86 protein-coding genes, 5 tRNA genes and 2 pseudogenes are annotated in these 90,986 nt (G+C 53.2%); 70 read left to right on the top strand and 23 right to left on the bottom strand.

The annotated features are described in order from the left end of the window. The first annotated feature begins 84 nt into the window (after positions 1-84). A tRNA-Trp gene (locus tag NA197_RS21155) sits at positions 85-160 on the top strand. A gap of 101 nt (positions 161-261) precedes the next feature. Here NA197_RS21155 and hdfR read toward each other — a convergent pair. Continuing rightward, positions 262-1,110 (bottom strand): HTH-type transcriptional regulator HdfR, encoded by an 849-nt coding sequence (gene hdfR, locus NA197_RS21150; protein ID WP_001541181.1) that lies wholly within the window; start codon positions 1,108-1,110, stop codon positions 262-264. Positions 1,111-1,216: 106 nt separating this feature from the next. Here hdfR and maoP point away from each other — a divergent pair, with 106 nt between their 5' ends. Next, positions 1,217-1,555, top strand: coding sequence for a macrodomain Ori organization protein MaoP (gene maoP, locus NA197_RS21145; RefSeq protein ID WP_000840996.1), 339 nt, complete (start codon positions 1,217-1,219; stop codon positions 1,553-1,555). A gap of 24 nt (positions 1,556-1,579) precedes the next feature. Here the strand turns inward: maoP and NA197_RS21140 are convergent, their stop codons facing one another. Further along, complete coding sequence (locus NA197_RS21140; RefSeq protein ID WP_000050211.1) at positions 1,580-3,100, bottom strand: YifB family Mg chelatase-like AAA ATPase; 1,521 nt, start codon at positions 3,098-3,100, stop codon at positions 1,580-1,582. A 351-nt stretch (positions 3,101-3,451) separates the two neighbouring features. Here NA197_RS21140 and ilvL point away from each other — a divergent pair, with 351 nt between their 5' ends. The 9 genes from ilvL to NA197_RS21095 all read left to right on the top strand — a co-directional run bounded on the left by ilvL (position 3,452) and on the right by NA197_RS21095 (position 11,035). Next, a complete protein-coding gene (ilvL, locus tag NA197_RS21135) occupies positions 3,452-3,550 on the top strand; it encodes an ilv operon leader peptide (RefSeq protein WP_001311244.1) in 99 nt (32 codons plus the stop codon). Between the two features lie 86 nt (positions 3,551-3,636). Continuing rightward, a complete protein-coding gene (gene ilvX / locus NA197_RS21130) occupies positions 3,637-3,687 on the top strand; it encodes a peptide IlvX (RefSeq protein WP_192930503.1) in 51 nt (16 codons plus the stop codon). A gap of 2 nt (positions 3,688-3,689) precedes the next feature. Next, the gene (gene ilvG, locus NA197_RS21125; RefSeq protein WP_001012560.1) at positions 3,690-5,336 is read left to right on the top strand and encodes an acetolactate synthase 2 catalytic subunit; all 1,647 of its coding nucleotides are present in this window, start codon (positions 3,690-3,692) and stop codon (positions 5,334-5,336) included. Then, positions 5,333-5,596 carry an acetolactate synthase 2 small subunit gene (ilvM, locus tag NA197_RS21120; RefSeq protein WP_000983260.1) on the top strand — a complete coding sequence of 88 codons (264 nt, stop codon included), beginning with the start codon at positions 5,333-5,335 and terminating at the stop codon, positions 5,594-5,596. Before ilvG ends, ilvM begins: the two co-directional genes overlap by 4 nt. 17 nt (positions 5,597-5,613) lie before the next feature. After that, positions 5,614-6,543, top strand: coding sequence for a branched-chain-amino-acid transaminase (gene ilvE, locus NA197_RS21115; protein ID WP_000208528.1), 930 nt, complete (start codon positions 5,614-5,616; stop codon positions 6,541-6,543). 156 nt (positions 6,544-6,699) lie between these two features. Further along, on the top strand, positions 6,700-8,550 hold the full coding sequence (gene ilvD, locus NA197_RS21110; protein ID WP_001127434.1) for a dihydroxy-acid dehydratase: 1,851 nt from the start codon (positions 6,700-6,702) through the stop codon (positions 8,548-8,550). A 2-nt stretch (positions 8,551-8,552) separates the two neighbouring features. Further along, positions 8,553-10,097: a threonine ammonia-lyase, biosynthetic gene (ilvA, locus tag NA197_RS21105; RefSeq protein WP_001524959.1), complete on the top strand. Its 1,545-nt coding sequence runs from the start codon at positions 8,553-8,555 to the stop codon at positions 10,095-10,097. Between the two features lie 282 nt (positions 10,098-10,379). Then, positions 10,380-10,697 carry a type II toxin-antitoxin system RelE/ParE family toxin gene (locus NA197_RS21100; protein WP_000535852.1) on the top strand — a complete coding sequence of 106 codons (318 nt, stop codon included), beginning with the start codon at positions 10,380-10,382 and terminating at the stop codon, positions 10,695-10,697. Further along, complete coding sequence (locus NA197_RS21095; RefSeq protein ID WP_001583568.1) at positions 10,694-11,035, top strand: helix-turn-helix domain-containing protein; 342 nt, start codon at positions 10,694-10,696, stop codon at positions 11,033-11,035. The genes NA197_RS21100 and NA197_RS21095 overlap by 4 nt, the downstream gene beginning before the upstream one ends. A gap of 2 nt (positions 11,036-11,037) precedes the next feature. Here NA197_RS21095 and ilvY read toward each other — a convergent pair whose 3' ends face one another. After that, on the bottom strand, positions 11,038-11,925 hold the full coding sequence (gene ilvY / locus NA197_RS21090; protein WP_000365798.1) for an HTH-type transcriptional activator IlvY: 888 nt from the start codon (positions 11,923-11,925) through the stop codon (positions 11,038-11,040). Positions 11,926-12,088: 163 nt separating this feature from the next. Between ilvY and ilvC the strand changes: the two genes are divergently transcribed. Beyond that, positions 12,089-13,564: a ketol-acid reductoisomerase gene (gene ilvC, locus NA197_RS21085; RefSeq protein WP_023206354.1), complete on the top strand. Its 1,476-nt coding sequence runs from the start codon at positions 12,089-12,091 to the stop codon at positions 13,562-13,564. Between the two features lie 91 nt (positions 13,565-13,655). On the opposite strand, the gene ppiC is transcribed toward ilvC, so the two are convergent. Continuing rightward, the gene (ppiC, locus tag NA197_RS21080) at positions 13,656-13,937 is read right to left on the bottom strand and encodes a peptidylprolyl isomerase PpiC (RefSeq protein WP_064042913.1); all 282 of its coding nucleotides are present in this window, start codon (positions 13,935-13,937) and stop codon (positions 13,656-13,658) included. Between the two features lie 193 nt (positions 13,938-14,130). Here ppiC and NA197_RS21075 point away from each other — a divergent pair, with 193 nt between their 5' ends. From NA197_RS21075 to rep, 4 genes are all read left to right on the top strand, one after another. After that, positions 14,131-14,832 (top strand): Crp/Fnr family transcriptional regulator, encoded by a 702-nt coding sequence (locus NA197_RS21075; RefSeq protein ID WP_024150340.1) that lies wholly within the window; start codon positions 14,131-14,133, stop codon positions 14,830-14,832. Between the two features lie 28 nt (positions 14,833-14,860). After that, a complete protein-coding gene (locus NA197_RS21070; RefSeq protein WP_001182428.1) occupies positions 14,861-15,604 on the top strand; it encodes a nucleoside phosphorylase in 744 nt (247 codons plus the stop codon). Beyond that, the gene (gene pnuC / locus NA197_RS21065; RefSeq protein ID WP_064042914.1) at positions 15,604-16,332 is read left to right on the top strand and encodes a nicotinamide riboside transporter PnuC; all 729 of its coding nucleotides are present in this window, start codon (positions 15,604-15,606) and stop codon (positions 16,330-16,332) included. Before NA197_RS21070 ends, pnuC begins: the two co-directional genes overlap by 1 nt. 99 nt (positions 16,333-16,431) lie before the next feature. Next, on the top strand, positions 16,432-18,456 hold the full coding sequence (gene rep, locus NA197_RS21060) for a DNA helicase Rep (protein ID WP_064042915.1): 2,025 nt from the start codon (positions 16,432-16,434) through the stop codon (positions 18,454-18,456). A gap of 39 nt (positions 18,457-18,495) precedes the next feature. Here rep and gppA read toward each other — a convergent pair whose 3' ends face one another. Together gppA and rhlB are read right to left on the bottom strand one after the other, a co-directional pair. Then, a complete protein-coding gene (gene gppA, locus NA197_RS21055; RefSeq protein WP_001089447.1) occupies positions 18,496-19,977 on the bottom strand; it encodes a guanosine-5'-triphosphate,3'-diphosphate diphosphatase in 1,482 nt (493 codons plus the stop codon). A gap of 136 nt (positions 19,978-20,113) precedes the next feature. Then, a complete protein-coding gene (gene rhlB / locus NA197_RS21050; RefSeq protein WP_000047525.1) occupies positions 20,114-21,379 on the bottom strand; it encodes an ATP-dependent RNA helicase RhlB in 1,266 nt (421 codons plus the stop codon). A gap of 143 nt (positions 21,380-21,522) precedes the next feature. On the opposite strand from rhlB, the gene trxA reads away from it, so the two are divergent. The 20 genes from trxA (at position 21,523) to NA197_RS20950 (ending at position 38,027) form a co-directional block, all read left to right on the top strand. After that, positions 21,523-21,852: a thioredoxin TrxA gene (gene trxA, locus NA197_RS21045; protein ID WP_001280776.1), complete on the top strand. Its 330-nt coding sequence runs from the start codon at positions 21,523-21,525 to the stop codon at positions 21,850-21,852. A 247-nt stretch (positions 21,853-22,099) separates the two neighbouring features. Beyond that, positions 22,100-22,183: a rho operon leader peptide gene (locus tag NA197_RS21040; RefSeq protein ID WP_134820045.1), complete on the top strand. Its 84-nt coding sequence runs from the start codon at positions 22,100-22,102 to the stop codon at positions 22,181-22,183. 87 nt (positions 22,184-22,270) lie between these two features. Further along, a complete protein-coding gene (gene rho / locus NA197_RS21035; RefSeq protein WP_001054532.1) occupies positions 22,271-23,530 on the top strand; it encodes a transcription termination factor Rho in 1,260 nt (419 codons plus the stop codon). Positions 23,531-23,759: 229 nt separating this feature from the next. Further along, positions 23,760-24,863, top strand: a complete 1,104-nt coding sequence (gene wecA / locus NA197_RS21030; protein ID WP_000771937.1) for a UDP-N-acetylglucosamine--undecaprenyl-phosphate N-acetylglucosaminephosphotransferase — start codon at positions 23,760-23,762, stop codon at positions 24,861-24,863. Between the two features lie 11 nt (positions 24,864-24,874). Next, complete coding sequence (wzzE, locus tag NA197_RS21025) at positions 24,875-25,921, top strand: ECA polysaccharide chain length modulation protein (protein WP_000193413.1); 1,047 nt, start codon at positions 24,875-24,877, stop codon at positions 25,919-25,921. 55 nt (positions 25,922-25,976) lie between these two features. Next, positions 25,977-27,107, top strand: a complete 1,131-nt coding sequence (gene wecB / locus NA197_RS21020) for a non-hydrolyzing UDP-N-acetylglucosamine 2-epimerase (protein ID WP_000866685.1) — start codon at positions 25,977-25,979, stop codon at positions 27,105-27,107. Beyond that, positions 27,104-28,366, top strand: a complete 1,263-nt coding sequence (gene wecC, locus NA197_RS21015; protein WP_000011236.1) for a UDP-N-acetyl-D-mannosamine dehydrogenase — start codon at positions 27,104-27,106, stop codon at positions 28,364-28,366. The genes wecB and wecC overlap by 4 nt, the downstream gene beginning before the upstream one ends. Then, a complete protein-coding gene (gene rffG / locus NA197_RS21010; protein ID WP_023232428.1) occupies positions 28,366-29,433 on the top strand; it encodes a dTDP-glucose 4,6-dehydratase in 1,068 nt (355 codons plus the stop codon). Before wecC ends, rffG begins: the two co-directional genes overlap by 1 nt. Next, a complete protein-coding gene (locus NA197_RS21005) occupies positions 29,376-29,690 on the top strand; it encodes a sugar phosphate nucleotidyltransferase (RefSeq protein ID WP_226996200.1) in 315 nt (104 codons plus the stop codon). The genes rffG and NA197_RS21005 overlap by 58 nt, the downstream gene beginning before the upstream one ends. Further along, entirely contained in the window at positions 29,668-30,345 is a 678-nt protein-coding gene (gene rffC / locus NA197_RS21000) for a dTDP-4-amino-4,6-dideoxy-D-galactose acyltransferase (RefSeq protein ID WP_001145154.1), read from the top strand. The genes NA197_RS21005 and rffC overlap by 23 nt, the downstream gene beginning before the upstream one ends. A gap of 4 nt (positions 30,346-30,349) precedes the next feature. Continuing rightward, positions 30,350-31,480, top strand: a complete 1,131-nt coding sequence (gene rffA, locus NA197_RS20995) for a dTDP-4-amino-4,6-dideoxygalactose transaminase (RefSeq protein WP_000612080.1) — start codon at positions 30,350-30,352, stop codon at positions 31,478-31,480. A 1-nt stretch (position 31,481) separates the two neighbouring features. Continuing rightward, complete coding sequence (gene wzxE / locus NA197_RS20990; RefSeq protein ID WP_064042917.1) at positions 31,482-32,732, top strand: lipid III flippase WzxE; 1,251 nt, start codon at positions 31,482-31,484, stop codon at positions 32,730-32,732. Further along, a complete protein-coding gene (locus tag NA197_RS20985) occupies positions 32,729-33,808 on the top strand; it encodes a TDP-N-acetylfucosamine:lipid II N-acetylfucosaminyltransferase (protein ID WP_064042918.1) in 1,080 nt (359 codons plus the stop codon). Before wzxE ends, NA197_RS20985 begins: the two co-directional genes overlap by 4 nt. Further along, a complete protein-coding gene (gene wzyE, locus NA197_RS20980; protein ID WP_064042919.1) occupies positions 33,805-35,163 on the top strand; it encodes an ECA oligosaccharide polymerase in 1,359 nt (452 codons plus the stop codon). The genes NA197_RS20985 and wzyE overlap by 4 nt, the downstream gene beginning before the upstream one ends. Continuing rightward, positions 35,160-35,900 carry a lipopolysaccharide N-acetylmannosaminouronosyltransferase gene (gene wecG, locus NA197_RS20975; protein ID WP_000183617.1) on the top strand — a complete coding sequence of 247 codons (741 nt, stop codon included), beginning with the start codon at positions 35,160-35,162 and terminating at the stop codon, positions 35,898-35,900. Before wzyE ends, wecG begins: the two co-directional genes overlap by 4 nt. A gap of 206 nt (positions 35,901-36,106) precedes the next feature. Then, positions 36,107-37,492, top strand: a complete 1,386-nt coding sequence (gene thrP, locus NA197_RS20970) for a bifunctional threonine/serine APC transporter ThrP (protein WP_000818378.1) — start codon at positions 36,107-36,109, stop codon at positions 37,490-37,492. A gap of 102 nt (positions 37,493-37,594) precedes the next feature. Beyond that, a tRNA-Arg gene (locus NA197_RS20965) sits at positions 37,595-37,671 on the top strand. A gap of 54 nt (positions 37,672-37,725) precedes the next feature. Further along, positions 37,726-37,801: transfer RNA gene (locus NA197_RS20960), tRNA-His, on the top strand. A gap of 20 nt (positions 37,802-37,821) precedes the next feature. Then, a tRNA-Leu gene (locus NA197_RS20955) sits at positions 37,822-37,908 on the top strand. Between the two features lie 42 nt (positions 37,909-37,950). Continuing rightward, positions 37,951-38,027 (top strand) — tRNA-Pro (locus NA197_RS20950). Between the two features lie 581 nt (positions 38,028-38,608). On the opposite strand, the gene hemY is transcribed toward NA197_RS20950, so the two are convergent. Genes hemY through hemC form a run of 4 tightly spaced genes read right to left on the bottom strand, consistent with a single transcriptional unit; the run spans position 38,609 to position 42,677 of the window. Then, complete coding sequence (hemY, locus tag NA197_RS20945) at positions 38,609-39,805, bottom strand: protoheme IX biogenesis protein HemY (protein ID WP_001546072.1); 1,197 nt, start codon at positions 39,803-39,805, stop codon at positions 38,609-38,611. Between the two features lie 2 nt (positions 39,806-39,807). Further along, on the bottom strand, positions 39,808-40,977 hold the full coding sequence (gene hemX / locus NA197_RS20940; protein WP_000138962.1) for a uroporphyrinogen-III C-methyltransferase: 1,170 nt from the start codon (positions 40,975-40,977) through the stop codon (positions 39,808-39,810). 21 nt (positions 40,978-40,998) lie between these two features. Beyond that, on the bottom strand, positions 40,999-41,739 hold the full coding sequence (gene hemD / locus NA197_RS20935) for a uroporphyrinogen-III synthase (protein ID WP_000025491.1): 741 nt from the start codon (positions 41,737-41,739) through the stop codon (positions 40,999-41,001). Next, the gene (gene hemC / locus NA197_RS20930; RefSeq protein ID WP_001521319.1) at positions 41,736-42,677 is read right to left on the bottom strand and encodes a hydroxymethylbilane synthase; all 942 of its coding nucleotides are present in this window, start codon (positions 42,675-42,677) and stop codon (positions 41,736-41,738) included. The genes hemD and hemC overlap by 4 nt, the downstream gene beginning before the upstream one ends. A gap of 376 nt (positions 42,678-43,053) precedes the next feature. Between hemC and cyaA the strand changes: the two genes are divergently transcribed. Next, positions 43,054-45,600, top strand: coding sequence for a class I adenylate cyclase (cyaA, locus tag NA197_RS20925; RefSeq protein WP_000281718.1), 2,547 nt, complete (start codon positions 43,054-43,056; stop codon positions 45,598-45,600). A gap of 77 nt (positions 45,601-45,677) precedes the next feature. Here cyaA and cyaY read toward each other — a convergent pair whose 3' ends face one another. From cyaY to NA197_RS20905, 4 genes and pseudogenes are all read right to left on the bottom strand, one after another. Then, positions 45,678-45,998: an iron donor protein CyaY gene (gene cyaY / locus NA197_RS20920; RefSeq protein WP_023215728.1), complete on the bottom strand. Its 321-nt coding sequence runs from the start codon at positions 45,996-45,998 to the stop codon at positions 45,678-45,680. Between the two features lie 69 nt (positions 45,999-46,067). Next, positions 46,068-46,457 (bottom strand): DUF3021 family protein, encoded by a 390-nt coding sequence (locus tag NA197_RS20915; RefSeq protein WP_064043443.1) that lies wholly within the window; start codon positions 46,455-46,457, stop codon positions 46,068-46,070. After that, positions 46,445-46,747, bottom strand: a pseudogene (locus NA197_RS20910) (hypothetical protein); the annotation flags it as partial. The pseudogene NA197_RS20910 and the gene NA197_RS20915, both read right to left, overlap by 13 nt. After that, on the bottom strand, positions 46,717-46,968 hold the full coding sequence (locus NA197_RS20905) for a hypothetical protein (RefSeq protein WP_001621231.1): 252 nt from the start codon (positions 46,966-46,968) through the stop codon (positions 46,717-46,719). The pseudogene NA197_RS20910 and the gene NA197_RS20905, both read right to left, overlap by 31 nt. Before the next feature lie 185 nt (positions 46,969-47,153). Between NA197_RS20905 and lptM the strand changes: the two genes are divergently transcribed. From lptM to corA, 8 genes are all read left to right on the top strand, one after another. Further along, on the top strand, positions 47,154-47,357 hold the full coding sequence (gene lptM / locus NA197_RS20900) for an LPS translocon maturation chaperone LptM (protein WP_000799903.1): 204 nt from the start codon (positions 47,154-47,156) through the stop codon (positions 47,355-47,357). A 36-nt stretch (positions 47,358-47,393) separates the two neighbouring features. After that, the gene (gene dapF, locus NA197_RS20895) at positions 47,394-48,218 is read left to right on the top strand and encodes a diaminopimelate epimerase (RefSeq protein WP_001160671.1); all 825 of its coding nucleotides are present in this window, start codon (positions 47,394-47,396) and stop codon (positions 48,216-48,218) included. Further along, positions 48,215-48,922, top strand: a complete 708-nt coding sequence (locus NA197_RS20890; RefSeq protein WP_000812760.1) for a DUF484 domain-containing protein — start codon at positions 48,215-48,217, stop codon at positions 48,920-48,922. Before dapF ends, NA197_RS20890 begins: the two co-directional genes overlap by 4 nt. Next, positions 48,919-49,821 carry a tyrosine recombinase XerC gene (gene xerC / locus NA197_RS20885; RefSeq protein WP_023233831.1) on the top strand — a complete coding sequence of 301 codons (903 nt, stop codon included), beginning with the start codon at positions 48,919-48,921 and terminating at the stop codon, positions 49,819-49,821. The genes NA197_RS20890 and xerC overlap by 4 nt, the downstream gene beginning before the upstream one ends. Next, positions 49,821-50,537 carry a 5-amino-6-(5-phospho-D-ribitylamino)uracil phosphatase YigB gene (gene yigB / locus NA197_RS20880; protein WP_001213560.1) on the top strand — a complete coding sequence of 239 codons (717 nt, stop codon included), beginning with the start codon at positions 49,821-49,823 and terminating at the stop codon, positions 50,535-50,537. Before xerC ends, yigB begins: the two co-directional genes overlap by 1 nt. 135 nt (positions 50,538-50,672) lie before the next feature. Further along, on the top strand, positions 50,673-52,835 hold the full coding sequence (uvrD, locus tag NA197_RS20875; protein WP_000383436.1) for a DNA helicase II: 2,163 nt from the start codon (positions 50,673-50,675) through the stop codon (positions 52,833-52,835). A 259-nt stretch (positions 52,836-53,094) separates the two neighbouring features. Next, positions 53,095-53,151 (top strand): YsgD/CorL family protein, encoded by a 57-nt coding sequence (gene ysgD / locus NA197_RS20870; RefSeq protein ID WP_212723238.1) that lies wholly within the window; start codon positions 53,095-53,097, stop codon positions 53,149-53,151. A gap of 155 nt (positions 53,152-53,306) precedes the next feature. After that, the gene (corA, locus tag NA197_RS20865; protein WP_000947139.1) at positions 53,307-54,257 is read left to right on the top strand and encodes a magnesium/cobalt transporter CorA; all 951 of its coding nucleotides are present in this window, start codon (positions 53,307-53,309) and stop codon (positions 54,255-54,257) included. A 47-nt stretch (positions 54,258-54,304) separates the two neighbouring features. Here the strand turns inward: corA and NA197_RS20860 are convergent, their stop codons facing one another. Next, positions 54,305-54,685: a hypothetical protein gene (locus tag NA197_RS20860; RefSeq protein ID WP_023227026.1), complete on the bottom strand. Its 381-nt coding sequence runs from the start codon at positions 54,683-54,685 to the stop codon at positions 54,305-54,307. 174 nt (positions 54,686-54,859) lie between these two features. Here NA197_RS20860 and NA197_RS20855 point away from each other — a divergent pair, with 174 nt between their 5' ends. Further along, positions 54,860-55,156, top strand: coding sequence for a hypothetical protein (locus NA197_RS20855; RefSeq protein WP_001170054.1), 297 nt, complete (start codon positions 54,860-54,862; stop codon positions 55,154-55,156). 39 nt (positions 55,157-55,195) lie between these two features. On the opposite strand, the gene rarD is transcribed toward NA197_RS20855, so the two are convergent. Next, positions 55,196-56,083, bottom strand: a complete 888-nt coding sequence (gene rarD / locus NA197_RS20850) for an EamA family transporter RarD (RefSeq protein ID WP_000339081.1) — start codon at positions 56,081-56,083, stop codon at positions 55,196-55,198. 43 nt (positions 56,084-56,126) lie between these two features. Beyond that, on the bottom strand, positions 56,127-56,594 hold the full coding sequence (yigI, locus tag NA197_RS20845; protein ID WP_001277136.1) for an acyl-CoA thioesterase YigI: 468 nt from the start codon (positions 56,592-56,594) through the stop codon (positions 56,127-56,129). A gap of 164 nt (positions 56,595-56,758) precedes the next feature. On the opposite strand from yigI, the gene pldA reads away from it, so the two are divergent. The 3 genes from pldA (at position 56,759) to rhtC (ending at position 60,225) form a co-directional block, all read left to right on the top strand. Next, complete coding sequence (pldA, locus tag NA197_RS20840) at positions 56,759-57,628, top strand: phospholipase A (protein ID WP_001201692.1); 870 nt, start codon at positions 56,759-56,761, stop codon at positions 57,626-57,628. 83 nt (positions 57,629-57,711) lie between these two features. After that, positions 57,712-59,541: an ATP-dependent DNA helicase RecQ gene (gene recQ / locus NA197_RS20835; protein ID WP_001533487.1), complete on the top strand. Its 1,830-nt coding sequence runs from the start codon at positions 57,712-57,714 to the stop codon at positions 59,539-59,541. 63 nt (positions 59,542-59,604) lie between these two features. Beyond that, the gene (gene rhtC, locus NA197_RS20830) at positions 59,605-60,225 is read left to right on the top strand and encodes a threonine export protein RhtC (protein ID WP_000980080.1); all 621 of its coding nucleotides are present in this window, start codon (positions 59,605-59,607) and stop codon (positions 60,223-60,225) included. Positions 60,226-60,264: 39 nt separating this feature from the next. Here rhtC and rhtB read toward each other — a convergent pair whose 3' ends face one another. After that, positions 60,265-60,885, bottom strand: coding sequence for a homoserine/homoserine lactone efflux protein (gene rhtB / locus NA197_RS20825; protein ID WP_000142523.1), 621 nt, complete (start codon positions 60,883-60,885; stop codon positions 60,265-60,267). A gap of 110 nt (positions 60,886-60,995) precedes the next feature. Between rhtB and pldB the strand changes: the two genes are divergently transcribed. The 3 genes from pldB (at position 60,996) to NA197_RS20810 (ending at position 63,808) form a co-directional block, all read left to right on the top strand. After that, complete coding sequence (gene pldB / locus NA197_RS20820) at positions 60,996-62,012, top strand: lysophospholipase L2 (protein WP_000487685.1); 1,017 nt, start codon at positions 60,996-60,998, stop codon at positions 62,010-62,012. A 15-nt stretch (positions 62,013-62,027) separates the two neighbouring features. After that, positions 62,028-62,828 (top strand): sugar/pyridoxal phosphate phosphatase YigL, encoded by an 801-nt coding sequence (gene yigL, locus NA197_RS20815; protein ID WP_001661561.1) that lies wholly within the window; start codon positions 62,028-62,030, stop codon positions 62,826-62,828. An 80-nt stretch (positions 62,829-62,908) separates the two neighbouring features. Next, entirely contained in the window at positions 62,909-63,808 is a 900-nt protein-coding gene (locus NA197_RS20810; protein WP_001196257.1) for a carboxylate/amino acid/amine transporter, read from the top strand. Here the strand turns inward: NA197_RS20810 and metR are convergent. Continuing rightward, positions 63,696-64,649: an HTH-type transcriptional regulator MetR gene (metR, locus tag NA197_RS20805; protein WP_000569786.1), complete on the bottom strand. Its 954-nt coding sequence runs from the start codon at positions 64,647-64,649 to the stop codon at positions 63,696-63,698. The two genes, NA197_RS20810 and metR, sit on opposite strands and share 113 nt — an antisense overlap. A gap of 235 nt (positions 64,650-64,884) precedes the next feature. Here metR and metE point away from each other — a divergent pair, with 235 nt between their 5' ends. After that, the gene (gene metE, locus NA197_RS20800) at positions 64,885-67,149 is read left to right on the top strand and encodes a 5-methyltetrahydropteroyltriglutamate--homocysteine S-methyltransferase (RefSeq protein WP_000154181.1); all 2,265 of its coding nucleotides are present in this window, start codon (positions 64,885-64,887) and stop codon (positions 67,147-67,149) included. Between the two features lie 343 nt (positions 67,150-67,492). Next, positions 67,493-68,835: pseudogene (locus NA197_RS20795) on the top strand (anaerobic sulfatase maturase). A 79-nt stretch (positions 68,836-68,914) separates the two neighbouring features. On the opposite strand, the gene NA197_RS20790 reads toward NA197_RS20795, so the two are convergent. After that, positions 68,915-69,727, bottom strand: a complete 813-nt coding sequence (locus NA197_RS20790) for a dienelactone hydrolase family protein (RefSeq protein ID WP_000213959.1) — start codon at positions 69,725-69,727, stop codon at positions 68,915-68,917. A gap of 258 nt (positions 69,728-69,985) precedes the next feature. Here NA197_RS20790 and udp point away from each other — a divergent pair, with 258 nt between their 5' ends. From udp to tatD, 9 genes are all read left to right on the top strand, one after another. Then, the gene (udp, locus tag NA197_RS20785) at positions 69,986-70,747 is read left to right on the top strand and encodes a uridine phosphorylase (protein ID WP_000045169.1); all 762 of its coding nucleotides are present in this window, start codon (positions 69,986-69,988) and stop codon (positions 70,745-70,747) included. 139 nt (positions 70,748-70,886) lie between these two features. After that, positions 70,887-72,317 carry a DNA recombination protein RmuC gene (gene rmuC, locus NA197_RS20780; protein WP_000355562.1) on the top strand — a complete coding sequence of 477 codons (1,431 nt, stop codon included), beginning with the start codon at positions 70,887-70,889 and terminating at the stop codon, positions 72,315-72,317. A gap of 95 nt (positions 72,318-72,412) precedes the next feature. Continuing rightward, a complete protein-coding gene (gene ubiE / locus NA197_RS20775) occupies positions 72,413-73,168 on the top strand; it encodes a bifunctional demethylmenaquinone methyltransferase/2-methoxy-6-polyprenyl-1,4-benzoquinol methylase UbiE (protein WP_000229009.1) in 756 nt (251 codons plus the stop codon). Between the two features lie 9 nt (positions 73,169-73,177). Next, positions 73,178-73,783: a ubiquinone biosynthesis protein UbiJ gene (gene ubiJ / locus NA197_RS20770; RefSeq protein ID WP_001116093.1), complete on the top strand. Its 606-nt coding sequence runs from the start codon at positions 73,178-73,180 to the stop codon at positions 73,781-73,783. Further along, the gene (ubiB, locus tag NA197_RS20765) at positions 73,780-75,420 is read left to right on the top strand and encodes a ubiquinone biosynthesis regulatory protein kinase UbiB (protein WP_064042895.1); all 1,641 of its coding nucleotides are present in this window, start codon (positions 73,780-73,782) and stop codon (positions 75,418-75,420) included. Before ubiJ ends, ubiB begins: the two co-directional genes overlap by 4 nt. A 205-nt stretch (positions 75,421-75,625) precedes the next feature. Then, the gene (gene tatA / locus NA197_RS20760) at positions 75,626-75,880 is read left to right on the top strand and encodes a Sec-independent protein translocase subunit TatA (RefSeq protein ID WP_000508972.1); all 255 of its coding nucleotides are present in this window, start codon (positions 75,626-75,628) and stop codon (positions 75,878-75,880) included. 3 nt (positions 75,881-75,883) lie between these two features. Further along, positions 75,884-76,432 carry a Sec-independent protein translocase protein TatB gene (tatB, locus tag NA197_RS20755; RefSeq protein WP_000459612.1) on the top strand — a complete coding sequence of 183 codons (549 nt, stop codon included), beginning with the start codon at positions 75,884-75,886 and terminating at the stop codon, positions 76,430-76,432. 2 nt (positions 76,433-76,434) lie between these two features. Then, the gene (tatC, locus tag NA197_RS20750) at positions 76,435-77,214 is read left to right on the top strand and encodes a Sec-independent protein translocase subunit TatC (protein WP_000257554.1); all 780 of its coding nucleotides are present in this window, start codon (positions 76,435-76,437) and stop codon (positions 77,212-77,214) included. A 41-nt stretch (positions 77,215-77,255) separates the two neighbouring features. Beyond that, positions 77,256-78,038: a 3'-5' ssDNA/RNA exonuclease TatD gene (tatD, locus tag NA197_RS20745; protein ID WP_000459637.1), complete on the top strand. Its 783-nt coding sequence runs from the start codon at positions 77,256-77,258 to the stop codon at positions 78,036-78,038. 7 nt (positions 78,039-78,045) lie between these two features. Here the strand turns inward: tatD and rfaH are convergent, their stop codons facing one another. Next, entirely contained in the window at positions 78,046-78,534 is a 489-nt protein-coding gene (gene rfaH, locus NA197_RS20740) for a transcription/translation regulatory transformer protein RfaH (protein ID WP_001192410.1), read from the bottom strand. 185 nt (positions 78,535-78,719) lie between these two features. Between rfaH and ubiD the strand changes: the two genes are divergently transcribed. The 3 genes from ubiD to NA197_RS20725 all read left to right on the top strand — a co-directional run bounded on the left by ubiD (position 78,720) and on the right by NA197_RS20725 (position 83,062). Beyond that, entirely contained in the window at positions 78,720-80,198 is a 1,479-nt protein-coding gene (gene ubiD / locus NA197_RS20735) for a 4-hydroxy-3-polyprenylbenzoate decarboxylase (RefSeq protein ID WP_000339763.1), read from the top strand. Positions 80,199-80,283: 85 nt separating this feature from the next. Then, positions 80,284-80,985 carry an NAD(P)H-flavin reductase gene (gene fre / locus NA197_RS20730; RefSeq protein ID WP_000209838.1) on the top strand — a complete coding sequence of 234 codons (702 nt, stop codon included), beginning with the start codon at positions 80,284-80,286 and terminating at the stop codon, positions 80,983-80,985. Positions 80,986-81,238: 253 nt separating this feature from the next. After that, a complete protein-coding gene (locus tag NA197_RS20725) occupies positions 81,239-83,062 on the top strand; it encodes an aryl-sulfate sulfotransferase (RefSeq protein ID WP_064042896.1) in 1,824 nt (607 codons plus the stop codon). A 196-nt stretch (positions 83,063-83,258) separates the two neighbouring features. On the opposite strand, the gene fadA is transcribed toward NA197_RS20725, so the two are convergent. Beyond that, positions 83,259-84,422, bottom strand: coding sequence for an acetyl-CoA C-acyltransferase FadA (gene fadA, locus NA197_RS20720; RefSeq protein WP_000438778.1), 1,164 nt, complete (start codon positions 84,420-84,422; stop codon positions 83,259-83,261). A gap of 9 nt (positions 84,423-84,431) precedes the next feature. After that, complete coding sequence (fadB, locus tag NA197_RS20715; RefSeq protein WP_000966001.1) at positions 84,432-86,621, bottom strand: fatty acid oxidation complex subunit alpha FadB; 2,190 nt, start codon at positions 86,619-86,621, stop codon at positions 84,432-84,434. A 189-nt stretch (positions 86,622-86,810) separates the two neighbouring features. Here fadB and pepQ point away from each other — a divergent pair, with 189 nt between their 5' ends. Genes pepQ through hemG form a run of 4 tightly spaced genes read left to right on the top strand, consistent with a single transcriptional unit; the run spans position 86,811 to position 90,803 of the window. Next, the gene (gene pepQ, locus NA197_RS20710) at positions 86,811-88,142 is read left to right on the top strand and encodes a Xaa-Pro dipeptidase (protein ID WP_000444529.1); all 1,332 of its coding nucleotides are present in this window, start codon (positions 86,811-86,813) and stop codon (positions 88,140-88,142) included. Further along, entirely contained in the window at positions 88,142-88,756 is a 615-nt protein-coding gene (locus tag NA197_RS20705) for an IMPACT family protein (RefSeq protein WP_000378897.1), read from the top strand. The genes pepQ and NA197_RS20705 overlap by 1 nt, the downstream gene beginning before the upstream one ends. A gap of 38 nt (positions 88,757-88,794) precedes the next feature. After that, positions 88,795-90,246: a Trk system potassium transporter TrkH gene (gene trkH, locus NA197_RS20700; protein WP_064042897.1), complete on the top strand. Its 1,452-nt coding sequence runs from the start codon at positions 88,795-88,797 to the stop codon at positions 90,244-90,246. Positions 90,247-90,257: 11 nt separating this feature from the next. Continuing rightward, positions 90,258-90,803 carry a menaquinone-dependent protoporphyrinogen IX dehydrogenase gene (gene hemG, locus NA197_RS20695; RefSeq protein WP_000853982.1) on the top strand — a complete coding sequence of 182 codons (546 nt, stop codon included), beginning with the start codon at positions 90,258-90,260 and terminating at the stop codon, positions 90,801-90,803. Positions 90,804-90,986 lie beyond the last annotated feature (183 nt).

Here is a 90,986-nt window from a genome sequence, read left to right as displayed (position 1 = left end):
GAGCGGTAGTTCAGTTGGTTAGAATACCTGCCTGTCACGCAGGGGGTCGCGGGTTCGAGTCCCGTCCGTTCCGCCACCCTAATTAGGGGCGTAGTTCAATTGGTAGAGCACCGGTCTCCAAAACCGGGTGTTGGGAGTTCGAGTCTCTCCGCCCCTGCCAGAAATAATCCTTAGCATCTGCTAAGGATTTTTTTTTGCCTAAAATTACCTGATTATCTGATCAGGTAATCGTAAGTTCCCTTCTTTTTCTTTTCATCATTTTCATTGTTCATCCAGCACATCCGTTTTTAACAGATCGCAGATCAGCGAGTATTTATCGCTGTTTTGCAGCCAAATGGCGTATAGTGGCCGTGAAAGCGTTGCGCTGTCGGCAACGGTATGTAATCCGCCCTTTTCATTTGCCCAGTTTACAGGAAGCCAGCTACAGCCATTTAATGCGCTAAGCTGCTGTCGGGCGAGTTCGGCTGAGCTGGTTGTTAATACCGGCACTTCATCTGCTGCGATCAGCCCTGTTTCATGCTGTTGGAAGTCTGGTCCCCACTCCAGCCGCAGATAATTGAGTTCTGATTTCTTACGGGCAGGGCTGCTGCAATATAACGCCAAAGTGAAGTGCCCTAACAGCTGACTGCTGAACTCATCCATTTTGGGCGCTTCGGTAGTAATGAGGAGATCAAGCTGGCGTTCATGAAGTTGCTTCACAAGCGATTGCCGTTGAGCGATTCTGGCTTCGAACTGCAGGCCGCTTTGCGGCTCCTGTAGTTGGTACAGTCGACCCAGCCAGGCGTTAAGCATACACTCCCATAAAGACGCGCTGGCGCCGATGGAAAACTCGTTATGGCGTGAGGTATGCGCCACCTCTTTACGTGCCGCCTGCCACGTATTCATCAGCGTTTCCGCATACGGTAAAAGTTTTTCGCCAGCCGTGGTTAAACGGATATTGTTTCTGTGCCGCGTAAAAAGGTTTACGCCCAGTTGATTCTCCAGTTGCCTGATACGAAAGCTCACCGCGGATTGCGTCAGGTAAAGTGCTTCTGCGGCCCGCCCGAAATGGCGTGTCCGGCTAACTTCCAGGAAAGTTTTTAACAATTCCGTATCCACTGTGCTCTCCACAAAATTATTTGTCGTTATGATTTAAATGTTTTGTTTTACACTCTGTCAAGCGTAACTAATACTCCGCGCCATAAATAGCTCAGACAAAGAATTAGGAGCGTGCAGGATGGCGGAAAGCTTTACGACGACTAATCGATATTTTGACAATAAACATTATCCACGTGGATTCTCTCGTCACGGTGATTTCACGATTAAAGAGGCACAGCTGCTTGAGCGTCATGGTCATGCCTTTAATGATCTGGATCTTGGCAAGCGTGAGCCTGTGACTGAAGAAGAGAAGCTGTTTGTAGCGGTATGTCGCGGTGAACGCGAGCCGGTAACGGATGCAGAACGCGTCTGGTCCAAGTATATGACGCGTATCAAGCGTCCAAAACGCTTCCACACCTTGTCTGGCGGCAAGCCGCAAGTTGAAGGCGCAGAAGACTACACCGAAGCTGATGATTAATAAAAAGGGCGTAATGCCCTTTTTTTACGCCAACAGCTTTTGCAAATGAATTAACAACCTGTCTATCGCCCGATAGCTTACCGCTTCCTGCAAATGCTGACGTGAGATCTGGTCAGCCAGTTCTATGTCGGCAATGGTTCTGGCCACTTTTAGTAAACGCTGCCAGGCGCGAATGGATAATCCAAGATGCACCAGCGTGTCTTCAAGCCAGCGGGCGTCATCGTGCTGCAAAACACAATATTTTTGGATTTCGCGACCCTCCAGACGCGCGTTTAACTTCTTCTGCCGTCGGTACTGCCGTTCATGGGCGGCGATGACCCGCTTTTTTACCGTAGCGCTGCTCTCACCCTTTGAGGCGTGTTGGCTAAGAATCCCGGGCGGAGGAAGCGGTATCTCAAGAGAAAGGTCAAAACGATCAAGAAACGGGCCTGACAACCGATTAAGGTAACGTAGTGTCTGTTCTGGCGTGCAGCGATTATGGTTTCCCTGATAATGTCCGGTCGGGCTGGGATTCATTGCGGCGATTAACTGGAACCTGGCAGGGTACGTTATTTTCGCTCTGGTACGGGATAAATGAATTTGACCGGATTCTATAGGTTCACGTAGCGCATCCAGTGTGCGTCGTTCAAATTCAGGCAATTCATCAAGGAACAAAATTCCGTTGTGCGCCAGCGATATCTCTCCCGGGGCGGGTATTGCGCCGCCGCCGACCATAGCAGTAAGTGAGGCGCTATGATGAGGTGAGCGAAAGGGGCGTTGCTGCCATCGTTTTTGTACCGTATCGGCATTAACCAGACTGAGGATCGCGGCGCTTTCCAACGCCTCTTCATTGCTTAATGGTGGAAGAATCCCGCTCAGTCGACTGGCCAGCATGGTTTTACCCGTACCCGGCGGGCCGATCAATAGCAGATTATGCCCCCCTGCCGCTGTAATCTCCAGGCCGCGTTTACCCTGCTCCTGACCGATCACATCGCGAAGATCGGCAGTTGCGGTAGGCGATGCCATATCCTGAGCTAAAGGTCTTTCCAGGGCGTGTTTCCCTTCCAGAAAGGCGCAGACGGTTTGTAGATGATCGGCGATAAAACAACCTTCTTTGCTGATAAGCCCAACCTCCGCCGCGTTCTCTGTTGCGACGATAATATTTCTGCCGGCCTTGATGGCTTCCGTTGCACTTGATATTGCGCCAGGAACGCCGCGTAATGCGCCTGTAAGCGCTAACTCACCCACCAGCTCATATGCCTCAAGATTCGACGCTGTAAGCTGCTCAGACGCGGCCAGAAGCGCAACAGCAATAGGCAGGTCATACCTTCCGCCCTCTTTCGGTAGATCGGCTGGAGCAAGGTTAATGGTTATTTTTTTAGCCGGAAATTCATATCCGCTATTAATAATCGCACTACGTACCCGGTCACGCGCCTCTTTTACCGTGGTTTCCGGTAGGCCAACCATGGTTAATCCCGGTAAACCATTACTGATATGCACCTCTATAGTGATAGGCGGCGCATTGACGCCAAGTGCGGCGCGGGTATGAACAATCGCCAGTGACATAATCCCTCCTGTTACGCGGATTATGCGGAATAGAAGAGAAAATCGAATTACTGACTTTTTGTTTTTTAGCGGCTGATTCCTGAATTTTGGCGTCATTTTCAGGTAAGAAACATCAAACTGGAAGAACGCTCGCAGAAGCGAAAAGAAGGAAAACAGGGTGTAGAGTGCGCCAAAAGGGGGAGGAAAACGTGAAAATTTTTCAGTTGCTAATTTTTCTTATAAAAAACAAAGCCCTTTTAGGCATTCACCTGCATTATCTGAAACGTGGTTAAAAAAATATCTTGTGCTATTGGCAAAACCTATGGTAACTCTTTAGGTATTCCTTCGAACAAGATGCAAGAATAGACAAAAATGACAGCCCTTCTACGAGTGATTAGCCTGGTCGTGATTAGCGTGGTGGTGATTATTATCCCACCGTGCGGGGCTGCACTTGGACGAGGAAAGGCTTAGAAATCAAGCCTTAACGAACTAAGACCCCCGCACCGAAAGGTCCGGGGGTTTTTTTTGGCCTGAAAAACTTAAGCGAGGAGCAGAGCGTGAATAACAGCATAAAATTCTGTTTCTCAAGATTTACGACGGGGATGTAACTATGAACGGGGCACAGTGGGTGGTACATGCTTTGCGAGCGCAGGGGGTGAAAACCGTATTTGGTTATCCTGGCGGCGCAATTATGCCGGTTTACGACGCGTTGTATGACGGTGGTGTGGAGCATTTGTTGTGCCGACACGAGCAGGGTGCCGCAATGGCGGCAATCGGTTATGCCCGTTCTACCGGCAAAACCGGTGTTTGTATCGCCACTTCCGGCCCTGGCGCCACTAACCTGATCACTGGCCTGGCGGATGCGTTGTTAGATTCGGTCCCCGTCGTCGCGATCACGGGTCAGGTGTCCGCCCCGTTCATCGGCACCGATGCGTTCCAGGAGGTGGATGTGTTAGGGCTGTCGCTGGCCTGTACCAAACACAGCTTCCTGGTGCAGTCGCTGGCAGAGTTGCCGCGCATCATGGCGGAGGCTTTTGAAGTCGCCAACGCTGGCCGTCCTGGCCCGGTTCTGGTGGATATCCCGAAAGATATCCAGTTGGCCAGCGGTGAGCTGGAACCCTGGTTTACTACCGTTGATAACGAAGCGACTTTCCCGCAGGCTGATGTTGAACAGGCGCGCCAGATGCTGGAACAGGCGAAAAAACCCATGCTGTACGTCGGCGGTGGTGTTGGTATGGCGAAGGCGGTTCCGGCGCTGCGTAAATTTATCGCGGTAACGCAAATGCCAGTTACCTGCACGCTGAAAGGTCTGGGGGCTGTTGAAGCTGATTATCCGTACTATCTGGGCATGCTGGGAATGCACGGTACTAAAGCGGCTAATTTCGCGGTGCAAGAGTGTGATTTACTGATCGCAGTGGGTGCACGTTTTGATGACCGGGTGACCGGTAAGCTGAATACGTTTGCGCCTAACGCCAGCGTAATCCATATGGATATCGACCCGGCGGAAATGAACAAACTGCGTCAGGCACACGTCGCGTTGCAGGGCGATTTAAATTCGCTGTTGCCGGCATTACAGCAACCGCTGAAGATCGACGCATGGCGTCAGTCCTGTGCAGAGCTGCGCGCAGAACACGCCTGGCGCTATGACCATCCTGGCGAGACTATCTATGCGCCGTTGTTGTTGAAGCAATTGTCGGAACGCAAACCCGCAGACAGTGTGGTGACGACGGATGTGGGGCAGCATCAGATGTGGTCAGCCCAGCATATGACTTACACCCGCCCGGAGAACTTCATCACTTCCAGCGGTCTGGGGACGATGGGATTCGGCTTACCGGCGGCCGTTGGCGCGCAGGTAGCGCGACCGAATGATACCGTTATCTGTATCTCCGGTGACGGCTCCTTCATGATGAATGTTCAGGAGTTGGGCACCGTAAAACGCAAGCAGTTACCGTTGAAGATAGTCTTACTCGACAACCAGCGGTTAGGGATGGTTCGACAATGGCAGCAACTGTTTTTCCAGGAGCGATATAGCGAAACCACCCTGACCGATAACCCCGATTTCCTCATGCTGGCCAGCGCCTTCGGCATTCCAGGCCAGCACATTACTCGTAAAGACCAGGTTGAAGCGGCACTCGACACGATGTTGGCAAGCGAAGGGCCGTACCTGCTTCACGTCTCAATCGACGAACTTGAAAATGTCTGGCCGTTGGTGCCGCCTGGCGCCAGTAACTCTGAAATGCTGGAGAAATTATCATGATGCAACATCAGGTCAATGTATCGGCACGCTTTAATCCAGAAACCTTAGAACGTGTTTTACGCGTGGTGCGCCATCGTGGTTTTCAGGTGTGCTCCATGAATATGGAAGCCGCGACCGATGCGCAGAATATAAATATTGAATTGACCGTTGCCAGTCCCCGGTCGGTCGACTTACTGTTTAGTCAGTTAAGTAAACTGGTAGATGTTGCGCATGTCGCAATCTGCCAGAGCGCTGCCACATCACAACAAATCCGCGCCTGAGCGCAAAAGGAAGAAAAATGACGACGAAAAAAGCTGATTACATTTGGTTCAATGGCGAGATGGTGCGCTGGGAAGACGCGAAGGTTCACGTAATGTCTCACGCGCTGCACTACGGTACGTCGGTATTTGAAGGGATTCGGTGCTACGACTCTCACAAAGGCCCGGTAGTGTTTCGTCATCGTGAACATATGCAGCGCCTGCGCGACTCAGCAAAAATTTATCGTTTTCCGGTTTCCCAGAGCATTGATGAGCTGATGGAAGCCTGCCGCGACGTAATTCGTAAAAATAATCTGACCAGCGCCTATATCCGTCCGTTGGTATTTGTCGGCGATGTCGGTATGGGCGTTAACCCGCCCCCGGGATACACCACTGACGTCATCATCGCCGCGTTCCCGTGGGGGGCATACCTGGGTGCCGAAGCGTTGGATCAGGGGATCGATGCGATGGTTTCTTCCTGGAACCGCGCTGCGCCGAACACCATTCCGACCGCCGCCAAAGCGGGCGGGAACTATCTTTCCTCACTGCTGGTGGGTAGCGAAGCGCGCCGCCACGGCTATCAGGAAGGCATCGCCCTGGATGTAAACGGCTATATCTCCGAAGGCGCAGGCGAAAACCTGTTTGAGGTAAAAGATGGCGTGCTGTTTACTCCGCCGTTTACCTCTTCCGCGCTGCCAGGCATTACTCGCGACGCGATCATCAAACTGGCGAAAGAGCTGGGTATTGAAGTGCGTGAGCAGGTGCTGTCCCGTGAATCGCTGTATCTGGCCGACGAAGTGTTTATGTCCGGAACCGCGGCAGAAATTACTCCGGTACGCAGCGTTGATGGTATCCAGGTAGGCGAAGGCCGCTGCGGTCCTGTCACCAAGCGTATCCAACAAGCCTTCTTTGGTCTCTTCACTGGAGAAACCGAGGATAAATGGGGCTGGTTGGATCCGGTAAATTCATAATAAATAAAATTAATATTTTCCCAAGATAATTTGCGTCACAGGAAGGCGGCAACGCAGCGAATCCCCAGGAGCTTACTGTAGTAAGTGACTGGAGTGAGGCAGCCAACGCACCTGTGGCGTGAAGTATGAAGGGAAAAGATGGGGAGTAAATAAAGCATGCCTAAGTACCGTTCCGCCACCACCACTCATGGTCGTAATATGGCGGGTGCCCGCGCGCTGTGGCGCGCCACCGGAATGACCGACAGTGATTTTGGCAAACCGATTATCGCCGTGGTGAACTCATTCACTCAGTTTGTGCCGGGTCACGTTCATCTGCGCGATCTCGGTAAGCTGGTCGCCGAACAGATTGAAGCTTCCGGCGGGGTGGCGAAAGAGTTCAACACTATTGCCGTGGATGACGGGATCGCCATGGGGCACGGGGGTATGCTCTATTCACTGCCGTCGCGCGAGCTGATCGCCGACTCTGTTGAGTACATGGTGAACGCTCACTGCGCTGACGCGATGGTGTGTATCTCCAACTGCGACAAAATCACCCCAGGGATGCTCATGGCCTCGCTGCGCCTGAATATTCCGGTGATCTTTGTCTCCGGCGGACCGATGGAAGCCGGGAAAACCAAGCTTTCAGACAAAATTATCAAGCTGGATCTGGTTGATGCCATGATTCAGGGCGCGGACCCGAAAGTCTCTGACGATCAAAGTAACCAGGTGGAGCGTTCCGCCTGTCCAACCTGCGGCTCCTGCTCCGGCATGTTTACCGCTAACTCCATGAATTGCCTGACCGAAGCGCTGGGCCTGTCGCAGCCGGGCAACGGTTCGCTGCTGGCGACCCATGCTGACCGGAAGCAGTTGTTCCTCAATGCCGGTAAGCGGATTGTTGAACTGACTAAACGTTACTACGAGCAAAACGACGAAAGCGCACTGCCGCGTAACATCGCCAGCAAAGCCGCGTTTGAAAACGCCATGACGCTGGATATTGCGATGGGCGGTTCGACCAATACCGTTCTGCATCTACTGGCGGCGGCGCAGGAAGCGGAAATCGACTTCACCATGAGTGATATCGACAAGCTGTCCCGCAAGGTGCCGCAGCTGTGTAAAGTGGCGCCAAGTACCCAGAAATACCATATGGAAGATGTTCACCGTGCCGGCGGTGTGCTGGGTATTTTAGGCGAGCTGGATCGCGCCGGGCTGCTGAACCGCAACGTGAAAAACGTATTAGGCCTGACGCTGCCGCAAACGCTGGAACAGTACGACATCACGGTTACGCAGGACGAAGCGGTTAAAAAAATGTTCCGTGCTGGCCCTGCCGGTATCCGTACTACCCAGGCGTTCTCTCAGGATTGTCGCTGGGATTCGCTGGATGACGACCGCGCAGCGGGTTGCATCCGCTCGCTGGAATATGCCTATAGCAAAGACGGCGGTCTGGCGGTGCTGTATGGTAACTTCGCCGAAAACGGCTGCATCGTAAAAACCGCGGGCGTGGATGACAGCATCCTTAAATTTACCGGTCCTGCCAAAGTTTACGAAAGCCAGGACGATGCGGTAGAGGCGATTCTCGGCGGCAAAGTAGTGGAAGGCGATGTGGTCGTAATCCGCTACGAAGGGCCGAAAGGCGGGCCGGGAATGCAGGAAATGCTCTATCCGACCAGTTTCCTGAAGTCGATGGGGCTGGGCAAAGCCTGCGCGCTCATCACCGATGGGCGTTTCTCCGGCGGTACTTCGGGTCTTTCCATCGGCCACGTCTCGCCGGAAGCGGCCAGCGGCGGCACTATTGCGCTGATTGAAGATGGCGACACCATTGCGATTGATATCCCGAACCGCAGCATTCAGTTGCAGTTGAGCGAGGCTGAAATCGCCGCACGCCGCGAGGCGCAGGAAGCTCGCGGCGATAAAGCCTGGACGCCGAAAAATCGTCAGCGTCAGGTTTCGTTTGCCCTGCGTGCCTACGCCAGCCTGGCGACCAGCGCCGATAAAGGCGCGGTGCGCGATAAATCGAAACTGGGAGGTTGATGATGGCGGAATCTCAACCTCTGTCAGTCGCGCCGGAAGGGGCGGAGTATCTGCGCGCGGTGCTACGCGCGCCAGTATACGAAGCGGCGCAGGTGACGCCGCTGCAAAAAATGGAAAAGCTCTCGTCACGTCTGGACAACGTTATTCTCGTCAAACGCGAAGACCGGCAGCCGGTACATAGCTTTAAGCTGCGCGGCGCTTACGCGATGATGGCCGGATTGACCGAAGAACAAAAAGCCCACGGCGTGATTACCGCGTCGGCGGGGAACCATGCACAGGGCGTGGCGTTCTCCTCCGCGCGGCTTGGCGTGAAGTCTCTGATCGTCATGCCAAAAGCAACGGCGGATATTAAAGTCGATGCGGTACGCGGTTTTGGCGGCGAAGTGCTGTTGCACGGCGCTAATTTTGATGAAGCGAAAGCGAAAGCTATTGAACTGGCGCAGCAGCAGGGGTTTACCTGGGTGCCGCCGTTTGATCACCCAATGGTGATCGCCGGGCAGGGCACGCTGGCGCTGGAACTGCTTCAGCAGGATTCGCATCTCGATCGTGTCTTTGTGCCGGTTGGCGGCGGCGGCCTGGCGGCGGGCGTAGCGGTACTGATCAAACAATTGATGCCGCAAATCAAAGTGATTGCCGTCGAAGCGGAGGATTCTGCCTGCCTGAAAGCGGCGTTGGAAGCCGGTCATCCAGTGGATCTCCCGCGCGTTGGGTTATTTGCTGAAGGCGTGGCGGTAAAACGCATCGGCGACGAAACGTTCCGGCTGTGTCAGGAATACCTTGATGATATTGTCACCGTGGATAGCGACGCTATCTGCGCGGCGATGAAAGATCTGTTTGAAGACGTGCGCGCGGTGGCGGAGCCGTCCGGCGCGCTGGCGCTGGCGGGGATGAAAAAATATATCGCCCAGCACAATATTCGCGGCGAACGCCTGGCGCACGTCCTTTCCGGCGCCAACGTCAACTTCCACGGCTTGCGCTATGTGTCTGAACGCTGCGAGCTGGGGGAACAGCGCGAAGCGTTACTGGCGGTGACCATTCCGGAAGAAAAGGGGAGCTTCCTCAAATTCTGTCAGTTGCTTGGCGGGCGTATGGTCACCGAATTTAACTACCGTTTTGCCGACGCGAAAAATGCCTGTATTTTTGTCGGCGTACGCGTCAGTCAGGGGCTGGAGGAACGAAAAGAGATTATCACCCAACTGTGCGACGGCGGTTATAGCGTAGTGGATCTCTCCGACGATGAAATGGCGAAGCTGCATGTGCGCTATATGGTCGGCGGGCGCCCCTCCAAGCCATTACAGGAGCGTTTGTATAGTTTCGAATTTCCGGAGTCGCCCGGCGCGTTGCTCAAATTCCTGCATACGCTTGGCACGCACTGGAATATTTCGCTATTCCATTACCGCAGCCACGGTACCGATTATGGCCGCGTGCTGGCGGCGTTCGAGTTAGGCGATCATGAGCCGGATTTCGAAACCCGGCTGCATGAGCTGGGCTATGAATGCCATGATGAGAGCAATAACCCGGCGTTTCGGTTCTTTCTGGCGGGTTAATTCAGCGTTTAGTTTTTCGGGCCCACAAAGTAAAGTGGGCCTGATATCCAGATATTATCTTCCCTCAGTTATTGGGCTTTCCTGCCAGCCCGGAGCATCCACTCATTTCATTTTGCGAGACGTTTTCCAGAAGGCGCCCAATCTGCTTGTGGTGAACCTCGGCTCACCATATCGTTAGCACCGCCATCACTTGCACCTGTTAAAAGCAATGTATAAAATTTTATACACAAGGATGTTATGTTACTCACCCGAGCTCTCTCCAATGAAAAAGAAATTCGATGGGTGGGATCTTCTCTGGAGGATCTCCTGGCTTTTCCCATAACGGTACGTAAAGCAGTCGGTTATCAGCTTCACAAAATTCAGTATGGAATTGAACCCGATGACTGGAAACCGTTTTCAGAAATTGGGGCTGGGGTAAATGAAATTCGGATTCGTGACAACAATGGTATCTATCGCGTTATGTATGTCGCTAAGTTTGAAGAAGCACTCTACGTTTTGCATAGTTTCCAAAAACAGACGCAACAAACCAGTCAGCACGATAAAAACATCGCCAGAACGCGTTATAACCGGGTGGTGCAACAACGGAGAAACAGCTTATGATTGCCAAAACTGATAGTGATATTCGCCATGTGACGCCATCTGGCGGTAATGTTTTTGCTGATTTGGGGTTTCATAAGCAGGACGCAGAAAAGTTTTACGCTGATTCCCTGAGTGAAATCGAAAACACGTTAGCCATTAAAGAACAGCTTATGGAAGAAATTACCCTCTGGATTACGCGAAACCAGATGAAGCAAGCCGAGGTTGCTACAGTTTTGCATATATCCCGACCGCGCGTTTCGGATGTCGTCAACAAGAAATGCAGCAAATTCACCATTGATGCTCTGGTGAATATGCTTAGCCGTATTGGGAAGCCTGTTCGGGTAACGGTAGGGCCGTAAAACTAATTCGGTAAAATCTTCCAGAACGCATCAATTAGCGGCTCATGCAGCCGCTTTTTTTGCGCGCAGACGCCAAGCTCAAACGGCGTTTTTTCATCGCTGCGTTCTAAAATCATTACGCGATTACGCACCGGCTCCGGGCTGTTTTCCAGCACCACTTCCGGCAGCAGCGCCACGCCGCAGCCCAGCGCCACCATTGAGACCATCGCTTCGTGACCGCCGACGGTGGCGTAAATTTGCGGATTGCTGATTTTATGCCGGCGGAACCATAGCTCAATGCGACGGCGTACCGGCCCCTGGTCGGCCATGATAAACGGCACCGTCGACCAGTCGGGCTTATCAACCGAAACCTGATTACGCACCGGGCAGGGCAGTGCCGGGGCGATCAGCACCACCGCCAGATTTTCCAGCATCGAAAACGCCACCGCGCCGGGCAGCGTTTCTGGTTTGCCGGCGATTGCCAGGTCCGCTTCTCCCGTTACCACCTTTTCCATCGCATCGGCAGCATCTCCGGTCGTCAATTTGATTTCAACAGAAGGGTGTTCGGCGCGAAAACGGTCGAGGATCGGCGGCAGATGACTGTATGCCGCGGTCACCGAGCAGAAAATATGCAGTTCGCCGGAAAGGGACGGCCCCTGCTGATCGAGGGTATGGCGCAACTGCTGATATTGCAAAAGTGTCTGTTGGGCAAACACTCGCAGCTCTTCACCCGCTTCGGTCAGCGTGACCGTACGGTTATCGCGCACAAACAGCGGCTGGCCGAGGTCTTCTTCCAGCCGCTGAATCTGTCGGGAAAGGGTGGAAGGACTGACATGCATCGCCCGCGCGCTGCGGCCAAAATGGCGGCTTTCCGCCAGATGCAGGAAGGTTTTTAGATCGCGTAAATCCACAGACAGACCTCCGGTTTTTGACGTTGCATAAACCGCAACATAACGTTGTGAATATATCAATTTCCGCAATAAATTTCCTGTTGTAATGTGGGTTCATTCGCACAGATAGCAATCTGTAAACCGAACAATAAGCGCGACACACAACATCACGGAGTACACCATCATGGCTAACTACTTTAATACACTGAACCTGCGCCAGCAGCTGGCGCAGCTGGGTAAATGCCGCTTTATGGGCCGCGACGAATTCGCCGACGGCGCGAGCTACCTTCAGGGTAAAAAAGTGGTCATCGTCGGCTGTGGCGCTCAGGGGCTGAACCAGGGCCTGAACATGCGTGATTCCGGTCTGGATATCTCCTACGCCCTGCGTAAAGAAGCGATTGCTGAGAAGCGTGCCTCCTGGCGTAAAGCGACCGAAAACGGCTTCAAAGTGGGTACCTACGAAGAGCTGATTCCGCAGGCTGACCTGGTGGTTAACCTGACGCCAGACAAACAGCATTCCGACGTGGTGCGCTCCGTACAGCCGCTGATGAAAGACGGCGCGGCGCTGGGCTACTCCCACGGCTTCAATATCGTGGAAGTGGGCGAGCAGATCCGTAAAGACATCACCGTAGTGATGGTAGCGCCGAAGTGTCCGGGCACCGAAGTGCGCGAAGAGTACAAACGTGGTTTCGGCGTGCCGACGCTGATCGCCGTTCACCCGGAAAACGACCCGAAAGGCGAAGGCATGGCGATTGCGAAAGCCTGGGCTGCGGCCACCGGCGGTCACCGTGCGGGCGTACTGGAATCTTCTTTCGTTGCGGAAGTGAAATCTGACCTGATGGGCGAGCAGACTATTCTGTGCGGTATGCTGCAGGCCGGTTCTCTGCTGTGTTTCGACAAGCTGGTGGCAGAAGGCACCGACCCGGCATACGCGGAAAAACTGATTCAGTTCGGCTGGGAAACCATCACCGAAGCGCTGAAGCAGGGCGGCATCACCCTGATGATGGACCGTCTGTCTAACCCGGCAAAACTGCGTGCTTACGCGCTGTCTGAGCAGCTGAAAGAGATCATGGCGCCGCTGTTCCAGAAACACATGGACGACATCATCTCTGGCGAATTCTCTTCCGGCATGATGGCTGACTGGGCCAACGACGATAAGAAACTGCTGACCTGGCGTGAAGAGACCGGCAAAACCGCGTTCGAAACCGCACCACAGTATGAAGGTAAAATCGGCGAGCAGGAGTACTTCGATAAAGGCGTGCTGATGATCGCGATGGTGAAAGCGGGCGTTGAGCTGGCGTTCGAAACCATGGTCGATTCCGGCATCATCGAAGAATCCGCTTACTACGAATCACTGCACGAACTGCCGCTGATTGCCAACACTATCGCTCGTAAGCGCCTGTACGAAATGAACGTGGTTATCTCCGATACCGCAGAATACGGTAACTACCTGTTCTCTTACGCTTGCGTACCGCTGCTGAAACCGTTTATGGCGGAATTGCAACCGGGCGATCTGGGTAGTGCTATCCCGGAAGGCGCGGTAGACAACGCACAGCTTCGCGACGTGAACGACGCGATTCGTAGCCATGCGATTGAGCAGGTAGGTAAGAAACTGCGCGGCTATATGACGGATATGAAGCGTATTGCGGTAGCGGGTTGATATACCTTGTCGGGTGGTGCTAGCGCTTACCCGACCTACAAAATCAAGCAGACGATGTAGGCCGGGTAAGGCGTAGCCGCCACCCGGCTTTTTATTTGCGATACAATACCTTAATGATGTGATAACCGAACTGGGTGTGCAATGGGCCGGTTGGCTCCAGTACCGGGCAGGAAAAGACTACTTTATCGAATGCCGGAACCATCTGGCCCTGACGAAATTCGCCTAAATGACCGCCTTTTTTACCGGATGGGCAGATAGAATGCTTCTTCGCCAGCTTCTCAAAATCGCCGCCGTTTTTAATTTGCTCCAGAAGATCCAATGCCATTTTCTCTTCTTTTACAAGGATATGCAGTGCTGCTGCCATTTTTGCCATTATTGTGTTCTCACGTCGCAAAGATTGGCCGTCACTTTATCACTCCTTAGGCCGTCAGACATATACTCTTCGCCATTACAGGACAGATGTCCCGCCTGATTTAATGAACCGGGAGATAAGCGGCATTTTTAGCAGGCGTATTTCGGATGTGCGGGACGGCGGTCCTGTCCTTTCTGACAAGGGGCGAGATACCATGAACATAATGAAAAACGCAGAATTTCCAGACGACTGGCTTTTAGGGCTACGCCAGGTCGTACGCGACCCAGTGCTCTATGAATTACTCAAATACTGCCCGTTGGAAATCATGCAGTGCTGGCGATTTGACGATATTTCCCGCGGCGCGCTTATCTGCCGCCAGGGGGATATATGCCAGCAATTTTCACTCATCGTGGCCGGCGAAGTGGATGTTTTTTACGAAGCTGAAGATGGACGCCGTTACCGACAGGCGCGTTATGGCAAAGGAGACATGCTGGGCGAGCTAGAGATATTTGAGTCACGGCATTACATCTGTTCTGTCGTAGCCGTCGGCAATGTACAGCTACTCAGCCTGCCGCAAGCGCATTTTTGCCGCTGGCTGACGCTGGATAACCACTTTAACCAGCGAATGCTGCGGTTTTTCAGCCAACAGTATTACCAGTTGTCGAAAAAGGCCAGTAGCGACAATTTGTACTCGCTGCATCAGCGCGTATGCCAGGCATTATGGCTGCGTTATCAACAATATGAATCAACCACTATTTTGCTTGATAAGCAGAATCTTGGTCAGGAATTTGCGGCGACGACGCGCAGTATCAACCGGATACTGCACGATCTGAAATCGCTGAACATTATCGATACCGACGGTGAGCGGATCATTTTACTGGCTCCTGAAAAACTCAAACAGGAGGCGGAAATCTGAACCTCTCAGAACAATAAGGAGACGGGAGATGCAACCCCATATTCGGCTTAACACAAGCATGACCCGCGCGAAATATGCGCTTTTGCCCGGCGATCCCGGGCGGGTGGATAGAATCGCCCGTTTTCTTGATAAGGCTGAGATTCTGGGGCAAAACCGGGAGTTTCGCGCGGCGCGCGGTTGGTACCAGGGGGTTGAAATAGTCGTGCTTTCCACGGGAATCGGCGGGCCGTCAACCGCTATCGCCATTGAGGAGTTACGCCAGGTTGGCGTCAACACGCTAATCCGTATCGGTAGTTGCGGCGCGTTGCAGGACTCGCTGGCGTTGGGCGATGTGATCATCGCCCACGGCGCGGTGGCTGACGACGGCGCCAGCAAAACCTATGCGCCCGCCAGTTATCCGGCCTGTGCGGACCCGTATCTTACCGCCACGCTGATACAGCAGGCGAAACAGATGAACATCTCTGCCGTTTGCGGGCTGGTGCGCAGCCATGACAGTTTTTATACCGATCGCGAAGCTGAACTGGATGCCGAATGGTCGGCCAGGGGAGTTCTCGGCGCGGATATGGAAACCGCCGCGCTGATGGTGGTGGGGGCGTTACGAGGGCTGCGTACCGCGTCGTTGCTAAACGTGGTCGTCGCGCATAGTGGCTGTCTGGAGAGCAGCATTAACCATTATGTTCAGCAGGAAACCTTGTGCCAGCAAGGTGAAGAGCGCCAAATTTCTCTGGCGCTTCAGGCCATTTATTTCGATAGTTTGCAAGGAGAGCAATGATGGACTTTTTCATCATTAACAATGTAATGGTCAACATTCCTCTCGGCGAGGGTGGGTATGCGCTGTCGTGGATTGAGGCTATCGGCACCGTGTTTGGTTTATTGTGCATCTGGTGCGCCAGCCGGGAAAAAATCGTTAATTACCTGTTTGGTTTGATTAACGTCACTCTGTTTGCCGCCATCTTTTTTCAGATTCAACTGTATGCCAGCTTGCTACTTCAGGTGTTTTTCTTTGCGGCGAATATTTACGGCTGGTACGCATGGAGCCGGCAGAATGACGCCCGGGAAGCCGCTCTGAAAGTACGCTGGCTTTCTCGTCAACAAACATGGAGGTTGGGGGGCGTATGTATTATCGCCATTCTGCTGATGACGTGGTTTATCGATCCGGTCTTCGCTATGTTGACCCGCGTTATGCTCGCTCTGTTGCAAACGGTAGGTATGCAGGTGGCGATGCCTGAACTCCAGCCGGACGCGTTCCCGTTCTGGGATTCCACCATGCTGGTGTTGTCGATTGCGGCGATGGTGCTGATGACCCGCAAGTACGTGGAAAACTGGCTGCTGTGGGTGATTATTGATGTAATTAGCGTCGTGATCTATGCAGTACAGGGCGTTTATGCGATGTCGCTTGAGTATGTTCTGCTGACGGCGATCGCGCTAATGGGTTCTTACAGTTGGATCAAGAGCGCACAGCGTAATGGCTATACGCCGCTTGCCGCCAGAGCCTGCTGATTGACCTTTTCCAGGCTGCCTGAAAAAGCAGCCTGGTCTTCTCTGGGCCTCGCTTTCTGCTACAATCCCTCCCCCGTTCGAAGATTGAGCACTATTCCCATGCGTTTAAATCCCGGCCAACAACACGCTGTCGAATTCGTCACCGGACCCTGCCTGGTGCTGGCAGGAGCGGGTTCTGGTAAAACTCGCGTAATTACCAATAAAATCGCCCACCTGATCCGCGGATGCGGCTATCAGGCCCGGCATATTGCGGCGGTGACGTTTACCAACAAGGCCGCGCGTGAGATGAAAGAACGCGTCGGGCAGACGCTCGGCCGTAAGGAAGCGCGCGGTTTGATGATCTCCACCTTTCATACGCTAGGGCTGGATATTATTAAGCGCGAGTACGCTGCGCTGGGGATGAAATCGAACTTTTCATTGTTTGACGATACCGACCAGGTCGCCTTGCTCAAAGAGCTGACCGAAGGCCTGATCGAAGACGACAAGGTTCTGTTGCAACAGCTGATCTCCACGATCTCCAACTGGAAAAACGATCTCAAAACGCCTGCGCAGGCAGCGGCGGGGGCGAAAGGCGAACGCGATCGTATTTTTGCCCACTGCTACGGGCTTTACGACGCCCATATGAAGGCATGTAACGTTCTCGATTTTGATGATTTGATTTTGCTGCCGACGCTGCTGTTGCAACGCAATGACGAGGTGCGCGAGCGCTGGCAGAATAAAATTCGTTATCTGCTGGTGGATGAATATCAGGATACTAACACCAGCCAGTATGAGTTGGTTAAGCTGCTGGTCGGGCAACGCGCGCGCTTTACGGTCGTGGGCGATGACGACCAGTCTATCTACTCCTGGCGCGGGGCGCGTCCGCAAAACCTGGTGTTACTGAGCCAGGACTTTCCGGCGCTGCAGGTGATTAAACTGGAGCAAAACTATCGTTCTTCGGGCCGCATCCTGAAAGCGGCGAATATTCTCATCGCCAACAATCCGCACGTCTTTGAAAAGCGCCTCTTTTCCGAGCTCGGTTACGGCGCGGAACTCAAAGTGTTAAGCGCAAACAATGAAGAGCATGAAGCTGAGCGCGTTACCGGCGAACTGATTGCCCATCACTTTGTGAACAAGACCCAGTACAAGGATTACGCCATTCTGTATCGCGGGAATCATCAGTCGCGGGTATTTGAAAAATTCCTCATGCAGAACCGTATTCCGTACAAAATTTCCGGCGGCACCTCATTTTTCTCCCGTCCGGAGATTAAAGACCTGCTGGCCTACCTGCGGGTGTTGACCAACCCGGATGATGACAGCGCTTTCCTGCGCATCGTGAATACGCCAAAACGCGAAATCGGCCCGGCTACTCTGCAAAAGCTGGGTGAATGGGCAATGACGCGTAATAAAAGCCTGTTTACCGCCAGCTTTGATATGGGGCTTAGTCAGAAGCTGACCGGACGTGGTTACGATTCATTGACGCGTTTTATCCACTGGCTGGGGGAAATCCAGCGTCTGGCCGAACGCGAGCCTGTCGCCGCCGTGCGCGATCTCATCCACGGTATTGACTATGAGTCCTGGTTGTACGAAACCTCGCCGAGCCCCAAAGCGGCGGAAATGCGTATGAAAAACGTTAACCAGCTCTTTAGCTGGATGACTGAGATGCTGGAAGGCAACGAACTCGATGAGCCGATGACGCTGACCCAGGTGGTTACACGCTTTACGCTGCGCGATATGATGGAGCGTGGCGAGAGCGAAGAAGAGCTGGATCAGGTACAGTTGATGACGCTTCATGCATCGAAAGGACTGGAATTCCCGTATGTCTATATGGTGGGAATGGAAGAAGGATTTTTGCCGCATCAAAGCAGCATTGACGAAGATAATATTGAGGAAGAGCGTCGGCTGGCCTATGTCGGGATCACTCGCGCGCAGAAAGAGCTCACCTTTACATTATGTAAAGAGCGCCGTCAGTATGGGGAACTGGTGCGCCCGGAACCCAGCCGCTTCCTGTTAGAACTCCCGCAGGATGATTTAATCTGGGAGCAGGAGCGCAAAGTGGTAAGTGCTGAGGAGCGAATGCAAAAAGGGCAAAGTCACCTGGCTAATCTGAAAGCCATGATGGCGGCAAAGCGAGCGAAATCGTAGGCCGGATAAGCGAAGCGTCATCCGGCAATCAGACTACGGTTAGCGAACGTCCAGCGGCCAGTGTACATAGCTTTGCCACTGGCTTTCCTGATCAATCAACTCTTTACCCAGCGGGTGATGTGCCAGCCAGTCGCCAGGCAAGGTTAACGTCAGATTTTCATTTAGCGCCTGTAGCGTAATTTCTGGTACCAGATCGTCACGACGGCGACCGGCAAAAAGAATCGCCAGTCGCAGCAAACGGCATAGCTGTTCCGCAACACGGGGCGGTACCGCGTTTTGCTGATGAAGCGAAGAGAGATCGACCGGATTGGTCTGATTCAGTAAGAGGGTGGCGAGCAATTTTTTCTGCGCGGGCGTATAGCCAGGCAGATCCAAATGGCGTACTAAATAGGCGGCATGATAGGGCGCCTGTTTAAAATCAACGCTCAGACCGATCTCATGCAACTGGCAAGCGCTAAGCAACAGTTCACGACTGATAGGCTCAATATGCCAGGCATTTTCTACCTGTTTGAGGAAGTTATCTGCCAGCTTCGCTACGCGATTTGCCTGATCGGTATCGACGATAAACCGACGCTGAATGTTTCGCAGCGTGCGGCTGCGGATATCCTGATCTACCGCCAGATGCAACATCCCATACACCAGCCCTTCGCGTAACGCGCCGCCTGCCAGCGTCATGCTCTGGATGTTCAGCTCGGTAAATATGGCGATCAGAATAGCCAGCCCGCTTGGGAAAACCAGCGCGCGCTCCAGCGTCAGGCCTTCGATTTCCAGCTCTTCCAGACGTCCGCACTGTATCGCGCGTTGTTTCAGCTGCTGTAGTTTGGCGAGCGTAATGCGCTCGTCCATCCCCTGCGCCATCATGATTTCCTGCAATGCCTGTACGGTGCCGGAGGCACCCACGCAGACCTTCCAGCCATGAAAACGCAGTTCATCGGCGACCGGACGCAGTACATCGCGCGCGGCTTTCTCCGCATCATCAAAGTTTTCTTGCGCCAGATTACGATCGCTAAAATAGCGTTCAAGCCACGTTACGCAGCCCATCGACAGGCTAAACAGCGACGTGGTTTGCGCGCCAGTGCCGGTAACCAGTTCAGTGCTGGCGCCGCCGATATCCACCACCAGTCGCTGATCTGCGCCGCCGGTGGTATGAGCGACTCCCTGATAAATCAGCCGCGCCTCTTCTTCGCCGCTGATAACCTGCACCGGACAACCAAGGATAGTCTGCGCTTTCGCGATAAATTCCCCCGCATTAACGGCGAGACGCAATGTTGCGGTGGCAACCACGCGGATTTGTGGCTGCGGGATATCCTGCAAACGTTCAGCAAACAGACGCAGGCATTGCCAGCCGCGTTCCATCGCTTCGGCTGAAAGGTGGTTGTCGTTGTTCAGACCCGCGGCCAGACGCACCTTGCGTTTTATTCGGGTCAGCGTCTGGATGCTTCCCGCCGCCTCGCGCACGACCAGCATATGAAAACTATTGGAACCGAGATCAATGGCGGCATACAACGAGGTGGAATTCATACACTTCATCCTTCAACCTGTATCCGTGTTGGCTGCGTACACTCCCCTGAATCATTTACTAAAGTACGCTCATCGGGATTTGTTTTCTTGCCGCCTTGATACAGGCTAAATGATTTTGTGTATGGCATAACTTTTCTTAACCTGAACGACGACGATTACGCGGAGCGCCAGCGCGGCGCGGACCATTGCCAGGACGCGAACGCGTCAGGCGCAACGGCTTGGGCAGATCGTTCATGAGCGCTTCCGGATTGTATTTGCTGACCGGAATCGAGTGGCCGATATAGCTCTCAATGGCGGGCAGATTCAGCGCATACTCTTCGCAAGCCAGGCTGATGGAATGCCCGCTGGCGCCAGCGCGACCGGTACGACCGATACGGTGAACATAGTCTTCACAATCGTCTGGCAGATCGTAGTTAAAGACGTGCGTTACGGCGGGGATATGCAACCCGCGCGCCGCGACATCGGTCGCCACAAGAATATCCAGATCGCCGCGGGTGAACTCATCCAGAATCCGCAGGCGCTTTTTCTGCGCGACGTCGCCGGTCAGCAGACCAACACGATGGCCATCTGCCGCCAGATGTCCCCAGATATCTTCGCAACGATGCTTGGTGTTGGCGAAAATAATGGCGCGATCCGGCCACTCTTCTTCGATCAGCGTTTGCAGTAAACGCATTTTCTCTTCATTAGAGGGGTAGAAAAGCTCTTCTTTAATGCGGTGGCCGGTCTTTTGCTCCGGTTCCACTTCAACATATTCGGCGTTGTTCATCTGTTCAAACGCCAGCTCGCGAACCCGATAAGACAGGGTGGCGGAGAACAACATGTTCAGACGCTGCGCAGCCGGCGGCATACGACGGAACAGCCAGCGGATATCTTTAATAAAGCCCAAATCGTACATGCGATCGGCTTCATCGAGTACGACGACCTGAATGGCGCCGAGGTTAATGTGGTTTTGTTTGGCGTAGTCGATCAGTCGGCCCGTCGTACCAATAAGAATATCAACGCCGCTTTCCAGCACTTTAAGCTGCTTGTCGTAACCATCGCCGCCGTAAGCCAGGCCTAATTTTAAGCCTGTCGCTTGCGCCAACGGCTCCGCGTCTGCGTGAATTTGTACGGCTAATTCACGCGTCGGCGCCATGATCAGCGCGCGCGGCTGGTTCACCTTGCGATCGTCGATCGCGGGATGAGAAAGTAAATAATGAAACGTTGACGTCAGAAACGCCATCGTTTTCCCGGTACCGGTTTGCGCCTGCCCTGCAACGTCACGACCCGCCAGCGTTAGCGGAAGGGCCAGTGCCTGAATGGGCGTACAATTATAAAACCCTTTTTTTTCAAGGGCTTCAACCACCTGTGGGTGCAGGGCGAAGTCGGAAAACTTCTGTTCTGTTAAATGTGTTTTGCTCATAGTGTGGTAGAATATCAGCTTACTATTGCTTTACGAAAGCGTATCCGGTGAAATAAAGTCAACCTTTGTTGGCGAAGTTAACATCAGCACCTCGTTGGTTAATGCTACACCAACACGCCAGGCTTATTCCTGTGGAGTTATATATGAGCGATAAAATTATTCACCTGACTGACGACAGTTTTGACACGGATGTACTCAAAGCGGACGGGGCTATCCTCGTTGATTTCTGGGCAGAGTGGTGCGGGCCGTGTAAAATGATCGCTCCGATTCTGGATGAAATCGCTGACGAATATCAGGGCAAATTGACCGTTGCCAAACTGAACATTGACCAGAACCCAGGTACTGCGCCTAAATATGGCATCCGCGGTATTCCGACTCTGCTGCTGTTTAAAAACGGCGAAGTGGCGGCAACCAAAGTAGGCGCACTGTCTAAAGGTCAGTTGAAAGAGTTTCTCGACGCCAATCTGGCGTAATACCTTTTATACGTCGAATGACACAGGCGCTGTATGGTCAGGCGTCTGTCATTCGACGAATGATTAAGGTATCAGGCAGTTTCGTGGCGTCTGTTGTCCTTACGTTATTCTTAAATTGTCAGGATCTCTGGACGCCCGGTCTGAGTCGTGCTAAGTTAGTATTGACTTCGAATTAAACATACCTTATTAAGTTTGAATCTGGTTTTATCCGTCACTTCCCGTTTTTTCTCGCACGAGAAGTGGAAAGATTCCTGGCTCTTCGCTCATTCCGTCTTGTCGTTTCAGTTCTGCGTACTTTCCTGTGACCAGACAGCGAACAGACATGAGTTGATAGCCGTAAACAGGCATGGATGACCCTGCCATACCATTCACAACATTAAGTTCGAGATTTACCCCAAGTTTAAGAACTCACACCATTATGAATCTTACCGAATTAAAGAATACGCCGGTTTCTGAGCTGATCACTCTCGGCGAAAGTATGGGGCTGGAAAACCTGGCCCGTATGCGCAAGCAGGACATTATTTTTGCCATCCTGAAGCAGCACGCAAAGAGTGGCGAAGATATCTTTGGCGACGGTGTGCTGGAGATATTGCAGGATGGATTTGGTTTCCTCCGTTCTGCAGACAGCTCCTACCTCGCCGGTCCTGATGATATCTACGTTTCCCCCAGCCAAATCCGCCGTTTCAACCTCCGCACTGGTGATACCATTTCTGGTAAGATTCGCCCGCCGAAAGAAGGTGAACGCTATTTTGCGCTGTTGAAAGTTAACGAAGTTAACTACGACAAACCGGAAAACGCCCGTAACAAAATCCTCTTTGAGAACTTAACCCCGCTGCACGCAAACTCTCGTCTGCGTATGGAGCGTGGTAACGGTTCTACCGAAGACTTAACGGCGCGCGTTCTGGATCTGGCTTCGCCGATCGGTCGCGGCCAGCGCGGTCTGATTGTCGCGCCGCCGAAAGCGGGTAAAACCATGCTGCTGCAGAACATCGCGCAGAGCATCGCGTATAACCACCCAGACTGCGTGCTGATGGTGCTGCTGATTGACGAACGTCCGGAAGAAGTAACCGAGATGCAGCGTCTGGTGAAAGGCGAAGTGGTTGCGTCTACCTTTGACGAACCGGCATCCCGCCACGTTCAGGTTGCCGAAATGGTTATCGAGAAGGCGAAACGTCTGGTTGAACACAAGAAAGACGTTATCATCCTGCTCGACTCCATCACCCGTCTGGCGCGTGCCTACAACACCGTGGTGCCGGCTTCCGGTAAAGTACTGACCGGTGGTGTGGACGCTAACGCCCTGCATCGTCCGAAGCGTTTCTTCGGTGCGGCGCGTAACGTGGAAGAGGGCGGTAGCCTGACTATCATCGCGACGGCGCTGATCGATACCGGTTCCAAGATGGACGAAGTTATCTACGAAGAGTTTAAAGGCACCGGTAACATGGAGCTGCATCTCTCGCGTAAGATCGCTGAAAAACGTGTCTTCCCGGCTATCGACTACAACCGTTCCGGTACCCGTAAAGAAGAGCTGCTCACCACTCAGGAAGAGCTGCAGAAAATGTGGATCCTGCGTAAAATCATCCATCCGATGGGTGAAATTGACGCGATGGAATTCCTCATTAACAAACTGGCGATGACCAAAACTAATGACGACTTTTTCGAGATGATGAAGCGCTCATAACCTGGTCTTTACCTGAAAACGCCACGTTTTTACGTGGCGTTTTTGTTTTGCGATTCATCCTGGCGTCATGTCATATAAACTGGTCATCGGGATATGCGCTACAGAGTAACACCATGCACAATACACATTGTTTGCGGTAAAAAGTGTAATGTTCTAACAGGTCTCTTCTAGGAGCTGGCGTAACGCATTATACTTTAAGGAAATGATATATGCTGAGAGCACATACACTGTGAAGTTACTCACCGCTTTATCTGAGCTAATCAGTATTTTTTTATTCACGACCATTTTTATTTTTCTTGCGCGAAAAGTAGCCATAAAAATTGGTTTAGTGGATAAACCAAACTTTCGTAAACGACATCAGGGTGTTATCCCATTAGTCGGCGGGATTTCTGTGTTTGCAGGAATCTGCTTTATGTTTGGCCTCTCGGATTACTACATACCGCACTTATCGCTATATCTTATTTGCGCTGGTGTATTGGTTTTTGTTGGTGCGATGGATGACCGTTTTGATATCAGTGTAAAAATTCGTGCTGTGGTTCAGGCTGTTATTGCGGTTGTAATGATGGTTATCGCAAAACTTCACTTAGGTAGCCTTGGTTACATCTTTGGGCCTTGGGAGTTAGTGCTTGGCCCCTTTGGCTATTTCCTTACCCTGTTTGCGGTATGGGCGGCGATCAACGCTTTCAATATGGTGGACGGTATTGACGGCCTGCTGGGTGGGTTATCCAGCGTCTCATTTGCGGCGATGGGGCTGATTTTATGGTTTGATGGTCAGACTAGTCTGGCAATGTGGTGTTTTGCCATGATCGCCGCGATTCTGCCTTACATTATGCTTAATCTCGGTATTTTGGGGCGGCGTTATAAAGTCTTTATGGGCGATGCCGGTAGTACACTGATTGGCTTTACCGTCATCTGGCTTTTACTGGAAACGACGCAGGGGAAAACTCACTCTATCAGCCCGGTTACCGCGCTATGGATTATCGCTATTCCATTGATGGATATGGTGGCGATTATGTATCGCCGTCTGCGTAAAGGGATGAGCCCCTTTTCCCCTGATCGCCAACATATTCATCATTTGGTTATGCGAGCAGGGTTTACTTCCCGCCAGGCATTTGTTCTTATTACGCTCGCAGCGGCGATTCTGGCGGGAGTAGGCGTAACGGCAGAATACTCTCATTTTGTTCCTGAATGGGTTATGTTGGTGCTCTTTTTGCTAGCATTCTTCCTCTATGGCTACTGCATTAAGCGGGCCTGGAAGGTGGCGAGATTTATTAAGCGTGTGAAGCGTCGCCTGCGCAGGCAACGTGAGAACCGGCCAAACTTAACCAAGTAAATGAGGATACGATGACACAACCATTACCGGGGGCACGCGCGGTGAGCGCTGAAAATGAACTGGATATTCGCGGGTTGTTTCGTACTTTATGGGCTGGCAAATTCTGGATTATCGGCATTGGCCTGCTATTTGCCCTTATCGCGTTAGCCTATACCTTTTTTGCTCGTCAGGAGTGGAGTGCGACGGCGATCACCGATCGCCCAACCGTAAATATGTTGGGCGGTTATTACTCCCAGCAGCAGTTTCTGCGCAACCTGGATATTAAGACCGATCCTGCTTCTTCCGATAAACCCTCGGTGATGGATGAAGCGTATAAAGAGTTCATCATGCAACTTGCCTCCTGGGATACGCGTCGCGATTTCTGGTTACAGACGGACTATTACAAGCAGCGAATGGTCGGGAATAGCAAAGCTGATGCGGCGATGCTTGATGAACTGATCAATAACATACAGTTTACGCCCGGCGATTTTACACGCGCCATCAACGACAATGTGAAGCTGATTGCTGAAACTGCGCCGGACGCCAATAATCTGCTGCGTCAGTATGTCGCATTCGCCAGCCAGCGGGCGGCGAGCCATCTGAATGATGAATTAAAAGGTGCCTGGGCTGCGCGTACCGTGCAGATGAAAGCCCAGGTCAAACGGCAGGAGGAGGTTGCGAAAGCGATCTATTCACGTCGTGTAAACAGTATTGAGCAGGCGCTCAAAATTGCGGAACAACATAATATTTCTCGTAGCGCGACAGATGTCCCGGCGGATGAATTACCGGACTCAGAGCTTTTTTTACTCGGTCGCCCTATGTTGCAGGCGCGTCTTGAAAATCTGCAAGCGGTTGGCCCTGCGTTCGATTTGGACTACTTTCAAAATCGGGCAATGTTGAATACGCTTAATGTGGGGCCGACCCTGGACCCTCGTTTTCAGACCTATCGTTATTTGCGTACGCCGGAAGAACCGGTAAAACGTGATAGCCCACGCCGAGCCTTCCTGATGATTATGTGGGGTATCGTTGGGGCGCTAATCGGTGCGGGCGTTGCCTTAACCCGTCGCCGCACGATTTAGCAACACCTCTGCAGTAGGGGGCTGGGCCCCTACTGTCTATTCGAAGAGAATCGATGTGAAAGTACTGACTGTATTTGGTACACGACCGGAGGCCATTAAGATGGCGCCTCTGGTCCATGCGCTGGAAAAAGATCCTCATTTCGAGGCCAAAGTATGCGTTACTGCGCAGCATCGGGAGATGCTTGATCAGGTATTAACTCTTTTTTCTATTGTGCCTGATTACGATCTCAACATTATGCAGCCGGGACAGGGGTTGACGGAAATTACCTGCCGAATTCTGGAGGGATTAAAGCCGATCCTGGCAGATTTTAAACCTGATGTGGTGCTGGTTCATGGCGATACCACCACTACGATTGCTACCAGCCTGGCGGCTTTCTATCAACGAATTCCGGTAGGGCACGTAGAAGCCGGGTTGCGAACCGGCGATCTCTATTCCCCCTGGCCGGAAGAGGCAAACCGCACGCTGACCGGACATCTGGCGATGTACCACTTTGCGCCGACGGAAAACTCGCGGCAGAATCTGTTGCGGGAGAACATTCCGGATGAGCGCATTTTTGTCACTGGCAATACCGTTATCGACGCGCTGATCTGGGTACGCGATCGCGTTCTGACGAGCGATACATTACAGGCTGAACTGGCCGAGCAGTATCCTTTCCTCAACGCGAATAAGAAGATGATTTTGGTGACCGGTCATCGGCGTGAAAGCTTTGGTCAGGGCTTTGAGCATATCTGCCAGGCGCTGGCGGAAATCGCCGCCGCGAACCAGAATGTGCAAATTGTCTATCCGGTGCATCTCAATCCCAACGTCAGCGAACCTGTCAACCGTATCCTCGGCCATGTTGAAAACGTGGTACTGATTGAGCCGCAGGACTACTTACCTTTTGTCTGGCTGATGAATCACGCCTGGCTCATTCTGACCGATTCCGGCGGTATTCAGGAAGAAGCGCCGTCATTAGGTAAGCCGGTATTGGTCATGCGTGAAACCACAGAGCGTCCGGAAGCCATTACCGCTGGTACGGTAAGACTGATCGGTACGGACTCCCGGCGCATTGTGGCGGAAGTTATGCGTCTGCTGCACGACGAAAATGAATATCAAACCATGAGCCGCGCCCATAATCCTTATGGTGACGGGCAATCATGCGCGCGCATTTTACAGGCGTTAAAAAGTTATCGGGTATCGTTATGAGTTTTACGACCATTTCTGTTATTGGGCTGGGGTATATCGGATTACCGACTGCGGCCGCTTTTGCTTCCCGCCAGAAGCAGGTTATCGGCGTGGATATCAACCAACATGCGGTAGACACCATAAATCGCGGTGAAATTCACATCGTGGAGCCGGCGTTGGGCAATGTGGTGAAGATGGCGGTGGAAGGCGGCTTTCTGCGTGCGACGACGACACCTGTCGAGGCCGATGCGTACCTGATTGCCGTGCCGACGCCATTCAAAGGCGATCATGACCCTGATATGGCCTATGTGGAAGCCGCGGCGAAATCCATTGCGCCGGTATTAAAAAAAGGGGCACTGGTGATTCTGGAATCAACATCGCCGGTCGGCGCAACGGAGCAAATGGCTGGCTGGCTGGCCGGGATGCGCCCGGATCTGACCTTTCCCCAGCAGGCGGGCGAGCAGGCCGACGTGAATATCGCCTATTGTCCGGAGCGTGTGCTGCCGGGTCAGGTGATGGTGGAACTCATTAAAAATGACCGCGTGATTGGCGGTATGACGCCAGTATGTTCGGCTCGCGCCAGCGCGCTGTACAAAATTTTCCTTGAGGGCGAATGCGTTGTCACCAACTCGCGCACCGCAGAGATGTGCAAGCTGACGGAAAATAGCTTCCGTGATGTGAATATCGCCTTTGCAAATGAATTGTCGCTGATTTGCGCCGAACAGGGGATTAACGTCTGGGAATTGATCCGTCTGGCGAACCGCCATCCGCGCGTCAATATTTTGCAGCCGGGCCCAGGCGTTGGCGGGCACTGCATTGCGGTCGATCCGTGGTTTATTGTGGCGCAAAATCCGCAGCAGGCGAGACTGATTCGCACCGCGCGTGAAGTGAACGACGGCAAACCGCACTGGGTAGTCGATCAGGTAAAAGCCGCGGTCGCAGATTGCCTGGCGGCCACCGATAAACGCGCCAGCGAAGTGAAAATCGCCTGTTTTGGGCTGGCCTTTAAGCCGAATATCGACGATCTGCGCGAAAGCCCGGCGATGGGGATCGCGCAAAGTATCGCCCGCTGGCACAGCGGCGAAACCCTGGTCGTCGAACCGAATATCCGTCAGTTGCCGAAAAAATTGGACGGACTTTGCACGCTGGCGAAGCTGGACGCGGCGCTGGCCGCCGCCGATGTGCTGGTGATGCTGGTCGATCACGACGAATTTAAAGCGATCCCCGGCGATGCGGTTCATCAACGTTATGTGGTTGATACCAAAGGAGTCTGGCGCTGATGAAACGCATTCTGGTGACCGGCGGCGCAGGCTTTATCGGATCTGCGGTGGTGCGGCATATCATCCATGAAACGGCAGACGCGGTGGTGGTGGTGGATAAACTCACCTATGCGGGCAACCTGATGTCTCTGGCGTCGGTGGCGCAAAGCGACCGTTTCGCCTTTGAGAAGGTGGATATCTGCGATCGGGCATCACTGGAGCGAGTTTTCCAGCAGTATCAGCCCGTTAGCGTGATGCACCTGGCGGCGGAAAGCCATGTAGACCGTTCCATCGACGGCCCGGCGGCGTTTATTGAAACGAATATCGTTGGTACTTACACCTTGCTGGAAGCCGCTCGCGCTTACTGGTCCGCGCTTGGCGCGGATGCTAAAGCGGCGTTCCGCTTCCACCATATCTCCACCGATGAAGTGTATGGCGATCTGCATACTGCAGACGATTTCTTCACCGAAACCACGCCATATGCGCCAAGCAGTCCTTATTCCGCCTCCAAAGCCAGCAGCGACCATCTGGTACGCGCCTGGTTACGTACCTACGGTCTGCCTACGCTTGTCACCAACTGCTCTAATAACTACGGGCCCTACCATTTCCCGGAAAAACTGATCCCGCTGATGATTCTGAATGCGCTGGCGGGTAAACCATTGCCGGTCTATGGCAACGGTCAGCAAATTCGCGACTGGCTGTATGTGGAGGATCATGCCCGTGCGTTGTATCACGTGGTGACGAACGGCGCGGTGGGTGAAACGTATAATATCGGCGGTCATAACGAACGTAAAAATCTGGATGTGGTCAGGACGATCTGCGCTCTGTTGGAAGAACTGGCCCCACAAAAACCGCAGGGTGTGGCGAATTATCACGATCTGATTACCTTCGTCGACGATCGACCCGGCCATGACTTACGTTATGCCATCGACGCGTCGAAAATCGCCCGCGAGCTGGGCTGGACGCCGCAGGAAACCTTCGAAAGCGGGATGCGAAAAACCGTTCAGTGGTATCTCGCCAATGAGGCCTGGTGGAAACCCGTGCAGGATGGCAGTTATCAGGGCGAACGCTTAGGACTGAAACGCTAAACGGCAGGTTCTTACTCCTGGAGGAGAAACGAATGAAAGGCATCATTCTGGCGGGAGGTTCCGGTACCCGGTTGCATCCCATTACGCGCGGCGTATCAAAGCGCCAGGGCTTCAAAATTGCCTGTCTGGAGGAGATTGCCTGGCGCAACGGCTGGCTGGATGATTATGGTTTGAAACGCGCCGCCAGTCAGCTTGAAAAAACCGGCTATGGCCAATATTTACTGGAGTTGCTCCGTGCCCGTCCGCGCCAGTATTGAACCGTTACTCTGGGAAAATACGTTCTTTGGTGTGAATAGCGGCATTGTGCGTATCGATGCCTCAGCGCCCGAATTAACGCCAGAAGCGCTGCAGGCGTGGCAACGCGTGCAGGTAAAAGTGCCGGCTGAAAACATCGCCTGGCTGTCGGCGTTGCAATCGCTGGGATTCTCTTTGGTTGAAGGCGAGGTGGATTTTGCGTTGCCGGTAAAAGGGCATCGCGACCAGCATGGCGCGGAAATTGCACACCTTAAAGACATTCCTGCTTTGCGTCAGTTGGCCGGAGAGGCGTTTACGCAGAGTCGTTTTCGCGCGCCGTGGTATGCGCCCGACGCCAGCGCCCGTTTTTACGCCCAGTGGATTGAGAATGCGGTACGCGGCACGTTTGATCACCAATGCCTGGTCCTTCGCACGGAGACAGGCGCTATCCGCGGTTACGTCTCGCTGCGGGAATTGAATGATACCGACGCGCGCATCGGTCTGTTGGCCGGACGCGGCGCGGGAGCGGAACTTATGCAGGCGGCGATCTGTTGGGCGCAGAGTCGCGGCAAAGCAACATTGCGGGTGGCGACCCAATTGGGCAACACCGCCGCGCTTAAACGTTACATACAAAGCGGTGCCAACATCGAAAGCACTGCGTACTGGTTATACAGGTGACAACATGATTCCTTTTAATGCGCCGCCGGTGGTGGGAACCGAACTCGAATACATGCAGTCTGCAATGAGCAGCGGCAAACTGTGCGGCGACGGCGGCTTTACGCGTCGTTGCCAGCAGTGGCTGGAGCAACATTTCGGCAGCGCGAAGGTGTTGCTGACGCCTTCCTGTACCGCGTCTCTGGAGATGGCGGCCCTGTTGTTGGATATTCAGCCCGGCGATGAAGTGATCATGCCGAGCTTTACGTTTGTCTCCACCGCTAACGCTTTTGTCCTGCGCGGCGCGAAAATTGTATTTGTCGATATTCGTCCGGATACGATGAATATTGACGAAACGCTGATTGAGGCGGCGATTACTGATAAAACCCGTGCTATCGTGCCGGTACACTACGCTGGCGTCGCTTGTGAAATGGACGTCATCATGGCGCTGGCGGATAAGTATAATCTGTTCGTTGTCGAGGATGCCGCCCAGGGTGTGATGTCCACGTACAAAGGGCGCGCATTAGGGACGATCGGTCACATCGGCTGTTTTAGCTTCCATGAAACCAAAAATTACACCGCTGGCGGCGAAGGCGGCGCGACGCTGATCAACGATCGTACGCTAATTGAACGCGCGGAGATCATCCGCGAAAAAGGCACCAACCGTAGCCAGTTCTTCCGTGGTCAGGTGGATAAATACACCTGGCGGGATATCGGCTCCAGTTATTTGATGTCCGATCTGCAGGCTGCCTATCTGTGGGCGCAACTGGAGGCCGCCGATCGTATCAATCAACAGCGTCTGTCGCTGTGGCAGACTTACTACGATGCGTTAACGCCGCTGGCGCGCGCCGGGCGTATCGAGCTGCCTTCTATTCCGGAAAACTGCGGGCATAATGCCCACATGTTTTACATCAAACTGCGGGATATCGCCGATCGCAGCGCGCTGATTAATTTCCTGAAAGAGGCGGAAATCATGGCGGTATTCCATTACATTCCGCTGCATGATTGTCCGGCGGGCGATAAATTCGGCGAGTTTATCGGGGACGATGTCTACACCACAAAAGAGAGCGAACGTTTGTTGCGTCTGCCGCTGTTTTATAACCTTGCGCCCGTCGATCAACGAACGGTGATTACTACCTTGCTAAATTATTTCTCCTGATATGTCGCTTGCTAAAGCCTCCCTGTGGACGGCGGTCAGTACGCTGGTAAAAATTGGCGCCGGACTGCTGGTGGTGAAACTACTGGCCGTCTCTTTTGGTCCAGCGGGCGTCGGACAAGCGGGTAACTTCCGCCAGATGATCACCGTGCTGGGCGTATTGGCTGGCGCCGGGATATTTAACGGCGTTACCAAACTCGTCGCACAACATCATGATGACCCGGCGCAGTTACGTACCGTGGTGGGAACCTCCTCCGCGATGGTATTGGGGTTCTCTACGCTGCTGGCGCTGGTCTTCCTGCTGGCGGCGGCGCCGATTAGCCAGGGATTGTTCGGTCATACGGACTATCAAGGGTTGGTGCGTCTGGTTGCGCTGGTACAAATGGGGATCGCCTGGGCGAACCTGCTGCTGGCGCTAATGAAGGGCTTTCGTGACGCGTCGGGTAATGCCTTATCGTTAATTGTCGGCAGCTTTTTGGGCGTCGCCGCCTGGTATCTCTGCTACCGTGTCGGCGGCTATGAAGGCGCTCTGCTTGGCCTGGCGCTGGTGCCGGCGCTGGTGGTAGTGCCAGCCGGTATAATACTGATTAAGCGCGGCACCGTCCCGCTACGCTATCTCAAGCCCTCCTGGAACAACGGTCTGGCAGGGCAGCTCAGTAAATTTACCCTGATGGCGCTGATTACCTCCGTTACGATGCCGGTCGCCTATGTGATGATGCGAAACCAACTGGCCGCGCACTATAGCTGGAGCGATGTCGGGATCTGGCAGGGCGTAAGCAGTATTTCTGACGCCTATCTGCAATTTATCACCGCCTCCTTCAGCGTTTACCTGTTACCCACGCTCTCACGCCTGACGGAAAAACAGGACATTACGCGTGAAGTGGTAAAAGCGCTGAAATTTGTTTTACCGGCGGTTGCGGCGGCGAGTTTTACCGTCTGGCTACTGCGCGATTTTGCTATCTGGCTGCTTTTTTCCACCAAATTCACCGCGATGCGCGATCTGTTCGCCTGGCAGTTAGTGGGCGACGTGCTGAAAGTCGGCGCCTATGTTTTCGGTTATCTGGTGATTGCCAAAGCGTCGTTGCGATTTTACATTCTGGCCGAAATTAGCCAGTTCATTCTGTTAACGGCGTTCGCTCACTGGCTGATTCCCGCTCACGGCGCGCTGGGTGCGGCACAGGCTTATATGGCCACCTATATTGTCTATTTTTCACTTTGTTGCGGCGTATTTTTACTCTGGCGTAGGCGAGCATGACTGTACTGATTCACGTCCTGGGATCGGATATCCCTCACCATAACCACACCGTGCTGCGGTTTTTCAATGATACGCTGGCCGCCACAAGCGAGCACGCGCGCGAATTTATGGTTGCCGGTGAAGATAACGGCTTCACGGAAAGCTGCCCGGCGCTCTCGCTTCGTTTTTATGGCAGTAAGAAAGCGCTGGCGCAGGCGGTCATCGCCAAAGCGAAAGCAAATCGTCGACAGAGATTCTTCTTTCACGGTCAGTTCAACACCAGCCTGTGGCTGGCGCTGTTAAGCGGCGGTATTAAGCCAGCTCAGTTTTACTGGCATATCTGGGGCGCGGATCTCTACGAAGTGTCCCACGGGCTGAAATTCCGCCTTTTCTACCCGCTTCGTCGTATCGCGCAGGGGCGAGTAGGGGGCGTATTCGCGACGCGCGGCGATCTCAGCTATTTTGCGCGCCAGCATCCTGACGTACGCGGCGAGTTGCTCTATTTCCCGACGCGCATGGACCCTTCCCTGAATGCTATGGCAAAAGAGCGCCAACGTGCGGGGAAATTGACCATTTTGGTAGGGAACTCCGGCGATCGCAGTAACGAACATATTGCGGCGTTACGGGCGGTGTATCAGCAGTTTGGCGACACGGTAAACGTGGTGGTGCCGATGGGCTATCCGGCCAATAACCAGGCCTATATTGATGAGGTTCGTCAGGCCGGCCTGGCGCTGTTTAGCGCCGAAAATCTACAAATTCTTAGCGAAAAAATGGAATTTGATGCCTATCTTGCGCTGTTGCGCCAGTGCGACCTCGGTTATTTTATTTTTGCCCGCCAACAGGGGATCGGGACGTTGTGTCTGCTAATTCAGGCCGATATCCCGTGCGTACTGAACCGCGACAATCCTTTCTGGCAGGATATGGCGGAACAGCATCTGCCCGTCCTGTTTACCACGGACGATCTTAATGAGCAGGTCGTGCGCGAGGCGCAGCGTCAGCTCGCATCGGTAGATAAAAGCGGCATTACCTTCTTTAGCCCCAACTACCTGCAACCGTGGCATAATGCGTTGAGAATCGCCGCAGGAGAAGCCGAATGAGTTTAATGCAATTCAGCGGGCTGCTGGTGGTCTGGCTGCTCTCTACGCTGTTTATCGCCACGCTGACCTGGTTTGAATTCCGCCGCGTGCGTTTTAACTTCAACGTTTTCTTTTCGTTGCTGTTTTTGTTGACCTTCTTTTTTGGTTTTCCGCTAACCAGCGTGCTGGTATTTCGTTTCGACGTTGGCGTCGCGCCGCCGGAAATCTTATTGCAGGCTCTATTATCCGCCGCCTGTTTCTACGGCGTGTATTACGTGACCTATAAAACGCGTTTACGCAAACGCGTTGTGGATGTACCACGCAAGCCGCTATTTACCATGAACCGGGTGGAAACCCACCTTACCTGGGTGATCCTGATGGGCATCGCGCTGGTGAGCGTGGCGATTTTCTTTATGCATAACGGCTTTTTGCTGTTCCGGCTGCACTCCTACAGCCAGATCTTTTCCAGCGAAGTCTCCGGCGTGGCGTTAAAACGGTTCTTCTATTTCTTCATTCCGGCGATGCTGGTGGTCTATTTCCTGCGCCAGGACAGCAAAGCGTGGCTGTTTTTTCTGGTGAGCACCGTCGCGTTTGGTTTGTTGACCTACATGATTGTCGGCGGCACGCGCGCCAACATCATTATTGCGTTTGCAATTTTCCTGTTTATCGGCATTATTCGGGGCTGGATCAGCCTGTGGATGCTGGTAGCGGCGGGCGTGCTGGGGATTGTCGGTATGTTCTGGCTGGCGCTCAAACGCTACGGATTAAATGTGAGCGGCGATGAGGCGTTCTATACGTTTCTTTATCTGACGCGCGATACCTTTTCGCCGTGGGAGAATCTGGCGCTGCTGTTGCAAAATTACCACAATATCGATTTTCAGGGGCTGGCCCCTATCGCGCGTGATTTCTACGTCTTTATTCCCACCTGGTTATGGCCGGGACGACCCAGTATCGTGCTGAACTCTGCGAATTACTTCACCTGGGAAGTCCTGAACAACCATTCTGGCCTGGCGATATCGCCAACGCTTATTGGATCGCTGGTGGTCATGGGCGGGGCGCTGTTTATTCCGCTCGGCGCGATCGTCGTCGGGCTGATTATCAAATGGTTCGACTGGCTGTATGAACTGGGTAACCGGGAGCCCAATCGCTATAAGGCGGCGATTCTGCACAGTTTCTGCTTTGGCGCCATCTTTAATATGATTGTGCTGGCGCGAGAAGGGCTGGATTCGTTTGTTTCGCGCGTGGTTTTCTTCCTGGTGGTTTTTGGCGCCAGCCTGCTGGTCGCTAAGCTTCTGTTCTGGTTATTTGATAGCGCCGGACTGATTCATAAACGTACAACTTCGCTCCCTCAGGCACAGGTGGAAGGAAAACTATGACCAATAATGCCGCTGCGCCCCTTTACTCGCTGCGCGGGTTACCTCTGATTGGCTGGCGCGACATGTCACATGCGCTGAATTATCTGTTTGCCGATGGTCAACTGAAGCAAGGCACGTTGGTGGCGATCAACGCCGAAAAGCTGCTGACGGCGGAAGATAATCCGGAAGTACGCGCGTTGATAGCGGCGGCGGAATTTAAATATGCCGATGGCATCAGCGTGGTGCGTTCAATACGTAAAAAATTTCCGCAGGCGCAGGTTTCTCGTGTGGCTGGCGCCGACCTTTGGGAAGCGTTAATGGCGCGCGCGGGGAAAGAAGGCACACCGGTATTTCTTGTCGGCGGCAAGCCTGAGGTGCTGGCGCAGACGGAAGCAAAACTGCGGACGCAGTGGAACGTCAATATTGTGGGTAGCCAGGATGGTTACTTTACGCCGGAGCAGCGTCAGGCGCTATTTGCGCGTATCCATGCCAGCGGCGCGAAAATTGTCACCGTCGCGATGGGATCGCCAAAACAGGAATTACTCATGCGCGATTGTCGGGAAGTGCATCCCCATGCGTTATATATGGGGGTGGGCGGGACCTATGATGTGTTTACCGGTCACGTCAAACGCGCCCCAAAAATATGGCAGAACCTGGGGCTGGAGTGGTTGTATCGTCTGCTTTCTCAACCGAAGCGTATTACCCGCCAGATGCGTCTGCTGCGCTACCTTCGCTGGCACTATACTGGCGATCTCTAATTCTCCCTTCTGATGACTTGAGCAGCGGATTGTGCTTATGGCGCTGCTCATTTACAACATAATCGATGATTTCTTACACAATAAGTGCATTTTTTTAATGCTTCATTTGCCATTTGTCCAAATTTAAGAAAATATTCGCAACAATCGATGTACCCATAACAATAACCGGTACTACCGGAACCGTTGCAAACACGACATGAGGATTTATGGCAGAGAAAAAACCGGAGCTACAGCGTGGGCTGGAAGCTCGTCATATTGAATTGATTGCCCTCGGGGGCACCATCGGCGTCGGACTCTTTATGGGCGCCGCCAGTACGCTGAAATGGGCGGGCCCGTCAGTGCTGCTGGCGTATATCATCGCCGGATTGTTCGTCTTTTTCATCATGCGCTCGATGGGGGAGATGCTCTTTCTGGAACCTGTTACCGGCTCCTTTGCCGTGTACGCCCACCGGTATATGAGTCCTTTTTTTGGCTATCTTACCGCCTGGTCATACTGGTTTATGTGGATGGCGGTCGGGATCTCGGAAATTACCGCCATTGGGGTCTACGTCCAGTTCTGGTTTCCGGAGATGGCGCAGTGGATACCGGCGCTGATTGCCGTCGGACTGGTCGCGTTGGCGAATCTGGCTGCGGTGCGCCTGTATGGTGAAATCGAGTTCTGGTTTGCGATGATCAAAGTCACCACGATTATTGTGATGATCATCATCGGTCTGGGGGTGATTTTCTTCGGCTTTGGTAACGGAGGCCAGGCGATTGGCTTTGGTAATCTGACCGAGCATGGCGGCTTTTTTGCCGGCGGCTGGAAAGGCTTTCTGACCGCATTATGTATCGTGGTGGCCTCTTATCAGGGGGTTGAGTTGATCGGTATTACCGCCGGTGAAGCGAAGAATCCGCAGGTGACGTTGCGTAGCGCGGTGGGTAAAGTGCTGTGGCGTATCCTGATTTTTTATGTTGGCGCGATTTTCGTGATCGTCACCATTTTCCCGTGGAATGAGATTGGCAGCAACGGCAGTCCCTTTGTGCTCACCTTCGCGAAAATCGGCATCACCGCCGCGGCAGGCATTATCAACTTTGTCGTGCTGACGGCGGCGCTCTCCGGCTGTAACAGCGGAATGTATAGCTGTGGGCGTATGCTTTACGCGCTGGCGAAAAACCGTCAACTGCCGGCGGCAGTCGCGAAAGTCTCTCGCCACGGCGTGCCGGTCGCGGGCGTGGCGCTCTCTATTTTGATTTTGCTGGTAGGTTCTTGCCTGAACTACATCATCCCCAATCCGCAGCGCGTCTTTGTTTACGTTTATAGCGCCAGCGTACTGCCGGGGATGGTGCCGTGGTTTGTCATTCTGATTAGCCAACTGCGCTTTCGTCGGGCGCATAAAGAAGCGATTGCGGATCATCCTTTTCGTTCCATTATGTTTCCGTGGGCGAACTATTTGACGATGGCGTTTCTGGTTTGCGTTTTAATCGGCATGTACTTTAATGAAGATACGCGCATGTCGCTGTTTGTCGGCGTCATCTTCCTGCTGGCCGTCACGCTGGTCTACAAAGTTTTCGGCCTGAATCGTCACGGAACCGCCCACAAGGTGGGGGAATAAGCGCCAAAATGCGCAAAGCATAACCAAACGCGCATTTTATTTAAAAAGGCACTGGACAGCGGGGTGTGAAGTCCGTATTATCCACCCCCGCAACGGCGCTAAGCGCCCGTAGCTCAGCTGGATAGAGCGCTGCCCTCCGGAGGCAGAGGTCTCAGGTTCGAATCCTGTCGGGCGTACCATTTATTTAGGTGCTTGAGCTGCGGTGGTTTAATACCGCGTAAAAAGTTTCAGTGGTGGCTATAGCTCAGTTGGTAGAGCCCTGGATTGTGATTCCAGTTGTCGTGGGTTCGAATCCCATTAGCCACCCCATTAATATAGAGTTGTGAAACGCGAAGGTGGCGGAATTGGTAGACGCGCTAGCTTCAGGTGTTAGTGTCCTTACGGACGTGGGGGTTCAAGTCCCCCCCCTCGCACCACGACTCAATGAATTGAACTAAAAATTCAAAAAAGCAGTATATCGGCGAGTAGCGCAGCTTGGTAGCGCAACTGGTTTGGGACCAGTGGGTCGGAGGTTCGAATCCTCTCTCGCCGACCAATTTTGAACCCCGCTTCGGCGGGGTTTTTTGTTTTCTGTTCCTTTTCAACCCCTTATCCCGCACGTGTTGCCATTATGATTTGTTGGCGATATCCCAGGCTTCATTTGTCGCTATTCGGTGACGAGTAATCTATTGATTTATAATCACTTTGTAAAAATCATCCTGTTCTGTCTCCACCGGGCGACACGCTAAAACCTCGCCAGCGGCGGGGGGATGACAATCGCGTGAATTCTCTACGTTTTTTTAATGCCTGCGCCTGTTTTTTAGCGGTGCAAAGATGGCACGTTATGTGCAATAATGTACGGGTAGATGCTCATTCCATCTCTTATGTTCGCCTTCTGGCCTCATAAACTCAGGAATGATGCAGAGCCGTTTACGGTGCTTATCGTCCACTGACAGATGTCGCTTACGCCTCATCAAACACCCTGGACACAACGTTGAGTGAAGCACCCCTTTATGTTGTCATACAGACCTGTTTTGACGCCTGCCCCTTAACCGGGCAGGCGTTTTTTTATGCATCTCGAATGATTTTGTGTAGGCGGTAGGCCCGGTAAGCGAAGCGCCACCGGGCAAGAGGGAATTACTGCGGGGGATTGTTCTGTAATGTCAGCATCAGGCCGTCGCGCCGCATGGCGGCAGCCTCTTCCGGTTGATGCAGTCGATCAAGCGCATCGGCAAGCCAGGCATAATCATACGCGTCCGGGCGTTGTTTCAGCGCGGCGCGGAAAGCCAGGGTCGCCTCCTGCCATTCACCGTGTTTCATTAGCGACTGGCCGAGCGTGCTCCATAACAGCGGGCGATCGCCTACCGTCTTGATTTGCTGGCGCAGCACTTTCTCCAGTTGTTCCGGATTATTGGTTCTGAGGCGAGGAATGGGCAGCACCAGCCGATCGTCATACTGGCGTTTCAGACCGTCAATGATAATCTGCTGCGCCATATCATGATCGTCACATTCGATCAGATGCTCGGCCATTGCGACCTGCAGCGCCACCTGATGGCGGGTTTTACGGCTTTGGTTTTTCCACCAGGTGCGTAATCCTTCGCTGCCCTGCTCGGCGCGCGCCTGATCCATGAGTCCTATCCACGCCTGTTGTTCGAGCATGGCGCGATGCGCTTCATCGCCGACGTGCGCTTTCGCCATGGATGGGATGATATCCAGTAACGAACTCCATGCGCTGGTGCGAATATAGGCCTGCTCCGCCAGACGCAGAACTTCCGGGTGACGCGGCGTGACCTCCAGCAGTTTGTCCACGCCGTGACGCGCTGCGTGATTTTCATTGCGCGCCAGCTGTAAGCGCACGCGCGTGATCTCGACCGGGATGGTGTCGTTCCCCGCCAGCTCTGCCGCACGTTCAAGGTGCTGATTAGCGCGTGCTTCATCGCCGCGCTGCTGCGCCGCTTCTGCCGCCAGCAGATAATTTACCACCGGTTGTTCAGCATGGTCGGCATTTTTTGACATCAGCTTTTCAACCTGCTGATAGTCGCCCTCCGCCAGCTTCAGCAGCGCCTGTTCGGTCTGCTTGCGGGCGCGACGGCGTTTACGGCCGGCAAACCAACCGCGGGTGTGCGCGCCGGTACGAAACAGACGGCGTAGTAACCACTCAATGGCGAATAGCACCACCATAGCGACGATGAGAATGATCGCCAGGCCGGTGACGCTGGTTTCAATGTTGTAGTTATCGGTCTGGATTAACACATAGCCCTGGTGACCGGCTATCATCGGGCCGACCACGATACCCGCGAGCAACAACACAAAGAGCAATAATACTTTTAGCATCATTATTCTCCTTGCGGCGCGGCTGCCGGAGCGTCTGTCTGCGTGGCAGGCGCTGCCGTAGAGACTGTCGGTTGCGCCAGCAGATTACGCACGCGGGTTTGCATCAGTTTTTCAAGAATCGCCTGGCTTCCCAGGGTTTCCGGCAGATCCATCGTGATATTTTGCTGGCTTAATTTATCGACCTCCTCCAGGAAGGCTTTTGTCGCGGCGTCGTCAGTATCGTAATAAGCGCGAACCCAGGTCGAAACGTTATCCAGCGCCTGACGGTATGTTTCTTCCTGATGGCGTGGCACGGCCTGCGCGGCGACTAACAGGCGGGAGCGAATATTTTCGCGTAAATAGACGTCCTGGTTGGGCGCCAACAGCGGTACGGCGGTATCATCGCGGCGGCGAATGGTAATAAAGCTGTCCATAAAGTTCTGCCAGCTTTTTTGCAGGTTAACGCGCCATTCGCTTAACGAGCTGGACAGCTCGCTGCTGTCTGAATCCATCGGCGAACCATCGGTATCGTTATCCGCCAGACGCAGGTTATCGATTTGGTTAGAGAGCTGATTGAGCTTGAGAATAATGCCGTCGTAGTCGATCTGCGCAACGGATGACAGGCTGGCGATATCGTCAGTAATCGCGCGTCGTGCGGTAATCAGGCTGGGGTCATTCATGTCCGCCAGACTGGCGTCAGCGCTTTTGAGCAGCGCAGCGGCGGTAGTGACGTCCTGATCGCTCCACAGCTTGCGTCCGGCGAGTTTCACCAGGAAATCAGCCTGCGCCAGCAGCCAGGTTTTGGCATCGCTGCCGGAAATAGTGGCGACTTTTTGTTGTACTTCATCAAGCTGTTTCGCCAGCGCCGCCTGTTGGCGATTCGCGTCATCTAACTGCGCCGCTTGTTTTTTGATAATCCCTTCCAGCTCCGCTTTTTGGCTCTCCTGCGCCTTTTGCAAGGCGGTCAGTTGCGTCGCCAGCGCATCGCTGGTTTCCGTTTGCGCGGTTGCTTGCTGTTTCCCCCAGCCATAAAGCCCAATACCTGCCGCCAGGGCAATCGCAATCGCCACCGCGCTTAATACCAGCGCGGCGCCGTTCTTACTTTTTTTCTCGGTATTAACTGGCTGTGGCGTGGTTTCCACGCTCTCCCTGGTCTCATCAACCACGGCGGAGGATTTTTCTTGTTCCGTCATTATGGCATCCCATTATGAGAGTTATTGTAATGCGCGCAACAGCGCATCGTTGTCGGCGTTATCAGCGACCTTAATATCTTGCCAGCCCAGTTCCCGGGCGAGGTGCGCCAGACGCTCACTGACGACCAATAGCCGACAGCGTAGTAACCAGTGCTCACGATACCACTGGGGAGTCAGCGACCAGAGCCGTTGCAACATCTCGCCGCTGGTAACAACAAGCGTTGTTACGCCGCGAGTATGCCAGCGCATCGCTTCTTCCGCGCCATCGTAATGTTTCGCACATCGTTGATAACATTCACAAAAACTGACTTCGGCTCCGCGCGCTGTCAGGGTTTCGCCCAGCAGTTCGCGGCCGCCATTGCCACGCAAAATCAGCGCGCGTTTGCCCGCAATATTTTGTAATTCAGGTAATTGTAGCAAGGCTTCGCTGATTTCCCGATCCAATGGATAACGAATATCGAACCCGCTAACGGTATGAAGGGCGAGCGCCGTGGTGCGGCCAATCGCGAAATAGCGCGGCGACGCAGGCCAGTTTCGACCATCCCGCTGGAGCTGGGCGTGAGCAAAGGCGACAGCGTGCTGTGAAAGGGCAAAAACCAGATCGTTTTCCGCGAGCGTCGCCAGGCGGTCGGCCAGGGTGGGTAGCTCCCGACCGGCGACAAATTCAATCAGTGGAAAACTCCAGGCCACCTGCCCCAGTGCGCGCAGACGGCTCACTAACGCTTCCCCTGCGGGAGAGGGGCGGGTGATCAGAATACTCATGCGGGCGTCTCGCCGTTATAAACTTCCGTCAGAATCGCGCGTGCGCCGTTTTCCAGCAGTTCCTCTGCAAGCGAGATGCCCATTTGCTCCGCCTGCTCGGGAGAACCACGACGTTCGCCGCGCACCATCACCGAACCGTCCGGCGCGCCAACCAGCGCGCGTAGCCAAATTTCACCGTTGATGATTTCTGCATAGCTGCCAATCGGCACCTGACATCCGCCTTCCAGGCGGGTGTTCATAGCGCGTTCCGCCGTTACACGCAGCGCGGTTTGCGAGTGATTCAACGGTGCGAGCAGCGCCTGTGTTCGCGCGTCGTCAAGACGACACTCAATCCCGACGGCGCCCTGGCCTACGGCAGGAAGTGAAACGTCGGGCGGCAAGGCTGTGCGAATGCGCGACTCCAGACCTAAGCGTTTCAGACCGGCCACGGCCAGGATAATGGCGTCATAGTCGCCGTTGTCCAGCTTGCCGAGACGTGTGCCAACGTTGCCACGCAACGAACGGATAATGAGGTCCGGACGGCGTTCCGCCAGTTGACACTGACGACGCAAACTGGACGTCCCGACGATACTACCCGCGGGCAGATCGTCCAGACTGTGATATTTATTCGAGACAAACGCGTCGCGCGGATCTTCGCGCTCGCAAATAGTCACCAGACCGAGGCCGTCCGGGAAGGCCACCGGAACGTCTTTCATAGAGTGCACGGCGATATCAGCGCGTTTTTCCAGCAGCGCGATTTCAAGCTCTTTAACAAACAGTCCCTTACCGCCCACTTTCGCCAGGGGAGTATCGAGAATCACGTCGCCGCGTGTGACCATCGGCACCAGTTCTACCGTCAGTCCCGGATGGGTTGCCATCAATGCGTCTTTGACATAATGTGCCTGCCAAAGCGCAAGGGGACTTTGGCGTGTGGCAATTCTTAAAACATTGTCTAACATGCTTGTTACCGTCATTATCAACCATTGACCATCCTAACATCCTTATAGAGAGTATGTTAGTTTTCCGGTCACCGTGAGTGAGAGGATAAGGCGCAGTGTCGTCAATGACAGTGAATAATGACGAGAAACCGCCAGCCCGTATTTAAGAATTTACACGCAGCGAACGGTGCTACACTTGTATGTAGCGCATCTTTCTTTACGGTCAATGAGCAAGGTGTTAAATTGATCACGTTTTAGACCATTTTTTCGTCGGTATTAGATAAAAATATGCAGACGAGAAAGGGTAACGGTTATTTTTGACATACGGTTTATCCCGAATGGCGACGGTCAAGTACTGACCTGTACCATGACGGGTAGCAACATCAGGCGATACGTCTTGTACCTCTATATTGAGACTCTGAAACAGAGACTGGATGCCATAAATCAACTGCGTGTGGATCGCGCGCTTGCTGCCATGGGACCCGCTTTTCAGCAGGTTTACAGTCTTCTGCCGACATTATTGCACTATCACCATCCACTGATGCCGGGTTACCTTGATGGTAACGTTCCCAGCGGTATTTGCTTCTACACGCCTGATGAAACCCAACGCCACTATCTGAACGAACTTGAGCTGTACCGCGGTATGACGCCGCAGGACCCGCCGAAGGGCGAGCTGCCGATTACCGGCGTTTACACCATGGGCAGCACCTCCTCGGTCGGGCAGAGCTGCTCGTCCGACCTGGATATCTGGGTGTGCCATCAGTCCTGGCTCGACGGTGAAGAGCGTCAGTTGCTGCAACGTAAGTGTAGCCTGCTGGAAAGCTGGGCCGCCTCGCTTGGCGTTGAGGTGAGCTTCTTCCTGATCGACGAGAACCGTTTCCGCCATAACGAAAGCGGCAGTCTGGGCGGGGAAGACTGTGGTTCTACGCAGCATATCCTGTTGCTTGATGAGTTTTATCGTACCGCTGTGCGCCTGGCCGGGAAGCGTATCCTGTGGAGTATGGTGCCGTGCGACGAAGAAGAGCATTACGACGACTATGTCATGACGCTCTACGCGCAGGGCGTATTAACGCCAAACGAATGGCTGGATTTGGGGGGCTTAAGCTCGCTCTCCGCCGAAGAGTACTTTGGCGCCAGCCTGTGGCAGCTATACAAGAGCATTGACTCGCCGTACAAAGCGGTGCTGAAAACGCTGCTGCTGGAAGCCTACTCATGGGAATATCCCAACCCACGTCTGCTGGCGAAAGATATTAAACAACGTCTGCATGACGGTGAAATCGTATCGTTTGGACTCGATCCCTACTGCATGATGCTGGAACGGGTCACTGAATACCTGACGGCGATTGAAGATCCGACGCGGCTGGATTTAGTCCGCCGCTGCTTTTACCTGAAAGTGTGCGAGAAATTAAGTCGCGAGCGTGCCTGCGTAGGCTGGCGTCGGGAAGTATTAAGCCAGTTAGTCAGCGAGTGGGGATGGGACGACGCGCGTCTGACCATGCTCGATAATCGCGCAAACTGGAAAATCGATCAGGTGCGCGAAGCCCACAACGAATTGCTCGACGCCATGATGCAGAGCTATCGTAATCTGATTCGCTTTGCGCGGCGCAACAACCTCAGCGTGAGTGCCAGCCCGCAGGATATCGGCGTACTGACGCGTAAGCTGTACGCGGCTTTTGAAGCGTTGCCGGGTAAAGTCACGCTGGTGAACCCGCAGATATCGCCGGATCTGTCCGAGCCGAATTTAACCTTTATCCATGTGCCGCCGGGACGCGCCAACCGTTCAGGCTGGTATCTCTACAACCGCGCGCCGAACATGGATTCCATCATCAGCCATCAGCCGCTGGAATATAACCGTTATCTTAATAAGCTGGTCGCGTGGGCGTGGTTCAACGGCCTGCTGACGTCGCGAACGCATCTGTTTATTAAGGGCAACGGTATTGTCGACCTGCCTAAGTTGCAGGAGATGGTCGCCGATGTTTCGCACCATTTCCCGCTGCGCTTGCCTGCTCCGACGCCGAAAGCGCTCTACAGCCCCTGTGAAATTCGCCATCTGGCGATTATCGTTAACCTCGAATATGACCCGACGGCGGCGTTTCGCAATAAAGTGGTTCATTTTGACTTCCGTAAGCTGGACGTTTTCAGCTTTGGCGAAGAGCAAAACTGTCTGATAGGCAGTATCGACTTGTTATATCGCAACTCGTGGAACGAAGTGCGTACTCTGCACTTTAACGGCGAGCAGGCGATGATCGAAGCGCTGAAAACGATTCTGGGGAAAATGCACCAGGATGCCGCGCCGCCGGATAGCGTCGAAGTGTTCTGCTACAGTCAGCATCTTCGCGGTCTGATTCGCACCCGCGTGCAGCAACTGGTCTCCGAATGTATCGAGCTACGTCTTTCCAGCACCCGTCAGGAGACCGGTCGCTTCAAGGCGCTGCGGGTTTCCGGGCAGACGTGGGGACTATTCTTCGAACGCTTGAATGTCTCGGTGCAGAAGCTGGAGAACGCTATCGAATTCTACGGCGCGATTTCGCATAACAAGCTGCACGGGCTGTCGGTACAGGTGGAAACCAACCAGGTGAAATTGCCGTCAGTGGTGGATGGCTTCGCCAGCGAAGGGATTATCCAGTTCTTCTTTGAAGAAACGGGCGATGAGAAAGGCTTTAATATTTATATTCTCGATGAAAGTAACCGGGCGGAAGTGTATCACCACTGCGAAGGTAGCAAGGAAGAACTGGTGCGCGACGTCAGTCGCTTCTATTCGTCATCGCACGATCGCTTCACGTATGGCTCCAGTTTTATCAACTTCAACCTGCCGCAGTTCTACCAGATAGTGAAAACCGATGGCCGCGCGCAGGTGATCCCATTCCGTACGCAGCCTATCAACACCGTGCCGCCAGCAAACCAGGATCATGACGCGCCGCTATTGCAGCAGTATTTTTCCTGAGGATTTTCGCCCGGTGGCGGCTACGCCTTACCGGGCCTACAGTAAGCCGGATAAGCAAAGCGCATCCGGCAAATAAATCAACGAAAACTCACCTTTTCACCCGCTTGCTGCGTCGCCGCCTGCTCCAGCAGATCCCAGAAGGTTTCGCCGCTGCGATCGCAAATCCACTCGTCACCTTTCAGGTCAAAGTGATAGCCGCCCTGTTTGGTTGCCAGCCACACCTGGTGCAGCGGCTCCTGACGGTTAATAATGATCTTACTGCCGTTCTCAAAGCTGAGGGTCAGCACGCCGCCGTTGATTTCGCAGTCGATATCGCTGTCGCCGTCCCAGTTATCGAGGCGTTCTTCAATGGTGAGCCACAGGGCGTCAGCCAGGCGATGAAATTCACTGTCGTTCATTGTTTTATCTCGCTATTGAGTGATAGCGCCAGTATAAGGGGAAGCGTCAGCTTCTGGAACTGATACGAATTACCGTTGTGAGCGGTAAAGGATAAAACCCAGCGGTAGATAAATGACGATAAATAGCGCACTGGTGATAAGTATGGCGGACGCATTAACCGGGAAATGGTTCAGAGCCGACAGCATTGCCACCATCAGCGCGACGCAGCCGCCGCAGAGAAGAAAATGCAACAGGATTAAGGGGGCGCGCGGCTTTGCTTTGATATCCAAAAGAGCGCTAAGCAGACCGAGTACCGCGCTTATCGTCAAAACCCCGGCAGCTTCAACACCGTTTATCGTGCCGTGCATAACGCTTTCAACGATGACGTAAATGCATGAACCGATCCCCACGCCCCGAAGGGCGTTTTTCAAATGTTTAATCAAGCACGCCAAATGACTTAGCGACGTCATTTTTGGCATTCCTGCGCCCGCGTTATGATGATGATATCTTTATTGTTAGTGTACATGACGTTCCTATTCAGAGTATGCGTCTTATCCGGGCAGGGGGATGCTGTTCGGTAAAGCTGGCTGCCAATCCACGTATAAACATAGCGGTTGTCATACGCAAAACGCTCGGTGACTTTTAGCGGCCCATTGATGCTAAAGACCTGAATACCCTGACCTTGCTGGCTATCACGCATAAAATAGCCGTGCTCTTTTCCGGCGTTAATTTTCTGGTTCAGGAAGGGGGCTGTGCTATCCAGTTCCAGCCCTGAGTTGCCGGGTTAATCAATGAATTGGGTAACCGACGCAGGCGTTTGAAATTCACCTCCGGCAACGAAAGATTGTTCTCCTCTTCTGGCTGGAGATAAACCACGCCGCTGCCTTGCCGTTGATAAACATTGTGCGGAGATTCACTCAGCCGGCATCCCCAGGCGGGAGGCAGCAGAAGTGAAAGCGAAAAAAGGCAAAACAAATTACGATATTGCATAAGGTCATCCGGACGTGGTACGTAAACCTAAAGTGATTAGCAAAGCATGTTCCCTGATGTAAATGCGCAATAATCATGGCAACGCGCCGCTTTTCAGATTTTATAAAGAGCCCCTAAACGCTTGCTTTTACGCCTTCTCCTGCGATGATAGAAAATAGAAAGCATGAACTTACAGGCAATCCATAATGAAAAACGTGTTTAAGACACTCGCTGTACTTCTGACTCTGTTCAGCCTGACGGGCTGCGGTTTGAAAGGGCCGCTTTATTTCCCGCCAGCCGATAAAAATGCGCCGCCGCCGACGAAAAAAGTCGATTCGCAAACGCAGTCCACGATGCCCGATAAGAACGATCGCGCAACGGGAGATGGCCCGTCCCAGGTCAATTACTGAGGATAGTTTTCTGTCCCCGCGTGAACGGAGTGAATGATGCAATTCTCTAAAATGCATGGCCTTGGCAACGATTTTATGGTCGTCGACGCGGTAACGCAGAATGTCTTTTTTTCGCCGGAACTGATTCGTCGGCTATCCGACAGACACTTGGGCGTAGGGTTCGATCAGCTGCTGGTGGTTGAGCCGCCCTATGATCCTGAGTTGGACTTTCATTACCGCATCTTCAACGCCGACGGCAGTGAAGTCTCGCAGTGCGGCAATGGCGCGCGCTGTTTCGCGCGATTTGTTCGCCTGAAAGGGCTAACCAATAAACGCGACATTCGGGTCAGTACCGCGAATGGCCGGATGGTACTGAGCGTCACGGAAGATGAACTGGTGCGGGTGAATATGGGGGAGCCAAACTTTGAACCCGCGCAGGTGCCTTTTCGCGCCAACAAAGCGGAAAAGACGTATATTATGCGAGCGGCGGAACAGACCATACTGTGCGGCGTGGTTTCAATGGGCAATCCGCACTGTGTCATTCAGGTTGATAACGTCGACACGGCGGCCGTTGAAACACTGGGGCCGGTTCTGGAAAGCCATGAGCGTTTTCCGGAACGCGCCAACATTGGTTTTATGCAGGTTGTAAGACGTGAGCATATCCGGCTGCGAGTCTATGAACGCGGCGCAGGGGAGACCCGCGCGTGCGGCAGCGGCGCGTGCGCTGCCGTTGCCGTGGGGATTCAGCAGGGGCTGCTGGCTGAAGAAGTACGCGTGGAATTACCGGGCGGTCGGCTGGATATCGCCTGGAAAGGTCCGGGTCATCCGTTATACATGACTGGTCCGGCGGCACATATCTACGACGGATTTATCCATTTATGAAGCAACCAGAGGAAGAACTACAGGAAACGCTCACGGAACTGGACGATCGAGCGGTCGTCGATTACCTGCGCCACCACCCTGAGTTTTTTATCCGTAACGCCCACGCCGTTGAAGCGATGCGTGTTCCACATCCCGTGCGGGGAACGGTTTCGCTCGTTGAGTGGCATATGGCCCGCGCGCGTAATCACATCAATGTGCTTGAAGAAAATATGACGCTGCTGATGGAACAGGCTCATGCCAATGAAAGCCTGTTTTATCGCTTGCTGCATCTGCAAAGCCGTCTGGTCGCCGCGGATAGTCTGGATGAGATGCTGATGCGGTTTCACCGCTGGGCGCGCGATTTGGGGCTTGCCGGCGCGACGCTGCGTTTGTTCCCGGATCGGTGGCGTCTTGGCGCGCCATCGCGCTATACGCATCTGGCTTTAAACCGTCAGGCCTTCGAGCCGCTGCGTATTCAACGACTGGGACAGTCGCAGCATTATCTTGGCCCGCTAAACGGCCCGGAACTGCTGGTGGTCTTGCCGGAGGCGAAGGCTGTAGGCTCGGTAGCTATGTCGATGATGGGCAGCGATGGCGACCTCGGGGTGATTCTCTTCAGCAGCCGTGACCCGCACCACTATCAGCCGGGGCAGGGGACGCAGCTTTTACAGGAGATCGCGCTGATGCTGCCGGAACTGCTGGAACGCTGGATTAAACGCGTATGACGGAGGTCGCGCTTTCTCAGGATGTCTCGCGGTTCCTGCGCTATTTAGGCGTGGAGCGCCAGCTTAGCCCCATTACCCTGCTGAACTACCAGCGTCAGCTTGATGCCATTATCGCTTTAGCCGGAGAAACCGGGCTGAAAAGCTGGCAACAATGTGACGCTGCGATTGTGCGCAGTTTTGCGGTGCGCAGTCGGCGCAAAGGGCTTGGCCCTGCCAGTCTGGCGCTACGTCTCTCGGCATTGCGAAGCTTTTTTGACTGGTTAGTCAGTCAGGGCGAATTGAAAGCTAACCCGGCGAAGGGCGTCTCCGCACCGAAAGCGCCGCGTCATCTGCCGAAAAATATTGATGTCGACGACGTTAACCGCCTGCTGGACATCGATCTTAACGATCCGCTCGCCGTACGTGATCGGGCGATGCTGGAGGTCATGTACGGCGCGGGACTGCGTTTATCCGAACTGGTTGGCCTGGATATAAAGCACCTCGATCTTGATACCGGCGAAGTGTGGGTAATGGGTAAAGGCAGCAAAGAGCGACGCCTGCCGATTGGCCGTAACGCGGTGACGTGGATTGAGCACTGGCTGGATCTGCGCGGCCTGTTCGCCAGCGATGAAGAGGCGTTATTCCTGTCGAAGCTCGGCAAGCGTATCTCCGCGCGCAATGTCCAAAAACGGTTCGCCGAATGGGGCATAAAGCAGGGGCTAAACAGCCACGTGCATCCACATAAGCTGCGCCATTCGTTCGCGACCCATATGCTGGAATCGAGCGGCGATCTGCGCGGCGTGCAAGAGCTGCTGGGTCATGCCAACCTTTCCACCACCCAAATTTATACTCATCTTGATTTTCAACATCTTGCTTCAGTGTACGACGCGGCGCATCCGCGCGCTAAACGGGGGAAATAATGCGTTTTTACCGGCCTTTGGGGCGTATTGCCGCGCTCACCTTTGACCTGGATGATACCCTTTATGATAACCGTCCGGTGATTTTGCGTACTGAGCAGGAAGCGCTCGCTTTTATGCAAAATTATCACCCGTCGCTACGTTCGTTTCAAAACGTCGATTTACAGCGGATACGGCAGGCGGTGCGTGAAGCGGAGCCGGAAATCTATCATGACGTTACCCGCTGGCGCCATCGTGCGATAGAGCAGGCCATGCGGGATGCGGGATTATCGGCGCAGGAGGCCATTGCCGGCGCGAATGCGGCGATGATGCATTTTGCCAAATGGCGCAGCCAGATTGAGGTTCCGCAGGCTACCCATGAGACGTTACAGCAGCTTGCGAAAAAATGGCCGCTGGTGGCGATCACTAACGGCAACGCCCAGCCGGAACTGTTTGGCCTCGGCGATTACTTTAAGTTTGTACTGCGCGCCGGCCCGGATGGACGTTCCAAGCCGTTTAGCGACATGTATTTCCTGGCGGCGGAAAAACTGCATGTGCCGATCGGCGAGATCCTGCATGTCGGCGACGATCTGACTACCGATGTGGCTGGCGCTATTCGCTGTGGGATGCAGGCCTGCTGGATTAAACCTGAAAATGCCGACCTGATGCGGACGCAGGACAGCCGTTTACTGCCGCATATCGAAATTTCGCGGTTGGCATCTCTCACCTCGCTGATATAATCACCAGTAGTTCTGTATAAATTCCCAGTTATTCTGGCGGATGGCGTTATGCTTATCCGCCCTACGATAAGTAGCCCCGGTAAGCGAAGCGCCACCGGGCGTTTTTAGTTTTCATGTTTTTACGCGGCGGTGCCAATGGACGTTTCTTACCTGCTCGACAGCCTTAATGATAAACAGCGCGAAGCGGTGGCCGCGCCACGTAGCAACATGCTGGTGCTGGCGGGCGCGGGAAGCGGGAAAACCCGCGTGCTGGTGCACCGTATCGCCTGGTTACTGAGCGTAGAAAACAATTCGCCATACTCCATCATGGCGGTGACCTTTACCAATAAAGCGGCGGCGGAAATGCGCCATCGTATTGGCCAGTTGATGGGGACCAGCCAGGGCGGAATGTGGGTAGGGACGTTCCACGGTCTGGCGCACCGCCTGCTGCGCGCGCATCATATGGACGCTAATTTGCCGCAGGATTTCCAGATTCTCGACAGCGAAGATCAGATGCGTTTGCTTAAACGGCTGATTAAGGCGATGAATCTTGATGAGAAGCAGTGGCCGCCGCGTCAGGCGATGTGGTACATCAATAGCCAGAAAGACGAAGGGCTACGCCCGCACCATATCCAAAGCTATGGCAATCCGGTGGAACAGACCTGGCAGAAGGTGTATCAGGCCTATCAGGAAGCGTGCGATCGCGCTGGTCTGGTGGATTTCGCCGAGCTACTGCTGCGCGCTCATGAACTATGGCTGAACAAGCCGCACATCCTGCAACACTATCGCGAGCGGTTTACTAACATCCTGGTGGACGAATTCCAGGATACCAACAACATTCAGTACGCCTGGGTTCGTCTGCTGGCGGGCGATACCGGTAAAGTGATGATTGTCGGCGACGATGACCAGTCGATCTACGGCTGGCGCGGGGCCCAGGTAGAGAACATCCAGCGCTTCCTCAATGATTTCCCCGGCGCGCAGACCATTCGTCTGGAGCAGAATTACCGCTCGACCAGCAACATCCTTAGCGCGGCGAACGCCCTGATTGAAAACAACAACGGGCGTCTGGGCAAAAAGCTGTGGACTGACGGCGTTGACGGCGAACCGATATCGCTGTACTGCGCTTTCAACGAACTGGATGAAGCGCGCTTTGTGGTTAACCGTATCAAAACCTGGCAGGACAACGGCGGCGCGCTTGCGCAATGCGCCATCCTTTATCGCAGCAACGCCCAGTCGCGCGTGCTGGAAGAAGCGTTATTACAGGCCAGTATGCCGTACCGCATTTATGGCGGTATGCGCTTCTTCGAACGCCAGGAGATCAAAGATGCGCTCTCTTATCTGCGTTTGATTGCCAATCGCAACGATGATGCCGCCTTTGAACGCGTGGTGAATACCCCAACGCGCGGCATCGGCGATCGCACGCTGGACGTGGTGCGCCAGACCTCGCGCGATCGCCAGCTAACATTGTGGCAGGCGTGCCGTGAGTTGTTACAGGAAAAAGCCCTGGCCGGGCGTGCGGCCAGCGCGCTACAACGCTTTATGGAACTGATTGACGCTCTGGCGCAGGAAACCGCCGACATGCCGCTGCATGTGCAGACTGACCGGGTGATCAAAGATTCCGGCCTGCGCACCATGTATGAGCAAGAAAAAGGCGAGAAAGGCCAGACGCGCATCGAAAACTTAGAGGAACTGGTGACGGCGACGCGGCAGTTCAGCTACAACGACGAAGATGAAGATTTAATGCCGTTGCAGGCCTTCCTCTCTCATGCGGCGCTGGAAGCGGGCGAGGGGCAGGCGGATACCTGGCAGGATGCGGTACAGCTGATGACGCTGCACTCGGCCAAAGGCCTGGAGTTTCCGCAGGTGTTTATCGTCGGTATGGAAGAAGGCATGTTCCCCAGCCAGATGTCGCTGGATGAGGGCGGGCGTTTGGAAGAGGAGCGTCGTCTGGCCTACGTCGGCGTTACCCGTGCCATGCAGAAACTGACGCTAACCTATGCCGAAACTCGCCGTCTGTATGGTAAAGAGGTTTATCATCGCCCGTCGCGTTTCATCGGCGAGTTGCCGGAGGAGTGCGTGGAAGAGGTCCGTCTGCGCGCCACCGTCAGTCGTCCGGTGAGCCATCAACGAATGGGAACGCCGCTGGCGGAAAACGACACAGGCTACAAACTCGGCCAACGCGTGCGCCATGCGAAGTTCGGTGAGGGAACTATTGTCAACCTGGAGGGCAGCGGCGAGCATAGCCGGTTGCAGGTGGCTTTTCAGGGGCAAGGGATCAAATGGCTGGTTGCCGCGTATGCGAAGCTGGAAACGGTTTGACCGACTCTCATATTGCCGGATGACGCGTCTTATCCGGCCTACGCGCTGGCTAACATTTTGATTTGTAGGCCGGATAAGGCGAAGCCGCCATCCGGCGATATATTGATGTTAATATTCTGAAATCATAGATAAATACTCTCACTCTGCTAACCTTTCTGCATAAGGGGAAATTATTGCTTTTTCGCGTTTCGTTGCGTGTTGACGGCAAATTTTTGCTGGCGTAACATGCGCCCACGATTACGCTAAGAGGACATTCGCCTTGGACACACCCAGTAGATACTGGCTCATTATCCTGTCATCCAGGATCAACTCCTAAGGCTATCCCTTTTTGCTGATAGCCTTAGCGGTTGTCAGCGACCTTTCATTTTTTCCCGTCGCGTTGAGTCAGGCTGTTTAATGGTCTGAAACCCAATTTGTTTCTGTGTGCCCATCTGAACTGTCCGATATTTTTACGCATTGGGAGTCCCGGTCATGCTGAGCGCATTTCAACTGGAAAAAAACCGACTGACCCGGCTGGAAGTCGAGGAGTCACAAAGCCTGATTGATGCCGTATGGGTCGATTTGGTCGAACCGGACGACGACGAGCGATTGCGCGTACAATCTGAGCTGGGCCAGAGTCTGGCGACGCGTCCTGAACTGGAAGATATCGAAGCATCCGCGCGCTTCTTTGAAGACGAAGACGGACTGCATATCCACTCCTTCTTCTTCTTCGAAGATGCGGAAGATCATGCCGGTAACTCTACGGTGGCATTCACTATTCGCGATGGCCGTCTGTTTACGCTGCGTGAACGCGAACTGCCCGCCTTCCGTTTGTATCGTATGCGCGCCCGCAGCCAGGCGATGGTCGACGGTAATGCTTATGAACTACTGCTCGATCTGTTCGAAACCAAAATTGAACAGTTGGCGGATGAAATCGAAAACATCTACAGCGATCTGGAAAAACTGAGCCGCGTCATTATGGAAGGGCATCAGGGCGATGAATACGACGAAGCGCTCTCCACGCTGGCGGAACTGGAAGATATCGGCTGGAAGGTACGCCTGTGTCTGATGGATACCCAACGAGCGCTGAACTTCCTGGTGCGCAAGGCGCGCTTACCGGGCGGACAGCTGGAGCAGGCGCGTGAGATCCTGCGCGATATCGAATCTCTGCTGCCGCACAATGAATCGCTGTTCCAGAAGGTGAACTTCCTGATGCAGGCGGCGATGGGTTTCATCAATATTGAGCAGAACCGCATTATCAAAATCTTCTCGGTGGTTTCCGTGGTGTTCCTGCCGCCGACGCTGGTCGCTTCCAGCTATGGGATGAACTTCGAGTTTATGCCGGAACTGAAGTGGAGCTTTGGTTATCCAGGCGCGATTATCTTTATGATTCTGGCGGGGCTTGCGCCGTATCTGTACTTTAAGCGCAAGAACTGGTTGTAAAATATACGGACTGGCGATTTAACCGCCAGTCCGTTGGAAGTTCTTCATCATGAGGAAAGTTCTTGTTTTGAAGAAGCGATGAAAGATAGCAGTAGTGTTGTGAGTATTACCCAGGCAATATTGAGTTGTATACCAATGTTATCGCAATCAGCCCCATTGAGTGCGACACTGACTGTACAGAAGATATTTACACCTATAGACAATGCGATGAAATAAAGTGCCCTGCAACCTGAATCTCTGATTCTCTTCGCGCCAATATTAATATGGATATAGGTATTGGCAATAATAAATATTAAATTAAGATATTGGTTTTTAGGCATTATAGTAAATAATATTATCCATGATGATAATGTATAAATAACAAACTTTGCTCGCTTCAATGTATCCCTTGGGGAAGGGTGAAAAATATCTTTAATAATCCTAATCATATTATTTTTTCCATATTGATAACCAACTTCAGATCTCACATGTAAATATATTACACTGAATTTTCTAATGACAGCAATGGTAATTAATGTCATGATAATTACGCTGTACAGCAATCGATAATAATTAAATATATTATCTGGTAATTAACAATTTCAATGAATGGATTTCATAAAATGCAAAAGAAAAATTTCTGGCAAATTTATTTTGGTAAAGACCCTTTTTCTAAAGCCGAATTCATTAAAGCCTGGATTGGATGGTGGGTGATTGCTATTGTCCTGCTCGGTGTACTGTCGATTTGTACTTCATTAAATTTGAGGGGGATTGGAATAGCGTTGGGATTCGGCTTTTGCCAGATCCATGCCCGCTATTTAACGTTTGTTGGTTGGAATAAGTTTATTGGTGTGTTGGGCGTGTTTCCAGTAACAAATATTATATTATTTATTGTATTGCTATTTACTAAGAAGAAATAACATAAAATGGCAGCCAGATAATAGCTGCCATTTTATTATTTAATGCTTACGCCGCTGCGTATAAATCGCATCCATTACGAAAATCGCCAGCGCGACCCAGATAAACGCAAATGTCACCATCTTATCCGCGCCCGGCACTTCGCCATAAAACGTCACCGCCAGTAAAAACATCAGCGTTGGGCCGATATACTGGAAAAAGCCCAGTGTAGAAAGACGCAGACGCGTAGCCGCTCCGGTAAAGCACAGCAGCGGAATCGTAGTGACCACACCCGCCGCCATTAACAGTAAGTTCAACGATAGTGCGTTTTGCCCCATATGGCTGGTAGGGCTATCGGCGATGCCAAACAGATAAATCGCGGCGACCGGCAACAGCCATAGCGTTTCGACCAGCATACCCGTCTGCGCTTCAACGGCGATCTTCTTACGCACCAGGCCGTAAAACGCAAAACTAAACGCCAGCCCCAGCGCGATAATCGGCAGTGAACCAAACGTCCAGAGTTGCACCAGCACGCCGCACACCGCCAGAATCACCGCCAGCCACTGCATTCGACGGAAGCGTTCGCCAAGAAAAATCATCCCCAGCAAGATGTTAACCAGTGGATTAATGAAATAACCCAGGCTGGCCTCCAGCATATGGTGATTATTTACCGCCCAAATGAATAATAGCCAGTTACCGCCGACCAGTACGGCGGACAGGGCCAGCAGGAAAATCTTCTTTGGCGTTTTCAGTAAGCGCTTAACCTGTCGCCACTGCCGGCTGACGCTAAGCAGCGCCACCATAAAGAAAAATGACCAAATCACGCGGTGCGTCAGGATCTCATCTGCGGGAACGTAATAGATCAGCTTGAAATACGCGGGGGCGATCCCCCAAATAAAATAGGCGGCAAGAGCGAGTAATACGCCCTGCCGTGTTTGTTTTGCGTCCATCCGGAAAACTCGTATCTGAATTGTAACAACAGTTTACCTGCTTTTATCCCACCATATAAGTAGCGGTGGCGCTGGCGATGTACAGCTGATCTTCATTGTGTAATTCCACGCGGGCGACGGCCACTTTATTCCCTGCGCGCAGCAGGCTACTGGTGGCCGTAAAGCGGTTGCCTCTGCCCGGACGCAGGTAATCAACGCGCAGGTCAATCGTTCCCATCCGCGACAGGCGCTGGCGTAGTTCATCTTCGCTGATGGTTTCGTGGCGAGTTAGCGTGCTGCCGACGCATACCAGTCCGGCGGCGACATCCAGCGCAGAGGCGATCACGCCGCCGTGTAAAATGCTTTGCGCCCAGTTGCCGACCATCATCGGCTGGTTGTTGAAGGCCAGTTGGGCGAACGCTTTTTCATAGCGTTCCAGCTCCAGCCCTAACGCCCGATTAAACGGCATGTGGTAGACAAACATTTCACCCACTAATTTCAGAGCTTGTTCAGCGGTAAGTACAGCGGACATAGATTCCTGACACTCCATTGGTTAATGAAATGTTGATATTATGCTTCTTAATTGTTGTTTTCTACTTTAAGAAGGGATAACTAACGGCTATGTGTGTAAATATGTAAAAATGGTTGGCAGAGAATGATTCAAGCTGAAAATACTTCGTCAGGAGAACGTCAAGAATGCGGGCGATTTTGAGAGGGTTGTTGCCAGCCACGCTACTGCCATTAGCGGCATATGCACAAGAAGCTACGATAAAAGAGGTTCATGATGCGCCTGCAGTACGGGGAAGTATCATCGCTAACATGCTACAGGAGCATGATAACCCTTTTACGCTTTACCCTTATGACACGAACTACTTGATCTACACGAACACCAGCGATCTGAACAAAGAGGCCATAAGTACCTACAACTGGTCTGAAAACGCACGTAAAGATGAAGTGAAATTTCAGTTGAGCCTGGCGTTTCCGCTGTGGCGCGGAATACTGGGGCCGAACTCGGTACTGGGCGCTTCCTATACGCAGAAATCCTGGTGGCAGCTTTCCAACAGTAAAGAGTCTTCGCCGTTTCGCGAAACCAACTACGAACCGCAGCTTTTTCTTGGTTTTGCTACCGATTATCGCTTTGCCGGCTGGACGCTGCGCGACGTAGAGATGGGCTACAACCATGACTCTAACGGACGTTCGGACCCCACCTCGCGTAGCTGGAACCGTCTGTATACCCGTCTGATGGCCGAAAACGGTAACTGGCTGGTAGAGGTCAAACCGTGGTACGTGATTGGCAGTACCGATGATAATCCGGACATCACCAAATATATGGGTTATTACCAGCTTAAAATCGGTTATCACCTGGGCGAGGCGGTATTAAGCGCCAAAGGCCAGTACAACTGGAATACAGGCTACGGCGGCGCGGAAGTTGGATTAAGCTATCCGGTCACTAAACATGTCCGGCTTTATACCCAAGTGTACAGCGGCTATGGCGAATCGCTGATCGACTATAATTTTAATCAGACACGTGTCGGCGTCGGCGTGATGCTTAACGATATCTTCTGATTGGATTGTGTTTTAAACATTGCAGTTTCTCTCGCAGGCGCTGAAAATAGCGCCTGTTTTGATTTATGGTGAACGGGGTTAATGTGGCGCAGGCGGAAGTGTTGAATCTGGAATCAGGGGCCAAGCAGGTTTTGCAGGAAACCTTTGGCTACCAACAGTTTCGCCCGGGCCAGGAAGCGATTATTGATACTGCGCTCTCCGGTCGCGACTGTCTGGTCGTCATGCCCACCGGCGGCGGCAAATCTCTGTGCTATCAAATCCCCGCGTTGTTGCTGGATGGATTGACCGTCGTCGTTTCGCCCTTGATCTCGTTGATGAAAGACCAGGTCGATCAGCTACTGGCGAACGGGGTGGCGGCGGCGTGCCTGAACTCCACTCAAAGCCGCGAGCAGCAGCTTGAGGTGATGGCGGGGTGCCGTACCGGACAGATTCGTCTGCTGTATATTGCGCCGGAACGCCTGATGCTGGACAACTTTCTTGATCATCTGGCGCACTGGAATCCGGTATTGCTGGCGGTGGATGAAGCGCACTGTATCTCGCAATGGGGACATGATTTCCGTCCGGAATATGCGGCTCTCGGTCAGCTTCGCCAGCGTTTTCCCGCTTTGCCGTTTATGGCATTGACCGCCACCGCCGACGACACCACGCGCCAGGATATTATTCGTCTGCTTGGGCTTAACGATCCGTTAATCCAGATCAGTAGCTTTGACCGACCGAATATCCGCTACATGCTGATGGAGAAGTTTAAGCCGCTCGACCAGCTAATGCGCTATGTTCAGGAGCAACGCGGCAAATCGGGTATCATCTACTGCAACAGTCGGGCGAAAGTGGAAGATACCGCCGCGCGCTTGCAAAGTCGCGGCATTAGCGCGGCGGCCTATCATGCGGGGCTGGAAAACGCTATTCGCGCCGATGTGCAGGAAAAATTTCAGCGCGACGATCTGCAAATCGTGGTGGCGACCGTCGCTTTTGGAATGGGCATAAACAAACCTAACGTACGTTTCGTCGTGCATTTCGATATCCCGCGTAATATTGAATCCTACTATCAGGAAACGGGCCGCGCCGGGCGCGACGGACTGCCTGCGGAAGCCATGCTATTTTACGATCCGGCTGACATGGCCTGGCTACGTCGTTGTCTGGAAGAGAAACCAGCCGGACAGCTTCAGGATATTGAACGGCATAAACTGAATGCGATGGGCGCTTTTGCCGAAGCGCAAACCTGCCGCCGCCTGGTATTGCTTAATTACTTTGGCGAAGGCCGACAAGAACCGTGCGGCAACTGCGATATCTGTCTCGATCCGCCCAAACAATATGATGGCTTAAACGATGCCCAGATTGCGCTTTCTACCATTGGTCGGGTTAACCAGCGTTTTGGCATGGGCTACGTTGTCGAGGTGATCCGCGGCGCGAATAACCAACGCATCCGCGATTTCGGTCATGACAAACTCAAGGTTTATGGCATGGGACGCGAAAAGAGCCATGAGCACTGGGTGAGCGTGATTCGCCAGCTCATTCATCTGGGGCTGGTAATGCAAAATATTGCGCAGCACTCCGCATTACAGTTGACGGATGCCGCGCGTCCGGTACTCCGTGGAGACGTTCCGCTAAAGCTTGCGGTGCCGCGCATTGTCGCCCTCAAACCCCGCGTGATGCAGAAATCGTTCGGCGGTAATTACGATCGCAAATTGTTCGCTAAGTTGCGCAAGCTGCGTAAAGCTATCGCTGATGAAGAGAATATCCCGCCGTATGTGGTCTTTAACGACGCCACGTTGATAGAAATGGCGGAACAGATGCCGGTTTCCGCCAGCGAGATGTTAAGCGTTAACGGGGTTGGGATGCGCAAACTGGAGCGTTTCGGGAAAGAATTCATGGCGCTCATCCGCGCGCATGTCGATGGTGATGACGAAGAGTAGTCAGCCCGGCAAAAAAGTGCCAGGATGGTGACTCACTGAACTATTTCCCCGCGAGCCATTTTTATGATGATGCTATTTTTCACCGTGGCAATGGTGCACATCGTTGCGCTAATGAGCCCCGGCCCCGACTTTTTCTTCGTGTCTCAAACTGCTGTCAGCCGTTCGCGTAAAGAAGCGATGATGGGCGTACTGGGCATTACCTGCGGCGTGATGGTATGGGCGGGCGTGGCGCTGCTTGGCCTGCATCTCATCATCGAAAAAATGGCCTGGCTGCATACGATCATTATGGTAGGCGGCGGCCTGTACCTGTGCTGGATGGGCTATCAGATGCTGCGCGGCGCGCTGAAAAAACAGGATGCGGCGGCGTCTTCTCCGCACATTGAACTGGCGCAGAGCGGGCGCAGCTTTCTCAAAGGGCTGTTGACCAATCTGTCGAATCCGAAAGCGATTATCTATTTTGGTTCCGTTTTTTCACTGTTTGTCGGCGATAACGTCGGCGCTGCGGCGCGCTGGGGTATTTTCGCGTTAATTACCCTGGAAACGCTGGCCTGGTTTACCGTAGTCGCCAGCCTGTTCGCGCTGCCGAAAATGCGCCGCGGCTATCAGCGTCTGGCGAAATGGATTGATGGTTTTGCCGGCGCTCTGTTTGCGGGCTTTGGTATTCACCTGATTATTTCGCGCTAATTTACCTCCGGGCCGGATAAACATCATCCGGCACGACTATCACGCGTGTCTTGCCGACGCCAGGAGCGCGCCTACCAGCATAAACAACGAACCAAACGCTTTATTCAGCGCCTTCATCTGCTTTGGTCCTTTAATCCAGGCGGCAATGCGCTGCGCCAGCGTGGCGTAACCGGTCATCACAATCATATCCACCACAATCGTAGTGACGCCGAGAATGAGGTACTGCGCCAGTTGCGGTTGCTGCGGCATGATGAATTGCGGAAACAGGGCGGCAAGAAAGACAATACTTTTGGGATTGGTTAGATTGACAAATATCGCCCGTTTGAACAGCCGACCCCGCGATTGCGTCTGGGCGAGAGTATGCAGATCGATAGCGCCTGCGGCGCGCCATTGCTGGATACCCAGCCAGATAAGATAAGCCGCGCCAGCCCATTTCAGAATTTCAAAAGCGAGGAGCGAGCGCGAAAAGAGCGTACCCAGTCCGACGCCCACCAGTACGATATGTATCCCCAGTCCGGTCTGGAGTCCGGCGATAGAAGCCGCTGCGCCACGATATCCATGGTTGATAGACGTCGTCATGGTATTGATGGCGCCTGAACCCGGAGAAAGACTCAACAGAGTTGAGGTCAGTAGATAGGCGAACCACCATTCAAAGGTCATGCAAAACTCCCTGGTTGTCTGTTTTTGTGCCACAATACGCTACTGCCGCTGTGTTGTGTCAGGCACGACGCAAAAAACGATTTTACCTGGTAAACGAGGCCGAAAACCCGATGTTTCAGCAGCAAAATGACTGGGAAACAAGAGAAAATGCGTTTGCCGCTTTTGCTATGGGGCCGCTGACCGATTTCTGGCGTCAGCGGGAAGAGGCGGAGTTTATCGGCGTGGGTAACATTCCGGTGCGCTTTGTCCGTTTTCGAAATGATTCCAACGATCGGACGATCGTCATTTGTCCTGGCCGCATTGAGAGTTATGTAAAATACGCTGAACTGGCGTATGACCTTTTTCATCTCGGTTTTGATATCTTCATCATCGACCACCGTGGTCAAGGGCGCTCCGGGCGGATGTTATCGGACCCGCATCGGGGTCACGTTGATCATTTTAACGATTATGTTGAGGACTTGGCGGCGTTCTGGCAGCAGGAAATTGAGCCGGGGCCGTGGCGTAAGCGTTATATCCTGGCGCACTCAATGGGGGGCGCGATAGCCACTCTGTTCCTGCAACGCCATCGTGTGCGGTGCGACGCTATTGCGCTCACCGCGCCGATGTTTGGTATTGTGATACGCTTGCCTTCCTTTATGGTGCGCCATATTCTCGACTGGGCTGAAGGGCACCAGCGTATCCGTGAAGATTACGCTATTGGTACCGGTCAGTGGCGGGCGTTGCCGTTTGGGATGAATGCGCTGACCCACAGCCGCCAGCGTTATCAGCGCAACTTACGATTTTATGCCGACGAGCCGCAGCTGCGCGTTGGCGGCCCCACCTGGCATTGGGTACGCGAAGGCATTCTGGCGGGTGAGCAGGTACTGGCTGGGGCGAGCGATGACACGACGCCTACGCTACTGATTCAGGCGGAAGAAGAGCGGGTAGTGGATAACCGCACCCACGATCGTTTTTGTGAAATTCGCGCCGCGGCGGGATACCCTTGTGAAGGGGGAAAACCGCTGGTTATCAAAGGCGCGTACCATGAGATCCTTTTTGAAAAGGACGCCATGCGCTCAGTCGCGCTTAACGCCATTGTTGAATTTTTCAACAAGCCTAATTTATCCAGCGGAAATCGCTTTGCTTAGAGGTTAAATTTTATTATGTATCAGGTTGTTGCGTCTGATTTAGATGGCACGCTGCTCTCCCCCGACCATACGTTGTCCCCTTATGCCAAAGAGACTCTGAAGCTGTTGACCGCACGCGGCATCCATTTTGTCTTTGCCACTGGTCGTCATCATGTCGATGTAGGGCAAATCCGCGATAATCTTGAAATCAAGTCTTACATGATCACCTCCAACGGCGCGCGAGTGCACGATACCGACGGGAATTTGGTTTTTACGCATAATCTGGACAGCAACATTGCCAGCGACCTGTTCGGGGTGGTGAATGCGAACCCGGACATCGTGACTAACGTTTATCGCGACGACGAATGGTTTATGAATCGTCATCGCCCCGATGAAATGCGTTTTTTCAAAGAGGCGGTATTTAACTATTCGCTGTTTGAGCCTGCGCTGCTGGAGCCGGAGGGCGTCAGCAAAGTGTTTTTCACCAGCGACACTCATGAAAAGTTGTTGCCGCTGGAGCAGGCGATTAACGCGCGCTGGGGCGATCGGGTAAACGTGAGCTTCTCTACGCTAACCTGTCTGGAAGTGATGGCGGGCGGAGTGTCGAAAGGTCATGCGCTGGAAGCGGTCGCTCAGGCGATGGGGTACAGCCTGAAAGAGTGTATCGCCTTTGGCGACGGAATGAACGACGCTGAAATGCTCACGATGGCGGGCAAAGGCTGCATCATGGGCAATGCGCACCAGCGTCTGAAAGACCTGTATCCCGAACTTGAGGTGATCGGCATCAACGCGGATAACGCCGTGCCGCATTACCTGCGCGATCTTTTCTTACGCTGATGTGATTGTTTGTTAGTTGACCAGTTGTCAACTTCACTCTCCGCTACAATGGGTGTTCCCTGTTCTAAGAGACATCCATTGTGGCGCTACTCATCATTACCACTATCCTGTGGGCTTTCTCCTTTAGTCTATTTGGCGAGTATCTTGCCGGGCATGTCGATAGCTATTTCGCGGTGCTGATACGCGTTGGGCTGGCGGCGCTCGTTTTTCTGCCGTTTTTGCGTACTCGCGGGCACAACCTAAAAACCATCAGCCTGTATATGCTGGTGGGGGCGATGCAGCTTGGCATCATGTATATGTTGAGCTTCCATGCTTACCTCTATCTGACCGTATCCGAACTGCTGCTGTTTACCGTTCTGACGCCGCTCTATATCACGCTGATTTACGATGTGATGAGTCAGCGTCGTTTGCGCTGGGGCTATGCATTTAGCGCGTTGCTGGCGGTGATTGGCGCCGGGATTATTCGCTACGATCGCGTGACCGACCATTTTTGGGTCGGTTTGCTCCTGGTGCAGCTTTCTAATATCAGTTTCGCTATCGGAATGGTGGGGTATAAACGTCTGATGGAGACCCGTCCCATGCCGCAGCACAACGCCTTTGCGTGGTTCTATCTGGGAGCGTTTTTGGTGGCGGCGGTGGCGTGGTCGCTGTTGGGGAACGCGCAAAAGCTGCCGGAAACCACGCTGCAATGGAGCATTCTGGTGTTTCTCGGCGTGGTGGCGTCCGGCATTGGCTACTTTATGTGGAACTATGGCGCTACCCAGGTAGACGCCGGGACGCTGGGTATCATGAATAATATGCATGTTCCCGCAGGACTGCTGGTTAATCTTGCCATCTGGCATCAGCAGCCCCACTGGCCAAGCTTTATTACAGGCGCGGCTGTGATCCTGGCTTCGCTGTGGGTGCATCGAAAATGGGTCGCTCCGCGCTCCGCACAAACGGCAGATGATCGCAGGCGTGATCCCGCGTCGAGCGAATAAACGCCTCGGTCACCGCCTGACGCTGGTCGCCGTCGCGCACGGCGGCATACAGGCGGCTCCACAGACCATCACCCAGGGTTTTGGTCACCACCAGACCCTGGCGCTCAACGCTTTCCACCACCCAGTGCGGCAGGGCGGCAATACCCATTCTGGCCGCCACCATCTGAATCAGCAGTAGCGTATTATCCACGCTTTTCAGCAGCGGACTGATACCCGCCGGTTGCAGGAAATGTCGCCAGACATCCAGTCGGCTGCGCTGCACCGGGTAAATCAACAGCGTTTCGCTGGCTAAATCTTCCGGCGTAATCTGCGTTTTGCTGGCCAGCGGATGGTCGGGCGCCAGCACCAGTCGGACTTCAAAATCAAACATCGGCGAATAATGCAGCCCGCTGCGCGGCAAAATATCCGACGTCATCACCAAATCCAGCTCGCCTTGTTGCAAGGCCGGTTGCGGATCAAAAGTGACGCCGGATGTGAAATCCATTTCTACCTGCGGCCAGCTTGCACGGAAGTTTTCCAGCGCCGGGGTCAGCCACTGAATACAGCTATGACATTCAATAGCGATGCGCAGACGAGTTTGCTGCGGTTCGTTGCACGCTTGCAGCGCACGGCTGATTTGCGGCAGCACCTGGTTTGCCAGTTGCAGCAGAACTTCCCCCTGCGGCGTAAAGCGCAGCGGCTGGCTTTTACGCACGAACAGGCGGAAGCCAAGGCGTTGTTCCAGATCGCTGAACTGATGAGACAGAGCGGATTGGGTCTGGTGCAGCACCGCCGCCGCGGCAGCCAGCGATCCACTATTCCGCAATGCCTGGAGTGTTTTCAGATGTTTAATTTCGATCATGAAAGTCCTTCACTTCGCCATGAACAAATTGCGCTTGAGGAATATACAGTACCTTTACATTATGGATGTGTAAACATCCAGACGTCCAAAATCCGTCGTCTTTTAAATTGATGGTGCGTTGGCTGCGTTTCCTCACCCCGGTCACTTACTGATGTAAGCTCCCGGGGATGAGCAAACTTGCCGCCTTCCCTGAATTTAAAATACTTAGGATTTACATATAATTAGAGGAAGTAAAATGACAATATTGACTCATACCCTCGGTTTTCCTCGCGTTGGCCTGCGTCGCGAGTTGAAAAAAGCGCAAGAGAGCTACTGGGCGGGGAACTCAACGCGTGAAGCGTTACTGGCGGTGGGGCGCGAACTGCGCGCGCGTCACTGGGAGCAGCAGAAACAAGCGGGTATTGACCTGTTACCGGTAGGCGACTTTGCCTGGTACGACCATGTTCTGACCACCAGCCTGCTGTTAGGCAATGTGCCGGCTCGTCATCAGAACAACGACGGTTCCGTGGACATCGACACTCTGTTCCGCATTGGCCGCGGTCGCGCGCCAACCGGCGAACCGGCGGCGGCAGCGGAAATGACCAAATGGTTTAATACTAACTATCACTACATAGTACCGGAGTTCAGCAAAGGCCAGCAGTTCAGACTCACCTGGACACAGTTGCTGGAGGAAGTGGACGAAGCGCTGGCGCTGGGGCATAAGATCAAACCCGTACTGCTGGGGCCTGTCACGTATCTGTGGCTGGGTAAAGTGAAAGGCGAGCCGTTTGACCGCCTGACGTTGCTGAAAGACATTTTGCCGGTGTATCAGCACGTACTGGCTGAACTGGCAAAACGTGGTATTGAGTGGGTCCAAATTGATGAGCCAGCGCTGGTGCTGGAACTGCCGCAGGCGTGGCTGGATGCCTTCAAACCGGCTTACGACGCGCTCGCCGGCCAGGTGAAGCTGTTGCTGACGACCTATTTTGAAGGCGTGACGCCAAACCTGGACACTATTATCGCGCTACCGGTACAGGGGCTACATGTTGACCTCATTCATGGCAAAGATGATGTAGCGGAACTGCATCAACGTCTGCCGGTCGACTGGCTGCTCTCCGCAGGCTTGATTAACGGGCGTAATGTCTGGCGCGCCGATTTGACCGAAAAATACGCGCAGATTAACGCCCTTGTGGGCAAACGCGCGCTGTGGGTAGCATCCTCCTGCTCTTTACTGCACAGCCCGATCGATCTCAGCGTCGAAACGCGTCTGGATACGGAAGTAAAAAGCTGGTTTGCCTTTGCGCTGCAAAAATGCGGTGAACTGGCGTTGCTGCGCGATGCGCTGAACAGCGGCGAAACGGCGGCGCTTGAGGAATGGAGCGCACCGATTCAGGCTCGTCGTCACTCCCGTCGCGTACATAATGCCGCGGTAGAAAAACGCCTGGCGGCGATCACCGCGCAGGACAGCCAGCGTGAGAATCCGTATGAGGTGCGCGCTGAAGCGCAACGTGCCCGCTTTAAACTTCCCGCCTGGCCGACGACGACTATCGGTTCGTTTCCGCAAACCACGGAGATTCGCGGTCTGCGTCTGGACTTCAAAAAGGGCAATCTCGACGCGAATAACTACCGCACTGGCATCGCCGAACATATCAAACAGGCTATCATCGAGCAGGAGCGTTTAGGGCTGGATGTGCTGGTACATGGCGAAGCCGAGCGAAACGACATGGTGGAATACTTCGGCGAGCATCTGGACGGCTTCGTCTTTACCCAGAATGGTTGGGTGCAAAGCTATGGCTCCCGCTGTGTGAAACCGCCGGTAGTGATTGGCGATATCAGCCGTCCGGCACCGATTACCGTGGAGTGGGCGAAATATGCCCAGTCGCTGACCGACAAGCCGGTAAAAGGGATGTTGACCGGCCCGGTGACTATTCTTTGCTGGTCATTCCCCCGCGAAGACGTGACCCGCGAAACGATTGCGAAACAGATTGCGCTGGCGCTGCGTGATGAAGTCGCGGATCTGGAGGCGGCGGGGATCGGGATTATTCAGATCGACGAACCGGCGCTGCGCGAAGGTCTACCGCTGCGTCGCAGCGACTGGGACGCCTATCTGGAATGGGGTGTGGAAGCCTTCCGCATCAACGCGGCGGTGGCGAAGGATGAAACCCAGATCCACACCCACATGTGTTACTGCGAGTTCAACGACATTATGGACTCGATCGCCGCGCTGGACGCGGATGTGATCACCATTGAGACCTCGCGCTCGGATATGGAGTTGCTGGAGTCGTTCGAAGCGTTCGACTACCCGAACGAAATCGGGCCGGGCGTGTACGATATTCACTCGCCGAACGTGCCGAGCGTCGAGTGGATTGAAGCCCTGCTGAAGAAGGCGGCACAGCGTATTCCGGCACAACGCCTGTGGGTGAATCCGGACTGCGGCCTGAAAACTCGCGGTTGGCCGGAAACCCGCGCAGCGTTAGCGAACATGGTCAAAGCGGCGCACAATCTGCGTCAGGCGAAATAACCCATCCTGGCCGCTGCGTTTATCCGGCAGCAATGCGGCGCTACCCTTTGACGGGTAGCGCCCGTGTCTGACCTGATTAACAGCGCCTCTATCTCCTCTTTTTTCTCATTTCCCTTTTTCTTATTTTCCGCTCGGTCTTTTTCAGGATCTGGCTATTTGGCGATCTTGATAATAAAAAGGTTCTCCGTATGAATGACAACCTGGCGGATAGCGTCCCCGGAAGCAGCGCGGCGGATTTTATTGCTTCGCAGATCGTTTGCCCTGTCATGATCGCACAGCGCTCTCATAGCACAGAACGACGTTTTCCATTCTGTTATGTTCCCTGGCGACGATAAACGTCGCATTGTCTCATGGCGCTGGTGACCTTATTTTTTAACGGAGATGTCTGACATGGCGGTAGCTGGTTGTCACGTAATGGCCAAACCCGGCGGCGCGATCTGCAATATTGATTGCACATATTGCTTCTATCTTGAAAAAGAGGCGCTGTATCCGGAACGCAATAAAAACTGGCGGATGTCGGACGAGACGCTGGAACAATTTATACGCCAGCATATTGCCGCGCAGAGTGGCGACCGCATTGACTTTGCCTGGCAGGGCGGCGAGCCGACCATGATGGGACTACCGTTTTTCCGTCGGGTTGTCGCATTATGTGAAAAGTACGGCGATGGGCGAAAAATCACTCATGCGTTGCAGACGAACGGCATCCTGGTGAATGACGAGTGGGCGCGCTTTTTCGCTGAACAGCATTTTCTCATCGGTCTCTCTATCGACGGTCCGGCGTCGTTACACAACCACTATCGGCTTAATCGCGCTGGAAAAGGAACTCATGAACAGGTCGTCGCAGCCATGGCGCGGCTTAAAGCGCACCATGTCGACTTTAATACCTTAACCGTCGTGGGAAAACATAACGTCGGTCATGCAGCAGACGTCTACGAATTTCTTCTGGCGGCGGGATCGCGTTTTATTCAGTTTATCCCGCTGGTAGAGCGAATGAGCACCGATAACTCATCGGTACTTAATCTGGTGATGCCCGGCGAAAGCGCGGCAAAGCTGGCGCCATGGACGGTACCGTCGTGGCAATATGGCGAATTTCTCAACCAGATCTTTGATATCTGGGTTCGTCGCGACGTAGACCGCGTCTATGTGCAGATGTTTGACGTGGCGTTAGCCGCCTGGACGGCGCAGCAGCCGGTACTGTGTGTACATTCCGAGACTTGTGGACATGCCTTCGCGTTGGAGTCGAACGGCGATCTCTACAACTGTGACCACTTTGTCTACCCGGAGCATCTGCTGGGGAATATCCACCAGCACAGCATCAAAACCTTAAATAATAGCGAGCGGGCTATTGCGTTTGGCGAGGCCAAGCGGGAGACCCTGACCGCCGATTGTCGTCGCTGTGACTACCGCTTTGCGTGTCATGGCGGCTGTCCGAAGCATCGCTTTGCCGTCTCGCCGTCCGGTCATCCTGCGCATAATTACTTGTGTGCGGGCTATAAGCATTTTTTCCAGCACGTTACGCCGTATATGAATGTCTGGCGGGAGCTGCTGGCGCAAGGCTATCCGATGGCATCGATCATGCGCTGGCTGGCGCAGGACGCGCGTAAAGACACAGGAGCCGTCAGTCGTAACCATCTCTGTCCCTGCGGCAGCGGCAAAAAATATAAAAAATGCTGTGGTAAAGCATAGCTAACGTGGCGATGACGATTTGTTGAGCCTACACCGACTCCGGTCTCGTAGGCCCAACAAACATCGTAATGCGCTGTGGTTAGCCTTTTTTCCCACCGTACTGCGCGAACCATTCCAACATTCTTTGCCAGCCGTCTTTCGCTGAGGCTTCGTGGTAGCCCGGACGATAATCGGCATTAAACGCGTGCCCTGCATCGGGATAGACCACGATTTCCGCCTTCGCATTAGCGGCGCGTAGCGCCTGACGCATGGTTTCCACGCTCTCCTGTGGAATACTGGTATCCTGCCCGCCGTATAAACCCAGTACCGGCGCGTTAAGATCGGTGGCGATGTCAACGGGATGCTTCGGCGAATTGAGTGACGTGTCGCCCACCAGCTTGCCGTACCACGCTACCGCCGCTTTTAACTGTGGGTTGTGCGCGGCGTACAGCCAGGTAATTCGGCCTCCCCAACAAAAACCGGTGATCATCAGCCGATGCGCGTCCCCGCCGTTGCGCGAAGCCCAACTGGCGACGTGATCCAGGTCGGCAAGGACTTGCGAATCGGGTACTTTAGCCACCAGCCCGCTCAATAATGTGGGTATATCGGCGAAATCATTGGGGTCGCCTTCGCGGAAATAGAGCTCCGGTGCGATAGCGAGATAGCCTTCCAGCGCCAGTCGTCGGCAAATATCGCGAATGTGTTCATGTACGCCAAAAATTTCCTGTACCACAATGACCACAGGCAATGCGCCGTCGCTCGCTTTTGGTCTGGCGTAATAGGCGGGCATATCGTCGCCCTGAGAGGGGATCGACGTTATCCCCGCGCTAATGGCCCCATCAGGCGTATGAATCATCGTAGGGGCAAGTGGGGAAGCTGCAGGTGCAAAGCCGGATGGATGTGTCGTTGTCATGGTATTCTCCGTACCCTTAAAAAATAGCGCAATCTTAACTATAGACAGTGTGTAACAAACCACATTGCCTTAAAGCGGCTATCTTTTGTGCAATGCCTGGCGATATTGATTATTTATTGTGATGTGCATCACTTTTTAATGGTAAACGAGTGCAATTGTTTTACGCCATAGTGATGGCTGTCACGAAAATATCTTTATGCCTTAGGTAAAGTGTCTTTTTGCTTCTTCTGACAAACCCGATTCACAGAGGAGTTTTATATGTCCAAGTCTGATGTTTTTCATCTCGGCCTCACCAAAAACGATTTACAAGGGGCCCAGCTCGCCATCGTCCCTGGCGATCCTGAGCGTGTGGAAAAGATCGCCGCGCTGATGGATAAGCCGGTTAAGCTGGCATCTCACCGCGAATTCACCTCTTGGCGCGCTGAGCTGGATGGTAAAGCAGTTATCGTTTGCTCTACCGGTATCGGCGGCCCGTCTACCTCTATTGCCGTGGAAGAACTGGCGCAACTGGGTATTCGTACCTTCTTGCGTATCGGCACCACGGGGGCTATTCAGCCGCACATCAACGTCGGCGACGTTCTGGTAACGACCGCATCCGTACGTCTGGATGGGGCAAGCCTGCATTTTGCGCCGATGGAATTCCCGGCGGTTGCCGACTTTGCCTGCACCACCGCGCTGGTTGAAGCCGCGAAATCGATTGGCGCCACGACTCACGTTGGCGTAACCGCCTCTTCCGACACTTTCTATCCGGGTCAGGAACGTTACGACACCTATTCTGGCCGCGTTGTTCGTCGCTTCAAAGGCTCTATGGAAGAGTGGCAGGCAATGGGCGTGATGAACTACGAAATGGAATCCGCTACGCTGTTAACCATGTGCGCAAGCCAGGGTTTACGCGCAGGTATGGTGGCGGGCGTTATCGTTAACCGTACCCAACAAGAGATTCCGAATGCGGAAACGATGAAACAAACTGAAAGCCACGCGGTGAAAATCGTCGTGGAAGCGGCCCGTCGTCTGCTGTAATTCTCCTCTCTTTTGCAAAGGCCGACGCGTTCGGCCTTTTCTTTTTGCGTGGCGCCTCGCAGGAAATTCCTTTTAAACTGGACGTTTATACAGCACAATTCTATTTTGTGCAGGACAGTGTGGTTCCAGGAGAGGTGTTGTGGATATTACTCTTATGATAAGCGCCGTCGTGGCGCTGGCGGCTGGGGCGGTGATTGGCTGGCTGGCGACGAAAGCGCACGCCGATCAAATCCGCGCCGATCTTATCGAAGAACGGCGTGAGCTGGATATCGAACTTAGCGCGGCCCGGCAGCAATTAGCGCAAGAAGCGCACTGGCGCAGTGAATGCGAGTTACTTAATAACGAACTGCGTAGCCTGCACAGTATTAATACCTCTCTGGAAGCCGATCTGCGTGAAGTCACGACCCGTCTGGAAGCGACTCAGCAACACGCGGAAGACAAAATCCGTCAGATGATCAACAGCGAACAGCGTTTAAGCGAGCAGTTTGAAAATCTGGCGAACCGTATCTTTGAACACAGTAATCGTCGCGTAGACGAACAAAACCGACAAAGCCTGAATAGCCTGCTGACGCCGCTGCGTGAGCAACTGGACGGTTTTCGCCGCCAGGTTCAGGAGAGTTTTGGCAAAGAAGCGCAGGAGCGGCATACGCTGGCGCACGAAATTCGTAATTTGCAGCAGCTTAACGCGCAAATGGCGCAGGAAGCGATCAACCTGACGCGCGCCCTGAAAGGGGACAATAAGGCGCAAGGAAACTGGGGCGAAGTTGTGCTGGCGCGGGTGCTGGAGGCATCCGGACTGCGTGAAGGCTACGAATACGAAACCCAGGTCAGTATTGAGAACGATGCGCGCTCGCGGATGCAGCCGGATGTCATCGTCCGCTTGCCGCAGGGCAAAGATGTGGTCATCGATGCTAAAATGACGTTGGTCGCCTACGAGCGTTACTTTAACGCTGAAGATGACTACACGCGCGAGGCCGCTTTACAAGAGCACATCGCCTCGGTGCGCAATCATATTCGCTTACTGGGGCGTAAAGACTACCAGCAGCTTCCCGGCCTCCGCTCGCTGGACTATGTTCTGATGTTTATCCCCGTAGAACCCGCTTTCCTGCTGGCGTTAGATAAACAGCCCGAACTGATAACCGAGGCGCTGAAAAATAACATTATGCTGGTAAGCCCCACGACGCTGCTGGTGGCGTTACGGACAATCGCCAACCTGTGGCGCTATGAACACCAGAGCCGCAATGCGCAGCACATCGCAGACAGAGCCAGTAAGCTCTACGATAAAATGCGGTTGTTCGTTGATGATATGTCAGCGATCGGTCAGAGTCTGGATAAAGCGCAGGATAACTACCGCCAGGCGATGAAAAAACTTGCGTCGGGGCGTGGCAACGTTTTGGCGCAGGCGGAGGCCTTCCGGGGGCTAGGCGTGGAAATCAAACGCGAGATTAATCCGGATTTAGCGGAACAGGCCGTTACGCAAGATGAAGAATATCGTTTACGATCGATCCCTGAAGGGCGGCAGGATGAACATTATCCCAATGATGAACGGGTGAAGCAGCAGTTAAGTTAACCCATACGGAGTAGTTTAGTCCTGGCGCAGAGTAGGGCAAATTGGCCCAATCTGTTACACTTCTTGAACATTTTTATCGATAAGCAGGCACTGAGATGGTGGAAGATTCACAAGAAACGACGCACTTTGGCTTTCAGACCGTCGCTAAAGAGCAGAAAGCTGACATGGTGGCCCACGTTTTTCATTCTGTGGCGTCAAAGTACGATGTGATGAATGACTTAATGTCATTTGGCATTCATCGTTTGTGGAAGCGCTTCACCATTGATTGCAGTGGCGTGCGTCGTGGACAAACCGTTCTCGATTTAGCGGGCGGGACGGGCGATCTTACCGCGAAATTTTCACGTATGGTCGGGGAAACTGGCAAAGTTATCCTGGCGGATATTAATGATTCCATGCTCAAAATGGGGCGTGAGAAGCTGCGCAATATCGGCGTGATCGGCAACGTAGAGTATGTGCAGGCGAATGCCGAAGCTCTGCCTTTCCCTGATAATACGTTTGATTGCATTACCATTTCGTTTGGTTTGCGCAATGTAACGGAAAAAGAAAAAGCGCTGCGGTCAATGTTCCGTGTGTTGAAACCCGGCGGACGTTTACTGGTGCTTGAATTTTCCAAGCCTATCATTGAGCCGCTGAGTAAAGCGTATGACGCCTATTCTTTCCATATTTTACCGCGTATTGGCTCGATGGTCGCGAACGATGCGGATAGCTATCGGTATCTCGCGGAATCCATCCGTATGCATCCCGATCAGGATACCTTAAAAGCCATGATGCAGGACGCCGGATTTGAGAGCGTGGATTATTACAATCTGACGGCGGGTGTTGTGGCATTGCACCGTGGTTATAAATTCTAGGAGGGTGGAATGCCTTTTAAACCCTTAGTGACCGCAGGAATTGAAGGTCTCCTCAATACGTTTCTGTATCGTTCGCCAGCGCTGAAATCAGCCAGAACGCGCTTACAGGGAAAAGTACTGTGTGTGAAACTAAAGGGATTTTCGACGCCATTAGTCCTGGTATTCAGTGAACGCCAGGTTGATGTGCTGGGGGCATGGGAAGGCGAAGCGGACTGTACGGTAATCACTCAAGCTAGCGTTTTGCCAAAACTACGCGATCGTCAGCAGTTGGCCGCGCTTATTCGCAGCGGCGAACTGGAAGTGCAGGGCGATATTCAGGTCGTGCAAAATTTTGTGGCGCTCGCCGATCTCGCCGAATTCGATCCTGCGGAGCTGTTGGCGCCATACACGGGTGATATTGCGGCGGAAAGTATCGGTAAGGTCGTGCGTGGCGGGGCTAAATTCCTGCGCCACGGGTTTCAACGCCAGCAGCGTTATGCCGCTGAAGCGATCACTGAAGAGTGGCGTATGGCGCCTGGCCCGCTGGAAGTCGCATGGTTTGCCGAAGAAACCGCGGCTGTTGAGCGCGCCGTAGATTCTCTGACCACACGGCTGGAAAAACTGGAGGCCAAATGACGCCAGGTGAAGTACGGCGCCTATATTTCATCATCCGCACGTTTTTAAGCTACGGCCTTGATGAACTCATCCCCCGAATGCGTCTTACACTGCCATTCCGATTATGGCGCTATTCGCTGTTCTGGATGCCAAACCGGCATAAAGATAAATTGCTGGGTGAACGATTAAGACTGGCGTTGCAAGAGCTGGGACCGGTCTGGATCAAATTTGGTCAGATGCTCTCCACGCGCCGTGACCTGTTCCCGCCGCAAATCGCCGATCAGCTCGCTTTGCTCCAGGATAAAGTCGCGCCATTCGATGGCCGGCTGGCGAAAGCCCAGATTGAAGAGGCGATGGGGGGGCTACCAGTCGAAGCCTGGTTTGACGACTTTGATATCCAGCCTTTAGCGTCGGCGTCAATCGCCCAGGTACATACCGCGCGATTGAAATCAAACGGTAAAGAAGTGGTTATTAAGGTCATTCGCCCGGATATTTTGCCGGTAATTCAGGCAGACCTGAAACTGATTTATCGCCTTGCTCGCTGGGTGCCACGCCTGTTGCCGGATGGGCGTCGTCTGCGCCCGACGGAAGTGGTGCGTGAGTATGAGAAAACGCTGATCGATGAGCTGAATCTGCTGCGGGAATCGGCCAACGCGATTCAGTTACGCCGCAATTTTGAAAATAGTCCCATGCTGTATATCCCGGAGGTGTACTCCGATTACTGTAGCCAGAACATGATGGTGATGGAGCGGATATACGGCATTCCGGTTTCGGATGTGGCGGCGCTGGAAAAGAACGGCACCAACATGAAACTGCTGGCGGAACGCGGGGTTAAAGTTTTCTTCACCCAGGTTTTCCGCGACAGCTTTTTCCATGCGGACATGCATCCGGGAAATATTTTTGTCAGCCATGAACACCCTGAAAACCCGCAATATATCGGCATTGACTGCGGTATCGTTGGGTCGCTAAACAAAGAAGATAAGCGTTATCTGGCTGAAAACTTTATCGCGTTTTTTAATCGCGATTACCGAAAGGTGGCAGAACTGCATGTCGATTCAGGCTGGGTTCCGCCAGATACCAACGTTGAAGATTTTGAGTTTGCCATCCGCACCGTCTGTGAACCTATCTTTGAAAAGCCGCTCGCGGAAATCTCGTTTGGTCATGTGTTGTTAAACCTTTTCAATACAGCGCGTCGATTTAACATGGAAGTCCAGCCGCAACTGGTGTTGTTGCAGAAAACATTATTGTATGTTGAAGGGGTTGGGCGGCAACTTTATCCTCAGCTTGATTTGTGGAAAACGGCGAAGCCGTTTCTTGAGTCCTGGATCAAAGATCAGGTGGGTATTCCGGCTCTCACGCGGGCTCTTAAAGAAAAAGCGCCGTTCTGGGTCGAAAAAATGCCAGAAATACCTGAACTGGTGTACGACAGTTTGCGCCAGGGCAAATATTTACAGCACAGTGTTGATAAGATTGCGCGCGAGTTACAGGTAAACCATGTGCGCCAAAGTCAGTCTCGTTATTTATTGGGAATTGGCGCAACGCTGTTACTGAGCGGGTCATTCTTACTCGTCAACCGCCCTGAATGGGGATTGATGCCTGGCTGGCTCATGGTCGGCGGCGTAGTTGTCTGGCTGGTTGGCTGGCGTAAAACTCGTTGAGATTTTTTATCGCTCAACGCCGGTTGTGTCACGCAGGTACATATTATCACTCGAGGCAGTACTCAGGCCGCAAGTCAATGTCGTCCCGGTCGTATGTAAAAGTATGTGAATAGGGCGGGCGAAAGCGGCTAACAAAGAGGCAGCGCGAAGGATAATGTGTATAATGCGGCCCTAATAATTCATCATCTATCACAGAGGAACATGTATGGGTGGTATCAGTATTTGGCAGTTGTTGATTGTTGCCGTTATCGTCGTACTGCTGTTCGGCACCAAAAAACTCGGTTCCATCGGTTCCGATCTTGGCGCGTCTATCAAAGGCTTTAAAAAGGCCATGAGCGATGATGATGCCAAACAGGATAAAACCAGTCAGGACGCTGATTTTACCGCTAAATCTATCGCGGATAAGCAAGGCGAAGCGAAAAAGGAAGACGCTAAAAGCCAAGATAAAGAGCAGGTATAATCCGTGTTTGATATCGGTTTTAGCGAACTGCTGTTAGTGTTCGTTATCGGCCTCATTGTGTTGGGGCCGCAACGATTGCCAGTAGCGGTAAAAACGGTAGCGGGCTGGATTCGCGCGTTGCGGTCCCTTGCGACAACGGTTCAGAATGAACTGACTCAGGAACTGAAACTTCAGGAGTTCCAGGACAGTCTGAAAAAAGTCGAAAAGGCGAGCCTGGAAAATCTGACTCCCGAACTGAAAGCATCTATGGATGAACTGCGTCAGGCGGCGGAGTCGATGAAACGCACCTACAGCGCTAACGATCCCGAACAAGCGAGCGATGAAGCGCATACCATCCATAATCCGGTGGTAAAAGGGAACGAAACGCAGCATGAGGGCGTCACCCCTGCCGCCGCTGAAACACAGGCGAGCGCGCCGGAACAAAAGCCGGAGCCCGTTAAAGCTAACGTGCCTGAGTCGACGGAAACCGCTTCCGTAGCCACGATAGACGCCGAGAAGAAATCCGCTGCGCCTGTTGTCGAATCTTCCCCCTCGTCGAGTGATAAACCGTAAACATGGCTGTAGAAGATACTCAACCGCTTATCACGCATCTGATCGAGTTGCGTAAGCGCCTGCTAAACTGCATCGTCGCAGTACTTCTGATTTTTCTGGCGTTAATTTATTTCGCCAATGATATTTATCATTTAGTCGCCGCACCGCTGATAAAACAGATGCCGCAAGGGGCGACAATGATTGCGACGGATGTGGCGTCGCCGTTTTTTACGCCTATCAAACTCACCTTCATGGTGTCTTTGATCTTATCCGCGCCTGTCATTTTGTACCAGGTTTGGGCCTTTATCGCCCCGGCGCTGTATAAGCATGAGCGTCGTCTGGTCGTACCTCTGCTGGTATCCAGCTCGCTGCTTTTCTACATTGGTATGGCCTTCGCCTATTTTGTCGTATTCCCTTTGGCCTTTGGTTTCCTGACGCATACGGCGCCGGAAGGGGTACAGGTTTCGACAGATATCGCCAGCTATCTTAGCTTTGTCATGGCGCTTTTTATGGCCTTTGGCGTAGCCTTTGAAGTGCCGGTGGCGATTGTGTTGCTGTGCTGGATGGGCATCACCACGCCAGAAGATTTGCGTAAAAAACGGCCTTATATCCTGGTCGGGGCATTCATTGTGGGAATGCTGCTTACGCCGCCAGATGTTTTCTCGCAAACGTTGCTGGCGATACCGATGTACTGCCTGTTTGAAATTGGCGTTTTCTGCTCACGCTTTTATGTCGGTAAGAGACGGACGCGCGACGAAGATAACGAGGCCGAAACCGAAAAGGCCGAGCACACTGAAGACTAAACACAACCGCCCGCCAGGGCGGTTGTCATATGGGGGCAAGCATGTTTGATATTGGCGTTAATTTAACCAGTAGCCAGTTTGCAAAAGATCGTGATGATGTGGTCGCCCGTGCGTTTGCGGCGGGAGTAAAAGGTATGCTACTGACCGGAACGAACATCCATGAAAGTCAGCAGGCATTAAAACTGGCGCGGCGCTACCCCCATTGTTGGTCGACGGCTGGCGTCCATCCCCATGACAGCAGTCAGTGGTCACCCGCGTCTGAAGACGCCATTATTGCGCTGGCGAACCAGCCGGAAGTCGTCGCTATCGGTGAGTGCGGGCTGGATTTCAATCGCAATTTTTCCACGCCGCAGGAGCAGGAGCGTGCCTTTCAGGCGCAGCTACAAATTGCCGCCGAATTGCAGATGCCAATCTTTATGCACTGCCGGGACGCGCATGAGCGATTTCTGGCATTGCTTGATCCCTGGCTGGATAGTCTTCCTGGTGCAATACTGCACTGCTTTACCGGTTCACGCCAGCAAATGCAGGCCTGTGTGGATAGAGGGCTCTATATCGGTATTACCGGGTGGGTTTGCGACGAACGACGCGGGCTTGAGCTACGTGAACTCTTACCGTTTATTCCAGCGGAAAAGCTACTGATAGAAACCGACGCGCCGTATCTGTTGCCTCGCGATCTTACGCCGAAACCAACGTCACGACGCAACGAGCCCGCGTATCTGCCTCACATTCTGGAGCGCATTGCGCTATGGCGTGGTGAAGATCCGCAATGGTTAGCGGCGATGACAGATGCCAACGCCAGAACCTTATTTGAGGTCGTATTCTGAACGATCGCTAAATCTTGCGAAAACCGGTGTTTTTTACGCTCTGCTTCACTTCTTTATTGAGTAAATTAAGCAGTAACATCGAACGCGTTTCGCCATCCGGTTCGGTAAAAATCGCTTTCAGCCCTTCAAATGCGCCTTCCGTGATGATGACGCTATCGCCGGGATAGGGGGTTTCAGGATCGACAACGCCTTCGGGCTTGTAGATAGAAAGCTGATGAATAACGCTGGAAGGCACGATCGCAGGATGCGCGCCAAAGCGCACAAAATGGCTGACGCCGCGCGTGGCGTTGATTGTAGTGGTATGTATCACTTCCGGATCAAATTCAACGAACAGATAATTAGGAAAGAGCGGTTCGCTGACGGAGGTACGTTTTCCGCGTACCATTTTTTCCAGGGTGATCATCGGTGTCAGGCAACTTACCGCTTGTCTTTCGAGGTGTTCCTGAGCACGCTGAAGTTGCCCGCGTTTGCAGTACAGTAAATACCAGGATTGCATAATGACTCTTATCCGCTTGTTCGGGGCGCAAGCATAGCAAAAGCCATGCGCGAAGTTAATTATACACTTCATCCTTTAAGCCGTATCTGGATTAGCGTTGGTTGCCAGAGTTCACGCTAATTTAACAAAAATACAGCATCCCGATGATGAACGCCGTATAATGATGCGCTTACCAAGAGGCTACAATGGACGCCATGAAATATCACGATTTACGCGACTTCCTGACGCTACTTGAGCAGCAGGGGGAACTAAAACGCATCACGCTACCTGTGGATCCTCATCTGGAAATCACGGAAATCGCTGACCGCACGCTGCGTGCCGGTGGACCGGCGTTGCTGTTTGAAAATCCTAAAGGTTACGCCATGCCGGTGCTGTGCAACCTTTTTGGCACGCCAAAACGCGTGGCGATGGGCATGGGGCAGGATGATGTTTCCGCCTTACGGGAAGTGGGTAAATTATTAGCGTTTCTGAAAGAACCTGAGCCGCCGAAAGGCTTTCGCGATCTGTTTGACAAGCTGCCGCAGTTTAAGCAAGTGCTGAATATGCCGACGAAACGGTTACGCGGCGCGCCTTGCCAGCAGAAAATCGCGTCTGGCGATGATGTCGATTTAACGCGTCTTCCAGTCATGACCTGTTGGCCGGACGACGCCGCGCCGCTGATTACCTGGGGACTGACGGTAACGCGTGGCCCGCACAAAGAACGGCAAAACCTGGGCATTTATCGTCAGCAGTTGATAGGTAAAAATAAGCTGATTATGCGCTGGCTGTCTCACCGCGGCGGCGCGCTGGATTTTCAGGAGTGGTTAGCCGCGCGTCCGGGTGAACGTTTCCCGGTCTCCGTCGCATTGGGCGCCGATCCGGCGACGATACTTGGCGCCGTGACTCCTGTTCCCGATACTCTGTCGGAGTATGCCTTTGCGGGCCTGCTGCGCGGCACGAAAACTGAAGTGGTTAAATGCCTTTCTAACGATCTGGAAGTGCCTGCCAGCGCCGAGATTATCCTTGAAGGTTACATTGAGCCGGGAGAGATGGCGCCGGAAGGACCGTATGGCGATCATACGGGCTATTATAATGAAGTGGATAACTTTCCGGTCTTTACCGTCACGCATATGACGCAGCGTGAGGATGCCATCTATCACTCCACCTATACCGGGCGTCCGCCCGATGAGCCTGCGGTATTAGGGGTGGCGCTCAATGAAGTCTTCGTGCCTATTCTGCAAAAACAGTTTCCGGAAATCGTCGACTTTTATCTGCCGCCGGAAGGGTGTTCTTACCGCCTGGCGGTAGTGACGATGAAAAAGCAGTACGCTGGTCATGCGAAACGCGTCATGATGGGCGTCTGGTCGTTTTTGCGCCAGTTTATGTATACGAAGTTTGTTATCGTTTGCGATGATGACGTTAACGCACGCGACTGGAATGATGTGATCTGGGCGATTACCACCCGTATGGACCCTGCGCGGGATACGGTGCTGGTTGAAAATACGCCGATTGACTACCTGGATTTTGCCTCGCCGGTCTCCGGGCTGGGTTCAAAAATGGGGCTGGATGCCACAAACAAATGGCCGGGCGAAACCCAACGCGAGTGGGGTCGTCCTATTGTTAAAGATCCTGAAGTTACCGCGCGTATTGATGCGATTTGGGATGAGCTGGCTATCTTTAAATAACTGAAAGCGGACATCGACATTTCAGGCTGCGGCGACTCGGCTTGAAAAATGTCGGTATTGACCCGACACCCGACAGAGGGAGCGCATGACAACCTTAAGCTGTAAAGTGACCTCGGTAGAAGCTATCACCGATACCGTATATCGGGTTCGTTTAGTGCCGGACGCGGCGTTTACATTCCGCGCTGGTCAGTATTTGATGGTCGTAATGGACGAGCGTGACAAACGCCCGTTTTCGATGGCCTCAACGCCGGACGAGAAAGGGTTTATTGAATTACACATTGGCGCTTCCGAGCTCAATCTGTATGCGATGGCGGTCATGGATCGAATTCTGAAAGACCGGGAAATCGTCGTCGATATTCCGCATGGCGACGCCTGGCTACGTGACGATGAAGAGCGTCCGTTGATTCTGATCGCGGGCGGTACGGGCTTTTCTTATGTGCGCTCCATCCTGTTGACGGCATTAGCGCGCAACCCGAATCGCGATGTTACCATTTACTGGGGTGGTCGCGAAGAAAAGCACCTCTATGATCTCTCTGAGCTGGAAGCACTCTCTGTTAACCATCCGAATTTGCGTATTGAACCTGTGGTCGAGCAGCCGGAAGAAGGCTGGCGTGGACGTACAGGAACGGTACTTACGGCGGTATTGCAGGATTATGGTACGCTGGCGGGGCACGATATTTATATTGCCGGACGTTTTGAGATGGCGAAAATCGCCCGCGATCTGTTCTGTCATGAGCGTAACGCGCGGGAAGATCGTCTGTTTGGCGATGCGTTCGCATTTATTTAACTATTTTATGGGACGCAGTAGCGTCCCTTTTTACGTTAGCCTACCTAAAAGTCCTCTTAAATATTAATTAATCGTCAACTATAAAACGTTATGATATTGAATATCTACAGGCTTTGTATTGCGTGTAATAAATTAAGTAATATTATGTCCTGAGGCTATCAATAAAAATAGTTAATTATATATGCTTCATTTATTTTTATAAAAGAAACATAAAATGGAAAGTTAGTTATTTATTTATAAGATGGAGAGTGTTATGAAATTTAAATATGCTTTAACTTCTCTCGCATTATCTGTTGCAATTTTGTCATCAGTACCTTCTACTGCTTTCGCCATCGGCGGCGCCAGCGGCGCTAAAGTGGACTATCAGGTCCAGGGAAAAATTGGCGAAGTTGTTATGAACCCCTATGATATCGCGCCGTTAACCGCCGTTATTCGTAATGGCGGTTACCAGTTACGTGACGTGCATGTGCGGATTGTACCCAAAGAAAATGGCCAGGAGATCGCGTATAAAGTTAATAATAAATACCTTTTAACGTATGGCGGTATTCCCGTCTTTGGTCTTTACCCGGATTATGTCAATACCGTTGAAGTTGAATATACAAGAATCCAGGGTAGTAAAACCGAAAATATAAAAGAAAGCTATAAAATGTATGCACCGCCTGCTTATAGTGAATCAGCGGGTACAAAAGAAGAACAATCAGCACTCTTTACTATCGATGTTAAAAAGGTTTCCCCAGAATTTAAAGATCGCTTGTATCTTTTGAATAATACGAAAGATAAGTCTGGGAATGGAACGCGTACTGTCTGGAACAACCCTACTGGGGGTGCATTAGAATGGAACTTCACTACAGCTAACGCTATTATCGACACCTCCGGTGATATTCGTTGGTTTATGAATCCAAGTTCAATTTATGATTTAAAGTCAATTTATCGTGCTGGCGTTATGATGGGCTTTAAACAAAACCAGGATGGCGCACTATCGTGGGGCTACGGTCAGCGTTATGTGAAATACGATATCATGGGGCGTGAAATCTTTAACCGCCGCCTGCCGGATAATTATAACGATTTTTCACACTCAATGGATAACGCGGCCAACGGTCACTACTTCCTGCGTGTAGCCAGCTCTAACTATAAACGTCCTGATGGGAAAAATGTTCGTACCGTGCGTGATGTGATTGCCGAAGTTGATCAGAACGGCGTGGTAGTGGATGAATGGCGTCTGTTTGATATCCTCGATCCTTATCGTGATGTGATAATGAAAACCCTCGATCAGGGCGCTGTGTGCCTGAATATCGACGCCAGCCAGTCCGGCCATACGTTGAGCGAAGAAGATCTGGCGGCGCTGGACTCCTCCGACAAATTCGGGGATATCGTGGGTAGTGGGGCTGGCCGCAACTGGGCGCATGTCAACAGCGTCGACTATGACAGTGAAGATGATTCCATCATCATCAGCTCCCGCCACCAGAGTGCGATTATCAAAATCGGCCGCGATAAGAAAGTGAAGTGGATACTGGGTACGCCTGCTGGCTGGAAAGCGCCATTTAATGCCGCAATTCTGACGCCTGTGGATAGCAAAGGCCAAAAAATCGCCTGCCAGGACAGTGGCTGCGAGGGTGACTTCGACTGGACATGGACGCAACATACGGCCTTTAAAATTGATAGTAAGAGTAAAGGCGATATCTTATACCTTTCCGCTTTCGACAATGGCGATGGCCGCGGCTTAGAACAGCCTGCTATGCAGAGTATGAAATACAGCCGCTCCGTGATTTACAAAATCGACCAGAAAAACAAGACAGTCCAACAGATCTGGCAATACGGTAAAGAGCGCGGGAACGAGTGGTTTAGCCCGGTAACCTCTATCACCGAGTACCAGACTGACAAGAATTCTGTGTTCGTGTATTCCGCAACAGCAGGTGGTGCGTTTGATTTATCGGTAGGCGCATTTACCAGCTTGCCTAATCCGTATCTGGAAGAGTTCAAATGGGGAGAAAAAGAGCCTGCGGTTGAAATGCAAATACATGGTGCGCGTGGATATCAGGCTATGCCATTTAGCCTGACCAAAGCGCTTACTGAGTAGAGCGGGCCATACGGTGAAAAAACCCGCCCCTGACGGGCGGGAAAAACGGCAACTAAACTGTTTCCCGTCATAATTCGCGCAGCCTCTTTGTTGGCTGCCTTTGCTCACCCCGGGCACATAGTTATCTATGTGCCCGGGGATTCGCTCAGTTGCCGCCGCGCTGCAACGTGAATTATTTAGGGGACATTATCTTTAATTAAACCCGCTCAAACACCGTGGCGATGCCCTGACCCAGACCAATACACATCGTCGCCAGACCAAACTGCGCGTCTTTGCGCTCCATCAGGTTGATAAGCGTGGTGCTGATACGTGCTCCGGAGCAGCCGAGCGGATGACCAAGCGCGATCGCGCCGCCGTTGAGGTTGATCTTCTCGTCTATCTGCTCCATCAATCCCAGATCCTTAATGCATGGCAGGATCTGTGCGGCAAACGCTTCGTTCATCTCAAACACATCGATATCGCTGGCCGACAGTCCCGCTTTTTTCAACGCCAGTTTTGATGCCGGAACCGGCCCGTAACCCATAATTGACGGATCGCAACCCACCACTGCCATTGAGCGAATACGGGCGCGAGGTTTCAGGCCCAGCTCACGGGCACGACTTTCGCTCATTACCAGCATGGCGGCTGCGCCATCGGAAAGCGCGGATGAGGTGCCCGCCGTGACCGTGCCACTAACCGGATCAAATGCCGGACGCAGCGTTGATAGCGCTTCGACCGTGGTTTCCGGGCGGATCACTTCATCGTAGTTAAACTGCTTCAACACGCCGTCTGCATCATGACCGCCAGTCGGGATAATCTCCGTTTTGAATGCGCCAGACTGCGTGGCGGCCCAGGCGCGGGCGTGAGAACGCGCGGCGAACTGGTCCTGCATTTCCCGGCTAATGCCGTGCAGGCGGGAGAGCATTTCCGCCGTTAGCCCCATCATCCCTGCCGCTTTGGCGACGTTGCGGCTCAGACCCGGGTGAAAATCCACGCCGTGGCTCATCGGCACGTGCCCCATATGCTCCACGCCGCCAACCAGACAAACCTGCGCATCGCCGGTCATGATCATTCGCGCTGCATCGTGTAACGCCTGCATCGAGGAACCACACAGACGGTTGACGGTGACCGCCGGTACCGAATGGGGAATTTCTGCCAGCAGCGCGGCGTTACGGGCAATGTTGAAGCCTTGCTCCAGCGTTTGTTGTACGCAGCCCCAGTAAATATCATCGAGGGTCGCCGCTGTAAGCGACGGATTACGCGCCAGCAGGCTACGCATTAAGTGGGCGGAGAGATCTTCTGCCCGCACGTTGCGAAACGCGCCGCCCTTCGAACGGCCCATCGGGGTGCGAATAGCATCGACAATGACAACCTGTTCCATTGTGACTCCTTAAGCCGTTTTCAGAGAACCAACCGGACGGGCTGGTTCAACCGGGGGATAATACGGTTCGTTATGGCGCGCTTTATTACGCAGCCCTTCCGGCACTTCATACAGCGGGCCGAGGTGTTGATACTGCTGCGCCATATCAAGATATTTCGCGCTGCCCTGTGTATCCAGCCAGCGGAATGCGCCGCCGTGGAACGGAGGGAAGCCCAGGCCGTAGACCAGCGCCATATCGGCTTCCGCCGGGCTTGCGATAATGCCTTCTTCCAGACAGCGAACCACTTCGTTAATCATCGGGATCATCATACGGGCGATTATCTCGTCGTCGCTGAAGTCGCGTTTCGGCTGGCTGACGCTTGCCAGCAGGTCATCCACCGCGGCATCTTCTTCTTTCTTCGGCTTACCCTTGCTGTCTTCTTTATAGCGCCAGAAGCCCAGACCGTTTTTTTGCCCAAAACGGCTGGCGTCAAACAATGCGTCGATCGCGTCGCGATACTCTTTCTGCATACGCTGTGGGAAGCCTGCCGCCATTACCGCCTGCGCGTGATGCGCGGTATCAATACCCACCACGTCGAGCAGATAGGCCGGGCCCATCGGCCAGCCGAACTGTTTTTCCATCACTTTATCGACTTTGCGGAAATCCGCGCCGTCGCGCAGCAGTTGACTGAAACCGGCGAAATAGGGGAACAGCACGCGGTTAACAAAGAAGCCGGGGCAGTCGTTGACTACAATCGGTGTCTTGCCCATTTTGCTGGCCCAGGCGACGACTTTGGCAATGGTTTCGTCTGAACTCTTCTCGCCGCGAATGATTTCAACCAGCGGCATCCGGTGTACCGGGTTGAAGAAGTGCATTCCGCAAAAGTTTTCCGGACGTTCCAGGGCGCTTGCCAGTTCGCCAATTGGGATGGTGGAGGTATTTGAGGCCAGCACGGTTTCCGGGCGCACTTTCTGCTCGGTTTCCGCCAGTACCGCTTTTTTGACTTTCGGATTTTCGACCACCGCTTCGACAACAACATCTACACGATCGAAACCGGCATAATCGAGAGTCGGGTGGATGGTCGAAATGACGCCCGCCAGCTTCAGACCGTCGATTTTGCCGCGTTCCAGCTGTTTGTTCAGCAGCTTGGCCGCTTCGGTCATGCCGAGGTTCAACGATTTATCGTTGATATCTTTCATGATGACCGGTACGCCTTTCCAGGCCGACTGGTAAGCGATACCGCCGCCCATAATGCCCGCGCCCAGTACGGCTGCCTGTTTCGGCGTCTCAATATCTTTGGTCAGCTTTTTGGCTTTACCTTTTACATATTGATCGTTGAGGAAGATACCGACCAGCGCACGAGCCTCATTGGTATGCGCCAGCGGAACAAAGCTTTTATTTTCCAGATTCAGCGCTTCTTCACGACCAAAACGCGCGGCGGCTTCAATGGTTTTCACTGCGGTCATCGGCGCCGGATAATGTTTACCCGCCGTTTGTGCGACCATGCCTTTAGCGATGGTAAAGCTCATCGCTGCTTCAATTTTGCTGAGTTTCAACGGTTCCAGTTTCGGCTGGCGTTTAGCTCTCCAGTCGAGATCGCCGGTAATGGCCTGGCGTAACACCGCTATCGCGCCTTCAATTAGCTTCTCTTGTTTGACCACGCCGTCCACAAGGCCGATTTTCAGCGCGTGCTCAGCACCGACATCTTTACCTGCCGCGATGATCTCCAGCGCGCTGTCTGCGCCCAGCATACGCGGCAGACGAACGGAGCCGCCGAAACCCGGCATGATGCCCAGTTTAGTTTCCGGCAGACCGATACGGAGGTCTGGCGTCGCCAGACGGTAATCGGTGGCCAGTACGCATTCGCACCCGCCGCCCAGCGCATAGCCGTTTACGGCGGCAAGGGTCGGTACGGGTAAATCTTCCAGACGGTTAAAGACGCTATTAGCGAAATGCAGCCATTGGCTTAACTGCTCTTCGGGGACGAGGAACAGTGAAAGAAATTCGGTGATGTCCGCGCCGACAATAAAGGCCGCTTTATTCGAGCGCAGCAGCAGCCCTTTTAAATCGTGTTGCTTTTCCAGCACCTCAAGCGCCTGGCCGAGGCTGGCGACGGTTGCGGTGTCGAGTTTATTGACCGAGCCTGGAGCATCGAACACCAGTTCGGCGATGCCATCTTCCAGCCAGTCGAGGTACAGGGTGTCGCCTTTATAAAGCATGTCAGTCTCCTGAATCCACAAGGTGATCTGGTCGTACCAGATGAAGCGAAGTGTGTATTTTGTGTTAATAAAATGCAAATAAATGATTAAAGAAATGCCGATGTGATCACGCTCGGCAGAGATCACGCTCTCGTGGGGCGATGTGCTAAGATGCGGAAACTTGAGGTCAAAAAAACAGAAGGGTAAAAAATGGAATCACTGGCCGCGCTCTATAAAAATCATATTGTTACCTTACAAGAACGGACGCGCGATGTTCTGGCGCGCTTTAAGCTGGATGCGTTACTTATTCATTCCGGCGAGCTTTTCAACGTCTTTCTCGACGATCACCCTTATCCGTTTAAGGTCAATCCGCAGTTTAAAGCGTGGGTGCCGGTAACTCAGGTTCCAAATTGCTGGCTGCTGGTCGATGGCGTCAACAAACCCAAATTGTGGTTTTATCTGCCAGTCGATTACTGGCATAACGTTGAACCGCTGCCAACGTCCTTCTGGACAGAAGAAGTCGAGGTCGTCGCCTTACCGAAAGCGGATGGCATCGGCAGCCAACTGCCTGCCGCGCGTGGCAATATCGGCTATATCGGCCCGGTTCCTGAGCGCGCGCTACAATTGGATATCGCTGCCAGCAACATCAACCCGAAAGGTGTTATCGACTATCTGCATTACTACCGCGCCTATAAAACGGATTATGAACTGGCCTGTATGCGCGAAGCGCAGAAAATGGCGGTGAGCGGTCATCGGGCGGCGGAAGAGGCCTTCCGTTCCGGCATGAGCGAGTTTGACATCAACCTGGCGTACCTGACCGCCACGGGACATCGCGATACCGATGTTCCATACAGCAACATTGTGGCGCTGAACGAACATGCCGCCGTGCTGCATTACACGAAACTGGATCATCAGGCACCGTCTGAAATGCGCAGTTTCCTGCTGGATGCGGGCGCGGAATACAATGGCTACGCGGCGGATCTGACGCGAACCTGGTCGGCGAAAAGCGATAACGACTACGCCCACCTGGTGAAAGATGTTAACGACGAACAGTTGGCGCTGATCGCTACCATGAAGGCGGGCGTCAGCTATGTGGATTATCATATTCAGTTCCATCAGCGCATCGCGAAGCTGCTGCGTAAACATCAAATCATTACCGACATGAGTGAAGAGGCGATGGTGGAAAATGATCTCACCGGGCCGTTTATGCCGCACGGTATTGGTCATCCGTTGGGTCTGCAGGTACACGATGTGGCCGGGTTTATGCAGGATGATTCCGGTACGCATCTCGCCGCGCCGTCCAAATACCCGTATCTGCGCTGCACGCGTGTGTTACAGCCGCGAATGGTGTTGACCATCGAACCGGGGATTTACTTCATCGAATCGCTGTTAGCGCCGTGGCGCGAAGGGCCGTTCAGCAAGCACTTCAACTGGCAGAAAATTGAAGCGCTCAAGCCTTTTGGCGGTATTCGCATTGAAGATAACGTGGTCATCCACGAAAACGGCGTGGAAAACATGACGCGGGATTTAAAACTGGCGTAATGGACAGTTGGTTAATCCCTGCAGCGCCGGTCACCGTTGTTGAAGAGATCAAAAAAAGCCGCTTTATTACGCTATTGGCGCATACCGATGGCGTAGACGCGGCGAAAGCGTTTGTTGAGTCAGTCAGAGCTGAGCACCCTGATGCGCGCCACCATTGTGTGGCGTGGGTGGCGGGTGCGCCGGACGACTCACAGCAACTGGGCTTTTCAGACGACGGCGAACCGGCGGGAACGGCAGGCAAGCCGATGCTTGCGCAATTGATGGGTAGCGGCGTCGGAGAGATTACTGCCGTCGTCGTGCGCTACTATGGTGGTATTCTGCTGGGTACGGGCGGGCTGGTAAAAGCCTATGGCGGCGGTGTGAATCAGGCATTACGTCAGCTTGCCACACAACGCAAGACGCCATTAACCGAATATACTTTGCAGTGTGAGTACGGTCAGTTGGCCGGAATCGAAGCATTATTAGGACAGTTTGCCGGGAAGATCGTTTCCAGCGATTATCAGGCGTCTGTTCGGCTCAGGGTGGCGCTTCCTTTTGCTCATGTGAATGCATTTTCCACAAAACTGGCGGATTTTAGCCGTGGTTCATTGCAATTGTTAGCGATTGAAGAATAATCCCCACCTCATTTTTAAGAATAAAGGAAGCGGCAGAGATGCATTTTCGCGCCATTACCCGAATCGTTGGACTACTGGTTATCTTATTTTCGGGGACAATGATTCTCCCGGGACTGGTAGCGCTAATATATCGTGATGGCGCAGGAAGAGCGTTCACGCAGACCTTTTTTGTCGCGCTGGCGATCGGTTCCATACTGTGGTGGCCAAACCGTAGGGAAAAGGGCGAGCTGAAATCCCGCGAAGGATTTCTTATCGTGGTGCTGTTCTGGACCGTGCTGGGCAGCGTGGGTGCGCTGCCGTTTATTTTCTCGGAAAGCCCAAACCTCACCATTACCGATGCTTTTTTTGAATCGTTCTCCGGGTTAACCACCACGGGCGCCACTACGCTGGTGGGGCTGGATTCATTACCGCACGCCATTCTCTTTTATCGTCAGATGCTGCAATGGTTTGGCGGTATGGGGATCATTGTGCTGGCGGTGGCGATTCTCCCTATCCTCGGCGTCGGGGGGATGCAGCTCTATCGGGCGGAAATGCCGGGGCCGCTGAAAGATAACAAAATGCGCCCGCGTATTGCCGAGACGGCGAAAACGCTGTGGCTTATCTATGTCTTGCTAACGGTAGCCTGCGCGCTGGCGCTATGGTTTGCAGGGATGCCCGCGTTTGACGCTATCGGACACAGCTTCTCCACTATCGCTATCGGCGGCTTCTCAACGCATGACGCCAGCGTAGGCTATTTTGATAGTCCCACTATTAATACCATCATCGCTATTTTCCTGCTGATCTCCGGTTGTAACTATGGCCTGCATTTCTCTTTATTAAGCGGACGTAGCCTGAAAGTATACTGGCGCGATCCGGAATTCCGCATGTTCATCGGCGTACAGTTGACGCTGGTGGTGATCTGCACGCTGGTACTGTGGTTCCATAATATCTACGACTCGGCGCTGACAACGCTAAATCAGGCGTTCTTCCAGGTTGTGTCGATGGCGACAACGGCAGGGTTTACCACGGACAGCATTGCGCGCTGGCCGTTGTTTTTGCCCGTCTTGCTGCTATGTTCCGCGTTTATTGGCGGTTGCGCCGGGTCAACGGGCGGGGGGTTAAAGGTCATCCGTATTCTGTTGTTGTTTAAACAGGGGAACCGCGAACTCAAACGTCTGGTGCATCCGAATGCCGTTTACAGTATTAAGCTGGGGAACCGGGCGCTGTCAGAACGTATTCTGGAAGCCGTCTGGGGATTCTTTTCTGCCTACGCGCTGGTATTTATCGTCAGTATGCTGGCCATTATCGCTACAGGCGTAGATGATTTCTCGGCTTTCGCCTCGGTAGTGGCTACGCTTAATAACCTGGGACCGGGGCTGGGGGTGGTTGCTGATAACTTCGCCAGTATGAATCCGGTTGCGAAATGGATACTCATCGCCAACATGCTATTTGGTCGTCTGGAAGTATTCACTTTGCTGGTACTTTTTACCCCGACTTTCTGGCGTGAATAATGGAGTAACACGTGAAAACATTGATTCTTTTCTCTACCCGGGACGGACAAACGCGCGAAATTGCCTCTTATCTGGCTTCTGAACTCAAAGAGATGGGGATCTGGGCCGATGTCGTTAATCTGCATCGCGCAGAAGAGCCGGACTGGGATAGCTATGATCGCGTAGTGATTGGCGCATCTATTCGTTATGGTCATTACCACAGCGCCTTTCAGGAGTTTGTTAAGAAATATGCCACGCGGTTGAACGGAATGCCGAGCGCCTTTTATTCCGTTAACCTGGTGGCGCGTAAAGCTGAAAAACGGACGCCGCAGACTAACAGCTACGCGCGTAAGTTTTTAATGAGCTCTCCGTGGCGACCTGACTACTGTGCCGTCATTGCAGGCGCGCTTCGCTATCCCCGCTATCGCTGGTATGACCGTCTGATGATCAAGCTTATTATGAAGATGTCGGGCGGCGAAACGGATACCAGTAAAGAAGTGGTGTACACCGACTGGGAGCAGGTTGCGCACTTTGCCCGTGAAATAGCCCATTTAACCAACAAATCGTCGGCAAAATAAACGCAAAGAATAAAAAGTGCGCACTCAGAAAATTATTTTAAATTTCCTCTTGTCAGGCAGAAATAACTCCCTATAATGCGCCACCACTGACACGGAACAACGGCACACAGGCCGCCGGGTCAGCGGGGTTCAGACCAGAACCTCACGGAGAAAAGCGAAAATAAACGCTTGACTCTGAAGCGG

This window comes from Salmonella sp. NW884 (assembly GCF_051700745.1).
Classification (GTDB): Bacteria; Pseudomonadota; Gammaproteobacteria; order Enterobacterales; family Enterobacteriaceae; genus Salmonella; species Salmonella enterica.
The sequence above is the reverse complement of the archived record's forward strand: the minus strand, read 5'-3'. Positions and strand labels throughout refer to the sequence as shown.

Coding starts and splice junctions, on each gene's coding strand:
- metR (WP_000569786.1), bottom strand. CDS start 64,649: ATGATCGAAATTAAACATCTGAAAACACTCCAGGCATTGCGGAATAGT.
- ubiJ (WP_001116093.1), top strand. CDS start 73,178: ATGCCTTTTAAACCCTTAGTGACCGCAGGAATTGAAGGTCTCCTCAAT.
- yigL (WP_001661561.1), top strand. CDS start 62,028: ATGTATCAGGTTGTTGCGTCTGATTTAGATGGCACGCTGCTCTCCCCC.
- fadA (WP_000438778.1), bottom strand. CDS start 84,422: ATGGAACAGGTTGTCATTGTCGATGCTATTCGCACCCCGATGGGCCGT.
- lptM (WP_000799903.1), top strand. CDS start 47,154: ATGAAAAACGTGTTTAAGACACTCGCTGTACTTCTGACTCTGTTCAGC.
- NA197_RS20725 (WP_064042896.1), top strand. CDS start 81,239: ATGAAATTTAAATATGCTTTAACTTCTCTCGCATTATCTGTTGCAATT.
- NA197_RS20855 (WP_001170054.1), top strand. CDS start 54,860: ATGCAAAAGAAAAATTTCTGGCAAATTTATTTTGGTAAAGACCCTTTT.
- NA197_RS20705 (WP_000378897.1), top strand. CDS start 88,142: ATGGACAGTTGGTTAATCCCTGCAGCGCCGGTCACCGTTGTTGAAGAG.
- NA197_RS21095 (WP_001583568.1), top strand. CDS start 10,694: ATGATTGCCAAAACTGATAGTGATATTCGCCATGTGACGCCATCTGGC.
- hemD (WP_000025491.1), bottom strand. CDS start 41,739: ATGAGTATTCTGATCACCCGCCCCTCTCCCGCAGGGGAAGCGTTAGTG.
- dapF (WP_001160671.1), top strand. CDS start 47,394: ATGCAATTCTCTAAAATGCATGGCCTTGGCAACGATTTTATGGTCGTC.
- ubiE (WP_000229009.1), top strand. CDS start 72,413: ATGGTGGAAGATTCACAAGAAACGACGCACTTTGGCTTTCAGACCGTC.
- ubiD (WP_000339763.1), top strand. CDS start 78,720: ATGGACGCCATGAAATATCACGATTTACGCGACTTCCTGACGCTACTT.
- ilvM (WP_000983260.1), top strand. CDS start 5,333: ATGATGCAACATCAGGTCAATGTATCGGCACGCTTTAATCCAGAAACC.
- NA197_RS21075 (WP_024150340.1), top strand. CDS start 14,131: ATGAACATAATGAAAAACGCAGAATTTCCAGACGACTGGCTTTTAGGG.
- NA197_RS20915 (WP_064043443.1), bottom strand. CDS start 46,457: ATGCCAAAAATGACGTCGCTAAGTCATTTGGCGTGCTTGATTAAACAT.
- pldA (WP_001201692.1), top strand. CDS start 56,759: ATGCGGGCGATTTTGAGAGGGTTGTTGCCAGCCACGCTACTGCCATTA.
- corA (WP_000947139.1), top strand. CDS start 53,307: ATGCTGAGCGCATTTCAACTGGAAAAAAACCGACTGACCCGGCTGGAA.
- xerC (WP_023233831.1), top strand. CDS start 48,919: ATGACGGAGGTCGCGCTTTCTCAGGATGTCTCGCGGTTCCTGCGCTAT.
- wecG (WP_000183617.1), top strand. CDS start 35,160: ATGACCAATAATGCCGCTGCGCCCCTTTACTCGCTGCGCGGGTTACCT.
- pepQ (WP_000444529.1), top strand. CDS start 86,811: ATGGAATCACTGGCCGCGCTCTATAAAAATCATATTGTTACCTTACAA.
- pnuC (WP_064042914.1), top strand. CDS start 15,604: ATGGACTTTTTCATCATTAACAATGTAATGGTCAACATTCCTCTCGGC.
- ilvE (WP_000208528.1), top strand. CDS start 5,614: ATGACGACGAAAAAAGCTGATTACATTTGGTTCAATGGCGAGATGGTG.
- wzzE (WP_000193413.1), top strand. CDS start 24,875: ATGACACAACCATTACCGGGGGCACGCGCGGTGAGCGCTGAAAATGAA.
- rfaH (WP_001192410.1), bottom strand. CDS start 78,534: ATGCAATCCTGGTATTTACTGTACTGCAAACGCGGGCAACTTCAGCGT.
- wzxE (WP_064042917.1), top strand. CDS start 31,482: ATGTCGCTTGCTAAAGCCTCCCTGTGGACGGCGGTCAGTACGCTGGTA.
- wecC (WP_000011236.1), top strand. CDS start 27,104: ATGAGTTTTACGACCATTTCTGTTATTGGGCTGGGGTATATCGGATTA.
- maoP (WP_000840996.1), top strand. CDS start 1,217: ATGGCGGAAAGCTTTACGACGACTAATCGATATTTTGACAATAAACAT.
- rffG (WP_023232428.1), top strand. CDS start 28,366: ATGAAACGCATTCTGGTGACCGGCGGCGCAGGCTTTATCGGATCTGCG.
- rep (WP_064042915.1), top strand. CDS start 16,432: ATGCGTTTAAATCCCGGCCAACAACACGCTGTCGAATTCGTCACCGGA.
- tatC (WP_000257554.1), top strand. CDS start 76,435: ATGGCTGTAGAAGATACTCAACCGCTTATCACGCATCTGATCGAGTTG.
- yigI (WP_001277136.1), bottom strand. CDS start 56,594: ATGTCCGCTGTACTTACCGCTGAACAAGCTCTGAAATTAGTGGGTGAA.
- rhtB (WP_000142523.1), bottom strand. CDS start 60,885: ATGACCTTTGAATGGTGGTTCGCCTATCTACTGACCTCAACTCTGTTG.
- NA197_RS21140 (WP_000050211.1), bottom strand. CDS start 3,100: ATGTCACTGGCGATTGTTCATACCCGCGCCGCACTTGGCGTCAATGCG.
- ilvL (WP_001311244.1), top strand. CDS start 3,452: ATGACAGCCCTTCTACGAGTGATTAGCCTGGTCGTGATTAGCGTGGTG.
- NA197_RS20790 (WP_000213959.1), bottom strand. CDS start 69,727: ATGACAACGACACATCCATCCGGCTTTGCACCTGCAGCTTCCCCACTT.
- tatA (WP_000508972.1), top strand. CDS start 75,626: ATGGGTGGTATCAGTATTTGGCAGTTGTTGATTGTTGCCGTTATCGTC.
- gppA (WP_001089447.1), bottom strand. CDS start 19,977: ATGAATTCCACCTCGTTGTATGCCGCCATTGATCTCGGTTCCAATAGT.
- uvrD (WP_000383436.1), top strand. CDS start 50,673: ATGGACGTTTCTTACCTGCTCGACAGCCTTAATGATAAACAGCGCGAA.
- fre (WP_000209838.1), top strand. CDS start 80,284: ATGACAACCTTAAGCTGTAAAGTGACCTCGGTAGAAGCTATCACCGAT.
- thrP (WP_000818378.1), top strand. CDS start 36,107: ATGGCAGAGAAAAAACCGGAGCTACAGCGTGGGCTGGAAGCTCGTCAT.
- NA197_RS20890 (WP_000812760.1), top strand. CDS start 48,215: ATGAAGCAACCAGAGGAAGAACTACAGGAAACGCTCACGGAACTGGAC.
- hemC (WP_001521319.1), bottom strand. CDS start 42,677: ATGTTAGACAATGTTTTAAGAATTGCCACACGCCAAAGTCCCCTTGCG.
- rhlB (WP_000047525.1), bottom strand. CDS start 21,379: ATGAGCAAAACACATTTAACAGAACAGAAGTTTTCCGACTTCGCCCTG.
- NA197_RS20860 (WP_023227026.1), bottom strand. CDS start 54,685: ATGATTAGGATTATTAAAGATATTTTTCACCCTTCCCCAAGGGATACA.
- ilvG (WP_001012560.1), top strand. CDS start 3,690: ATGAACGGGGCACAGTGGGTGGTACATGCTTTGCGAGCGCAGGGGGTG.
- rho (WP_001054532.1), top strand. CDS start 22,271: ATGAATCTTACCGAATTAAAGAATACGCCGGTTTCTGAGCTGATCACT.
- cyaY (WP_023215728.1), bottom strand. CDS start 45,998: ATGAACGACAGTGAATTTCATCGCCTGGCTGACGCCCTGTGGCTCACC.
- hemY (WP_001546072.1), bottom strand. CDS start 39,805: ATGCTAAAAGTATTATTGCTCTTTGTGTTGTTGCTCGCGGGTATCGTG.
- udp (WP_000045169.1), top strand. CDS start 69,986: ATGTCCAAGTCTGATGTTTTTCATCTCGGCCTCACCAAAAACGATTTA.
- rffA (WP_000612080.1), top strand. CDS start 30,350: ATGATTCCTTTTAATGCGCCGCCGGTGGTGGGAACCGAACTCGAATAC.
- ubiB (WP_064042895.1), top strand. CDS start 73,780: ATGACGCCAGGTGAAGTACGGCGCCTATATTTCATCATCCGCACGTTT.
- NA197_RS20905 (WP_001621231.1), bottom strand. CDS start 46,968: ATGCAATATCGTAATTTGTTTTGCCTTTTTTCGCTTTCACTTCTGCTG.
- yigB (WP_001213560.1), top strand. CDS start 49,821: ATGCGTTTTTACCGGCCTTTGGGGCGTATTGCCGCGCTCACCTTTGAC.
- pldB (WP_000487685.1), top strand. CDS start 60,996: ATGTTTCAGCAGCAAAATGACTGGGAAACAAGAGAAAATGCGTTTGCC.
- NA197_RS20985 (WP_064042918.1), top strand. CDS start 32,729: ATGACTGTACTGATTCACGTCCTGGGATCGGATATCCCTCACCATAAC.
- trkH (WP_064042897.1), top strand. CDS start 88,795: ATGCATTTTCGCGCCATTACCCGAATCGTTGGACTACTGGTTATCTTA.
- tatD (WP_000459637.1), top strand. CDS start 77,256: ATGTTTGATATTGGCGTTAATTTAACCAGTAGCCAGTTTGCAAAAGAT.
- ppiC (WP_064042913.1), bottom strand. CDS start 13,937: ATGGCAAAAATGGCAGCAGCACTGCATATCCTTGTAAAAGAAGAGAAA.
- rarD (WP_000339081.1), bottom strand. CDS start 56,083: ATGGACGCAAAACAAACACGGCAGGGCGTATTACTCGCTCTTGCCGCC.
- ilvD (WP_001127434.1), top strand. CDS start 6,700: ATGCCTAAGTACCGTTCCGCCACCACCACTCATGGTCGTAATATGGCG.
- metE (WP_000154181.1), top strand. CDS start 64,885: ATGACAATATTGACTCATACCCTCGGTTTTCCTCGCGTTGGCCTGCGT.
- trxA (WP_001280776.1), top strand. CDS start 21,523: ATGAGCGATAAAATTATTCACCTGACTGACGACAGTTTTGACACGGAT.
- ilvA (WP_001524959.1), top strand. CDS start 8,553: ATGGCGGAATCTCAACCTCTGTCAGTCGCGCCGGAAGGGGCGGAGTAT.
- hemX (WP_000138962.1), bottom strand. CDS start 40,977: ATGACGGAACAAGAAAAATCCTCCGCCGTGGTTGATGAGACCAGGGAG.
- NA197_RS21070 (WP_001182428.1), top strand. CDS start 14,861: ATGCAACCCCATATTCGGCTTAACACAAGCATGACCCGCGCGAAATAT.
- fadB (WP_000966001.1), bottom strand. CDS start 86,621: ATGCTTTATAAAGGCGACACCCTGTACCTCGACTGGCTGGAAGATGGC.
- ilvC (WP_023206354.1), top strand. CDS start 12,089: ATGGCTAACTACTTTAATACACTGAACCTGCGCCAGCAGCTGGCGCAG.
- rhtC (WP_000980080.1), top strand. CDS start 59,605: ATGATGATGCTATTTTTCACCGTGGCAATGGTGCACATCGTTGCGCTA.
- wzyE (WP_064042919.1), top strand. CDS start 33,805: ATGAGTTTAATGCAATTCAGCGGGCTGCTGGTGGTCTGGCTGCTCTCT.